This is a genomic window from Pseudomonas sp. 2995-3 (assembly GCF_002742565.1).
Lineage (GTDB): Bacteria > Pseudomonadota > Gammaproteobacteria > Pseudomonadales > Pseudomonadaceae > Aquipseudomonas > Aquipseudomonas edaphica.
Map to the genome: position 1 here is coordinate 336,159 of NZ_LJSB01000315.1, position 114,806 is coordinate 450,964.

Genomic DNA, 114,806 nt, shown 5'->3' on the forward strand with positions numbered 1-114,806 from the left:
CCGCAGCGGTGGCCCAACGGGCCAGATCGTCCTGTTCAAAACCCAACCAGAGATCACCGCAGGCCTCCTTGGCCCAATTCTGGTTGTGGCTGCATAAATCTGTGACCAGCAGGCTGCCGCCCGGTTGCAGCAAATTCGCCATCTGCTTGAGGGCTTCGGCGGGGGCCGCAAAATGGTGCAAGACCATGTTCAGCACCACGCAATCGGCCAGCAGGCTGGTGTCATTCAACGCGTCGGCCAACTGCAGGCTGACGTTGCCCAGCGCTTCGCGCTCGCACAGCTGGCGCGCCAGTTCAAGCATCGCCGGGCTGTTGTCCAGCGCGGTCACCTGCTTGAAGCGACGTGCCAGTTCCGGCAGGAAGCCACCGTCGCCGGGGCCAACTTCCAACGCCGTCGCCTCATCACTGAAGCTCAGCTTGTCCAACAGCGCCAGTACGCTTTCGCGGTATTGGGGCAAACCGGCGATCAAGTCCTGTTGGGCGCGAAACTTCTCGGCTACCCGTGAGAAAAAGTCCTGGCTGGCGGCGGCGCGTTGCCCGTGGACCTGGCTGATGCGCGACTGCACATCGCTGGGCAGGCCCAAACTGTCTACCTCTTCGAGCAGGGCAGCGTGCAGCTTGCCGCCGAGCAGCTCGGTGTGGGGCAGGGCGCGGCGATAGAAAATCGCATTGCCTTCGCGGCGCGTAGCCACCAGCTCGGCCTGGGCCAGCACCTTGAGGTGGTGGCTCATGCCGGATTGGCCGATGGCGAAGATCTGCGCCAGTTCCAGCACCCCAAAAGAGTCGTTGGCCAGTGCGCGCAACACGTTCAGGCGCAACGGATCACCAGCGGCCTTGCATAAGGCAGCCAGCTCATCGCCGTCGTCGGGACGCAGGGAGGGCACGGGTAGGTTCATAAGGCCAGCAGTCTAGTGACGGGTGGAAATCCCCGCAAGGCCAATATCAAAAAGTTTTGATATTGGTCGATAATCGGTAGTTATAAGCAGCCGCTATAACCTTTAGACGAACCGGTGGGCTGTTTCTGCAAGCCAATGCCGGGTAAACCGCAGGAAAAACACCTACAAGTGACTATCTGTCATTGCCCGCAGGCGGTGGCTGAGGGAAAATGCCGGTCCTTTTTTCCGTTTCTTCTACTCAAACTCCAGGAGATCAGCGATGCCCAGCCGTCGTGAGCGTGCCAACGCCATTCGTGCCCTCAGCATGGATGCCGTGCAAAAAGCCAACAGCGGCCATCCCGGTGCCCCGATGGGCATGGCGGATATCGCCGAGGTACTTTGGCGTGACTACCTGAAGCACAACCCAAGCAACCCGTCGTTCGCTGACCGTGATCGGTTCGTGCTGTCCAACGGCCACGGCTCGATGCTGATCTACTCGCTGCTGCACCTGACCGGCTACGACGTCACCATCGATGACCTCAAGAGCTTCCGCCAGCTGCACAGCCGCACCCCGGGCCACCCGGAATTCGGCTACACCCCAGGCGTCGAGACCACCACTGGCCCGCTGGGCCAGGGCCTGGCCAACGCCGTGGGTTTTGCGCTGGCGGAAAAAGTATTGGGCGCGCAGTTCAACCGCCCTGGCCACAACATTGTCGACCACCACACCTACGTGTTCCTGGGTGATGGCTGCATGATGGAAGGCATTTCCCACGAAGTCGCGTCCCTGGCCGGCACCCTCGGCCTGGGCAAGCTGATTGCCTTCTACGATGACAACGGCATCTCCATCGACGGCGAAGTCGAAGGCTGGTTCACCGACGACACGCCAAAGCGTTTCGAAGCCTACAACTGGCAGGTGATCCGCAACGTTGACGGTCACGATCCGGAAGAGATCAAGACCGCCATCGACACCGCGCGCAAGAGCGAGCAGCCGACCCTGATCTGCTGCAAGACCATCATCGGTTTCGGCTCGCCGAACAAGCAAGGTAAAGAAGACTGCCACGGCGCCCCACTGGGTGACGCGGAAATCGCCTTGGCTCGTGAAGCGCTGAAGTGGAACCATGGCCCGTTCGAAATCCCGGCTGATATCTACGCCGAGTGGAGCGCCAAGGAAAAAGGCCTGGCCGCCGAAGCCGAGTGGGACCAGCGTTTTGCTGCCTACTCCGCCGAATTCCCGGAATTGGCCAACGAGCTGGTGCGCCGCCTGGCCGGTGACCTGCCTGCCGACTTCTCGGAAAAAGCCTCGGCCTACATCGCCGAAGTCGCGGCCAAGGGCGAGACCATTGCCAGCCGTAAAGCCAGCCAGAACACCCTGAACGCCTTTGGCCCATTGCTGCCTGAGATCCTCGGCGGTTCGGCTGACCTGGCCGGTTCCAACCTGACCCTGTGGAAAGGTTGCAAAGGTGTCTCGGCCGAAGACGCCAGCGGCAACTACATGTACTACGGCGTGCGCGAGTTCGGCATGAGCGCCATCATGAACGGCGTGTCCCTGCACGGCGGCCTGGTGCCTTACGGCGCGACCTTCCTGATGTTCATGGAATACGCGCGTAACGCCGTACGTATGGCCGCGCTGATGAAGAAGCGGGTGATCCATGTGTACACCCACGACTCCATCGGCCTGGGCGAAGACGGCCCGACGCACCAGCCGGTCGAGCAACTGACCAGCCTGCGTACCACGCCGAACCTGGATTGCTGGCGCCCAGCCGACGCGGTGGAATCCGCGGTGGCCTGGAAGCACGCGATCGAGCGTAAGGACGGCCCTTCGGCGCTGATCTTCTCGCGTCAGAACCTGCAACACCAAGTGCGTACCGACGCGCAGATCGCCAACATTAGCCGTGGCGGTTATGTGCTCAAAGACTGCATCGGCGAGCCGGAGTTGATCCTGATCTCCACCGGTTCCGAAGTCGGCCTGACTGTTCAAGCCTACGACAAGCTGACCGAGCAGGGCCGCAACGTTCGCGTGGTGTCCATGCCGTGCACCAGCCTGTTTGAAGCCCAGGATGCCGACTACAAGCAATCGGTATTGCCGTTGCAGGTCAGCGCGCGTATCGCCATCGAAGCGGCGCACGCCGACTACTGGTACAAGTACGTGGGCCTGGAAGGCCGCGTGATCGGCATGACCACCTACGGTGAGTCGGCGCCGGCGCCAGCGTTGTTCGAAGAATTCGGTTTCACCTTGGAAAACATCCTGGGTCAGGCTGAAGAGCTGCTGGAAGACTAAGTCAGTCTGCGTTGTCTGTACTGGCGCCATCGCGGGCAAGCCCGCTCCCACATTTGGATCACGGTCTAATGTGGGAGCGGGCTTGCCCGCGATGGCGTCAGAACATTCAGCACCGAACTCACCTTGATCGAGAACCCCATGCCTCAACCGCGTCCCTACAAAGTTGCACTCAACGGCTACGGCCGCATTGGTCGTTGCGTCTTGCGTGCTCTGTTCGAGCGAGGGGCGGCGGCCGGGTTTGAAATTGTGGCGATCAACGATTTGGCTGACATGGCCAGCATCGAATACCTGACACGCTTTGACTCCACCCACGGCCGCTTCCCCGGCGAAGTGCGGGTCGAGGGCGATTGTCTGCATATTAATGGCACCTGCGTGAAGGTCTTGCGCAGTGCCACCCCCGAAGGCATCGACTGGAAAGCACTGGGCGTTGACCTGGTGCTGGAATGTTCCGGTGTCTACCACACCCGTGCCGACGGTCAGCGTTTTCTCGACGCCGGCGCACCGCGTGTGCTGTTTTCCCAGCCGATGGCCAGCGAGGCGGATGTGGACGCCACCATCGTCTACGGTATCAACCAGGATTGCCTGACCGGCGATGAACTGCTGGTGTCCAACGCCTCCTGCACCACCAACTGCAGCGTGCCGCTGTTGCGCCTGCTGGATCAGGCGATCGGCATCGATTATGTGTCGATCACCACGATTCACTCGGCGATGAACGACCAGCCGGTGATCGACGCCTATCATCATGAAGACCTGCGCCGCACGCGCTCGGCGTTCCAGTCGGTGATTCCGGTGTCTACCGGCCTGGCCCGTGGCATCGAGCGACTGTTGCCGGAACTTGCCGGGCGAATCCAGGCCAAAGCCGTACGGGTGCCGACGGTGAATGTGTCCTGTCTGGACATCACCATGCAAACCGTCAGCGACACTGACGCGACGGAGGTCAACCGGATCTTGCGCGACGCCGCCACCAGCGGCCCGCTCAAAGGCCTGCTGGCCTACACCGAGTTGCCGCACGCCAGTTGTGATTTCAACCATGACCCGCATTCGGCGATTGTGGATGCCAGCCAGACCCGTGTTTCCGGCCCCAGGCTGGTGAACATCCTGGCGTGGTTCGACAACGAATGGGGTTTTGCCAACCGCATGCTGGATGTGGCAGAGCACTATCTGCACATCGCTTCTAAACAACCTCAACAGTAATTCAGGAACTGCGACCCATGACCGTGTTGAAGATGACCGACCTCGATCTGCAAGGTAAGCGCGTACTGATTCGCGAAGACCTCAACGTCCCAGTCAAGGACGGTGTTGTCACCAGCGATGCGCGAATCCTGGCCTCGCTGCCGACCATCAAGCTGGCCCTGGAAAAAGGCGCGGCCGTGATGGTCTGCTCCCACCTGGGTCGCCCGACCGAAGGTGAGTTCAGCGCCGAAAACAGCCTCAAGCCTGTAGCCGACTACCTGAGCAAGGCCCTGGGCCGCGACGTGCCGCTGGTAGCCGACTACCTGGGCGGCGTCTCTGTTGCGCCTGGTGATATCGTGCTGTTCGAAAACGTGCGCTTTAACAAAGGCGAGAAAAAGAACAGCGACGAACTGGCCCAGCAATACGCGGCCCTGTGCGACGTGTTTGTGATGGACGCTTTCGGCACCGCGCACCGCGCCGAAGGCTCGACCCACGGCGTGGCCAAGTTCGCTAAAGTTGCCGCGGCTGGCCCATTGCTGGCTGCTGAGCTGGATGCATTGGGCAAGGCGCTGGGTGCTCCGGCACAACCGATGGCTGCCATCGTGGCCGGCTCCAAAGTGTCGACCAAGCTGGACGTGCTCAACAGCCTCAGCCAGATCTGCAACCAGCTGATCGTCGGCGGCGGCATCGCCAACACCTTCCTGGCCGCAGCCGGGCATCCGGTGGGCAAGTCGCTGTACGAGCCAGACCTGCTCGACACTGCCCGCGCCATCGCCGCCAAAGTCAGCGTGCCGCTGCCGGTGGACGTGGTGGTTGCCAAGGAATTCGCTGAAAGCGCCGAAGCCACCGTCAAGCTGATTGCTGACGTGGCGGCGGACGACATGATCCTGGATATCGGCCCACAAACGGCGGCTAACTTTGCGCAACTGCTGAAAGCCTCCCAGACCATTCTGTGGAACGGCCCGGTCGGTGTGTTTGAGTTCGACCAGTTCGGCAACGGCACCAAAGTGCTGGCCAAGGCGATTGCCGAAAGCTCGGCATTCTCCATCGCCGGCGGCGGTGACACCCTGGCCGCCATCGATAAATATGGCGTTGCTGACCAGATCTCCTACATTTCTACCGGTGGCGGCGCATTCCTCGAATTCGTCGAAGGCAAAGTGTTGCCGGCCGTTGAAGTGCTGGAAACCCGAGCTAAAGGTTAAGGCTCGTGATCCGGAAAAGGAGCATTCCCATGATCAAGTCGTTGGCACTGGTGATCGCAGCGGGCCTGTTGGCCGGCTGCGGCAGCACGCCAAGCGCTGTGCCCGAGGCGCAAGCGCCTGGGGCTGCGCCGAAAAAAAGCTGCTACCAGGCCGACTGGCAGGCCGAAACCATGCCGGTGATCAACAAGCGCATCGGCAATGAACGGCTGGAACAATACGACGCCGCGCCCAACGGTCAGGAACAGGGTTGCCCATGACGGGTCTGATCAACTAACCGACAGCAGTGGCGGCCCTTGGGGTCGTCGTTCGAGGAGTGGCAATGAAAGGCGTTTTCGCCCTCGCAGCCCTGGCCTTGTTGGCCGGTTGCAGCAGCATGAACATGTTCAACAAGGCCGCAGAACCGGCAGACAAATGGACCACCTGGACCTGCGACAGCAAGGCCGAGGTCAACTGGCGCTTTACCAATGCGGCCCGTTCCGAAGTGGATGTACGCCTCGGTGGTTCGGACCAGGTTTATCGCCTTAAACAAGAGGTTGCCGCCTCGGGCGTGCTGTACAGCGACGGCCAACTGGCGTTTCACACAAAAGGTGAGGAAGGCCTGGTTTACTGGGTCGCCACCGATGATTTGATTGGGCGTGGCTGTAAGGCCCAGTAAGAACACGGTCTCAAAATAGATGAGATCAAAATGTGGGAGCTGGCTTGCCTGCGATTGCGGTGGGTCAGCAAAACAAATGTTGTCTGATCTGCCCCCATCGCAGGCAAGCCAGCTCCCACATTGATCCGGTTCCAAAGTCACTTATGTGCGAACCGGACACTGCAATAACGATTCAGCAGCTCAAGCTTAACCCCTTGATCTGCAATAACTTGAATAGCAGCCGCCGCTACGGCAGGCTTGCACGATTAACGACCCTCGACCGGGAGAGACAACACAATGGCACTTATCAGCATGCGTCAAATGCTGGACCACGCAGCCGAGTTCGGCTACGGCGTCCCAGCCTTTAACGTCAACAACCTTGAGCAGATGCGCGCCATCATGGAAGCCGCTGACAAGACCGACTCCCCCGTGATCGTCCAGGCTTCGGCCGGTGCGCGCAAATACGCCGGCGCCCCGTTCCTGCGTCACCTGATCCTCGCCGCTATCGAAGAATTCCCGCACATCCCGGTGTGCATGCACCAGGACCACGGCACCAGCCCTGACGTGTGCCAGCGCTCCATCCAACTGGGTTTCAGCTCGGTAATGATGGACGGCTCCCTGGGCGAAGACGGCAAGACCCCAACCGACTACGAGTACAACGTGCGCGTAACCCAGCAAACCGTGGCCATGGCTCACGCCTGTGGGGTTTCGGTTGAAGGCGAGCTGGGCTGCCTGGGTTCCCTGGAAACCGGTATGGCCGGCGAAGAAGACGGCATCGGCGCCGAAGGCGTGCTGGATCACAGCCAGATGCTGACCGACCCGGAAGAAGCCGCTGACTTCGTGAAGAAAACCCAAGTTGATGCCCTGGCCATCGCCATCGGCACCAGCCACGGCGCCTACAAGTTCACCAAGCCACCTACTGGTGACGTGCTGGCTATCGACCGCATCAAGGAAATCCACAAACGCATCCCTAACACCCACCTGGTGATGCACGGCTCTTCCTCGGTCCCGCAAGAATGGTTGGCGATCATCAACCAGTACGGCGGCGACATCAAAGAAACCTACGGCGTGCCGGTTGAAGAAATCGTCGAAGGCATCAAGTACGGCGTGCGCAAGGTCAACATCGACACCGACCTGCGCCTGGCGTCCACCGGCGCAATGCGTCGCCTGATGGCTACCAACCCGAGCGAATTTGACCCACGTAAATTCTTCGGCGCTACCGTAACGGCCATGCGTGATGTATGTATCGCTCGCTACGAAGCGTTTGGTACTGCCGGTAATGCTTCGAAGATCAAGCCGATCTCGTTGGAAGCGATGTACCAGCGTTACCTGAAAGGTGAGTTGAACGCCAAGGTGAACTGAGCCTTAAGCGTTTAAAAAGAAGCCCGCAGCGATGCGGGCTTTTTTGTGGCCGGGATTTGATCAGGCAGCGGTATCGAAACCTCGGTGCTCAATGACGCGGAACACGTCGCTCACGTCCTGCACCAGAATACGTGCGGTATTGGCCACGTTATTCAGGTCGCGCTCGGCGAAGTCCGGGAGGCTGGAGCAGGCCATCAGGTTGAGGTGTTCGAGGGCGGCGTTGAGGCGTTCGCGCAGGCAGGCGTGGAGGTCGGGCAGTGGGGCGGCGCTGTCGATCAAGAGCACCGGTGAATCGGTGGCGGATTCGGTGCAGGGGTAGAAGCGGCGGGGCGGTAATGGGTCGGTCATGGTGAATCCTTAACTCAAAAGAAGAATGACCACCGTTTGCTGCGAAACAAATTAGGTGGCAGCTGTACGCGGGTTCGCAGACCGAGGAGTTAAGACCCGGCAGACCCGAAGGCCTCCCACGCACAGCCGCCATAACAAGGACGGCCGTCGGCGGAGCGCCGGGGCCGTTTGTGACGGGTGCAGTATTAACTCGGTAGGGCTGCGAAACCCTATCGCTGTTCTCAGCGACGGGGCGAACTATAAGCGGCGATCTGTCCGCCCGCAACGGTCGTGTAGGACCAACCTCGATCCCCGAACCGATGGAGATCCAATGTGGGAGCCGGGCTTGCCCGCGATGGCGGTGTGTCAGGCACTGCTGATGGTGGCTGATACACCGCCATCGCGGGCAAGCCCGGCTCCCACAGGGTTCGGTGGTGTGTTTAAGAGGTCGTAGTAATCAGGGAATAGTCTTTGTGTTTGTCGGAGTTTGCCTACGAATAGTGGCGACTCAACAGTTGTTTGCGATCGGAAGCATCCTAAAGCCGGTCAGTAGAACGCACAGTGTCTTGATGGTTTTTCTGTTTTATTTGTACACCATTGAAAGTGCGCTTTTATCGCCTTCGAATCATTTAAGGTTGGGCTTTGAAATGTATTCGATGAGAGAGAAGTGATAATGAACTTTATTAAAGCTGCTGGCATTTTCATTGCGTTGATGGCAGTGGGCTCTGCTGCGTCGGTCTATGGGAAAGGCAGGGTATATACAGCGTCTGTTGACGATAAGGGAACGGTCTATGCGCAATCGCCCACGTGGATTAAAGAAGTAAAATTGACTGCGCAACCTGACTACTTTTCAGAGTATAAAGTTAGATTCGTGCCCGGTGTTTTTAAAGAGGTGCCGAGCTTCTGTACGGTGTCGGTGACGGATGTGTACTCTAATGAACGTATCTTCTATGGTCACGCCAAGTTGGGTGGGCTGCCGGCGATCAATTACATTAATGTATTGACACTCATGGTGGGTGATAACAAACCCGCCGGCGATTCTTCAATGGGCTTTATGCTGATGTGCGTTGATTAAACCCACTAAGAGGCCCCGTTACTAACGGGGCTTCTTTCACGCTCTACTCGTGATCAATATCTAACTTGGCAAACGTCACCCGTGCGCCTTCCTTGCTGTCGCCGTTGTTGTCCTGCACATACACCCCTGCCTTGAAGTACAGCGGTTTCGCACCCCACGCGGCGCCTATGCGCTCGTTCCATTCGCCATCTGCGGCATACACATTGAGCAGCCCGGCTTTATTGAGGTTGATCACGTAGGTAAAGCTCTTGTTGAGTGGCACATTGGAGGCGACGGTGACCACGCGCCCCTCACCATCATCCGGGCGCATGCGCACCTTGGCGACGATGTTGCCGGTCTGGGTTTTTTCCTTGAATTGGTACTCCAGTTTGATCAGCGGTTTCTGGCTGTCATACGCGTGGATCTGGCCGATAACCACTTTGCCGCTGGAGGGCACCTGGTTGACGGCCACGGTGGCGCGCAGGAAGTTGTTGGCTTCGTTGTAAGTCCAGTTGCGCAGGCGCCCATCGGCGTAGGTTTCGCGTAACTCGCTGCGTGGGTAGATGGCGTTTTCGGTGCGGGTGCCGGTCACGGGTGTCCAGAATTGCACGTTGCTGCCTTCGGCCTGGAAGTACTGGTCCTTGAAGCCGCTCAGCAGCTTGGGGGTGTCGATGGTCGTGGGCGGGGAGCCGACCGGGATGCTGAGGTTCCAGGTGGAAAGGTCGATCATGGTGTTGGCCTTTTACAGAGGGTGAAGGCTTTAGCCCGAGGGCTGTACAGGTTCTTTATAGGCGGTGGTTGTCCGGTTGTTAAACAGTTTGTGGCAAATTATTGGCGTCAGCTAAATGCCAAAAAGCCATGTTTCCCACAGGCCGTGGGCTGTAGGGCTTGACCGTTAGTCGGCTTCCTGAGCTTTGGCGCAATGATGGCATCCACGTCACTTCTGCTTTTTTTAAAGCGGGGCTAGAGTGAGCCCTCAGTGTTTGTCCGGTTTTTGTAGCAGAAGTGACCGGTGCAGCCCCTCAAGGAAGAGACGTAGCATGGATTGCGCTCCACACCCCGGCGATGGCAGTTCGGTTCTTTTGGTCGTCGATGACTACCCGGAAAACCTCATCAGCATGCGTGCGCTTTTGCAGCGTGAAGACTGGCACGTGATCACGGCCGCTTCCGGGCTGGAAGCCTTGGAGTTGCTGCTTGCCCACGAGGTCGACCTGGTCTTGCTGGATGTACGCATGCCCGGCATGGATGGCTTTGAAGTCGCACGCCTGATGCGTGGCAGCCAGCGCACACGCATGACGCCGATTATCTTTCTCACGGCCCACGCCCAATCGTCCGCCGCTGTGCAGGAAGGCTATGCCAGCGGCGCAATCGACTATCTGTTCAAACCCTTTGACCCGCATATCCTCAAGCCCAAGGTTCAGGCTCTGCTGGAGCAGCAGCGCAACCGCCGCGCCTTGCAGCGCCTGAGCCACGACCTGGAGTTGGCGCGTGCCTTCAACGCCTCGGTGCTCGACAACGCCGCCGAAGGCCTGTTGGTGGTGGGCGAGGGCAGTGTGATCGAGTACGCCAACCCGGCGATTTCACGCTTGCTGAACGCCACCATGGCCGAGTTGCAGGGCGAGAGTTTCTTAAGTTTCCTGCAAAAACCCCATGTGCCTGCGTGGTTGAGTTTCCCGATGTACGAGGCGTACCGCCGGGGTGAAACGTGGCGCCAGCACGACGCGATTTTGCGCACCGGCCGTGGCCAGCAGGTGCCGGTGGCGTTGTCCTGCGCGCCGCTGCCCGCCGAGCAGAGGGCCATGGTGGTGACCGTGCTGGACATGTCCGAGGTACGCCATCTGCACCAGCAGTTGGAGTTCCAGGCCGTGACCGATCCGTTGACGGGGCTGTTGAACCGGCGTGGCTTTCACCAGGCGGTGGAGAACATCTTGCTGCGCAGCGAGCGTAACGAGCAGTCGCTGGTGTTGCTGTATCTGGACCTGGACGGTTTCAAGCGGGTCAATGACTCGTTGGGCCACGACGCGGGTGACCGCGTGCTGCGCTGGGTCTCGGAGCAGATGCAGGCCTGCTTGCGCTCCTGCGACATTCTCGGGCGTATGGGCGGGGATGAATTCACCGCATTGCTGGAGTTGGAGTGCCCGGAGCAGGCCGCCAAGATTTCGGAAAAACTGATCGAAAGAGTGTCTGTGTGCCAGCAAGTGGACGGTTTGGAGGTGATGCTTGGCGTCAGCATCGGCATCGCGACGTTCCCGGACTGCGGCTCCGACCTGAGCGGCCTGTTGCGTGCGGCGGATATCGCCATGTACGAAGCCAAGCGCGCGGGCCGTCAGCAATATCGCTATTACGATCAGGAAATGAACGGCCGCGCCCGTTCGCGGTTGATGCTGGAAGACAGCGTGCGCACCGCGATTCAAAACAAGGACTTCACCCTGGTCTACCAGCCCCAGGTCTCGTTGGAAGACGGGCGCTTGCGCGGTGTCGAGGCGCTGCTGCGCTGGCAGCACCCCAGCGTCGGCGATGTGCCGCCGGGCTTATTCTTGCCGCTGCTTGAAGAGGCGCGGCTGATCAGACAGTTGAGCGCCTGGATCTACCAGCAAGTCGCTGCCCAGCGCCAAGCCTGGCAAGCCACCTTCGATCAAGAGTTGGTGCTGAGCGTGAGCTTGAGTGCCAGCCAGTTCAATATGCCCAACCTCGCCAGCCAACTGCAGCAGGTACTCGAGCGGCATGGCTTACAGGGGCGCCAGCTGGAGGTGGAAATCAGCGAAGACAGCCTGATGAGTAACCTGGAAGAGACCCACAAGCAGCTCAAGTTATTGCGCCAGATCGATGTGCGCATTGCCTTGGATGACTTCGGCCTGGGCCAATGCTCCCTGGCCCACCTTCGGGACCTGGAGTTCGATACGCTCAAGCTCGACCCGCAACTGGTGGCGCGCCTGCCAGGCTCGGTACGGGACGCGGCAATGGCGCGCAGTATCATCCAGTTATGTGCACATTTTGAGGTGTTGGTGATCGCCGAGGGTGTGGAAACCCTCGAGCAGTCAACGTGGCTCAAGGCCAATGGCTGCGCATTTATTCAGGGGCCGTTGGCTGCCCAACCGTTGGTGGCGGAGGAAGTGGCTGCCTGGTCCCACCCTCGTCTGCTGTGAATTCGCTACACTGGCGGCCTTCAAACCCTGTTGCAGAACCCCATGACCGCGCTGAAATACCTCCAGGCCTACCCCGCAGCGCTCCAGGAGCAAGTGCGCCAATTGATCGCCAAGGACCAATTGGGCGCCTACCTGGAGCAACGCTACCCCGAGCGCCACGGCGTGCAGAGCGACAAGGCGTTATACAGCTATGCCCTGGCGTTGAAGCAGGAACACCTGCGCAACGCGCCGGCCATCGACAAAGTGCTGTTCGACAATCGCCTGGACCTCACCCACCGCGCCCTGGGCCTGCACACCACGATTTCACGGGTGCAGGGCGGCAACCTCAAAGCCAAGAAAGAAATCCGCATTTCGGCGCTGTTCAAGGAAGCCGCACCGGAGTTTCTGCGCATGATCGTGGTGCACGAGCTGGCGCACTTCAAGGAATCGGACCACAACAAGGCGTTTTATAAACTCTGTGAGTACATGATGCCGGGCTACCATCAGGTGGAGTTCGACCTGCGGGTGTACCTCACGTATCGCGACTTGCAGGGCAAGCCCTAACTTCAAAAGGCGTCGAGCATGGATGTGAGCAAGACCAAAAGCAGTTTCTACCGCCGCCTGTATGTGGCCTACCTGATCGACAGCGGCCAGGCCAGCAGCGTGCCGGCACTCACCGACGCCACCGGGATGCCACGGCGTACGGCGCAGGACACGATTGCGGCGTTGGCTGATCTGGATATTGTGTGTGAGTTTGAGCAGGAGGATGGCGCGCGCAATCATGCCGGGCGTTATCGGATTCGTAGCTGGGGCGCGATTGATCGGCGCTGGATCGAGGCGAACCTTGCGGCGGTCAAGCAGGTGCTGGGTTATCCCTGAACCGGGTGCTTGCAGCTCTGGCCTCATCGCAGGCAAGCCAGCTCCCACACTTGAAGTATTCGCAATTCAACGTGTGGGAGTTGGCTTGCCTGCGATGGCGTCCTTACTGGCGCCGCATACCAATATGGGGAATGTCATCCTCCAGGTATTCCTCACCCGCCACTTCAAACCCATACTTGCCGTAATACCCCTGCAAATGCGCCTGGGCTGACAGATAGATCGGCGTCTGCGGCCAGATGTCTTCAATGCGCTTGAGGGCTTCTTCCATCATCTGGTGCCCCAGGCCGGTACCGCGTGCCACCGGCGCGACGATCACCCGGCCAATCACCACATCACCGCCCTGGGATTCCGGGTCCAGCAGGCGCAGGTAGGCCACCAGCACGTCATCTTGCCAGGCCATCAAGTGGTGGGTATCGCCCGAAAGATCCTGCCCGTCGAGGTCTTGATAAACGCATTTTTGCTCGACGACAAACACCTCATTGCGCAGACGCATAATGGTGTACAGCTGCTCTTTGCCGAGGTCTTCGTGATGTTTGCAGACCCATTCAACCGTCATGGCGTTTTCCCTTATTAATGTCTGTGGCCGATAGTAAGCGCCGCCGCCCGTCCTGTCTAAACTGAGCATTTTTGTGAATGGCGTCAATTTGCCATCATTCAGTCCGATCGCCACAGGCTTCTTTGTGTAATCTGCAATACAGGCTCATTGATGAGCTACTGTTATCAGGCCAATGCCTGCCCGCCAAGGACTTTGAGCATGCCGCGATTTTCTCGTGCCGTTGCTTTAATAGGAGTGTTGCTGCTGGCTCAGCCGGCGGTGGCGCAGCGCCTGCGACTGGTAGCGGATGTATGGCCACCGTTTACCGATTCGACCTTGATCAACGGCGGCCTGGCCACTGATATTGTCAGTACGGCGCTGGCTCGAGCAGGCTATGCCAGTGATTTCGAACAAGTGCCATGGGCGCGGGCGCTGATGGGCGTGGGCGATGGCCGTTATGACGTGTTGATCAACGCCTGGTACGACGATGCCCGCACCAAGCTGGGCCAGTTTTCCGGCGAATACCTGATGAATCGCGTGCGGTTTATCAAGCGCCGCGACGACCCCATCGATTATCAGAACCTGGAGCAACTGCACGACGATCCCATCGCCGTGGTGCGCGGCTACGCCTACTCGGCGGCGTTCGACCAGGATGCGCAGTTGCAGAAAGTGCCGGTGCATAACTTCGCCATGGCGGTGCGTATGCTCGCGGCCAAACGCGTCAAGCTGACGCTGGAAGATGAGTTTGTGGCCCGCTATTACCTGGCGCGGGAGTCGCCACGGGTGCGCAACGCGGTGGAGTTTTTACCCAAGCCGTTGAGCGAGAACAGCCTGCATATTCTGGTGAGCCTGAAGAACCCGGAGCATGAACAGATCGTGGCCAGCTTTGATCGGGAGATTGCGCGGATGAAGGCAGATGGCAGTTATGCGCGGTTGATGAAGGAGCATGGGATGTAGTGTTTCTGCTGGCCCCATCGCAGGCAAGCTAGCTCCCACATTTTGAATGGCGAACACCTTCAAAGGTGGGAGCTGGCTTGCCTGCGATGGCGGTTTACGCTGCGCTGGTATCTTTGATCAAATGCGCCGCCAACGTGCGCAACGGCCCCAACTGCCGGCAAATCAACGCCAGTTGCGTCTGCACCAGCCGCTGCCCTTCATCGATCTCATCGGGCATCTGCTCCAGGTCCGCCGCCAACGCTTCCTCGGCATCACTCTGAATCGCGATGGGCTGCTTGTTGGCCAGCCCCGTGGCGATTTCGTCGATACTTGCCGCCAGGCTGTTACCGGCACCATCGATCAAATGCTCACGCACATCGGCGGGCAGTTGGGTTTCACGGTGCGCACCCAGCCCGGAAAGGTAACTGAGCAAGGTGTGCGACAGCACCAGAAAGCGGAAGCCCACATCGGCTTCCTTACGGAAATGCCCAGGTTCCATGAGCATATTCGCCAGCGTGGTCGACAGCGCCGCGTCGGCGTTGTGCGCATTGCGCCGCGCCAGCCGGTAGGCCAGGTCGTCGCTCTTGCCGGCGGCGTATTGCTGCATGATCTGGCGCAGGTAAATGCTGTTGCAGGTCAGGGTGTTGGCCAGCACTTTGTTCAGGCGCCGACCTTGCCAGTCCGGCAGGAACAGGAACACCGCCAGGCCTGCAATCAAGCTGCCCAGCAAGGTATCGAACAGGCGTGGCAGGAACAGCCCGTAACCGTCGCCCACCTGGTTGAAGCAGAACAGCACCATCAGGGTGATCGCCGCGGTGGCCAACGTGTAGCGGGTGGTGCGGTTGATAAAGAACACCAGGCCTGCGGCGATGGCGAACATCGACTGCACCAACGGGTTTGGGAACAGATCAAACAGCGCCCAGGCCACGGTCAGGCCGATGGCGGTGCCGATGATCCGCTGGCCCAGCTTGCGCCGCGTGGCGCCGTAGTTGGGTTGGCACACGAACAGGGTGGTGAGGATGATCCAGTAGCCTTGGGACGGGTGGATCAAGTGCACCATCCAATAGCCGATACTCAGTGCCAGCGGCAGGCGCAGGGCGTGACGGAACAGCAGTGACGTCGGCGTCAGTTGCGTGCGCAAGCGCGTCCACATTTCCTTGAGGTTGCGCGGGGCACGGTCCAGCAGGCTGCTGTCGGTGGCGTCGGCCAGGGAGTCGGGGTTGCTGGCATCGCCGAGCAGGCGGTCGAGGGTGGACAGGTTGGCGGCCAACGCACGCAACGAGCGCAACAGGCCACGCCAGGCCGGGTTGCTCTGGATGCGCAGGTGTTCCAGGGAGGCGTTCAGGTCGCCCAGGGCTTCAGCGAAGCTGTCGTCATAAATGAACGGCTGGCGCAGCTGGATCGATTCGGCCAGGGCCTGGCAGGCCTTGCCTTGCTGGCGCAACAGGCGCTGGCAGCGGAACAGCACGTCGCTGTGGAAGAAGGCTTCAGCCAGGGCGTTGTAAGGGTAGTGGGACGAGCTGGCGCGTTCGTGGATATCCTGGGCCAGAAAGTACAGCTTCAGGTAACGGCTGACTTTTGAGCCGGGGCGGCCATTGCCTACGCGGTGCAGGATGATTTCTTTCGCGGCATTCAGCGCCGCCACCACCCGGCCGTTTTGCTGGGCCAGTTCCAGGCGGCGCGCTTCCACATCCAGTTGGCGGATCGGCTCGAACAGCGACGATTTAAGCTTGAGGTAACGCCCCAGCTCCCGAAACAACCGCGCCAGGCTTTGCTGCACCGGCTGGTTGGAAAACAGCGCCTGCCACAGCACCGACAGCGCGCCATACCACGCGGCGCCGGCCACCAGCAGCAACGGCTCGTGCCAGAAGTCGGTGACGGCGCCACCGCGCTGGTCCACGCCGATCATGGTGTACACCGACAGAATCAACGTCGCTGAAGCAATCGCGCCATACCGTTCGCCCAACGCGCCGAGCATGGTCAGGCAGAAGCTGGCCAGGGCCAGGGCGATGGCGAAGATCCACGGATAAGGGAACAGCAGTTCAACCGACAGCGCGGCAACACTGAAACACACCAGCGTTACCGCCAACGCATTCAGGCGGCCCTGCCAACTGTCATCGGTCTCGGCCAGGGCGCTGGCGATAATCCCCAGGAATAGCGGGATCAGCAGGGTCATTTCGTTTTGATACCAGCACAGCGCCATGCTGCCGGTGAGGGCGATGAATACCCGAACGCTGTAACTGAATTTATCCAGCGCCCACAGGCGCCGCATGGACTGCTTGAACGAGGTCGATGACATGAAGTCTGGAGTCTTCCGGGACGATGCCGCTAAATTGAGCCAGTAATGACGCCACGGCAAGCGTGGCGATCACATGTAACAGCAAAATTTATTCCAGCCAACATCCTAAGAACACCACGAAACTACTGTGGGAGCTGGCTTGCCTGCGATAGCGGCGGTGAATCCAACACCGCTATCGCAGCGGTGCGACGATTCGACGAGCCAGCTCCCACCTGTTGACTGTGTACATTCTTCAGGCGTATTGGGCGGCTGCGTAACCGGAAGCCCATGCCCACTGGAAGTTGAACCCACCCAGGTGACCGGTCACATCCAGCACTTCACCGATAAAGTACAAGCCCGGGCTTTTCAGCGACTCCATGGTCTTGGACGACACTTCCCGCGTGTCCACGCCACCCAGCGTCACCTCGGCCGTGCGATAGCCTTCGGTGCCCGCCGGTACCAACTGCCAGCTCGACAGCTTTTGCGCGATGTCGGCCACTTCGGCATGGGTGTATTGCTTCATCGGCTTGGACACAAACCAGATCTGCGCCAACAGATTGGCCATCTTCTTGGTGAAGATCTCACCCAGCAGGGTTTTCAGCTCGCTGTTGGGGTGCTCGACCTGTTGCTGTTGCAGCCAGGTGTGCGCGTCGTGGTCGGGCAGCAGGTTGATTTCAACCGTGTCACCGGTCTCCCAGTAGGAAGAGATCTGCAAAATCGCCGGGCCACTGAGGCCACGGTGGGTAAACAAGATGTTCTCGCGAAAGCTCTGGTCGTTGCAGCTCACCAGGCAATCCACGGACGTACCGGACAACTCGCCGCACAACTCCTTGAGCTGGTCGGTGATGGTGAACGGCACCAAGCCTGCGCGGGTCGGCAGCAGTTCGTGGCCAAACTGCTTGGCCACCTGGTAACCAAAACCGGTGGCGCCCAGGGTCGGAATCGACAGGCCGCCGGTGGCGATCACCAGGGATTCGCAGCGCAGTTCGCCCAAGGTGGTTTGCAGTTGATAGCCGCCGTCGACTTTGGCAATTTCCTCGATGGAGGTGTCCAGGTGCAGGCTCACGCCGGTCTGGATGCACTCATCGAGCAGCATGCCGAGGATGTCGCTGGACTTGTTATCGCAGAACAGCTGGCCGAGCTTTTTCTCGTGGTACGGCACGCCGTGCTTGGCCACCAGCCCGATGAAATCCCACTGGGTGTAGCGGGCCAGGGCCGACTTGCAGAAATGCGCGTTGTGCGAGAGGAAGTTGGCCGGCTCGGTGTACATGTTGGTGAAATTACAGCGGCCACCGCCGGACATCAGGATCTTTTTGCCGGCCTTGTTGGCGTGGTCGATCAGCATCACCTTGCGCCCACGCCCGGCGGCGGTCAGCGCGCACATCAAGCCTGCGGCGCCGGCGCCAATGATCACAACTTCGGTCGAGCGCAAAACAGTTTCCTCATGTTCATCAGATCAGATCGTTCCCACGCTCTGCGTGGGAACGCATCCCGTGACGCTCTGCGTCACAAAGCGGACGCAGAGCGTCCATGGCGGCATTCCCACGCGGAGCGTGGGAACGATCAGGTCAGAGGATCCGCACGCGCAACGAGCGGCCTTTGATCTTGCCGTCATTCAAACGCTGCAACGCCTGCTTGGCGATCCCGCGCTCAACAGCCACGAACGCCTGGAAATCAAAGATCGCGATCTTGCCGACCTGGGCACCCGGAATCCCGGCGTCACCGGTCAGTGCGCCAAGGATGTCGCCCGGGCGCACCTTGTCTTTACGGCCGGCGGCGATGCACAACGTGCTCATCTGCGGCAGCAACGGGCCACCGCTTTGCGGCTTGAGGTTGTCCAGTTGGTCCCAGTTCAGCGGCGACTTTTGCAGTTGCTCAATGGCTTGGGCACGGTGGGCTTCGGACGGCGCCACCAGGCTGATCGCAATACCGGTCTCACCGGCGCGGCCGGTACGGCCTACGCGGTGGATGTGGATTTCCGAGTCGCGGGCCAGTTCGACGTTGATCACCATGTCCAGGGAGTCAATGTCCAGGCCACGGGCGGCGACGTCGGTCGCCACCAGCACTGAAGTGCTGCGGTTGGCGAACATCGCCAGTACCTGGTCACGGTCGCGCTGTTCCAGGTCGCCATGCAGGCCGACGGCGGAGATGCCTTTGGCGGTCAGGTGATCCACAGTTTCCTGCACTTGCTGCTTGGTAAAGCAGAACGCCACGCACGACGCCGGGCGGAAGTGCGCCAGTACCTTGGTCACCGCGTCCATGCGCTCTTCCGGCGAGATCTCGTAGAAACGCTGCTCGATCTGGTCGTCGGAGTGGAAGGCTTCGGCCTTCACCTGCTGCGGCGCACGCATGAATTTGGAGGCCAGCTGCTTGATGCTCACCGGGTAGGTGGCCGAGAACAGCAGGGTTTGGCGGCGTGGCGGGGTCTTGCTGATGATGTCTTCGATGGCGTCGTAGAAGCCCATGTCGAGCATGCGGTCGGCTTCGTCGAGGATCAGCGTGTTCAAGCCGTCCAGCACCAGCGAACCTTTGCGCAGGTGCTGCTGGATACGGCCCGGTGTGCCGACGATGACGTGGGCGCCGTGTTCCAGCGAGGCGATCTGCGGGCCGAGGGACACGCCGCCGCACAGGGTCAGTACCTTGATGTTGTCTTCGGCACGCGCCAGGCGACGGATTTCCTTGGCGACCTGGTCGGCCAGCTCACGCGTCGGGCACATCACCAGTGCCTGGCAGCCGAAGTAACGCGGGTTGATCGGGTTCAACAGGCCGATGCCGAAGGCGGCGGTCTTGCCGCTGCCGGTCTTGGCTTGGGCGATCAGGTCCAGCCCCTTGAGGATCACCGGCAAGCTTTGCGCCTGGATCTGCGTCATCTCGACGTAACCCAGCGAGTCGAGGTTAGCCAGCATGGCGGCGGACAGGGGCAAAGTATTAAAAGCGGTGGCGATGGTAGTCACGGGACTGGCTCTGCAAAACAAAATGTCGCGCAGTGTACCAGCCCTGTGGGATTTTCCCTGCAAGTTCTAGACGAGAAGCCTGTTAATGCTCAAGGTCGTGCTCGCGGCTGACCACCCGTTTGCCGTCTTTTGGCGACAGTTGCAGGAAGATCGCCGCCGCCAGCATGGCCATGATGCCCACGGTGAGGAAGGTCAGTTGGAACGCGCCCAGCACGCTTTCCACGCCGTCATTGCCCGCTTCGGCAGTAAAGCCGCCGAGCAGGGCACCGGCACAGGCTACGCCCAGGCTCAAGGACAATTGCGCCACCACCGAGAGCAAACTGTTGCCGCTGCTGGCCTGGGCGTCGTCGAGGTCGATCAGGGTGACGGTGTTCATCGCGGTAAATTGCAGCGAGTTGATTGCGCCCAGCACCGCCAGCATGCACAGCAGCAGCGGGTAGGGCGTGTGTTCGCTGACCAGGCCCATACTGGCCAGCATGATGCCCAGCGCCAGGGTGTTGCCGGTGAGCACAATGCGATAGCCCAGCCGCTCGATCAGTGGCCGGGCGATGGACTTGGCAAACATCGCCGCCGCCGCCAGGGGCAGCATGCTCATCCCGGCTTCGGAGGGCGAGTAACCCAGTGCCACCTGCAGCAGCAACGGCACCAGAAACGGCAGTGCGCCGCTGCCCAGCCGGGCGAACAGGTTGCCGAGGATGCCCACGGCAAAGGTGCGGGTCTTGAACAGTACCGGCGAGAACAGTGGGTTATCGATATGCCCGGCACGCAGCCAGTACGCGGCCAGGCAGGCGAGCCCGCCGAACAGCAGCAACATCACCCGCAGGTGCGGCAGGTGCAGTTCGCCCAGGCCTTCCATGGCGATGGTAATCAGCACCATCGCCGCGCCAAACAGTACAAACCCTACACTGTCAAAGCGCGTGCGTTCGCTGCCGCGCAAGTCGGGGATGAGTTTCCACACGGCGTAGCAACCGACCATGCCCACAGGCAGGTTGATCAGGAAGATCCAGTGCCAGGTCAGGTATTGCACCATCCAGCCGCCCATGGTCGGGCCGAGCAAGGGGCCGAGCAGGCCGGGAATGGTGATGAAGCCCATGATGCGTACGAGTTCGGAGCGCGGATAAGCACGCAAGACCACCAGTCGCCCGACCGGCAGCATCAGCGCGCCGCCCAAACCCTGGATGACCCGCGCGCCCACCAGCATGGTCAAGGTGCTCGACAAGGCGCACAGCAAGGAGCCAATGCTGAACAGCATGATCGCGCCGAAGAAGATTTTTTTGGTACCGAAGCGGTCGGCCACCCAGCCCGAAGCCGGGATCAGCAAGGCGACGGTGAGCATGTAGGCGATCACCACCCCTTGCATGCGCAGCGGGTTTTCCGCCAAGTCCCGCGCCATGGCCGGCAGGGCGGTGTTGAGAATCGTCCCGTCCAGCGACTGCATGAAGAAGGCAATCGCTACCACCCAGGGTAGCCAGCGGGCGGTCTTGGCATCGAGAGGGGCGCGATTCGGCATGTGAACCCTTTTATTAGCAGGCTATGTGTTGGCGATTATGCGCCATCCGTCGCCCCTTTTCCCACTGGCGGTTCGTCTAATTCCGACAGTGTTGCGTGCTCTCCCACCAGGAAATCCAACAGCGCACGGTGCACCGACATGGCCGCTTCGCGCGACTCCAGGTCGAGCAGATGGCCGGTGTGTTCGGCGACCGCAAAGCTGCTGCGGCCGACATAGCGCTTGAACAACTGGGCCTCGGCCGCCGGCGTGTATTCATCCAGTGCGCCGTTGAGGAAGTGCACCGGGGTTTCGATCCGGGTCAGCGCCGGCAGGTAATTACCATCGCCCAAGGCCAGCACCTGATGGATATGGAAACGCGCCTGGCGGTACTCGGTGGTGGCCATGCTCGACAGGTGCCGATGGTTGTTGCGCTTGAGGCGCGGCGACAGGTATTTGCCGACGGTCTCATTGAGCAAGTGGCCGACGGCGGATTTGTCATCGGCTTCGATCAACACGCGCACGCGCTCCACGTAGTCGAGCATCGCCTGGTTGAGGTTGGGCGCCAGGGCCATCACCACCGAGCTTTCGATGGAGGGCGGGTTGTGGGCCAGGGTCAGCAAGGTGGAGATACCGCCCCAGGAGGCCGACACCAGATGGTTGACCTCGAAGCGCTCCACCAGCGCGCGCAGGATTTGCACCTCGTCGTCCTTGGTCACAAGCTCGAGGTCGGTGTTGTGCTCGCGCGAATAGCCGGAGAACGGCAGGTCGAACAGCAGCACATTGAAATGCTCCGCCAGGCATTTGCTGGTTCGCGCGAAAGAGCGTGTGGTGGACAGCGCGCCGTTGACCATCAAGACCGTCTTTTTTTCCGAATCGTTTCCTAGCTGCTCAACATGAACGTTGTAGTGCTTGAACAGCTTCTCTATGACAAAACTTCCATGGTTCATGTCAACGCTCCAGCTTGCCCTTCCCGGGCAAGGTCATGCTCTCGTGGGGTGGGTGGCGGGATGCCACTAACCGTTATAACGAGGTTTTTTGCGGGCGACAACAGGCCGCCCGGGGAGAAGTGTTAGATGGGATTTTGCGGTAGGAAGGGATGAAACGAGGTGTCTGAAATCAATACAAGCCTATGTGGGAACTGGCTTGTCTGGTAGCTGGCCTATGTGGGAGCTGGCTTGCCTGCGATGGCATCACTGCGGTGTGACTGACACACCGAGGTGACTGCATCGCAGGCAAGCCAGCTCCCACACAAGCCAGCTCCCACAGGGGCAATTGTATTTACAGCGTTAGCGTCAGGCGCTTGACCAGCGCCCCCGGCAGCAGGTTGGAGGAGGTATTGCGCTGGCTGTACGTACTCGCCGACAGCAGCAGTTCCCGTTCCGAGGTCAGCGCTTCAAGCTGCGAACCGAGCAGGCTGTAGACACTGTCATCAAACCGCATGGTGCTCACCGGCGCCTTGATCTCACCGTCTTCGACCCAGAACGTCGCAAAGCGCGTCATGCCGGTCAGGCGTGCCGCCGGCAAGTCCGAGTAGTTCAGATACCACAGGTTGCTGATGTACAAGCCAGTGCCCAATTGCTTGAGGATATCGGCCTGGGGCAGGTTACCTGCGGCCATCTGCAAGGCGCTGGGCGACTCGTCGCTGCTGGCGCCGTTGGTGCTCAGGCCATATTCGGCAGCACTGCGCGAGTTGATCAACTGGCCCTCGGCTTTACCGGCGTTGATCAGCGTGACGTCGCCGCGTGGGTAACCTTCGGTGGAAAACGCTTGGCTCAACGAGCCGCTGATCTGCTCATCGACCTTCACCAGTGGGCTCAGCGACTGCTCACCCGTGTAGAGCTTTTGCAAGCAACTGCCTTTGCTGGCGATGGCCTGGGCGGAAAACCCGCCCCACGTGACAATGCTGAAGATTTCTTCCAGCGCCGCCGGGGCCAGGTAGGCGCGGTACTGGCCGGGAGGCAGCTTGTGCAACGGGCGGCCGAGGAATTCCAGCTGCTCACGCGCCCGCTGGAAACGCTCAGTGAACTCGGCGCTGTCCCAGGTGTGCCCGGCGTAGCTGGCTTTCACCGCTTCGCCGTTGGCGTGGAACAGGCTGAAATCGAAGTTGAAGCTATTGGCCTGATGCCAGCCGAACGCGCCTTCGGAACTGGCAAAGCCACGGCTGATGGGGCCGGCAGCGTAGAAGCCCACCAGGTCCACACCTTCGGCGGCCTGGCTGATATCTGCCAGCACCTGGGCCAGTTCCGGCAGCGGTCGCAGTTGTTCGTTGTGGTTTTGCCAGGCGTTGTGGTTCAGCAGCAGGTAAGGATCCTGCGGCAACAATGGCAGGGTTTCGCGCAGTTGTTGCAGGCCGTCGGCCAGGCGCTGGCGATCCAGCGCCGGCTCACCGGCAAGGGTGATACCGAGGTCGGCGTGACGGCCATCGTTGATCAGCTTGAGGTTGAGGCTGGCCTGTTGCACCTGGCCCGCTTGACGCACCTTGGCGTGGTTGAAGCGCACGAACTCGGACGACTCGTCAGCGTAGCCCAGGTGAAACTGTTCCTTGTCGGTGACGGCTTGCTTGAGCCAACCCACCAGTGCCTTGAAGTTATTCATCAGGCATCTCCCCCGAACACGTCGATATCACTGAACACACACGCCGGTGAAGCGTGGCCCACGCGGATCACCTGGTTGGGTTCGCCTTTGCCGCAATTGGGCGTGCCTAACACCTGGAAGGTGCTGGCGTCGCCGACGGCGCTGAGGTTGCGCCAGAACTGCGCGGAGATGGCGCGGTAGTTGGGGTTTTTGACCACGCCCTTGAGTTCGCCGTTTTCGATCAACTGGCCCCACTCGCAGCCGAACTGGAATTTATTGCGTGCGTCATCGATGGACCAGGAGCGGTTGGTGCTCATCAGAATGCCGTGCTCGATGCCGCTGACCAGCTCAGCCTGGGTCTTGTCGCCGGCCTCGATATTGAGGTTGGCCATGCGGTCGATGGGCGGCCGATTCCAGCCGCACGCGCGGCTGTTGGCCACGCCTGGCAGGTTCGCGCGAAATTGCGACAGCGCGCCACCCAAGGGCTTGAGCAGCAGGCCATCGCGTATCAGGAACTGCTTGCTGGCGGCCGTGCCGTCGTCGTCATGCCCATAGCTGGCGAGCTGTTCGGGGATGTCCGGGTCGAAGGTCACGTTGAGCAAGGGCGAGCCGTATTGCAGGTGGCCGAAGTCGCTGGCCTTCACAAAACTGGTGCCGGCGTAGTTACGCTCATCGCCCAGGATGCGGTCCAGTTCCAGCGGGTGGCCGATGGACTCGTGGATCTGCAGGATCATCTGGTCGGGCATCAGCAGCAGGTCACGCGGGCCGTGGGGCGTGTTCGGCGCGAGCAGCAGTTGCAGGGCTTCATCGGCGACTGTGCGGGCGGCGCCGGCCAGGCCGAAGCGGCGAATCACGTTCGCACTGCCTTGCTGGCCGAAGTTGGTGCCGCCCAGGGTGCGGGTCTGGCTGTCGTTGCCGTCGAAGGCGGTGACGCTCAGGCCCGGAAAGACGAAACGCTGAGCCTGGCGCAGCTCGGCACCGGCGCTGTTGAGGTAGATCTGTTCAACCCGCGTGGTGCCCAGGCTGACTTCCCAACTGACCAGGCGCTCATCCTTGGGCACGCTGGCGGATTCATCGCCGAGCAGTTGGTAGCAGTCGCTCAGGGATGGGAAGGGCTGGTCGAGGTCGGGCGACAGGTAGTCGGCCACGTCACTGGAGACCTGTTGTGTGTGCAAGTCGAGCAGGGCATGGGGCGAAATCTGCCGGGCTTGCTGTTCGGCGCGCTCAAGGGCTGCTTGCAGGCCGGCGAGGGAAATGTCGTTGGTTGCTGCATAAGCTTCCACGCCGTTGAGGCGCACGGTGAGCATGGCGCCCTCGTCGTGGCTAAGGTGTGGCGGCTCGGCGACGTTCTTGCGTACCGACAGGTACTGGCCGGATTCGCGCACATAACGCAACGAGAAGAATTCGGCGCGGGTGCGCAGGGCACTGAAGTGTTGTTTGAGGGTGGGGTGGGCGTCGAACATCGGGACCTCCTTGAGGGCAGCGCAGTCCCAGAGGCTAGCATAGGTGATCGTTCCCACGCTCTGCGTGGGAATGCCGCCTTGGACGCTCTGCGTCCGCTTTTGAAGGTCGTGACGCAGAGCGTCACAGGATGCATTCCCACGCAGAGCGTGGGAACGATCAACGGGTTACTGCGCAGTAGGGCCGACTTCACGCATCGGCTTGCCACGCACCGGCGCATCGCCTGCCACGTAGTAGTCGGCAGTGCTGCGCGGCAGTGGCTTGCGGCCACGGATCTTGTCGGCGATTTTCTCGGCGATCATGATCGTCGGCGCGTTGAGGTTGCCGGTGGTGATGATCGGCATGATCGACGCATCCACAACACGCAGCCCCTGCATGCCATGCACGCGGCCTTCGGCATCCACTACAGCCATCTCGTCGGTGCCCATTTTGCACGAGCAGGACGGGTGGAACGCAGTTTCGGCGTGCTCGCGGATGAACTTGTCCAACTGCTCATCGGTTTGCACGTCAATGCCCGGGCTGATTTCACGGCCACGGTATTGATCCAGCGCCGGCTGCTGCATGATTTCGCGGGTCAGGCGGATGCCGTCACGGAATTCCTGCCAGTCCTGCTCGGTGGCCATGTAGTTGAAGAGGATGCTCGGGTAGTCCCGAGGGTTCTTCGACTTCAATTGCACGCGGCCACGGCTCGGCGAACGCATGGAACCCATGTGCGCCTGGAAACCGTGCTCTTTCACACCGTTGCTGCCGTTGTAGTTAATCGCGACCGGCAGGAAGTGGTACTGGATGTTCGGCCAATCGAAGTCTTCACGGGTGCGGATAAAACCGCCCGCTTCGAACTGGTTGCTGGCGCCGATACCGGTGCCGTTGAACAGCCATTCGGCACCAATGGCCGGCTGGTTGTACCAGAGCAGCGATGGGTACAGCGACACTGGCTGAGTGCAGGCGTATTGCAGGTACAGCTCAAGGTGGTCCTGCAGGTTTTCGCCGACGCCGGGCAGGTCGTGGACCACCGGGATGTCGAGGCTTTCCAGCAGTTTGGCCGGGCCCACACCGGAGCGTTGCAGCAGTTGTGGCGAAGCGATTGCACCGCTGCACACCAGTACTTCTTTGCGCGCACGGGCTTCAACACGTTCTTCAGCCGCGCCGATCAGGTAACGCACGCCTACGGCACGCTTGCCTTCAAACAACACTTTGTCGGTGAGGGCGTGGGTGACGATGGTCAGCGTCGAGCGCTTCTTGGCCGTGTCCAGGTAACCGCGTGCGGTGCTGGCGCGACGGCCTTTAGGCGTGACGGTACGGTCCATCGGGCCGAAGCCTTCTTGCTGGTAGCCGTTCAGGTCGTCGGTACGCGGGTAACCGGCCTGTACGCCGGCTTCAACCATCGCGTGGAACAGCGGGTTGTTGCCGGCTTTAGGCGTGGTCACGCTGACCGGGCCGTCGCCACCGTGGTAGTCGTTGGGGCCGATGTCGCGGGTTTCGGCTTTACGGAAGTACGGCAGGCAGTCGAGGTAGGTCCAGTTTTCCAGACCTGGCAGTTTTGCCCAGTTGTCGTAGTCCATGGCGTTGCCACGGATGTAGCACATGCCGTTGATCAGCGAAGAACCGCCCAGGCCCTTGCCGCGACCGCATTCCATCCGGCGGCCGTCCATGTGTGGCTCAGGGTCGGTTTCGTAGGCCCAGTTGTAGCGACGGCCTTGAAGCGGGAACGCCAGCGCGGCAGGCATTTGGGTACGGAAGTCAAAACGGTAGTCCGGGCCGCCGGCTTCCAGCAGCAGGACGGTGACGCCTTCGTCTTCGGTCAGACGGGTCGCCAGGGTGTTACCGGCGGAGCCGGCACCCACAATGATGTAATCGTATTCTTGGGACATAAATGCACCCTCATATAAGTGGTTCAAGCTGCTTTTGTGGCGAGGGAGCTTGCTCCCGCTCGACTGCGCAGCAGTCGCAAAACCAGCGAACGAGTTCGGTCTGGAGAACTGCGGGGCCTGGGATGGGGCTGCTGCGCAGCCCAACGGGAGCAAGCTCCCTCGCCACAAAGGCGACTCCCAGGCGCCTGTGGTTTAGAACACCGAGGCGTAGTCGCCCAGCTCAACCTGTACCGATTTGATGCGGGTGAAGTTGTTCAGCGAGCTGATACCGTTCTCACGGCCAACGCCCGACTGCTTGTAGCCGCCAACCGGCATCTTGGCGTCGGACTCGCCCCAGGCGTTGATCCAGCAGATACCCGCTTCCAGCTGATGAATCACGCGGTGGGCGCGGTTCAGGTCCTTGGTCACCAAACCTGCGGCCAGGCCGAAATCGGTGTCGTTGGCGCGGCGGATCACTTCTTCTTCGGTCTCGTAAGTGAGGATGCTCATTACTGGGCCGAAGATTTCTTCACGGACGATGGTCATTTCGTCGGTGCAGTCGGTGAACACAGTCGGGGCCACATAGGCGCCTTTGGCGAATTCGCCGTCGGTCAGTCGGTCGCCGCCGCACAGGACGCGGGCGCCTTCTTCCTTGCCTTTGGCGATGTAGCCGAGCACGCTTTCCATGTGGGCGAAGCTGACCAGCGGGCCGAAGTTGGTGTTTTCGTCTTGTGGGTTGCCAACACGAATGCGCGCAACACGCTCAACGATCTTGGCTTCGAACGCCGCTTGCAGGTGTTTCGGCACGAACACGCGAGTGCCGTTGGTGCAGACCTGACCGGAGCTGTAGAAGTTGGCCATCATGGCGATGTCGGCGGCGCGATCCAGGTCGGCATCTTCGAACACGATCAGCGGCGACTTGCCGCCCAGTTCCATGGTCACTTCTTTGAGCGAGGAGCTCGAAGCGCTGGCCATGACTTTTTTGCCGGTGTCGGTGCCGCCGGTGAACGAGACTTTCTCGATGCGCGGGTGCTCGGTCAGCCAAGTGCCGACTTCACGGCCGCTGCCGGTCAGCACGTTGAACACACCGGCTGGAACGCCAGCTTCGGTGTAGATCTCGGCCAGTTTCAGGGTGGTCAGCGAAGTGACTTCGCTTGGCTTGAAGATCATCGCGTTACCCGCCGCCAGGGCCGGTGCGGATTTCCACAGGGCGATCTGGATCGGGTAGTTCCACGCGCCGATACCGGCTACTACGCCCAGCGGCTCGCGGCGGGTGTAGACGAACGAAGTGTCGCGCAACGGGATCTGCTCGCCTTCGATGGCTGGCACCAGGCCTGCGTAGTATTCCAGCACGTCTGCACCGGTGACGATGTCGACGTATTGGGTTTCGGAGAAGGCTTTACCGGTGTCCAGGGTTTCCAGGGCGGCCAGCTCATCGTTGCGCTCGCGCAGGATGTCGACGGCACGGCGCAGGATGCGCGAACGCTCCATGGCGGTCATGGCGGCCCAGATTTTCTGGCCTTTTTCAGCGCTGACCACGGCACGTTCCACGTCTTCCTTGGTGGCGCGTTGCACTTGGGCGAGAACTTCACCGTTAGCCGGGTTGATGGCTTCGAAGGTGGCATCGCTGTCAGCGTCGCTGTAGCCGCCGTCAATGTAGAGTTTTTGCAGTTCGAAACGGGCCATAAAGTCCTCGCAAGTGCATAAGTGGTTGGCGTTACCCGCCGAAAGTGGGCCATGGGGTTGTGGCAACACTGAGCGGCAGACGTTCAGGGGTTGAGCGTTTATGTGTGCTCTAACTCACCTGCTTGGCCAATTGGAAATCCATGTATTCGTAAGCGATCCGTTGCGCCTGCTCCGTGTCGAAAGCGTCTCCCGACAGGGCGCCGCGCAACCACAAACCGTCGATCAGGGCCGCCAGGCCTCTGGCTGCTTTGCGTGCGTGCGGCAGCGGTAGCACTCGGCGGAACTGGCAGCACAGGTTGGAATACAGACGTTGATCGTTGATCCGCTGCAACCTGTGCAATGACGGGTGGTGCATGCTGGTGGCCCAGAAGGCCAGCCAGGTTTTCATTGCCGGTCCGTTGACCTGGCTGGCGTCGAAGTTGCCCTCGATGATCACCCGAAGGTGCGCCCGTGGGCTGTCGTCCTTCAGCGCAAGCCTGCGTTCGTGGACGTTCTCGATCAGCACATTCATCAAGTACCGCATCGTTGCGGCGATCAGGCCGTTCTTGTCCTGAAAGTAGTGACTGATGATGCCGTTCGAGACGCCGGCCAAACGGGCGATCAGCGCAATGCTGGCATCTCCCATTCCAACCTGATCGATGGCCGTCAAGGTGGCTTCGATCAACTGCTGGCGGCGTATGGGTTGCATACCGACCTTGGGCATGTAGCACCTCTCCTTAGGCCTGCCGTTGGGCGTTAAACGTCCGTCGGCTTGATGGCCAGTCTATTTTGTTTTGATTGAACGTTCAATCAACAAAGAATAAGATCTGCGACAAATGGTCGCTGCCTACAGATTTTTCCTACCTGTGAGCAACGTCCTCTGACACCTGCAAAAACCCTTGAAACAGGCCGTATCAGGGCCTGGCCACTGCCTAGGCGCGGCTCAAGAATTTTCGGGGTGTCTTTATAACACCCGTCCGTCGACTGCCGAAAAATCGATGTCCCGGGATAACCGTTGCCTTGTGTTTCTCTCTCGCACTGCCCGGAGCATCTGCGCCATGAGTTCTGCCTCTCTTATAAAGACCCCGCCGGAAAAGGTCAGGGTCAACGGTTGGGTGTTTTACACCTCCACCGCGCTCATTCTGTTGTTGACCGCCATTCTGATCATCGCCCCGCAGGAGGCCGGGCGTATGCTCGGCGTAGCCCAGGCGTGGCTGTCGAAAAGCTTCGGTTGGTACTACATGGTGGTCATCGCGGCCTACCTGGTGTTTGTGGTCGGCCTGGCGTTTTCGTCCTACGGTAAATTGAAACTGGGCAGCAAGGACGACACCCCGGACTTCAGCTACGGCGCCTGGGCCGGCATGTTGTTCTCGTCGGGCATCGGCATCTCGCTGCTGTATTTCGGGGCTTCCGAGCCGTTGGATCACTACTTCAACCCGCCCGAAGGCGCCGCCGCCAGCAATGGCGCAGCCCGCCAGGCGTTGCAGTTGACGTTCCTGCACTGGGGCCTGCACGGCTGGGCGATTTATGCGCTGGTCGGCCTGGCCGTGGCGTACTTCGCGTACCGTCATAACCAGCCGTTGGCCTTGCGTTCGGCGCTGTACCCGCTGGTGGGCGAGCGTTGGGTCAAAGGCGCGGCCGGCCACGCGGTGGACGGCTTCGGCATGTTCGTGACCCTGCTGGGCCTGGTGACGAACCTGGGGATTGGTTCGATGCAAGTGTCGTCGGGGCTTGAAAACCTGTTCGGCATGCAGCACAGCAACACTAACCTGCTGATCGTGATCATTGTGATGAGCACCGTGGCGACCATCGCTGCCGTGTCGGGTGTGGAAAACGGCATTCGCCGCCTGTCCAACCTCAACATTGTGCTGTTCAGTGGCTTGCTGATCTTTGTGCTGTTGTTTGGCCCGACCTTGCACCTGCTCAATGGCCTGGTGCAGAACACCGGTGACTACCTCAACGGTATCGTGCTGAAAACCTTCGACCTGTATGTGTACGAAGGCGACGCCGACAAGACTGAACGCTGGATGGGCCTGTGGACCCTGTTCTACTGGGCCTGGTGGATTTCCTGGGCGCCATTTGTAGGCATGTTCATCGCGCGTATCTCCCGTGGTCGCACGGTGCGTGAACTGGTGGCCGGCGTGCTGCTGATCCCGCTGGGCTTCACCCTGGCGTGGTTGTCGATCTTCGGTAACTCGGCGCTGGACCTGGTGCTGAACCACGGCGCAGTGGAGTTGGGCAAGACGGCGCTGGAGCAACCGTCGATGGCCATCTACCAACTGCTTGAGCATTACCCAGCGTCGAAAATCGTGATCGGCGTGTCGATCTTCGTGGGCTTTGTGCTGTTCCTGACCCCGGCGGATTCCGGCGCGGTGATGATGGCCAACCTTTCGTGCAAGGGCGGCAATGTGGATGAAGATGCGCCGCACTGGCTGCGGATCTTCTGGTCGGCGGTGATCACCCTGGTGACCATCGGCCTGCTGTTTGCGGGTAACTTCGAAGCCATGCAAACCATGGTGGTGCTGGCGGGGCTGCCGTTCTCGGTGGTGCTGATTTTCTTTATGTTCGGTTTGCACAAGGCGATGCGCCAGGATGTGGCCATCGAACAGGAGCAAGCGCAATTGGCCGAGCGCGGCCGTCGTGGTTTCAGCGAACGTTTGACTGCGCTGGACCTGCAACCGAGCCAGGGCACCGTGCAGCGCTTTATGGACAAACACGTTACGCCGGCGTTGGAAGAAGCGGCGAGTGCGCTGCGTGACCAAGGGCTGGAAGTGCAGACCTTGTTGGGTAAATCCAAGCGCTGCATCGGTGTGCGCATCGAGATGGAAGAGGGCAACCCGTTTGTCTATGAAGTGAGCCTGGATGCTTACTCCTCGGCACCGAGCGACCTGCCCGAAGAAGAGCGCACCCGTTACTACCGGGCCGAGGTCTACCTGCACAACGGACCTCAGGAATATGACCTGATGGGCTTCGCCCAGGAACAGATCACCCGGGACGTGCTCGATCAGTTTGAAAGCCATCGGCAGCTCCTTGGCCGTGTCTATAGCTGATAGTTGAGCCGAGCGGCGCCGTCACTGGCGCCGCTGTTCCAGGCTTGGAATGAGGTCAAATGTGGGAGCTGGCTTGCCTGCGATAGCGGTGGTGAATTCACTAAAGCTATCGCAGGCAAGCCAGCTCCCACATTGACCCAGTTTCTTCAGTTGGTTTTGCGGTACCGACTAGCCCAGGTTCTTGCCCAGCAGGGCATGGTACAGCTCGCTATCCCCCAGAATCCCCACCACCTGGTTGTTGTTATGCAACACCAGCTTGTTCCCCGTGTGATACCGGATCTGCAACGCATCGCGCATGCCGATATTGGAATCCACCAGCGTCGGTACCCGGCCCAAACCTTCCACCGGTTGCCCCGGCGCCCAGTTCTGCAGGTTCAACGGCGTGCCGTTCTGGCGTGCGCCCTTGATCACATTGCCTTCGGCCAGGTCCAGCCACGAATCGCCGCCCGGGTCCAGGCTGATGGAGCCGTTGACGTGGGTGCAGTTCTCTACGGTACGCATCAGGCTGCGCCCGCACAGCACGTTCAGCGGGTTGGTATGGGCGACGAAGGTGCGCACATAGTCGTCCGCCGGGTTCAGCACAATCTCTTCCGGCACGCTGTACTGGATGATCTTGCCGTCTTTCATGATCGCGATGCGGCTGCCGAGTTTCAGCGCCTCATCCAGGTCGTGGCTCACGAACACGATGGTCTTGCTCAGCTTGCGTTGCAGTTCCAGCAGTTCATCTTGCAGGCCTTGGCGGATCAGCGGGTCGAGGGCCGAGAAGGGTTCGTCCATCAGCAGGATATCGGCATCCATCGCCAAGGCGCGGGCCAGGCCGACGCGCTGCTGCATGCCGCCGGACAGCTCGTCGGGCTTCTTGTTACGCCACTGGGCCAGGCCCACCAGTTCGAGTTTTTCATCCACCAGCGCGCGCCGTTCTTTCTCCGGGCGGCCCTGCATCTCAAGGCCAAAGCTGATGTTCTCGCGCACCGTCAGCCACGGCATCAACGCGAACTTCTGGAACACCATGGCGATGCGCTTGGTGCGCATCATTTTCAGCTCGGCGGGCGTGCAGGACGCAATGTCGATCTGGCGGCCTTCGTGCTCCACAAACAGCTGGCCGCGGCTTACGGTGTTGAGGCCGTTGATGCAGCGCAGCAGGCTCGACTTGCCGGAGCCGGACAGGCCCATCAGCACGCAGATCTCGCCCTTCTCAATGTCCAGGCTGGCTTTTTCAACGCCGACGATCTGCCCGGTCTTTTTCAGGATCTCGTTACGGCTCATGCCCTGGTCCAGCAGCTTGAGCGCTTCGCGTGGGTCTTTGGAGAAGATCACGTCGACATTGTCGAATCGGATAATGCTCATGCATCACCCCCTACTTTAGCGTCGGGTTGTTTGCAGATGCGGTCGAGCATGATGGCCAGCAATACGATTGCCAGGCCGGCTTCAAAGCCCAGGGCAATGTCGGCGGTGTTGAGTGCGTTGACCACCGGCTTGCCGAGGCCGTCGGCGCCCACCAGGGCCGCGATCACCACCATCGACAACGACAGCATGATGCATTGGGTAATGCCGGCGGCAATGCTCGGCATGGCGTGGGGCAGTTCAATGCGTGAGAGCAACTGACGGCGCGAGCAGCCAAAGGCCTTGCCGGCGTCCATCAACTCTTGCGGTACATCGCGGATACCCAGGTAGGTCAGGCGGATAGGCGCGGCAATCGCGAACACCACCGTGGAGATCAAGCCAGGCACCACACCCAGCCCGAAGAGGGTCAGGGTAGGGATGAGGTAGACGAAGGTCGGTACGGTCTGCATCAGATCGAGCACCGGCCGCATCATGGTGTAGAACAGCGGTTTGTGTGCGGCAACAATGCCCAGCGGCACACCGATGACCACGCAGACCAGGGTGGCGAACAACACCTGCGCGAGGGTTTCCATGGTTTCCTGCCAGTACCCCAGGTTGAGGATCAGCAGGAAGGAGGCGATGACAAAAACGGTCAGGCCCCATTTACGTTGAATAAAGTGAGCCAGCAGCGCAATCAGACCGATCAATGCCAGCGGATTGAACCAGGTCAGCGCGAACGTCACGCCGTGGATCATCGTTTCCAGGGTCGATGCGATGGCGTCGAAGTAGTTGGCACCATGTTTGGTCAACCATTCGACGAAGGCAGCGATGTACTGGCCTAGTGGGATTTTCTGTTCAGTCAGCATGGTAGTGAATGTCCACATGCGAAGGGGAAAACATCCCGGGGCAGCGCACCGCCCCGGGGTCAGCACTTACTTGGCGAGGTATTCCTTGACGGCCTCCAGACCGGGTTTGCCATCAACCGTGGTCACACCGGCGAGCCAGGTGTCGAGCACTTGCGGGTTCTTCTTCAGCCAGGCTTTGGCTGCGGCGTCGGGCTTCATCTTGTCGTCGAGGACGTTACCCATCAGGGTGCTTTCCATGTTCAAGGTGAACGACAGGTTTTTCAGCAACTGGCCGACGTTGCTGCATTCCTGGGTGTAGCCCTTGCGAACGTTGGTGTAGATGGTGGCCTGGCCGTAGTTGGGGCCGAACGAGTCGTCTCCGCCGGTCAGGTACTTCATCTTGAAGCGGGTGTTCATCGGGTGCGGTTCCCAGCCCAGGAACACGATGGCCTGGTCACGCTTGGAGGCGCGTTCCACCTGCGAGAGCATCCCGGCTTCGCTGGACTCAACCACTTTGAAACCCGCGGTTTTCAGGCCGAAGGCGTCTTTGTCGATGAGGGTCTGGATAGTGCGGTTGCCGTCGTTACCCGGCTCGATGCCGTAGATCTTGCCGCCCAGCTCATCCTTGAATTTGGCGATGTCGGCGAAGTCTTTGAGGCCCTTGTTGTACAGCGCCTCCGGGACCGCCAGGGTGTACTTGGCGTTTTCCAGGTTGGCACGCACGGTTTCCACGGTGCCGGCATCACGGTATTGCTTGATGTCGTTTTCCATGGTCGGCATCCAGTTGCCGAGGAAGATGTCCATGTTCTTGCCGTCGGCCAGGGACTTGTAGGTCACCGGTACCGAAATCATCGTGGTGCGCGGTTTATAGCCAAGGCCCTTGAGGACTTCGCTGGTGGTCGCGGTGGTGACAGTGATGTCGGTCCAGCCGACATCGGAGAAGTTAACGGTCTTGCACTGTTCCGGTTCTGCAGCGTGTGCCAGGACTGGCAGACTCAGCATGGCGGCCAACAACAACGAGGGTGAACCTTTCATCGGGGTAGACTCCTGTGTCTTTTCTGGCGGCATTCGCCGCGCTTTATAAGTGTTGCGGTTGGGGCGTGCATCGAGGCGACGGCACGGTGCCTTGCAAACGAGTCGAGACTGATCATGTACCAGTGAAAATCTGACGCCTACAGGGGGCGTCGTATCCAGTACAGGGATGGTCGTATCCAGTGTCGGTGACGTCGCTTACAGATTTTTCCAATGGCAAAACCGCAGTTTTTACCGATCTGAACCGCTAAAAACGGCCAAAATGCCCGATCGCACGAGAGCGGCGTTGTTGAGCATGGTTACGTCGGTGTGAGACGCCGTGAAGGCAAGCAAAAGCTTGATGATGCCGCCATCTGGGCGATCTGAGCGTAGCACCTCGTTCAAGCCTGGCCGTGCTTATCGAGGAGTTCTACCGCAATGGCTATCAGTGTTTTCGACCTGTTCAAGATCGGCATCGGGCCTTCTAGTTCTCACACCGTCGGCCCCATGCGCGCCGCAGCGTTGTTCGTTCAGCACTTGCGTGAACGTGGAGTGTTGGAACAAGTACGTCGCGTTGAAGTTCAGCTATATGGCTCGTTGTCGGCCACCGGCATCGGCCATGGCAGCGACACGGCGACCATCATGGGCCTGATGGGCGAGTGGCCGGACGCAATCGACCCGGCGCAAATCGGCCTGCGTATTCACACCCTGCGCGAGACCGACACGCTCTTGCTCGACGGCCGCCTGCCGGTGCCCTTCGTCTGGGCACGCGACATGCGCCTGCTCGACGAAAACCTGCCGTTCCACCCCAACGCCATGACCCTGGTGGTGTTCGATGATGACGGCGAGCTGCACCGCGGCACCTACTATTCAGTCGGTGGTGGTTTTGTGGTGGACGAGGCCCAGGCGCAGAGCGGCGTGGCCGATATGGACCGTACCGAACTGCCGTATGATTTTTCCAGTGCTGTGGAGCTGTTGCAGTTGTGCAAGACCCACAACCTGCGCGTCGCCGAACTAATGTTGGCCAACGAAAAAACCTGGCGCAGCGAAGACGAAATCCGCAGTGGCCTGATGAAGCTCTGGCGCGCCATGCAAGACTGCGTGGAGCAGGGCCTCAAGCACGAAGGCATCCTGCCCGGTGGCCTGAATGTGCGTCGCCGCGCCGCCAAGTTGCACCGCAGTTTGCAGGAGCTGGGCAAACCGAACGTGATTGGCTCGACCTTGAGCGCCATGGAGTGGGTCAACCTCTTCGCCCTGGCGGTCAATGAAGAAAACGCCGCCGGTGGGCGCATGGTCACCGCCCCCACCAATGGCGCGGCGGGGATTATTCCTGCGGTGCTGCACTACTTTATGAAGTTCAGCGAAGAAGTCACCGAAGCCAACGTGGTCGACTATTTGCTGAGCGCTGCGGCCGTCGGGATTCTGTGCAAGAAAAACGCCTCGATTTCCGGCGCCGAAGTCGGCTGCCAGGGTGAAGTCGGTTCAGCCTGTGCCATGGCCGCTGCGGGACTTGCCGAGATCCTCGGCGCCACGCCGGAGCAACTGTGCAACGCCGCCGAAATTGGCCTGGAACATAACCTCGGCCTGACCTGCGACCCGGTCGGCGGGCTGGTGCAAGTGCCGTGCATCGAGCGCAATGCGATTGCGGCGGTGAAGGCGATCAACGCCGCGCAGATGGCGCTGCGCGGTGATGGTCAGCACTTTATTTCCCTTGACCGGGTGATCCGCACCATGCGCGATACCGGCGCGGATATGCATGACAAGTACAAAGAGACTTCGCGGGGTGGTTTGGCCGTCAGCGCAGTAGAGTGTTGATTCACTAATGCCGCCATCGCAGGCAAGCCAGCTCCCACATTTGGAATGCATTCCCCTGTGGGAGCTGGCTTGCCTGCGATGGCGGTAGTTGCAGCACCACTGCTCATAAAGTGAACACCGGAACCCAAAAGCGCCACCTTTTAGCGCGTCGCAAATAGATAAGTAGCTTGCGAACGATTCCGTGCCTCACCACTCGTCACCCGTGCGTGCGGTGACAGACTTTTCCCACGCCCGCAAAGCGCCTTCCCACAAGTGCTACCGATCTGCTCACACCCCAGAGCAGGGCCGGTCTGACGTCCATTTCTGGCCATATTCCGCGCTCCCCGCGCGGGCTTATATAGACGCGTCATCAGGTCGTTTTTAGGAGTTATTGGATGGCCATTCAATTTTAGGCATGGCATTTGCTCTACCCATTCAAAGCCTCGCTCCTTGCTGGAGACGAACGCAATAACAAGAGCCTCGCCTGAGGCCATCACCCGCTTTGTGTGAGGAGATACCGCGATGACGTCGTTCAACTCCGGGGCCCAACCCCAGAACCGTGCGCCTCAATCCATCGGCTTTTTGCTGCTGGACAATTTCACGCTGATTTCCCTGGCTTCGGCAGTGGAACCGCTGCGCATGGCCAACCAGCTGTCCGGCCGCGAGCTGTATCGCTGGACAACCCTGAGTGTCGACGGCAACCAAGTGTGGGCCAGCGACGGTCTGCAAATCACCCCCGATGCCTCCATGCACAAAGCCCCGGCCCTGGACACTGTGATTGTGTGCGGTGGCGTGGGAATCCAGCGTACCGTTACCCGTGAGCACGTGTCGTGGCTGCAAAGCCAGGCGCGCCAGTCGCGTCGCCTCGGCGCCGTGTGCACTGGCAGTTGGGCCCTGGCCTGCGCCGGTTTGCTCGACGGTTTCGATTGCAGCGTGCACTGGGAATGCCTGGCGTCGATGCAGGAAGCCTTCCCGCGCGTGGCCATGAGCACGCGCCTGTTCACCCTCGACCGTAACCGCTTTACCAGCTCGGGCGGCACCGCGCCGCTGGACATGATGCTGCACCTGATCAGCCGCGACCACGGCCGTGAATTGTCGGCCGCCATCTCCGAGATGTTTGTGTACGAGCGCATCCGCAATGAACAGGATCACCAGCGCGTGCCGCTCAAGCACATGCTCGGCACCAACCAGCCGAAACTGCAGGAAATCGTCGCGCTGATGGAAGCCAACCTTGAAGAGCCGATCGACCTGGACGAACTGGCGGTGTACGTCGCCGTGTCGCGCCGCCAACTCGAGCGGCTGTTCCAGAAATACCTGCACTGCTCGCCATCGCGCTACTACCTCAAGCTGCGCCTGATTCGTGCGCGGCAATTGCTCAAGCAAACGCCGATGTCGATCATCGAAGTAGCGTCGGTGTGCGGGTTTGTGTCCACGCCGCACTTCTCCAAGTGCTACCGCGAATACTTTGGCATTCCGCCACGCGATGAGCGCGTAGGTTCCAACACCACCCAGCAAGTGGCGATGATGCCGATTCCGCAGGCGTTGGTGCTGTCACCGTTGTCGGGGCCGATGTCGGCGTTGAGCCAGGCGCGTAATGAGTCGACGTTTGCCAGTGTAAGGCTTTAGACCGAGGTGGCTTTATCGCAGCGATGCGGCGACCCGACAAGCCAGCTCCCACATTTGAATTGTGAACCCAGTCAAATGTGGGAGCTGACTTGCCTGCGATAGCGGTCTATCAGGCGCCCGAGCTCTGCTTGAACTGCACCAAAGCCGGCAACAACTGCTTGTCGATCGCCTGGCGCACCGCCGGCAAAATCGTCGCGCTGCCGGTGTACATCTGCTCCACCATGCCCTTGAGTGCCTTGGCCCGTGCGGCACTCAAACCGCGCACCGCACACTCGCAAGCCTGTTCGGCGCTGGCACCGCTGGACACTTCAAAACCCAGCGAGCGAAGCTGGCTCAGCAGGTCATCCTGGTCAATCAAGTCCGCGTGCATCATGACGTTTATCCTGGTGTAGGGAACGGGATTGAATGGGATTCTGGTAGGCCCTCGGCCGGTCGGCAAGGGCAGAATCCACGAATGGCTCAGATGGCTATGAACAGGTCGTTTTCGGGTCATTTACCGACACCAACAATAGGCACACTGGAGGCCAGGCACGCACCTTGAAGGTTTGGTCACCCTCGGGATGTCACGCTCACACCAAGCACTCTGCCCCGATCCAGTCACGGCTGGCCCGGGGCTTTTTTTGGCTGGGGTTTGTGGGAGCTGGCTTGCCTGCGATGGCCGCACCCCGGTCTACCTCTGCAACACCAATATCCGGGACAACAACTCATCCCGATCAATGTAACAACCCTGAAAATGCCGCGCTCCCGAAGCCGGGTCAAACGCATTGCGCGCATGCAAGGTGCGGCGGTTATCAAAGCACCACAGCTCACCCGGATTCAGGCGTTTGACCAGTCGAAAACGGTCTTCCCGCGTCATCGCAATAAAACGCCGATACGCCCGATACAACAACGGCATCTGCTCCACCGGTGCCTCAAACGGCCCGCGCAAAAAGTTGGCCATGCGGATCTCCGCCACATCGCCCAAGGCATCCAGCGCAATGATCGGGGCCAGGCGGCGGTAGTCGCTGTGCCGGTCTTTATTGCGAAACTCCACCGGGATTTCACACAGGGCACGAAACGCCTCGGGGTCTTCGCTGCGCAGCGCATGGGCGATCGCAAACCCATCGACAAAAATGCTCTCGCCGCCGGTAGCTTCGTTCACCAGGCAATGCAGAAACTGCAGCCCCGGCTGCAACTCCCGCGTCGGCAAATCGCTGTGCAGCGGCAGGTTGAAAGCGGTGTAAGCATTGCTGTCGGCATCGGCCTTGGACTGCACGTTGAACAGCACGCCGAAGTTGCTCTCGCGGATAAACGAAATACGCTTGGCGATCAGTGCCAGCGAGCCTGGTTCGGTGGGCACGCCACGGATTTGCGTAAGGCCGCCGTCACGCAAGGCCAGCAGCCATTGCAACAGGGCTTTGGGGTCTTCCATCACCGCTGAGTATTCAAATATGGGCAGTTCGAAGGTGCTGCCCCACAGTTGCGACTGGGGTTTGGCAGCGCGGCGTTCGGCGCGTGATTGATCGTCATAGGCATGGGCGCGCAACCAGCCTGGATCGTACTGGCTGCGATGGCCGCCGTACCATTCCACGCACAGAAAACCTTGATCGATGCGCGCGCTGACTGCGCGCAGATGCTCGTCCACATCGACAATTTCCAGCACCTGCTCGCGGGTCACGCTGTACACGCATTGGGCACAGGGGCAGTTGTCCCGCAGCCACTGATGATGGAACGGGCTGACCCGCCCATCGGCCCACTGCACGCGAATCTGGTTGTCCAGTACCTGCGCCTCGGCAAGGTCGCAGATCTTCGGGTAAGTACGGAAATCGGCAACAGCGGCGGCGGTTTGCATGGTGATTCCTTATTGTTTTTTGGGTGGTAATCCGATCACTCGGCCCAGCAAGGCAGGGCGCGGCAGGTCGGCCTGTTCGGCACTGATGGTCGCCAGTTTCTCCAGCGTGGCCTCGGTAAACGGCGCTGAATGCGGCCCCGCCAGATCGACGTGCAGCAGCATCTGTTCGTTGCCGGCCAACTCCTTCGTGTCGCCCACAAGGTGCAGGCTGTGATAGAGGTGCAGGCGCTTGGCGTCGTGGGCGATCAGTTGGGTGTGCACCTCCACCTCGGCGCCGAGTTTTACTTCGTGCAGGTAGTTCAGGTGCAGTTCCAGGGTGAACAGCGAGTGGCCGCTGGCTTCGCGGTTTTCGCTGTCCAGCCCGAGGGTGTCCATCAGCGCGTCGGTGGCGTAGCTGAAGATCAGCAGGTAAAACGCATCACGCAGGTGGCCGTTGTAATCCACCCAGTCGGGCTGGATTTTGGTGGTGTAGGTGGTCAGTGCAGGCATCACATATATTCCAGAATGTATGCAGTCAAAATGTGGGAGCTGGCTTGCCTGCGATGGCGATGGTGAATTTTGCATCGCTATCGCAGGCAAGCCAGCTCCCACACAGATCAACAGCGGTTATTCAGCGAAGCTCATGCCGTGTTTGGCTTTGGTGGTTTTCACCGCTTCCAATACCGCCAGCAAGCAATCATCACGATAGCGCTCCAGCGCCGAAATGCTGTGTTTACCCAGCTGATCGCTGGTGCCGTCGACCACATCGTCAATCAACTTGTCGGTCAGCTCCGGCGCCGGCAAATACGTCCACGGCAACTGCAACGCCGGGCCGAACTGGGCCATGAAGTGGCGCATTCCGGCATCACCGCCCGCGAGGGTGTAAGTCAGGAATGTGCCCATGAACGACCAGCGCAAACCGGCGCCAAAACGAATCGCGTCATCGATCTCGCCCGTGGTTGCCACGCCATCATTGACCAGGTGCAACGCCTCACGCCACAGCGCTTCGAGCAAGCGGTCAGCGATAAAACCCGGCACTTCCTTACGCACATGCAGCGGGCGCATGCCGAGGGATTCATACACCTTGATCGCTGCCTGAATTGCCTGCGGCGCGGTGTTTTTGCCACCCACCACTTCTACCAGCGGCAACAGGTAAACCGGGTTGAAGGGGTGACCGACCACGCAGCGTTCCGGGTGGGTGGAACCTTCGTAGAACTCGCTCGGCAACAGACCTGAAGTGCTCGAGCCAATCAGCGCATTCGGCTTGGCCGCTGCGCTGATCTTGCTGTGCAGTTCGAGTTTCAGCTCCAGGCGTTCCGGGGCGCTTTCCTGGATGAAGTCGGCGTCTTTTACGCATTCCTCAATGGTGGTTACAAAGCGCAGGCGATCCTGAGAGGCGCCCGGCGCCAGGCCTTGTTTCTCCAAGGCGCCCCAGGCGTTGGCAACACGTTTGCGCAGCGCTGCTTCAGCGCCAGGCGCCGGGTCCCAGGCCACCACATCCAGGCCGTGGGCCAGGGCGCGGGACACCCAGCCGCTGCCGATAACACCGCTGCCGAGGGCGGCGAAGGTTTTGATTTCAGTGATAAAGCTCATGTCGACAATCCCTGAGTAATTCGGTGATCAAGGTGGGAGCTGGCTTGTCGAATCGTCGCACCGCTGCGATATCGGTGTATCAGTTGGTGCATTCGGTGCAGGTGTACCGCTATCGCGGGCAAGCCCGGCTCCCACAGGGTTTTGTGGTGTCTGAGTTAGCCGCGCTTGGTCAGGCCCATCTTGATTCGGCCCTCCGCCGGGGTCATGACCCGCGCGCCCAGGCGGCTGAGGATTTCACTCGCGCGTTCCACAAGCTGGCCATTGGTGGCGAGTACGCCTTTGTCCAGCCACAGGTTGTCTTCCAGGCCGACCCGCACGTTGCCGCCCAGCAGCACCGCTTGCGCCGCCATGGGCATTTGCATGCGGCCGATACCGAAGCCGGCCCACACGGCGTCGGCAGGCAGGTTGTCGACCATGGCTTTCATGGTGGTGGTGTCGGCCGGTGCGCCCCATGGGATGCCCAGGCACAGCTGGAACAGCGGGTTGTCGAGCAAACCTTCCTTGATCATCTGCTTGGCAAACCACAGGTGGCCGGTGTCGAAAATTTCCAACTCGGCCTTAACGCCCAGCTCTTGAATACGCTTGGCGCCCGCCCGCAGTTGCGCCGGGGTGGACACGTAAATGGTGTCGCCATCGCCAAAGTTGAGCGTGCCGCAGTCCAGGGTGCAGATCTCCGGCAGCAACTCCTCAACATGGGCCAGGCGCGTCAGCGGGCCGACCAGGTCGGTGTTGGGGCCGAACTCCATCGGGTTCTCGCCGCCGCCGATTTCCAGGTCGCCGCCCATACCGGCGGTGAGGTTGACGATGATGTCGATGTCGGCCTCGCGGATGCGCTCCATCACTTCGCGATACAGCGCCACGTCGCGGCTGAACTTGCCGGTTTGCGGGTCGCGCACATGGCAGTGCACCACGGTGGCGCCGGCCTTGGCGGCTTCCACCGCGGCTGCGGCGATTTGTTTGGGAGTGACCGGCACGTGCGGGCTGCGGCTGGTCGTGTCGCCAGCACCGGTGAGTGCGCAGGTGATGATGACGTCGTGGTTCATGAGGAGGTTCCTTACAGGCGGGCGTAGTGATGCCGTTCGCAGCCAACAGCGGCTGCGATACGGTGATGCGAATCAGGTTATTTGCTGGTCAGTTGCAGGTTGGCCGCAGCCGGTTTGCCGTCGAAGGTGGTCACGCCTTCGAGCCAGCGCTGCTGGTCTTGCGGGTGGTCCTTGAGCCACTGCTTGGCCGACTCGAGGGCGTCTTTGTGATCCAGCAACGGCTGCATCATTCGGCTCTCGTCGGCGGCGGTGAACGTCAGGTTGGTCAGCAGTTTGTGCACGTTGGGGCACTGCTCGGCGTAAGTCGGCGAAGTCACGCTCCACACTGTGGCCATGCCTTCGTTCGGGCCAAGGGCGTCGTCGCTGCCGGTGAGGTAAGTCATGGCGACGTTGACGTTCATCGGGTGCGGCGCCCAGCCGAAGAACACCACGGCCTCCTTGCGGCGCACGGCGCGGTCGACGGCGGCGAGCATCCCCGCTTCGCTGGACTCCACCAACTGGAACTTGCCGAGGCCGAACTGGTTCTTGGCGATCATCGCCTTGATCTGGGTATTGGCGCCCGAGCCTGGCTCGATGCCGTAGATCTTGCCGCCCAGTTCTTTTTCAAACTTGGCGATATCGGCGAAGGTTTTCAGGCCTTTATCCGCCAGGTAAGTCGGCACCGCGAGGGTGGCGCGCGCATCTTCCAGGCTGGGTTTGTCGAGGACTTTGACTTGCTTGGCGTCCACAAACGGCGTGATGGTCTGGGTCATCAGCGGGTTCCAGTAGCCCAGGAACATATCCAGGCGCTGGTCGCGGATACCGGCGAAGATGATTTGCTGGGAAGCGCTGGTTTGTTTGGTCTTGTAGCCGAGGCCGTCGAGCAACACTTGGGTCATGGCGCTGGTGGCGATTACGTCGGTCCAGTTCACCACGCCCATGCGCACGTTCCGGCAAGACTCTGCGTCGGCCGCGAATACGCTGGTGCTTAAGATGGCGCTGGCGCTGAGTGCAAGCACGCAGCGGCTGATCAGTCGGTTCATGGTGGATCCCTCGGCAGGTCGTTATTGTGGGTGCCGGCGTCTTTGTGCGCCGTGGGATCAAGTTACGCAGCTTGAGGGGAGGCAAAGCGCACGGCGGCGACCAGCTCTTGCACTGCAGCGACCTGTGCTCTTGAATGGCCCGTTGAACTGGCGTATCACAGTGAGCACGCTGCCCGTCCTACGAGAGCGCCACCATGTCCCAGGATTTCTACTTTCTGCTGATGCCGGGTTTCTCGGCCATCGGCTTTATCTCCGCGCTGGAACCGCTGCGCGTGGCCAACCGCTTTCGCGGCGAGTTGTACCGTTGGCACGTGTTGAGTGCCGATGGCGGCGCGGTGTTGGCGAGCAATGGCATGTCGGTGAACGCCGACGCCGCATTGGAGCCGCTGAAAAAAGGCGCGACGCTGATGGTGGTCGCAGGCTTCGAACCCTTGAAGTTCACCACGCCCGCACTTGAACACTGGCTGCGCCGCCTCGACCTCGACGGCGTCACCCTCGGCGCCATCGACACCGGCGCCTGCGTGCTCGCCGAAGCAGGCTTGCTCGACGGCCACCGCTTGACCTTGCACTGGGAAGCCATCGACGCGTTCAAGGAATCTTATCCACAGCTCACCGTGACCCAGGAACTGTTCGAGATTGACCGCCGGCGCATCACCTGCGCCGGTGGCACCGCCTCCATCGACCTGATGCTCGACCTGATCGCCCAGGCCCACGGCCCGGACCTGGCCATCCAGGTGTCCGAGCAATTCGTACTCGGGCGCATCCGCCCGCGCAAGGACCACCAGCGCATGCAGATCGCCACGCGCTATGGCATCAACAACAAGAAGTTGGTGCAGGTGATCGGTGAAATGGAGCAACACACCGAGCCGCCGCTGAGCACCTTGGCGTTGGCCGATGCAATTAAAGTCACCCGGCGTCAGCTGGAACGGCTATTCCGCCTGCACCTGAACGACACGCCAAGTAACTTCTACCTCGGCCTGCGCCTGGAAAAAGCCCGGCAGTTGTTGCGCCAGAGCGACATGAGCGTGCTGGAAGTGAGCATTGCGTGCGGGTTTGAGTCGCCGTCGTACTTCACCCGCAGCTACAGGGCGCGGTTTGCCAAGTGCCCGAGAGAGGATCGGCGACGGGAGGTGGTTTGACCGGCAATTATAGTCAATTATACTCGCGACTATAATTTATAGTGCTTCCAATAATTGAGTATAAAACCATGTCCAAGCACAGCGGCTTTGTGTTTCGCCGCCCGACGCTGGCTCGCAGCATTGCTGATGGCTTGGTGGGCGCCGGGATTCAGGATTTCACTTCAGGCCTGTTCCTCGCAGCACCTCGACGCACCGGCAAAAGCACCTTTTTGCGCGAAGACTTGATCCCGGAGTGCCAGTTGCGGGGTTGGCTGACGGTGTATGTCGATCTCTGGGCTGACAAAGAAAAAGACCCCGCGGAGTTGATTGCCAGCGCGATTGCTGCGGCTCTGGTGCCCTATGAAAAGGGCATTCGCAAGCTGGCCAAGAACATTGGAATCGAGAAACTAAGCTTCCTGCGTACCCTTTCCTGGGACTTCAGCAAGCCACAATTGCCGGTTGGCGCGACGCTGACCCAAGCCTTGGAGTTGCTCCACAGCGCAGCCGAAAAGCCCGTCGTGCTGGTGATTGATGAAGCGCAGCACGCACTGACCACCGAGCCTGGTATCAACGCGATGTTCGCGTTGAAAGCTGCCCGAGATCAGCTCAACCAGGGCCGTGACGAGGAGGGCAGTGGCTTGCGCCTGGTGTTCACCGGCTCCAATCGCGACAAGCTTGCGCATTTGGTCCTCGGTAAAAGCCAGCCATTCTTCGGCTCCAGCATTACCCCGTTCCCTTTGCTCGGCAAAGAGTTTACCCAGGCCTACACCCTGCACCTCAACGCGCATTTGGCCAAAACCAATCAGTTCAACGCGGCGGACATCGACGAAGCCTTTGAACTGGTCGGCCGGCGCCCGGAGATGCTGCGTACCATCATCGGCGAAGTGGCGCTGGAGTTGGGCGAGGCGAGCAACCTGGGCCAACTGCTGCACAGCCGCGCCGAACTGTTGCGTGCCGGCGTGTGGACCGAATTTGAAAGCGCGTGGAACAACCTCACCATTCCCCAGCGTGCTGTGTTGGAGGTGATGGTGGTGCGTTCGCAGAACAACGAGCCTTTTGCGCCGTTTACCGACAGTACACTCACGGCGGTCAGCAAGGCACTGGAGGACATGGGCAGCGACGTGGTGCCGGGCACCCAGACCATTCAGGCCTGTATCGATGCCTTGCGTGACAAAGAGCTAGTGTGGAAGTCGAGTCGCGGCGGGTATGCCCTGGAAGACAAATCCTTTGGCGATTGGCTGCTGCACAGAAGCCGTACAGCGAATTCAAAGACACCATAAATCAAATGTGGGAGCTGGCTTGCCTGCGATAGCGGTAGATCAGGCAGTACAGCGTTATCTGACAAACCGCCATCGCAGGCAAGCCAGCTCCCACAGGGGATTGGTGGTGTGGCTTACTTTTTTACCAGCGCCGAACACGCCGCCTTGAAGGCCTCATGCTGATACTTGTTCAGCGAGGCCGGCAGGGCAAAATCGTGCTTTTTGTTCTGCGCATTGATGGTCTGCGGCGACAGCAATGCCACCTCAACACCGTCGAGCAACTGAAACACCCCTTCAATCTTGAACGTGGTCGGGCCACCGGCGAATTCGCCTTTCTTGCTGCGCTTCTTGATCGCGATGCGGGTGATGGCGTTTTCTTGCACAAAGGCCTTCACCTGGGCGGCGAAGGCTTTGACGTTGGCTGCCTCATCGTCGTCATCGAGGGCGATTTTCTTGATGGCCAGCGCCACGTGGGTCAGCGCCTGGTTGTCCAGGGAGGCGACGGCGATGATGGCTTCGCTGCCTTTGATTTCGATGCCGCAGATAGTCATGAAATGGCCTTGGTAAGCGTAAAGTGGCGCAGGCATGCCTTGGGTTGCACCTGCGAAATCAGATCAGTACTGTCGATCCTCTTCTTTGTGCCGATAGATTCTGAACAACGTCCAGAACATCAGGGCCTGACATAACACTATCAGCGCGGCACTGGCGCTCATTATGTAGAAGTTCCACCTACCACTGTTGAAATTGGCCTTGAGGTTGTGAACGCTTGGAAACCATTTCGAGTACACCACTTGCACCGGGCTACCGACTTCGTACACAGGGCCGCCGGCGTAGCCGCTGGTGGTGGCCATACCGTCTTGATCGTGTTCGTCGTGCTTGAAGCTGTAATACACGTTGGTGATGGTGCCCCAGTTACCAAAGCTTTCCAGTTGAGTCACCTGCCCGGTCGTCTCCACGGGGGACGCCTTGATCAGGGCGTAGGGTGCTCCCCGATCTTTGGAAAGAAACAGCATCAGGGCCAACACCAACGTGGCGACAAACAGCATGACGGCGCGCGTGAACAGAAAGTCCCGCTGTGCTTCGCGTGGGTAGTACATGTGAATTCCTTTTCAAGGGTGCTTTGCGATTGATCCGGCTTATTCCTGCCCGATCGACTCCAAAAACTCCGACCGCTCATCACTCATTCGCGCCAGGCAGTCATTCTGTTGAATCGCGTAGTCCTTGCTGCCATTCACCGCCGGGAAGGTGTCCACCGCGCAATCGGCATCGCGCAGTTTTTCCCATTTTTGCTGGGCATCCTTCAGACGAGCGGTAATGTCGGCCAGTTGCGACTTGTTGCTGCCATAGGTCGAACCCATGCGTTCGAGCAAGCCCTGGTAGTTATCCTTGAGCAATTGCTCGGCGGTGGTTTTGTTATAGGTGGCGCATTCCAGGGTTTGTTTGTCGTTTTCGATGCCATCGCAGGGCGTGCTGTCGGTGTCTTCAGCGGCGTGTACGCCGGTTGCGATGAGTGCCAAAGCCAGGAAAATCGATTTCATTGCGCCGTCTCATATCAGGTGATGAGCAAATTCTGGCTCAAGCGTGGGACAAAGAACAGCCACCTGTCAGCTATGTCATGTAGGCCTTTGTCGCTGATTGACGCTTTCGGCAATTCCCCTGTCGTTTTTGCACCCGGCTCCGTCGGCCCCTGAGCATATGCTGGCCCCAAAGCGCCGGCAGACGATTCGGCGCATGAATCGCCAATAAGGGGACGCCTGATGAGCCCAGCCGAGTTGCACGCCGACAGCATCGTTATCGACGGTCTGATTATTGCCAAGTGGAACCGCGACCTGTTCGAAGACATGCGCAAAGGTGGCCTCACCGCCGCTAATTGCACGGTGTCGGTGTGGGAAGGCTTCCAGGCCACGATCAACAACATCGTTGCCAGCCAGACCCTGATCCGTGAAAACAGCGACCTGGTGATCCCGGTGAAAACTACCGCCGACATTCGCCGTGCAAAAGAGCAGGGCAAGACCGGCATCATCTTCGGCTTCCAGAACGCCCATGCGTTTGAGGACCAACTCGGCTACGTCGAGATCTTCAAGCAGCTCGGCGTGGGTGTGGTGCAGATGTGCTACAACACCCAGAACCTGGTCGGCACCGGTTGCTACGAGCGTGACGGCGGGCTGTCGGGCTTTGGTCGTGAGATCGTCGGTGAGATGAACCGTGTCGGCATCATGTGCGACCTGTCCCACGTCGGTTCCAAGACCAGCGAAGAAGTCATCCTCGAATCGAAAAAGCCGGTGTGCTACTCCCACTGCCTGCCGTCGGGCCTTAAAGAACACCCGCGCAACAAGTCCGATGAAGAACTCAAGTTCATCGCCGACCATGGCGGTTTTGTCGGCGTGACCATGTTCGCGCCGTTCCTGGCCAAGGGCATCGATTCGACCATCGACGACTACGCCGAAGCCATCGAATACACCATGAACATCGTCGGCGAAGACGCCATTGGCATTGGCACCGACTTCACCCAGGGCCATGGCCAGGATTTCTTTGAAATGCTGACTCATGACAAAGGCTACGCCCGCCGTCTGACCAGCTTCGGCAAGATCATCAACCCGCTGGGCATCCGCACCGTGGGCGAGTTCCCCAACCTCACCGAGACCTTGCTCAAACGCGGCCACAGCGAGCGCGTGGTGCGCAAGATCATGGGCGAGAACTGGGTCAATGTCTTGAAAGACGTCTGGGGCGAATAAGCCACCGCATTTCTCCCCCGGCCGTTCGCATCGGGGGCACACCTAAGAATTTTCTGGAGTTAAGTTTCCATGGCCAAAATCGCCCCGCAATTGCCTATCGAAGTCGACAGCGAAACCGGTGTCTGGACCTCCGACGCCCTGCCGATGCTATATGTGCCACGGCATTTCTTCGTCAACAACCACATGGGCATCGAAGAAGTCCTGGGCAGCGATGCCTACGCCGAGATCCTCTACAAGGCCGGCTACAAATCCGCCTGGCACTGGTGTGAAAAAGAAGCTGAGTGCCACGGCCTGGAAGGCGTTGCGGTGTTCGAGCACTACATGAAGCGCCTGTCGCAACGCGGCTGGGGCCTGTTCAAGATCCAGGACATCGACCTCGACAAAGGCACCGCCAGCGTCAAGTTGGAGCACTCGGCGTTTGTCTACGTGTACGGCAAGGTCGGGCGCAAAGTGGACTACATGTTCACCGGTTGGTTTGCCGGTGCCATGGACCAGATTCTGCAGGCGCGTGGCAGCAAGATTCGCACCGTAGCCGAGCAAGTTTACGGAGGCTCCGAAGAGGGCCATGACGACGGCCTGTTCACCGTCAAGCCGTTGTAAGTCGAGGAACCGTGCCATGGCTTTCGAAGCAATGTTTGCGCCGATCCAGATCGGCAAGCTGACCATCCGCAACCGCGTGCTCAGTACCGCCCACGCCGAGGTGTATGCCACCGACGGCGGCATGACCACCGACCGCTATGTGAAGTACTACGAAGAGAAAGCCAAGGGCGGTATCGGCCTGGCGATCTGTGGCGGCTCCTCGGTGGTGGCCATCGACAGCCCGCAGGAATGGTGGAGTTCGGTGAACCTGTCCACCGACCGCATCATCCCGCACTTCCAGAACCTGGCCGACGCCATGCACAAGCATGGCGCCAAGATCATGATCCAGATTACCCACATGGGGCGTCGCTCGCGCTGGGACGGCTTTAACTGGCCAACCCTGATGTCGCCGTCCGGCGTGCGCGAGCCGGTACACCGCGCCACCTGCAAGACCATCGAGCCGGAAGAAATCTGGCGCGTGATCGGCAACTACGCCAGCGCCGCCAAGCGCGCCAAGGCCGGTGGCCTGGACGGTGTCGAACTGTCCGCGGTGCACCAGCACATGATCGACCAGTTCTGGAGCCCGCGGGTCAACAAGCGTACCGACGAATGGGGCGGCACCTTCGAGGGCCGCATGAAGTTCGGCCTGGAAGTGCTCAAGGCCGTGCGCGCCGAGGTCGGTGACGACTTCTGCGTAGGCATGCGCCTGTGTGGTGACGAGTTCCACCCGGACGGCTTGTCCCACGAGGACATGAAGCAAATCGCCAAGTATTACGACGACACCGGCATGCTCGATTTTATCGGCGTGGTGGGCTCGGGTTGTGACACCCACAACACCCTGGCCAACGTGATCCCCAACATGAGCTACCCGCCGGAGCCGTTCCTGCACCTGGCGGCCGGTATCAAGGAAGTGGTCAAGGTTCCGGTGCTGCACGCGCAGAACATCAAGGACCCGAACCAGGCCACGCGCATTCTGGAAGGCGGCTATGTGGACATGGTCGGCATGACCCGTGCGCACATCGCCGACCCGCACCTGATCGCCAAGATCAAGATGGGCCAGATCGACCAGATCAAACAATGCGTCGGCGCCAACTACTGCATCGACCGCCAATACCAGGGCCTGGATGTGCTGTGCATCCAGAACGCCGCGACCTCCCGTGAATACATGGGTGTGCCGCACATCATCGAGAAATCCACCGGGGCCAAACGCAAAGTCGTGGTGGTCGGTGCCGGTCCGGCCGGGATGGAAGCGGCGCGGGTCGCGGCCGAACGTGGCCACGACGTAACCCTGTTGGAGAAGAAAGAGTTTATCGGCGGGCAAATCACCACCGCCTCCAAAGCCCCGCAGCGTGACCAGATTGCTGGTATCACCCGCTGGTTCCAGCTGGAGTTGGCGCGCTTGAAAGTCGACCTGCGCCTGGGCGTGGCGGCGGATGCCGAGACCATCCTCGACCTGCGCCCTGACATCGTGGTGCTGGCCGTCGGCGGGCATCCGTTTATCGAGCAGAACGAACATTGGGGCGCCGCTGAAGGCCTGGTAGTCAGCAGCTGGGACGTGCTCGACGGCAAAGTCGCGCCGGGCAAGAACGTGCTGGTGTACGACACCATCTGCGAGTTCACCGGCATGTCGGTGGCCGACTTCCTGGCCGACAAAGGCAGCCAGGTGGAAATCGTCACCGACGACATCAAGCCAGGCGTGGCGATTGGCGGTACGTCGTTCCCGACTTACTACCGCAGCATGTACCCCAAAGAAGTGATCATGACCGGCGACATGATGCTGGAAAAGGTTTACCGCGAGGGCGACAAGCTGGTGGCGGTGCTGGAGAACGAATACACCGGCGCCAAGGAAGAACGCGTGGTTGACCAGGTGGTGGTCGAGAACGGCGTGCGCCCGGACGAAGCTATCTACTACGGGCTCAAGGAAGGTTCGCGCAACAAGGGCCAGATTGACGTCGAAGCCTTGTTCGCGATCAAGCCGCAGCCGTGCTTGAGCGAAGCGGGTGACGGCTACTTGCTGTTCCGCATTGGTGACTGTGTGGCGCAGCGTAATACCCACGCCGCTATCTATGACGCCCTGCGCTTGTGCAAGGATTTCTAGGCAACCACCGAACCACTGTGGGAACCGGTCAATGTGGGAGCCGGGCTTGCCCGCGATGCAGGCGACTCGGTCTTGAGTGACACCGAGGCGATGCCATCGCAGGCAAGCCAGCTCCCACCTTTATCCGGTTCCCATGCAAGACCTGTGTGGTCTTTGGGAGCTTCACCATGTTGAACACCTTGCTTCCTATTCTCTTGTTTGCAGCCATCGGCCTCGCCGCCCTAGGCGCCCTGCGCCGGGTGAACATGTGGCGCCGTGGGCGTGCTTCCAAGGTTGACTTGCTGGGCGGCCTGCTGGCCATGCCCAAGCGCTACATGGTCGACCTGCACCACGTGGTGGCCCGCGACAAATACATCGCCAACACCCACGTCGCCACAGCCCTGGGCTTTGTGCTGTCGGCGTTGCTGGCCATTTTGGTGCACGGTTTTGGCCTGCATAACCGTATCCTCGGCTATGCCTTGCTGCTGGCCTCGGTGCTGATGTTTGTCGGCGCCACCTTCGTCTATTTACGTCGGCGCAACCCGCCATCACGCCTGTCGAAAGGCTCGTGGATGCGCCTGCCGAAAAGCCTGATGGCGTTCTCGGTCAGCTTCTTCCTGGTGACCTTGCCGGTGGCCGGGATTCTGCCCGCCGACTTCGGCGGCTGGCTGCTCGCCGCGCTCTTGAGCCTGGGCGTGCTGTGGGGCGTAAGCGAAATGTTCTTCGGCATGACCTGGGGCGGGCCGATGAAGCACGCCTTCGCCGGTGCCCTGCACTTGGCCTGGCACCGCCGCGCCGAGCGTTTTGGTGGCGGCCGCTCCACAGGTTTGAAGCCGCTCGACCTCAGCGATAAAACCGCGCCATTGGGCGTGGAAAAACCCAAGGATTTCACCTGGAACCAACTGCTCGGCTTCGACGCCTGCGTGCAGTGCGGCAAGTGCGAAGCGGCGTGCCCGGCGTTCGCCGCCGGCCAGCCGCTGAACCCGAAAAAACTCATTCAGGACATGGTGGTCGGCCTGGCCGGTGGCACCGATGCCAAGTTCGCCGGCAGCCCTTATCCAGGTAAACCGATTGGCGAGCACGGCGGCAACCCGCACCAGCCGATCGTCAACGGCCTGGTTGATGCCGAAACCCTGTGGTCGTGCACCACCTGCCGCGCCTGCGTGGAAGAGTGCCCGATGATGATCGAGCACGTCGACGCCATCGTCGACATGCGCCGCCACCTCACCCTGGAAAAAGGCGCCACGCCGAACAAGGGCGCCGAAGTCCTGGAAAACCTGATCGCCACCGACAACCCCGGCGGCTTCGCACCGGGCGGTCGCCTCAACTGGGCAGCGGACCTGAACTTGCCGTTGCTCAGCGAAAAAGGCAGCAGCGACGTGCTGTTCTGGGTCGGCGACGGCGCTTTCGACATGCGCAACCAACGCACCTTGCGCGCCTTCGTCAAAGTGCTGAAAGCGGCCAAGGTCGATTTTGCAGTACTGGGCCTGGAGGAGCGCGACAGCGGTGACGTCGCTCGCCGCCTGGGTGATGAGGCCACGTTCCAATTGCTCGCCACACGCAACATCCAGACCCTGGCCAAGTACAGCTTCAAGCGTATCGTCACCTGCGACCCGCACAGCTTTCACGTGCTGAAAAACGAATACGGCGCCTTCAACGGTAATTATGTCGTGCAGCACCACAGCACCTTCATGGCCGAGCTGATCGGTGAAGGCGCGCTGAACCTGGGCCAGCACAAGGGCAACAGCGTGACCTACCACGACCCTTGTTACCTGGGCCGTTACAACGGCGAATACGAGGCGCCGCGCCAAGTGCTGCGGGCGTTGGGCATTGAGGTCAAGGAGATGCAACGCTCGGGCTTCCGTTCGCGCTGCTGCGGCGGCGGTGGCGGCGCGCCGATCACCGATATTCCCGGCAAGCAGCGGATCCCGGATATGCGCATGGAAGACATCCGTGAAACCGGCGCCGAGCTGGTGGCCGTGGGTTGTCCACAATGCACGGCGATGCTTGAGGGCGTGGTCGAGCCACGACCCCTGATCAAGGACATCGCTGAACTGGTCGCCGACGCGTTGCTTGAAGACGCCGTACCTGGCAAGGCACCTATCAAGCGTCAACCTGCGGAGGTGCACTGATGAGCGACATTATCCGCCGCGACCCACGGGCCGAATGGATCGCCCGCAACCGCCTGCACCCGTTGCACGCCGCCATGCAGCCGCTGCAACACAGTTGGATGGGGCCGAACGGCGTCATCCGCAAAAATGTACATGGCGTGGGTTTTATCGGCCCCAACGGCATCAAGCGTATCGACCGCAGCGGCGCCCAGCAGGGCGGCGCGGCCAAGCGCACGGCGGCGGTGCAAGTGCAGTTGCCGTTGCACCAGGTGCCAGCGCCGGCGTTCTACATCAACGTGGTGCCAGACATGGTTGGTGGCCGCCTGAGCAGCCACGACCGCGATTTGCTCGGCCTGGCCCGGCAACTGGCCGGCAGCGACGGTGCAGTGCTGGCGGTGGTGTTTGGCGAGCACAAAGAAAGTGCTTTTGCCACGGCGGGCGTCGATCGCCTGCTGGTGCTGGAAGGCCACGAATTCGAGGGTTATTCACCGGAGCAACGCGTCCAGGGCCTGCGGGCTGTGGATAACCAGTTCAACCCGCGCCATTGGTTGCTGCCCGACAGCCGCAGTGGCGGCGGTGAATTGGGCCGGCGTTTTGCCGCGAGCCTCAAGGAGCGCCCGGCCACACGCGTCTGGCAGATCAAGGGCGAGGAGTGCATCGGTCGCGCCGGTGCGGGCCAGGAGGATTTGGCCCGGCCACTGCCGCGCCTGATTCTGGCAGCGGTGGAATGCGCCGAGCCGGTCAGCGAAACCCGTCACGAAGTCTTGCCCGTGGAGTTATCCACAGCCTTGGCGCGCAGCCTGCCGCGCATCGAGGATCTCGGCGCAGTGGCGGTGGACCCAGGGGCGATTCCGATGGCCGAGGCGGAGTTTATTTTCTCTGGCGGCAATGGCGTAAAAGATTGGGCACTGTTCCACCAGACCGCCGCCGCCTTGGGCGCCACCGAAGGTGCGTCACGGGTGGCAGTGGATGATGGCTTTATGGCGCGTGATCGTCAGGTCGGTGCCAGCGGTACTTGGGTGACGGCACGGGTGTATGTGGCTGTGGGTATTTCCGGGGCGATCCAGCACCTGCAAGGCATCGGTGCCTGCGACAAGGTGGTGGCAATCAACCTCGACCCTGGCTGCGACATGATCAAGCGTGCCGACTTGTCGGTGATCGGCGAAAGCGCCGCGATTCTGCAAGCCTTGATCGAGGCGGTGCAGGTGTACCGCAACGGCGCCAAGCGCGACGCAGCCTAGGGACATGACCATGACCACGAATGTAATCAGCCTGGTGTCAATCGGCGCCCACCCGACCTCCGGCCGCCCACGCCGTGCGGAGCAGGATGCACGCGCCGTCGAGCTGGGCCTGCAGCTGGCTGGGGATAAGTTGCAAGTGTTGCATGCCGGTGACGTTAACGAGCCGACGTTGCGCAGCTACCTGGGCATGGGCCTGCCGCAATTGCATGTGCTGGAACAACCGGCGGGCAGCGACGCCTTGCCGGTGCTCAGTGATTATCTGCGCGAGACTGGCGCCCACGTAGTGCTCACCGGCAGCCAGGCGGAAACCGGCGAAGGCTCAGGCATGTTGCCGTTTCTTTTGGCCGAGCAATTGGGTTGGCCATTGATAGTCGGGCTGGCGCAAGTGGAATCTATCGATGGCGGCATTGCCCATGTGCTGCAAGCCTTGCCGCGCGGGCAGCGGCGGCGCCTGAAGGTGCGCCTGCCGTTTCTGGCGACTGTGGATAACGCCGCGCCCAAACCACGGCAAAGCGCCTATGGCCCGGCGCAACGCGGTGAACTGGCGGCCCATGAGGTCGAAATCGAGACGGACGAGTTACTCGCAGACGCAGTGTTGCAACCGGCCAAGCCCCGGCCCAAGCGCCTCAAGGTGATTAAGGCCAAGAGCGGCGCGGACCGGATGAAGGCGGCGACCGCCAAGGCCAGCGGCGGCGGTGGGCAAGTGCTCAAAGGTCTTAGCCCCGAGGCGGGCGCGGAAGCGATTCTGAAGCTACTCATTGAAGAAGGCGTGGTGCGCTGATTACCTGTGGGAGCTGGCTTGTGTGGGAGCTGGCTTGCCTGCGATACAGGCACCTCGGTCTGACTGATGGACCGAGGTGCCTGTATCGCAGGCAAGCCAGCTCCCACAGAAAGCTCGCCCGCCACACTGTCTTTACGATGCATCGTTGGATTACCCACAATCCCTGTTGATCCGCCTGTGGATAACCTGTTCGCGGTTGTCCACACCCCCGGCTAATCAAGCCCTGCAGCCCTCTGTACGAAAAACAACCAGGCTAACTGACGGTTTTGCTTGGGTTTTTTCCTGGATAAGTTTGAAACCCTGCACAAACTTGCCCCCAAAGTCTGTTGGCGCTTCTGTGGATAAGATGTTTGCTACTGGCTGTGAGCCTTATAAATAAAGGCTTTCAGTGGCGTGGTCAAAATATGATCAATTTGGCTTATTGGCTCGCTGAAACCCCTGGATGCCCCGATTTGTGAAGGTTTGACGCGGTTTTCCACAACGCCGGCGAAGTTGCCCCCAAAGTCTGTTGGTGCTTCTGTGGATAAGGTGTTCGCGTACTGCTGCAGGCCACGTATTAAGAGGCTTTCAAGGGGTTGATCAATAAGTGATCAGGTGTGGCTAAAACCGCACGACTTGAATAAGTCACGGATTTTCTTCAGTTAATTTAGAGGGCCGGGCACACTTGCCCACAATTGCTGTGGGTGGCTTTGTGGATAAGTTGTTGGGCGAAGGCTGGAGGGTAGATCGGCAAAGGGCTGTAAGGGGGGTGATCATTATTTGAACAGTGACCAATATACATGTGGGAGCAGGCAAGCCAGCTCCCACAGTTTGATCTTTGGTGTGTCAGCTATTCGTGCGCCGCTACACCCTTAAGGTAAGGCGCTGGCGCCGCGCCCAGGTTGTTCAACAAACGCTCGCTGTACCAATCGACAAAGTTCACCACACCAAACTCATAGGTCTTGGAGTACGGCCCTGGTTGGTACGCGGTGGAGTTAATCCCGCGCTGGTTTTCTTCGGCGAGGCGGCGGTCCTGGTCATTGGTGGCGTCCCAGACCTGGCGCATACGCTCCACGTCGTAGTCCACACCTTCGACGGCGTCCTTGTGCACGATCCACTTGGTGGTGACCATGGTTTCCTGGGCGCTGATCGGCCACACGGTGAACACAATGATGTGGTCGCCCATGCAGTGGTTCCACGAATGCGGCAGGTGCAGGATGCGCATCGAGCCCAGGTCCGGGTTCTTGATGCGGCCCATGAGCTTGGCGCAGCCTTGCTTGCCGTCCAGGGTCATCGACACGGTGCCTTTGAGCAATGGCATGCGTACGATGCGGTTGCGCAGGCCGAAGCTGGCGTGGGCGTAAGGGATCTTTTCGGCGTCCCACGCAGCGGCGGAGGCGGCAACGTGGTCCTTGAAGGCCTGGTCGGCACGCGGGTCGGTGACGTCGTCCCATTCCAGCAGGGTTTTCAGCAGTTCCGGGTGCGACGCGTTGCAGTGGTAGCACTCGCGGTTGTTTTCCAGCACCAGCTTCCAGTTGGCCTTTTCGAACAAGGTGGTTTGAATCGCCACCTTGGTGTTCTCCATGTCGTAGGGTTCCATGTAGTGGTTCAGCGTCGACAGGAAGTCATCGATGGCCGGCGGGTTTTCGGCCAGGCTGATGAAGATGTAGCCGCCAGCCGTTTTCACGTTCACAGGCTTGAGGCCGTACTGCTTCATGTCGAAGTCGGCGCCCATCTCGGTGCCGGCGAACAACAGGCGGCCGTCCAGTTCGTAGGTCCACTGGTGGTAGTGGCAAACGAGCTTGGCGACCTTGCCCTTGTCGCTGGTGCACAGGCGCGAGCCCCGGTGGCGGCACACGTTATGGAAGGCATGCACCACGCCGTCGGCACCACGGATCACGATGATCGGGTTCTTGCCGATTTGCAGGGTGATGTAGTTGCCCTTGGTGGGGATCTCGCAGGTCATGCCGGCGATCAACCACTCTTTCTGGAAGATCTCCTGCATGTCGATATCAAACAACCGCTCATCAGAGTAGAACGGCTGTGGCAGCGAAAAAGTGCGCTCGCGCTCTTGCAGCATTTGCGCGGTGGCCTTGCGTGCGGGTTCCAGCGGATCGCCCAAGCTTAAGGTTGCGGTGACGTCCATCGTGTGTGTCCTCATGGCCATTCTGTGTGGCCGGCGAAAGTGGCTGATCAGGTTTTGCAGCAAGGCGTAAAGAAAGCGTAGTTGTTGGCAGCGAGTGTGGGGCCGCCGATGCGCCGAACCTTGTCCATTAACGACATGGCCCACTCTGATCCCGACGCGCAAGCCCCGTGGTATGGGGGCTGGTCGCGATAAGTATGTGAATGTCGCAGATAGGTAAATGGGCGGTTGCGGCGTTACGCAGAATCGCCACCATAAAGCCGAGCATCGGCAGTGGAGAGCAAGCATGTCCAACAATTTCCTGAACCCGGTAACCACCCAGACCTGGGCCAATGGTCGGCACATCGTCCGTTGCGTCAAAGTCATCCAGGAAACCTGGGACGTGCGCACCTTTTGCTTCATGGCTGACCAGCCGATCCTGTTCTTTTTCAAGCCGGGGCAGTTTGTGACCCTGGAGCTTGAGATCGAAGGCCAGCCGATCATGCGCTCGTACACCATTTCCAGTTCGCCGTCGGTGCCGTACAGCTTCTCGGTGACCATCAAGCGCGTGCCGGGGGGGCGGGTTTCCAACTGGCTGCACGACACCCTGCATGAAGGGCAAGAGCTGGCGGTGCACGGGCCGGTCGGGCTGTTCAATGCCATCGACTTCCCAAGCCCCAAAGTGCTGTACCTCAGTGGCGGTGTCGGCATCACGCCGGTGATGTCCATGGCGCGCTGGTTCTACGACACCAACGCGAATGTCGACATGACGTTTGTCCACAGCGCCCGTTCGCCCAAAGACATCATTTACCACCGCGAGCTGGAGCACATGGCGTCGCGGATCGACAACTTCAGCCTGCACCTGATCTGCGAAAAACACGGGCTGGGCGAGCCTTGGGCGGGTTATCGCGGTTACTTGAACCACAAGATGCTGGAATTGATGGTGCCGGACTTCCTTGAGCGCGAAGTGTTCTGCTGCGGCCCTACGCCGTACATGAGCGCAGTGAAACGCCTGCTGGAGGCCGCCGGCTTCGACATGACGCGCTATCACGAGGAGTCCTTCGGCGCCACGCCGCCGGAAGCCCGCGCCGATGCGGTGGAACAAGCCGAGCAAGCAGCGGACGCGCCAGAGATCGACCTGGCAGACCTGCATCAAGTGGAATTTATTGCCTCCGGCAAAAGCATCCGCGTGGCACCGGGCGAAACCGTGCACGCAGCCGCGGCCAAGCTTGGCCTGCTGATCCCTAAAGCGTGCGGCATGGGCATTTGTGGAACATGCAAGGTGATGAAGCTGGGCGGGGAGGTCGAGATGGACCACAACGGCGGGATCACCGAGGAAGACGAAGCCGAAGGCTACATCCTGTCGTGCTGCAGCGTGCCGAAGGGCGACGTGCGCATCGAGTTCTAATAGGGCGGGACGCGGAGCGCCCCTGGAGGCATTCCCACGCAGAGCGTGGGAACGAGCTGGTTGAGTGTCCCCGATCATTCCCACGCTCCGCGTGGGAATGCAGCCCGTGACGCTCCGCGTCACACAGTGCCCAGTATTCAAGTCATGCGCATAGAGCGGGACGCGGAGCGCCCCAGGAGGCATTCCCACGCAGAGCGTGGGAACGAGCTGGTTGAGTGTCCCTGGTCGTTCCCACGCTCCGCGTGGGAATGCAGCCCGTGAAGATCCGCGTCACAAAGTGCCCAGTATTCAAGCCATGCACATAGGGCGGGACGCGGAGCGTCCCTGGAGACATTCCCACGCAGAGCGTGGGAACGAGCTGGTTGAGTGTCCCGGATCGTTCCCACGCTCCGCGTGGGAATGCAGCCCGTGAAGCTCCGCGTCACAAAGTGCCCAGTATTCAAGCCATGCGCATAGAGCGGGACGCGGAGCGTCCCAGGAGACATTCCCACGCAGAGCGTGGGAACGAGCTGGTTGAGTGTCCACCCCCCGATCATTCCCATGCTCCGCGTGGGAATGCAGCCCGTGACGCTCCGCGTCACAAAGTGCCCAGTATTCAAGCCATGCACATAGGGCGGGACGCGGAGCGCCCCAGGAGGCGTTCTCACGCAGAGAGGGGGGACGGGCACTAGTGCCACTGTTGAATTTCGATGAGCCCTTCCTGCCCTGCGTAATTGCGCGCACTGGAATACCGCCAGTGTTCGGCTAGGTCCACATATCCTCGTTTCACCGGGTTGTGGTGAATGTAATCAAGTTTCTGGTGCATCACCCCCTCGCTGTACACCAACTCAGCGTGTGCGCCTTCCTGCCAAAGTTGATAAGCCCGGTCTACCTTGTGCGCCCGTTTGCTGAACCGCAGGCGTTGTAATAAACGCTCTGCGCCTCGGCGCTGCAAATCATCAATGATGGTACGGGCGGTAAAGGATTTGAATTGGCTCACGCATTTGCCAAGGTCGGGAGCCTGAGCGACGAAGTGCAAGTGGTTTTCGAGAACGACGTAGCCGAAGAGATTCAGGGCGTGGTGGTTTTGTTGATATCGCCAGCAGTCCAAAAGATGACCAACGATGTAGTCACGGGTGAACAGCGGTAGCCACTCCATGACGGTGCAGGTGAGGAAGTGCGGCTTTTCGGGTTCGGTGATGACGTAGCGGCTTCTGCCCATGGATTCGTCCTTGAATCTGGGTGCGGCTTGGACGCAGAGCGTCCGGGGATGCATTCCCACGCAGAGCGTGGGAACGATCATGTACATTCAGTTAATCGCGCCCGCGCGAGCGTGGGAGCGATCGGGTCAGCTTGGTTAGCGTGCGTATATCTGTATGGCGAACTGCTCACCTGATGCTGTCAGTTCAAAGGTTTTTTCGGTGATGACCAGGGTTCTTGAAGGCTCCCTGATGGTGTCACCGACTTTCGCCAGTTTCCTGAACTCATCCCAGCTCACAAACGTGGTGCTGAGACTGCCTTCCTGCAACGCTTTAGTGTTGTAGCATTGAACTTCCATGGTCTAACCCTCTGCTGGATTTCCGTTTCCGACCGATTATTCGGCAGGCAGTTGTGCCCGAAAGGTGGCCGCTGCAGCGGCGTTTTCCTTTCGGGTTCCAAGAGGCTAGACGATGAAAGTGGACTGTGATGCTGTCGGAAATACCAAATAACAGTCTCGGCAATGCGCCAGTATTCGTGAGGCTTAAGCGTTCATCACTTCCCTAATGTCTGCGGCTAATTCTCTTACGCGTTCTTCTTCGGTATCCCACGCACACATGAACCGTGCGCCACCTTTGCCAATGAATGTGTAGAAGCGCCAGCCCTTGGCCGTCAGCGCTGCGATGGCCGGTTCCGAGAGTTGCAGGAACACGCCGTTGGCCTGTACCGGGAACATCAGTTCCACGCCGGGAATGTCCGCCACCAGGCTGCTGAGCAATTGGGCGCATTGGTTGGCGTGGCGGGCGTGTTTGAGCCAGGCATCGTTTTCCAGCAGGCCCACCCATGGGGCGGAGAGGAAGCGCATTTTCGAGGCCAACTGGCCGGCCTGTTTGCAGCGGTAATCGAAGTCTTCAGCCAGTTTGTGGTTGAAGAACAGGATGGCTTCGCCTACTGCCATGCCGTTTTTGGTGCCGCCGAAACACAGTACATCCACGCCGGCTTTCCAGGTCAGGTCGGCCGGCGAGCAGCCCAGGAACGCGCAGGCGTTGGAGAAGCGCGCGCCGTCCATGTGCAGGTTCAGGCCCAGCTCTTTGCAGGTGACGCTGATGGCGCGGATTTCTTCCGGGGTATACACGCTGCCCACTTCCGTGGCTTGGGTGAGGGTGACCACGCGCGGTTTGGGGTAGTGGATGTCCTGGCGCTTGAGGGCGATCTCGCGGATCGATTCGGGCGTCAGCTTGCCGTTTTCGGTGCGGGCGGTGAGCAGCTTGGAGCCGTTGGAGAAGAACTCCGGCGCACCACATTCGTCGGTTTCGACGTGGGCGGTTTCCGAGCAAATCACGCTATGGTAGCTCTGGCACAGCGAAGACAGCGCCAGGGAGTTGGCCGCGGTGCCGTTGAAGGCGAAGAACACTTCACAGTCGGTTTCGAACAAATTGCGGAAACCGTCGGCGGCACGGTGGGTCCACTCATCGTCGCCGTAGGCGCGTTGATGGCCCTGGTTGGCTTGTTCCATGGCGGCCCAGGCTTCCGGGCAGATGCCGGAATAGTTGTCGCTGGCGAATTGTTGGCTATTGTCGGTCATGGCCCATTCCTGTGGTCGATGTTGGTGCGCACTGTAACCAAGATTGTCGCGGGTGCGCACGCACTGTAAATGCAAAGTCACTGGGGAATTATGCACGGTACACACACGTTGGCTGTCGGACGCGTCCGCGATGGCGCACTGGATCTGCTCAAGTGGCTGGCGCTGCTGAGCATGGTGCTCGACCACTTGCGTTATGTCGGTTTGAGCCTGGACGGCCTGTACGTGCCGGGGCGCCTGGCGTTTCCGTGGTTTTGCCTGGCGATTGCAGCCAATTTGCACCGGGTCGCCAATGCTCCCGTCACCGGCCAGTGGCGCTACCTGGGCTGGCTGTTGCTGTTCAGTGTGATCAGTGAAGTGCCCTACCGGATGTTTATCGAGGATGCCGATACATTGAACGTCTTGCCGACGTTGGCGCTGGGGTTGCTGGTTGCCCGAGGATGGCAGCAGAAGGTGCTTTTTGATCGAGGATTGGCGCTGATTGCCCTAGTCATCGCGGCGCTGTTTTCTGCCCAGCTGATGTTCGGGTTTTTCGGTGTGTTACTGCCGCTGGCGATGCTGCTGGTGTTTAACCGGCCATGGTATTTCAGCGTGTTGCCGGGTTTGGTCTGCGTGGCCGCCAATCAATGGCAGGTTCTGCTCAATAGCGGCACGCCTGTGGCGCTGATGGGGTTGGCCGCTTGCCTGATTGCGCCCTTGGCGGGTTTGGTCTTGTTGCGACACGGCAAAAACGTCTCGCCACCGGCGATGCGCCGCTGGGCTTACGCGCTGTATCCGTTACATTTTTTACTTTTGTTGGGGGTTCGAAAGGCCATTGGCTGACATCGACTCGAGCCAACAAGGTGGGAACGGATGAGCCGCATAGAAATCGCGCATTTTTTGTACGTCGCGCTCGAACCAATCTCGCAGCCACTGGCAATATTGAAGTGAAATAGCCTGCCTGTGCGTTGGGTTGAGGCTTTCGTCGGCAATACATTGCGCAGCCATCATTCCTGACATCAGCGCCTTGAGTACGCCATGAGAGGCGCCCGGGTCCAACCTGCTGGCTGCGTCTCCGATGATGAAATAGCCGTTACCCGCTGCCTGATCACAGATTGACCAAGTGACATCTGCCCCCTGGATCGTTCCTTCACACGGTAAGTGTTCAAAACAGGCCGGAACAGCCGCCATCTTCGGTGATTTATCTTGCATAAAGCGCAGTCTCGTCCAGTGATAAAGCTGCTGGCCGATATGAGCGGTCCAATACCAGCCCGATGGGTCTGCGAAGATGCCGAGCGTATTTTCCTGGACTGTTCCTCGCTTATAGCCATACACGGCGGTCAGCGGGGGCGAGCAGCGACGCGATGTCAGCCTTAATTGGCGTGCAAGCCAGCCGTGAGCGCCACTGGCATCAATAAGGTGCCTGCAAAACAGTTTCCCGGCCTGGGTCTGGAGGCCCACCACTCGATCTTTTATCTGCAACACGGTCTTTGCCTGGCAGGGTTGCAGGACGTGGACACCTGACGCGGCTGCTCGATCCAGCAGCAACCCGTCCAGCATTGCTCGGGGAATCTGAAACCCCCGCCAAGGTCCGTTTTGGTCTTGCCCGAAAGGCACAAAGTGTCGTTCAGTGTCCCACCTCACCCAAGTACCCGCAGGCCGGACGAAGGCGTCGCCGCGGATTTTTTCAGCCACACCCAGTTGCTGAAGCAGAGGCTCTAAGCCGGGGTGCAGGGTTTCACCCGGGCGGTGGCGCGGAAAAGACAGGCGCTCAATCAGTGCCACTTTCAAGCCCTGTTGAGCGCAGCAAATGGCCGCCGAGCAACCCGCCGGGCCGGCACCTATTATGATCACGTCATAGCGGCCTGCGCTGTCGGGCGTTGCCATGCTGAATGTGTCGATAAACCAATTTCCAGGTGTGGTGCTCAATGACAGTTTGACGCGCCGGAAAGCATCGATTCGCCGTTGATATTCCTGCGAGTCGACTTTGCCTGTGAGTGCCAATGAGAACTTCCCGTTCAGCGCGTTCTCTGTGTAGTCGGTATAGAAGTAAGTTTCGTACGCTCTATGGGGCGCGTAATTGGCGACGTATTTTTTCGGAGCGGGTACGCCATCCCACGGGAAACCGGCACTTTTGCCGATCTCCTGATCCAGCATTGGTTTTACGGTCGGACCCGCCCCGACGTTTGGTGGATAGGCTTGTGCTGAGTCTGATGCAACTGCAGGCCAGAATGAACTCAACGCTGCGCAGAGCTTGGCATCCTCGGGGAATGGGCTGCCCAGCCTGTACGCTGCCAGGTGCGCCACGCTGCCCAATTCGGGGTCAGTCGTCACAAGGCCAACATCCCAGCCTGGCGCGAATATCCCTGCGCTCGCATCGGGGAAGGCACCACGCGCACCGTGCAGGTGTAACGCTTTGCGTCAGCGGCGTGGCCAGGTTGGGCGAAGAGTCGAGCGCCATGCCCGCGTTCCTCAACGGTGTAGGGCGTTCAATCTGTTCGACTGAACAGTGAAAGCGTCGAATACATGAGCTGGCGCTGTTTGAGTGGCAAGCGTAGCCAAGTTTTCAGGCGTGTGAGGCTTAAAGTGTCAGGTTTCTGTTTCTAAATCTTCAGGCGGCCCGAGCCATCTGCGTGTTTTATCGCCCACCCGCGAAGCCATGTCGTAAACGCACCTTTGCGTGGCGTGCGTAGGCATTTGACCTCGCTGCGCCAGCCCTACCATCGCATCAAAGGGCCCTGCGAGGGCCTCAACAATACGAAAGGCTGGGAGAGACGCGATGTTCAGCAAAAAAGACCAGATCCAAGGGTATGACGACGCATTGCTGGCGGCGATGAATGCCGAGGAGCAGCGTCAGGAAGACCATATCGAGCTGATCGCGTCAGAGAACTACACCAGCAAACGCGTCATGGAAGCCCAGGGCAGCGGCCTGACCAACAAATACGCCGAAGGCTACCCAGGCAAGCGCTACTACGGCGGCTGCGAGCATGTGGACAAGGTTGAAGCCCTGGCCATCGAGCGCGCCAAACAACTGTTCGGCGCTGATTACGCCAACGTGCAGCCACACTCCGGTTCGTCCGCCAACAGCGCGGTGTACCTGGCGCTGATCAATGCCGGTGACACCATCCTGGGCATGAGCCTGGCCCACGGCGGCCACTTGACCCACGGCGCCAAAGTGTCGTCCTCGGGCAAGCTGTACAACGCCGTGCAGTACGGCATCAACACCGATACCGGTTTGATCGACTACGACGAAGTTGAGCGCCTGGCCGTCGAATGCCAGCCGAAAATGATCGTGGCCGGTTTCTCCGCTTACTCCAAGACCCTCGATTTCCCGCGCTTCCGTCAGATCGCCGACAAGGTTGGCGCACTGCTGTTCGTCGACATGGCCCACGTCGCCGGCTTGGTTGCCGCGGGCCTGTACCCGAACCCGCTGCCTTACGCCGATGTGGTCACCACCACCACCCACAAAACCCTGCGCGGCCCACGTGGCGGTTTGATCCTGGCCAAGGCCAACGAAGCCATCGAGAAGAAACTCAACGCTGCCGTGTTCCCCGGCGCCCAGGGCGGCCCGCTGATGCACGTTATCGCCGGCAAGGCCGTGTGCTTCAAGGAAGCGCTGGAGCCCGGTTTCAAGGCTTACCAACAACAGGTGATCGACAACGCCCAGGCCATGGCAGACGTGTTTATCAAGCGCGGCTACGACGTGGTGTCCGGCGGTACCGATAACCACCTGTTCCTGGTCAGCCTGATCCGCCAGGGCCTTACCGGCAAAGACGCGGACGCTGCCCTCGGCCGCGCCCACATCACCGTCAACAAGAACGCCGTGCCGAATGACCCGCAGTCGCCGTTCGTGACCTCGGGCCTGCGCATCGGCACCCCGGCGGTGACCACGCGGGGTTTCAAGGTGCCGCAATGCATCGAGCTGGCCGGCTGGATCTGCGACATCCTCGACAACCTCGGCGACGCCGATGTCGAGGCCAACGTGGCCAAGCACGTGTCTGCCCTGTGCGCTGATTTCCCGGTTTATCGCTGAGCGCGGTTTTGGAGTAATGACTATGCAACGCTACTCGGGCTTCGGCCTCTTCAAGCACTCACTCAGCCACCACGAAAACTGGCAGAAGATGTGGCGCACGCCCACACCGAAAAAGGTCTACGACGTGGTTATCGTCGGCGGCGGCGGGCATGGTCTGGCGACGGCTTACTATTTGGCCAAAGAGCACGGCATCACCAACGTGGCCGTGGTCGAGAAAGGCTGGCTGGGCGGCGGTAACACCGCGCGCAACACCACCATCGTGCGTTCCAACTACCTGTGGGACGAGTCGGCGCACCTGTACGAACACGCGATGAAACTGTGGGAAGGCCTGTCCCAGGACCTGAACTACAACGTGATGTTCTCCCAGCGCGGCGTCTACAACCTGTGCCACACCCTGCAAGACATCCGTGACTCCGAACGTCGCGTGAGCGCCAACCGCCTCAACGGCGTGGACGGCGAGCTGCTCAACGCCAAACAAGTGGCCGACGAGATCCCGTACCTCGACTGCTCAAAAAACACCCGCTACCCGGTACTCGGCGCCACCGTGCAACGGCGCGGCGGCGTAGCCCGCCACGATGCCGTGGCCTGGGGCTTCGCGCGCGCCGCTGACGCACTCGGCGTGGACCTGATCCAGCAGACCGAAGTGATCGGCTTTCGCAAGGAAAACGGCGTGTGCATTGGCGTCGAAACCAACAAGGGTTTCATCGGCGCCAAGCGCGTCGGTGTGGTCACTGCCGGTAACTCCGGGCACATGGCCTCGCTCGCCGGCTTCCGCCTGCCGATCGAATCCCACCCGCTGCAAGCGCTGGTGTCCGAGCCGATCAAGCCGATTATCGACAGCGTGATCATGTCCAACGCCGTGCACGGTTACATCAGCCAGTCCGACAAGGGCGACCTGGTGATCGGCGCCGGTATCGACGGCTACAACGGCTACGGCCAGCGTGGTTCTTACCCGGTAATCGAACACACCATCCAGGCCATCGTCGAGATGTTCCCGGTGCTGTCGCGGGTGCGCATGAACCGCCAGTGGGGCGGCATCGTCGACACCACGCCGGACGCCTGCCCGATCATCTCCAAAACCCCGGTGCCGAACATGTTCTTCAACTGCGGCTGGGGCACCGGCGGTTTTAAAGCCACTCCAGGCTCAGGCAACGTGTTTGCCGCCAGCCTCGCCAAGGGTGAAATGCACCCATTGGCAGCGCCATTCTCCATCGACCGTTTCCACAACGGTGCGTTGATCGACGAACACGGCGCTGCGGCCGTCGCCCACTAACAGGAGAAATTCCCTATGTTGCATATCTTCTGTCCTCACTGTGGCGAACTGCGCTCCGAAGAGGAATTCCACGCGTCCGGCCAAGCGCACATCCCGCGCCCGCTGGACCCGAACGCCTGCACCGATGAAGAGTGGGGCGACTACATGTTCTTCCGTGACAACCCACGCGGGCTGCATCACGAGCTGTGGATCCATGCCGCCGGTTGCCGTCAGTACTTCAACGCCACCCGCGACACCCTGACCTACGAAATTCTTGAAACCTACAAGATCGGCACCAAGCCGCAATTCACCGCCAAGGCTGCTGGAGAGAAGGTATGAGCCAGATCAATCGCCTGTCCAACGGTGGCCGCATCGACCGCAACAAAGCCCTGACGTTTACCTTCAACGGCCAGAGCTACAAGGGCTTTGAGGGCGACACCCTGGCCGCAGCCCTGCTGGCCAACGGCGTCGACATCATCGGCCGCAGCTTCAAGTACTCGCGCCCGCGCGGCATCTTTGCAGCGGGCGCCGAAGAGCCGAACGCGGTGCTGCAGATCGGCGCCACCGAAGCCACCCAGATTCCCAACGTGCGCGCCACGCAACAGGCGCTGTACCAGGGTTTGGTCGCCACCAGCACCAACGGCTGGCCGAACGTTAACAATGACGTGATGGGCATTCTTGGCAAAGTCGGCGGCAAGCTGATGCCGCCGGGTTTCTACTACAAAACCTTCATGTACCCGCAATCGTTCTGGATGACTTACGAGAAGTACATTCGTAAGGCTGCGGGCCTTGGCCGCTCGCCGACCGAGAATGACCCGGACACCTACGACAACTTCAACCGTCATTGCGACGTGCTGATTGTGGGTGCCGGCCCTGCTGGCCTGGCCGCGGCATTGGCCGCTGCGCGCAGCGGTGCCCGCGTGATTATTGCTGACGAACAGGAAGAATTCGGCGGCTCCTTGCTGGACTCACGCGAAAGCCTCGACGGCAAGCCGGCGACCGAATGGGTTGCCAGCGTGATCGCGGAACTCAAAGCCCTGCCGGACGTGGTGTTGCTGCCGCGTGCCACCGTCAATGGCTACCACGACCACAACTTCCTGACCATTCACGAACGCCTCACCGACCACCTCGGTGACCGTGCGCCGATTGGCCAGGTGCGCCAGCGCATCCACCGTGTGCGTGCCAAGCGCGTGGTGCTGGCGACCGGTGCGTGCGAGCGTCCGTTGGTGTACGGCAACAACGACGTGCCGGGCAATATGCTCGCCGGTGCAGTCTCTACCTACGTGCGCCGCTACGGCGTGGCACCCGGCAAAAAACTGGTGCTGTCGACCAACAACGACCACGCCTACCGCGTCGCGCTGGACTGGCTTGATGCGGGCCTGCAAGTGGTCGCCGTGGCTGATGTGCGTCACAACCCACGCGGCGCCCTGGTGGAAGAAGCCCGCGCCAAAGGTATTCGCATCCTCACCGGCAGCGCCGTGATCGAAGCCCGTGGCAGCAAGCACGTGACCGCTGCACGCGTGGCGGCGATTGACGTCAAAGCACACAAAGTCACCAGCCCCGGCGAGTGGCTGGACTGCGACCTGGTGGCCAGCTCCGGCGGCTACAGCCCAGTGGTTCACCTGGCTTCGCACCTGGGCGGCAAGCCGACCTGGCGTGAAGACATCCTCGGTTTTGTGCCAGGCGAAGCCCCGCAAAAACGTGTGTGCGTCGGCGGTATCAATGGCGTCTACGGCCTCGGCGATTCCCTGGCCGATGGTTTTGAAGGCGGCGTGCGCGCAGCCAGCGAAGCCGGGTTTGCACCGGTGGAAGGCACGCTGCCAAAAGCCTTGAGCCGTCTGGAAGAGCCAACCCTGGGCATTTACCAGGTGCCCCATGACAAGCCGACCGCACGGGCGCCGAAGCAATTTGTCGACCTGCAAAACGACGTCACCGCTGCCGCCATTGAGCTGGCGACCCGCGAAGGGTTCGAGTCGGTCGAGCACGTCAAGCGCTACACCGCGCTGGGCTTCGGCACCGATCAGGGCAAGCTCGGCAACGTCAACGGCCTGGCCATTGCGGCCCGCTCGCTGAACGTGACCATCCCGCAGATGGGCACCACGATGTTCCGCCCCAACTACACGCCGGTGACCTTCGGCGCCGTGGCGGGCCGTCACTGTGGGCACATTTTTGAGCCGGTGCGCTACACCGCGCTGCAAGCCTGGCACGTTAAAAACGGCGCCGAGTTTGAAGATGTCGGCCAATGGAAACGCCCTTGGTACTTCCCGCGTAACGGTGAAGACCTGCACGCCGCCGTGAAGCGCGAATGCCTGGCGGTACGCGACAGCGTCGGCCTGCTGGATGCGTCCACCCTCGGCAAGATCGATATTCAAGGCCCGGATGCCCGCGAGTTCCTCAACCGCATCTACAGCAACGCCTGGACCAAGCTCGACGTGGGCAAGGCCCGCTACGGCCTGATGTGCAAGGAAGACGGCATGGTCTTCGACGACGGCGTCACCGCCTGTCTCGCCGACAACCACTTCCTGATGACCACCACCACCGGCGGCGCCGCCCGCGTGCTGCAGTGGCTGGAAATCTACCAGCAGACCGAGTGGCCAGACCTCAAGGTGTACTTCACCTCGGTCACCGACCACTGGGCGACCATGACCTTGTCCGGCCCCAACAGCCGCAAACTGCTGGCCGAAGTCACCGACATCGACCTGGATAAGGACGGTTTCCCGTTCATGACCTGGAAGGAAGGCCTGGTTGGCGGCGTACCGGCGCGGGTGTTCCGTATCTCGTTTACCGGCGAGCTGTCGTACGAAGTCAACGTGCAGGCCGACTACGCCATGGGCGTGCTCGAACAGATCGTTGCGGCCGGCAAGAAGTACAACCTGACGCCTTACGGCACCGAGACCATGCACGTACTGCGCGCCGAGAAGGGTTTCATCATCGTCGGGCAAGACACCGACGGCTCGATGACCCCGGACGACCTGAACATGGGCTGGTGCGTAGGCCGTACCAAACCGTTCTCGTGGATCGGCTGGCGCGGGATGAACCGTGAAGACTGCGTGCGTGAAGAACGTAAGCAGTTGGTGGGCTTGAAGCCGATTGACCCGAATGTATGGCTGCCGGAAGGCGCGCAGTTGGTGTTCGACCCTAAACAGTCGATCCCGATGAAGATGGTCGGCCATGTGACCTCAAGCTATGCGCACAACTCGCTGGGTTATTCATTTGCGATGGCGGTGGTCAAGGGCGGCTTGAAGCGTATGGGTGAGCGAGTGTTCTCACCGCAGGCGGATGGCAGCGTGATCGAGGCAGAGATTGTGTCCTCGGTGTTCTTCGACCCGAAAGGCGAGCGGCAGAACATCTGATAGACCGAGTCGCCTGCATCGCAGGCAAGCCAGCTCCCACATTTGGAATGCGTTCCCCTGTGGGAGCCGGGCTTGCCCGCGATGAGGCCAGAGCAGTCACCACAGAATTCAGAACAGGTGCTTTATGACAGCAGCCAATGTTTACCAACAACGCCCCACCACCGGCGCCAAGGCCGAGTCGTCGCTGCACCATGCCGACCTCGCCAGCCTGGTCGGCAAGGGCCGCAAGAACGCCGGCGTGACCGTGCGTGAAAAGAAACTCCTCGGCCACCTGACCATCCGTGGCGATGGCCATGACGCCGCGTTCGCCGCCGGTGTGCACAAAGCCCTCGGCATCGAACTGCCTGGCGCCTTGCAAGTGATCGTCAAAGGCGAAACCAGCCTGCAATGGCTCGGCCCGGATGAGTGGCTGTTGATCGTGCCAAGCGGTGAAGAGTTTGCCGCCGAACAAAACCTGCGCGCTGCCCTGGGTGAGCTGCATATCCAGATCGTCAACGTCAGCGGCGGCCAGCAGATCCTCGAACTCAGCGGCCCGAACGTGCGCGACGTGCTGATGAAGTCCACCAGCTACGACGTGCACCCTAATAACTTCCCGGTGGGCAAGGCGGTGGGCACGGTGTTCGCCAAGTCGCAGCTGGTGATCCGCCACACGGCTGAAGACACCTGGGAGCTGCTGATTCGTCGCAGCTTCTCGGATTACTGGTGGCTGTGGCTGCAGGATGCGTCCGCCGAATTTGGCCTGAATGTCGTTGCATAACGATCGTTCCCACGCTCTGCGTGGGAATGCATCCCGGGACGCTCCGCGTCCCAAGAGCGGACGCAGAGCGTCCATGGCGGCATTCCCACGCAGAGCGTGGGAACGATCAAGGAGTCACGCACAATGAGCCGCGCACCCGACACATGGATTTTGACCGCCGACTGCCCAAGCGTGCTCGGCACGGTGGACGCGGTCACCCGCTACCTGTTTGAGCAGGGCTGCTACGTCACCGAGCACCATTCGTTCGATGACCGTCTCTCGGGCCGGTTTTTTATCCGCGTGGAATTTCGTCAACCTGAGGGTTTTGACGAGCAAGCCTTCCGCGATGGCTTGGCCACGCGCGGTAAAGCCTTTGGCATGATCTTCGAGCTGACGGCGCCGAACTATCGGCCAAAAGTAGTGATCATGGTGTCCAAGGCCGATCACTGCCTGAACGATTTGCTCTACCGCCAACGCATCGGCCAACTGTCGATGGACGTGGTCGCGGTGGTGTCCAACCACCCTGATTTAAAACCTTTGGCCGACTGGCACCAGATTCCCTACTACCATTTCCCCCTCGACCCCAACGACAAACCGTCCCAGGAACGTCAGGTGTGGCAAGTGATTGAAGAGACCGGCGCCGAACTGGTGATTCTTGCGCGCTATATGCAAGTGCTGTCGCCGGAGCTGTGCCGCAAGCTCGATGGCAAGGCCATCAACATTCACCACTCGTTGCTGCCCGGTTTCAAAGGCGCCAAGCCGTATCACCAGGCCTACAACAAGGGCGTGAAACTGGTGGGCGCCACGGCGCATTACATCAACAACGATTTGGATGAAGGCCCGATCATCGCCCAGGGCGTGGAGGTGGTGGATCACAGCCACTATCCCGAGGACTTGATTGCCAAGGGGCGTGATATTGAAGGGCTGACGTTGGCGCGTGCAGTGGGGTATCACATTGAGCGGCGGGTGTTTTTGAACGCCAATCGAACTGTCGTTCTTTAGATTGCTATCGCGGGCAAGCCCGCTCCCACATTTGATGTGTGAATACTTTTGAATGTGGGAGCTGGCTTGCCTGCGATGAGGCCATCAGCACCAACACAAGGAAACAGCATCTGTACCCGAGCACTTAAACGCGCCGCCTGCCTGGGCGACGCGGTTCCATAAAAACAACAGCGAGGTGAAAGCATGTCTGGTAATCGTGGTGTCGTGTATCTCGGCAACGGCAAGGTCGAAGTACAGAAAATCGACTATCCCAAAATGCAGGACCCCCGTGGCAGGAAGATTGAGCACGGCGTCATCCTGCGCGTGGTCTCCACCAACATCTGCGGCTCCGACCAACACATGGTGCGCGGCCGCACCACTGCCCAGACCGGCCTGGTACTGGGGCATGAAATCACCGGCGAAGTGATCGAGAAGGGCAGCGACGTCGAGAACCTGAAGATCGGTGACCTGGTGTCGGTGCCATTCAACGTGGCGTGCGGCCGCTGCCGCTCGTGCAAAGAACAACACACCGGCGTGTGCCTCACCGTCAACCCGGCCCGTGCCGGTGGCGCCTACGGCTACGTCGACATGGGCGACTGGACCGGCGGCCAGGCCGAATACGTGCTGGTGCCGTATGCCGACTTCAACCTGCTGAAACTGCCGGACCGCGACAAGGCCATGGAGAAAATCCGTGACCTGACCTGCCTCTCCGACATCCTGCCGACCGGCTACCACGGCGCCGTCACTGCCGGCGTTGGCCCAGGCAGCACCGTCTACATCGCAGGCGCCGGCCCTGTTGGCCTGGCCGCTGCCGCCTCCGCCCGTCTGCTCGGCGCAGCGGTAGTGATCATCGGCGACGTCAACCCGATCCGCCTGGCCCACGCCAAGGCCCAGGGTTTTGAAATTGCCGACCTGTCCAAAGACACCCCACTGCACGAACAAATCGCCGCCTTGCTGGGCGAGCCGGAAGTGGACTGCGCGGTAGACGCCGTAGGCTTCGAAGCCCGTGGCCACGGCCATGAAGGCGCCAAGGCCGAAGCGCCGGCCACCGTGCTCAACTCGCTGATGGGCGTGGTGCGTGTGGCGGGCAAAATCGGTATCCCTGGGCTGTACGTTACCGAAGACCCAGGTGCTGTTGATGCTGCCGCGAAAATGGGCAGCCTGAGCATTCGCTTTGGGCTGGGCTGGGCCAAATCCCACAGCTTCCACACCGGGCAAACGCCGGTGATGAAGTACAACCGCGCACTGATGCAGGCGATCATGTGGGATCGCATCAACATTGCTGAGATCGTCGGTGTACAGGTGATCAGCCTGGATGACGCGCCGCGTGGGTACGGCGAATTTGATGCGGGCGTGCCGAAGAAGTTTGTGATTGATCCGCATAAGATGTTTAGCGCGGCGTAAGGCGATAGATAAGGGCGGCCCTGGGGTCGCCCTTTTTTTATCGCGAATCAGTCTGTGATAAATAACCAGCTGATAAACATACCGGCAAAGGATAGGTAGGTAACGAGTGTCGGTACGACCATCCAGCACTTGAGGTGCAGGGGGATTTTTTCAACGTCCTCAACAAGCACCATCCCTCGCCACTGAACCACTTTTGGGATAAGGATGACAAGGCCCATGGAAAATACGCGTTGAGGCCTTCCTTCAAAATGAGTATTCCGAAACGTGTGCCTGCATCCGACGATAAAGCTGCTGTACTGCAGGTAACTTTCTGCTGCGTCGAGCCTTGTGTACATGGCGCAAAAGGTGAGTGGAAAACTGAGAAACATCAAGAGGAGTGAGCCCATACCAAGGTAGCCCCAGAACATTTAATTACTCACAGTCTTATAGATAAAGTTGCCTGCGTCTTCGGCTAGCCCGCCCCCCAGCGCGCCCCCGGCAAGCCCGCCTGCGGCACCACCGATGATGGCACATGCCAAGGCTCCGGCGCCTGCCGTCGGTATACCAAAAACAATCATGCAGGAGCCAATCCCGATAGCTGCCCCTGCTTTACCCCCCCAATATGAGCCACCCACGGCACCCACCAGCTTGGCGCCGTCAACATATTTCGCTTTCGTGCACTCCTGTTCACGCCCAGTGGAGCATGCCTCCGTTATTTCCAGCGCTGCCGCCCCTACATCCAGCGCGATGCCAATGTAAGTACCTTTCTTCAATAGCTGGGAGGCCTTGGCTACACGCTTGACGGTCTCCTCGTACTTGCGAATCTCTCCATGATGCCAATAGCTCTTAGTGGAAATTCCCAGCATTTTCTTGATTGAACCTTCACTCTTCAACCCCGTACCAAAGCGCGCCATCCCCGAGAGTTGGGTATCGAGCCTCGCAAACAACGCCCTGCGTTTAACCAGAAAGTCATTCCTCGCACTCGCGGTGCCCTTCCTCAGGTACTGCCTATGCAGCTCATCGACTTCCTTGAGGGTGGCCTCGACTTGCGCCAGATGTTTGCTCCAGGCGCTACTGGCACTGCCAATGCCCAGGGACGCATGGGCCATGATGGCCTGTAACTGATCGTAGTTTTTGATCAGGAAATGATCCGTCGCGGAGTGTGCGAACAAAGCCTGTTTGATGTTCTGCGCCGAGCGCATCAGTTGGGCCTCTTCCGTCGTGCAAGACGCTGTACGAGCATCTGGAATGATCACCAACTGCCCTGGCAGTACCACGACGTTGCGAATGTGTTGGTTGAGGCTGTCGAACTTGGTTTGAATGTGAGGGTTGAGTGAAAGGTCGAGTTTAAGCAGCGGATAAGGCTGCGGTCGTACATTAATAAATGCGTAGGGTCCCTGCATAGCGTGCACCTCCAAGTGACTGAGGCGCACGACTATAAGAAGGCGCTACAGGCGAGGTAAGACGCGTGCAGGGGCGTTTTTGACGTTTCAGAAAGGGACTACGCAAGTCCCGGCAGACGCTGACATGTTTGATTCATTTGAGCTTTGTAAGTCGCAGGTACGGGTCGGCCACTTCGCCGTTTTTTATCACCCGCTTGCCGCCGTAGTCGCAGTGAGTTTTACCGTTGCTTCACATGTAGGAAAGGGCAACAGGGCGCTGCCCTTCTTTGAATCGGGTGTTTAAGCCTGCAAGCGCCGGCTGATCACATCCAGCAGATCACAGCCATCGCGCAATGGAATGGCGCAGAGCAGGGCGAAGTCCTGGAGGACGAGGTTATCGGTGTTCAGGCCTTCGCGAAACGCCAGGTTTTCCATGACTTGGGTGACCGCGCGGATGCGGTAGACGGCGGCGTCGTGGAGCACGTCGAGCGGCACTTGGGTGTCGATGAGCAGGGAGGGAGTGGTGGCGTCGTGGCCGGTGAGCGGCATGTATCGGTTCATGTTTTAACCTTTATTTCAGAGAGTGAGGCTACCACTCACACGTCGCCAAACGAATGGGTGGCAGCTGTACGCAGGTTGGCGAACCGGTGAAATAAAGCAAAGGCCGGCAGACCCGAAGGTCTCCCGCGCACAGCCGCCATAAGGCAGCGTTACGCGTGCAAAAGCACCAGCAAAGGAGCAGGTGCTTTTGCATGCATTATTTCAATCGAGTCGCCAAACCCGTGTCGCCATATGGACGACCGCCGAACTATAAGCGCCATCCTCCGCCGGGAGCAAGTCGCTCGGCCAATGAAGCTCAAATGTGGGAGCTGGCTTGCCTGCGATAGCGGCGGGCCAGTCAACTTATCCTTGGCTGAGCCACCGCCATCGCAGGCAAGCCAGCTCCCACATTGATTGAGTTGTGTCAGCGAGTGGCCAGGGCACCTTGGTACAGCACGGGGCCGGTGGGTTGTCCGGTGGGTGAGCCGCCTTGTGGCTCCAGGCTGACGGCGAGGGTCGCGGGTGCAGTCAACAGCGCCTGCTGTTCCTTGCTCAGCTGGATTCGGCCTTTACCCGAGCTCGGCACCAGGCCCAGGGAGACGGGTTTGCCACCGGCCGCAATGACCCACAGTTCCAGGGCACGCTTCGGCTCTACAGCCGCCAACGTCAGCGGCTCCACTTGCAGGTGATCGCCAAACGCCTGGACCTGCAACGCCGGTTGCTGGTTGGCCGCGACCAGCGTGGCGTTGTATTCGGCGCCGATATCACGCTGATACAGCACGCCCACCAGCACTGCGACAACTACCGCACAGGCAGCGGCCAGCAGGCGAAAACTCATCCAGAACGGTTTCTTCGCTGGCACGTGCAGCACTTGCGGCTCAATGCGTGCCTTGATGCCTGCCCACACATGATCCGGCACCGGCCGCTCGGGCACGGCGCCAGTCAGGCTGGCGAGGGCATCCTGCCAATGGCCGAGTTCGACGCGCAGCGCGGCATCGTCCAGCAGCAGGTTTTCAAAGCGCCGACGGGCAGTGGCGGGCATCAGCCCGATGGCGTAATCGGCAGCGAGGGCGCGGCGCAGGGTGGTGGTTTGGTAGTTCATGATTCAAGGCACCTGCGCAGGCGCTCCATGCCGCGGCGAATCCAGGATTTGACCGAGCCCAGGGGCGCCGCCAAGTGGTCGGCCAGTTCCGAGCACGACAGGCCCTGGAAGTAAGCCACGGTAATCGATTGGCGTTGCATGCCGTCGAGGGTGTCGAGGCAGCGGTTGAGGGCGCGGGCTTCGCGCTCACTGTCGAGCTGTTCGTAGGCGCTGGGGCTGTCGTCGAGCATGGCGTCTTGCTGGCCCTCAGCTAATGGCTGTTCGCGGTGTTTGCGCAATTGGTCGATGGCCAAGTTGCGGGTGATGTTGACCATCCAGGTCATCGGCGCGGCCAAATGGGCCTCGTAGCGCGAAGCGTTGTACCAGATACGCACAAAGGCCTCCTGCAGCACTTCTTCGGCCAGGTCTGCGCGCCCCATGAAACGAAACGCGACACCGTGCAGCCGTGGCGAAACACTGCGGTAAAGGGTCTCGAACGCCTGTCGGTTGCCCAGGGCACATTGGGCCAGCAAGGGCTGCAACGGGTCAGCATCATGAATGGAAATAGGGCTTCTCCAGGCTCTCGTTCGAGGGCGACGGGACTGCGCACGGTAGGCAGAGGGTAGTCCAGCTTGAGCATTCATTCCATCCGACTCCGGGCGGCGCTTGTGGGATATACGCGCGCGGGGAACATTTGGATGCAGATTTTTCTGAACTAATCTGCAGGTGGGAACATTCCTTCGGGACTGTCAGTCAAACGCCTGCTTTTAGCTCCTACATTCAGAGGTTGTCTTGATGAAGATTTCACGCGGTTTCGCCCTGTCCTGCCTGTTGACCGTGGCCGCCAGCCCGGTGTTTGCCGCAGGTTTCAGCCTCGGTGACGTGGCCAATGCCGTCTCCGGTGCCCAGGGCAGCAACAACAAGGCGGCGGCTGCGGCGCCTAGCTCTGAGACCGCCGGCCTGCTGAGCGCCTTGACCTCGCAACTGAACATCACCCCCGAACAAGCCGTGGGCGGTACCGGCGCCATGCTGGGCCTGGCCAAGAACAAACTGAGCGGTACCGACTACTCGCAACTGGGCAAGAGTGTGCCGGGCCTGGATCAACTCTCGGGCAGCAACTCCCTGGGCAGCCTCGGCGCGTTGAGCGGGATGCTCGGCCAGAGCGGCGGCAGCAAGACCAGCGGCCTGGACGGTTTGTTGGGTAACGTGAAGAGCACCAACGACCTGAACACCGCCTTCAGCGCGTTGGGCATGGACAGCGGCATGGTCAGCCAATTTGCCCCGGTGATCCTCAAGTACCTGGGCGGCCAGGGCGCCAGCGAATCGGTGCTGGGCAAACTGGCTTCGGCCTGGGGTACTGGCAGCTAAAGCGACTCTGCGCGCAGTTGTGCGATGCGCGCATCCTTCTCCATCCAGAGCTGGTTCACCCAGTTCTGGACGGTCTGGCGAAACGCCGGATCATTCTCGTAATCCCCTTGCCACAACGCCGGGTCCAGCTCACGGGTGCGGATATCAATGATCACCTTCGGCACTGTGCCGCAGATCAAGTCCCAGAACCCCGGGATCTTCTGCTGCGGGTAGACTACCGTCACGTCGAGGACCGCGTCCAATTGCTCACCCATGGCCGCCAGCACAAACGCCACGCCACCCGCTTTGGGCTTGAGTAAGCGGGCAAATGGCGAATCCTGCTGCTTGCGCTTGGCCTCGCTGAACCGTGTGCCCTCCAGATAATTGACCACCGTCACCGGTTGGCGCTTGAACAGCTCGCACGCCTGCTTGGTGATCTTCAAATCCTGGCCCGCCAGTTCCTGGTGTTTGGCCAGAAAGGCCTTGGTGTAGCGCTTCATGAACGGGTAATCCAGCGCCCACCAGGCCAGGCCCAGGAAGGGCACCCAGATCAGCTCTTTTTTCAGGAAGAATTTGAAGAACGGCGTACGCCGGTTGAGTGCCTGGATCAGTGCGGGAATATCGACCCAGGATTGGTGATTGCTGATCACCAGGTAAGACGTATCGCCGCGCAGTTCGTCGCCGCCACGAATGTCCCATTGGGTGGGGATGCACAGCGCGAAAATCAGTTTGTCGATCTCGGCCCAGGTCTCGGCGATCCACATCACGGCCCAAGAGGCGTAGTCGCGAAAGCGGCCGGGCGCTACCAGCTTGAGCAGGGCAAACACCATCAACGGGCCGAACAGCACCAGGGTGTTGAGCAATAACAGCAGTGTGACAAAACAGCCGGTGAGCAGGCGGCGCATAAGTAACTCTTGGAATCGGGTGGGCGGGTCATGATAAGCAAGCTGAGTCTAGAGGCCAAATCGCAAATTGCTGCACGAATGTGAGCTGACGCGGAGCGTCCAGAGCTGCATTCCCACGCAGAGCGTGGGAACGATCTAACTAAACAACGCTTTTGCGGTCTAGAATCCGCCTACTTCTTTCCAAGGAAATCACTTCGTGAAACTGCTCCTTGCCTTACTCGCCCTGGCTGCCGTGCCCGTCATGGCCGCCGAACCGACCCTCTACGGTCGCTACGAATACATCCAACTGCCGGAGATCGGCCAAACCTTCAAGGCCAAGATGGACACCGGCGCGCTCACCGCTTCGCTGTCGGCCCGCGATATCGAAACCTTCCAGCGCGACGGCGACGACTGGGTGCGCTTCCGCCTCGGCGGCAAGGACGCCAGCGACAAGGTTTTTGAACACAAAGTCTCGCGCATCAGCAAAATCAAAAGCCGCGCCGATGAAGACGAGGACAAGGACGAAGCCACCGTGGCCAAGCGCCCGGTGATCGACCTGGAAATGTGCCTGGGCAACGTCAAGCGCACCGTCGAGGTCAACCTCACTGACCGCAGCAGTTTCAACTACCCGTTGCTGATCGGCGCCAAGGCCCTGCGTGAGTTCGGTGCGGCGGTTAACCCGGCCCGTCGTTACACTGCCGACAAACCGGACTGCTGATCGAGCCTATGCCGCACATCCTGATTGTCGAAGACGAAGCGGCGATAGCCGACACGCTGATCTTTGCCCTGCAAGGCGAGGGGTTCACCACTACCTGGCTGAGCCTTGGCCAGGAGGCGCTGGCGCATCAACGCCAGACGCCTGCCGACCTGATCATCCTCGACATCGGCCTGCCGGACATCACCGGCTTTGAGACGTGCAAGCAACTGCGCCGCTTCAGTGAAGTGCCGGTGATGTTCCTCAGTGCGCGCGACGGCGAGATTGACCGGGTGGTGGGCCTGGAGATCGGCGCCGACGATTATGTGGTCAAGCCCTTCAGCCCACGGGAAGTGGCGGCGCGGGTTCGGGCGATTCTCAAACGCGTCAGCCCAGGTGCCGCGCCGGCCGTGTTCCAGGTCGACCTGGAGCGCATGCAGATCAGTTATCGCGGCCAGGCTTTGAGCCTTACGCGGCATGAATTTCGCCTGCTGCAAAGCTTGCTGGAGCAGCCCGAGCGGGTGTTCAGCCGCGAGCAATTGCTCGACGCGGTGGGCGTGCCGGCCGATGCCGGCTACGAGCGTAATATCGACAGCCATATTAAAAGCCTGCGCAGCAAACTGCGGGGCATTGCGGCGGATGCCGAGCCGATCCAGACCCATCGTGGCCTCGGCTACAGCTACAGCCCGAGCCACAGCTGATGCGCTTGGGGCTGCGGATCTTCCTGGTGTATGCGCTGTTTATCGGCCTCACCGGTTACTTTGTGCTCAACACGGTGATGAAGGAAATCCGCCCCGGCGTGCGCCAGTCCACCGAAGAAACTTTGGTGGACACGGCGAACCTGCTGGCTGAGATCCTGCGCGATGACGTAAAAAATCATACCCTCGGCCAAAGCCACTGGCCTGAGTTGCTCAAGGCCTACGGCAATCGCCAGCCCGGCGCGACCATCTGGGGCCTGCCGAAAAACCAGGTTAACCACCGCATCTACGTGACCGACGCCAACGGCATCGTGCTGCTCGATTCCACGGGCGAAGCGGTGGGGCAGGACTATTCACGGTGGAACGACGTGTACCTCACCTTGCGGGGTGAGTACGGCGCCCGTTCCACCCGCAGCGAGCTGGACGATCCCACTTCGTCGGTGATGCACGTGGGCGCGCCGATCCGCGACAACGGGCAAATCATCGGCGTGGTAACGGTGGCCAAGCCCAACAGCTCGTTGCAGCCTTATGTGGATCGCACCGAGAACCGCTTGCTCTGGTACGGCGCCGGGTTGGTGGTTTTGGGCCTGCTGTTGGGCGCATTGCTGTCGTGGTGGCTGAGTGTGGCGCTGCATCGGCTCACGGCCTATGCGCAGGCGGTGAGCGAAGGGCGCCGGGCCGAGTTGCCGCATTACCGTGGCGGCGAACTCAAACAGCTGTCCACCGCTGTGGAGCACATGCGCACGCAGCTGGAAGGCAAGGCCTACGTCGAGCATTACGTGCACACCTTGACCCACGAATTGAAAAGCCCGCTGGCCGCCATTCGCGGCGCGGCGGAATTGTTGCAGGGCGATATGAGCCGCGAGCAGCAGCAGCGTTTTATCGGCAATATCGACAGCGAAAGTGCGCGCTTGCAGCAGTTGATCGAGCGATTGCTTAACCTTGCCCAGGTGGAGCAGCGCCAGGGTTTGGAAGAACAGACCCGCATGCCGTTGGCTGCCTTGGTCAACGAGGTACTCAAGGCTCAATGTGCACGAATCGAAGGCGCCGGCCTGCAGGTCGAACAGACGATAGCGGCGGATGTGAAGGTGTTCGGTGAGCCTTTCCTGTTGCGCCAGGCACTGGGCAATCTGCTCGATAACGCCTTGGACTTCACACCGCCCGGCGGCACCTTGCGATTCAGCGCACAGGCGCAGCATAACGAGGTGCAGGTCAGCCTGTTCAATCAGGCTGCGCCGATTCCCGACTACGCCTTGCCACGTCTGAGCGAGCGCTTCTACTCGTTGCCGCGCCCGGTCAGTGGGCGCAAAAGCACCGGCCTGGGCCTCAATTTTGTCGAAGAAGTGATGAAGCTGCACGGCGGCGCATTGCAGATCGGCAATGTGCAAGGCGGCGTGCAGGTGGTGCTGCATCTCCACACAGTCTCCACAGTGCCCACATAAATCTCCCACAGGCGCGGTTCACGCTCTGCCCATCAAAACAGGGAGAGCCCCATGAACCGAAGCCTGCTGTTCAAACTTGGCGCCATTGCGCTGCTGATGCTGCTGTTGCTGATTCCACTGCTGATGATCAACGGCATCATCAGCGACCGCCAGCAACTGCGCGACGGCGTATTGATGGACATCGCCCGCAGCTCCAGCTACAGCCAGCGCATTACCGGCCCAGTAATGGTAGTGCCCTATCGCAAGACCGTGCGCGAGTGGAAACTCAATGAAAAGCTCAACAAACGCTACGAGGAAACCCGTGAAGAGCGCGGCCGTCTGTATTTTTTGCCGGACCGCTTTGAACTCGACGGCAAGGTGCAAACCGAACTGCGCTCGCGTGGCATCTACCAGGCGCGACTGTTCCATGCAGACAACCGCATCAGTGGGCGTTTCGAGTTGCCAGCGCAGTTGGGCATTACAGAAAACTTTGCCGATTACCGTTTTGAGCCTGCGTTTCTGGCGGTGGGTATCAGCGATATTCGTGGCATCGAAAACGCCCTGAAGCTTGAGCTGGGCAGCCAACGGCTGGCGTTCTCGCCAGGCTCGCAAGTGGACTGGTTGGGCGAGGGCGTGCATGTGACGCTGCCCGCGCAGGACAGCAAACAACCGAGCGTGGTGGATTTCGCTTTTGACCTGCGCCTGCAGGGCACCGAACAGTTGCAAGTGGTGCCGGTGGGCAAGACCAGCCAGGTGTCACTCGCGTCCAACTGGCCGCACCCCAGTTTTATCGGCAACTTCCTGCCGGCGCAGCGAGAGGTCACTGACAAGGGCTTCAGCGCCAATTGGCAGACTTCGTTTTTCTCCACCAACCTCGAACAAGCCCTGCAAACCTGCCTGGACCGCCAGGGCTGTGAAGACTTCACCAACCGCAGCTTTGGCGTGAACTTCATCGACCCGGTGGACCAGTACCTCAAGAGCGACCGCGCGATCAAATACGCGCTGCTGTTTATCGCCCTGACGTTTGCCGGCTTCTTCCTCTTCGAAGTACTGAAGAACCTCGCGGTACACCCGATTCAGTACGCGTTGGTGGGCTTCGCGTTGGCGTTCTTTTACCTGCTGCTGTTGTCGTTGTCCGAGCACCTGGGCTTTGCGTTGGCCTACCTGATCTCGGCGAGTGCCTGTGTATTGTTGATCGGCTTTTATGTGTGCCATGTGCTGCGCAGTGTTGTGCATGGCCTGGGCTTTTCGGCGGGGTTGGCGGCGTTGTATGGCTTGTTGTACGGGCTGCTGAGCGCTGAAGATTACGCGCTGCTGATGGGCTCGCTGCTGCTGTTCGGGCTGCTGGGTACGGTGATGGTGCTGACGCGCAAGCTGGATTGGTATGGCGTGGGCAAGCGCAAAGGTCGGGAGGTGGCGCAATGATTGGGTTGCGTGAAGATCAGCAGGTGCGCGCGCAATTGGTGGCCGGGATTGCCACCTTCCTCAGCAACACCACTCTTCAATGTGGGAGCGGGCTTGCCCGCGAATGCGGTGGGTCAGAAACCAATGTGCTGAATGACATGCCGCCATCGCGGGCAAGCCCGCTCCCACACTGGATGGGTGTGAATGTCACACCGGTGGCTGGGTCTCAAGCATCGAAGGCCGTTGGCTGACCCCGGCATACCAGTCGGCAAGCTTGGGGTTGCTGGCGCGCCATTGCAGGTCGGGGTGGCGAAAGTCCAGGTAACCCAGGGCGCAGGCCACGCTGATGGCGGCGATGTCGAAGTGGCTGGCCAGTTCGGCAATCGCATCGCTTTCCAGCTCGGCGAGGGTGCGGTGGATCTTGTTGCGCTGCTCCTCCAGCCATTGGTCCCAGTGTTTTTCTGCCGGGCGCATGGCGGTCTCGTAACGCACCAGCACGGCGGCATCCATGATGCCGTCGGCCATCGAGGCGAGGGTGAGGCGGCGCCAGCGGGCCGAGCCGTCACGCGGGATCAGCGGGTTGCCGACGTGCTGGTGGTCGAAGTAATCGAGGATCACCCGGCTGTCGTGCAGCACCGAACCATCGGCCAGGCGCAGGGCCGGGATCTTGCCCACGGGGTTGTCCTGCACCACCTGTGCGTCGGGGTTGACCGGCGTCGGCATGCAGCCATGCAAGGCCACGCGGTGCTGCTGGCCGGTCTCGATCAGCAGCACGCGGACTTTGCGAACAAAGGGTGAAGCGGGGTTGTGAAACAAGGTCATGCTGGGCGCGGACATGGGCATTCCTCGGAAATGGCAGGGCTAGCCTAGTAGGATTGTGGTTGTTTTTGAAGGCCCTATCGCAGCGGTGCGACGACTCGACAAGCCAGCTCCCACACTTGACTGCGTACACACATCAACCTGTGGGAGCTGGCTTGCCTGCGATGAGGCCTTCAGCCACGCCGCTTGAGCAAGGCCCAAGTACCAATTGCCGCCGGAATACCCAACCCCACCCAACTCAACGAATCCCACAGCCCATCCCCCAACAGCGCCGCAAACAACCCGGCAGCGCTGAGCAGGCCAATCCCCAGCGGAATGCCGAATACCTTCCAGAAACTCGATTGGCGCGGCTTCATGACTTGGCCGCCTTACGCCGCACAATCCACAGGTAAACACCGCTGCCCAACACGATGATGGTCAGTACATCCAGCACCGCCCAGAGGATCTTCATCGGCATGCCGCCATAGTCGCCAAAGTGCAGCGGCTGGGACATGCCCATGGCGTCCATGTACCACGGCCGTTCGGCGATGGCGGTGACGGCCAGGGTGCTGGCGTCGATCAGCACCGGCGTGAGCAGGTGTGAGGTCAGATGCGTGCTGCCCTTCATGAACACCGCGTAGTGGTGTTCGCTGGAAAAGCGCGTACCGGGGAAGGCGATAAAGTCCGGCTCCATGCCGGGCGCGGCCTTGGCGGCGATGCTCAGCAGTTCGGTGGCCGGTGCGCGTTGGGTCAGCGGCGGCGCGTTTTTGTACGGCTCGATCATGGCGCTGAGGCTGTCCTGGCGCCAGGCGGCGATGATCAAATCGGCGCAGGCGCTGATCACGCCGGTGACACCCACCACCAGCGCCCAGGTCAGCGTGACCACGCCGATCAGGTTGTGCAGGTCGAGCCAGCGCAGACGGGTGGATTTGTCTTTACGCACGGTGGCGAACTTCAACCGGCGCATAAACGGCAGGTACAGCACCGTACCCGAGACAATTGCCACCACAAACAGAATGCCCATGAACGCCAGCAGCAACTTGCCTGGCAGCCCGGCGAACATATCCACGTGCAAGCGCAGCAGGAACAGGGTCAACCCGCCATTGGCCGCCGGGGTTTCCACGGCCTCACCGGTGCGCGCATCCAGCATGAAGGTGTGGGACGAGTTGGGCTCGGTGCCGGCCGTGGCAGCCATGATCGCGATCACACCGTTTTTGTCGTCTTCGTCCCACGCCAGGTACTGCATGGCCTCGCCGGGGCGATGAGCCTGGGCTTTGGTCACCAACTGCTCAAGGTTCAGCTGCGGCGTGTCGGCGGGCATCTGTGCCAGTTCCGGCTCGTTGCCCAGCAGGTGGTCGATCTCGTGGTGAAACACCAACGGCAAGCCGGTGAGGGCGAGCAGCAGCAGGAATACCGTGCAGATCAGGCTGGTCCAGGTGTGGATGAAGGACCAGCGGCGGATGGTTTTGCTTTTCATTTTCTAGCCTTCAGACAAACCGAAGCCGCCCACAGGGCGGCCCGGTTGTTAACTCAGCCGATTACCACTGATAGGTGGCGCTGGCGACGACGCTGCGTTGGTCGCCGTAGTAGCAGTAGGACCCGTCACACGTGGAGATGTAGTCCTTGTTGAACAGGTTGGTGGCGTTGAGTTTCACCGAGGCGCCTTTGAGGCTGTTATCAAGCCGGCCAAGGTCGTAATGCACGGCGCCGTCGAACACGGTGTAGGCGTTGGCCTTGCCCAGCCACGTGTTGCCTTGGTCACCGTAGGTGTTGCCGGTGTAGCGGGCGCCAAAGCCAATGCCAAAACCATCGAGCACGCCGTTGTGCCAGGTGTAGTCAGTCCACAGCGAGGCTTGCTGGTTGGGCATCAACTGCAGGCGGTTGCCTTCGAAGTTGCCTTTTTGCACTTCGGATTTGGCCAGGGTGTACGCGGCGATCACCTTAAGGTTTTCGGTCACGTCAGACACCGCTTCCAGCTCCAGGCCTTTGACTTTGACTTCGCCGGTCTGGTCGGTGACCGACTGGCCGCCTGCGCCGGTGCTGGTGACGAGCACGTTTTTCTGGGTCAGGTCATACACTGCCGCACTCAGCAAGGTGTTGGAGCCGGGCGGTTGGTATTTGATACCCAGTTCCCATTGCTTGCCTTCGGTGGGCTTGTACGACTGGAGTGGGTCGACGCTGGCGTTGCTGGCTGGTTGGAATGACTCGGCGTAGGACAGGTAGGGCACAAAGCCTGAGTCGAACACATAGCTCAGTGCTGCATTGCCACTGAAGTTCTTGCTACGGTCGGTATTGGTCGCATCGTTCTTATTGAAGTAGGTTGTGCCTTGATGCACCCAGTCCTCACGCCCGCCCACGGTCAGGCGCCATTTGTCCAAAGCCATCTGGTCTTGTGCATAGAGGCCGGTCTGCACGGTTTTCTGGTTGTAGTCGTAGTACGCGGTGGAGCGGGCCGGACGCACGACCGGCGTGGTGTTGGCAGGGTTGAAGATGTTCACGCGCCCCGCGCTATCGTAGATCGACAGGTATGAGGTATCGGTGCGCTGGTGGTCCAGGCCCAGCAGCAAGGTGTGGGTGACGTCACCGGTAGCGAAGTCGGCCTGGAAGTTGTTGTCGACCGCGAATTGGCCAATGTTCTCGTCAACGTTGGTGGAGGTGCGGTCGATATTGCCGGCAGCGTCAACCGGATAGTAGGCATAGGCGCCGACTGTCAATTGCTGGAATGACAACTCCGACTTGGTGTAGCGCAGATTCTGCTTGAACTGCCAGGTATCGTTGAAACGATGCTCGAAGGCATAGCCCAACGCGTAGTAGGTGCGGTCGTAGTACTCGTAATCCGGGTCGCCCAGGTTTTTGTGGTGGGAGACTTTGCCCAGTGGAGAGTCGATTTTGGTGCCAACAATCGGCAAAAACTGGCTGGTGGCACCGGTATCGTCACGGGTGAACTGCGACAGGAAAGTCAGCTTGGTATCCGGGTCGATATTCCAGGTCAGGCTGGGCGCAATGTTGTAGCGCTTGTTGTCGATATGATCGACTTGAGTGCCGGCATCGCGCACCACGCCACTGAGGCCATACAGAAACTGCCCTTCATCATCGATCTTGCCGGTGCTGGCGAAGTTGATCTGGCGGTAGTTGTCACTGCCGTATTGCACCTGGATGGCGCTGCTTTGTTCTGCGCTGGGACGGCGGCTGACCATGTCCAGCAGGCCGCCCGGCGGCGTTTGGCCGTAGACCGACGAGGCCGGGCCACGCAGCAGGGCGAGGCGGTCGAGGTTCCAGGTTTCGGCTTTGGGGTTGGCGTACACGCCGCGTGGCAGTGGCAGGCCGTCGAGGAATTGCGTGGGTTCGAAGCCGCGCACGCGCATCCAGTCATAGCGGGTGTCACTGCCGTAGCTGGCGGACACGATGCCGGGCATGTATTTAACCGCGTCATCCAGGTTCTGGACGTTGCGGTCCTGCATCTGCTCGCGGGTGGCGACGGAGATCGAGCGCGGCGCTTCGACCAGCGCGGTGTCGGTCTTGGTGCCAGCGGCGGTGCGCTTGGCCAGGTAGCCGTCGACTGGCCCCCAGGCGCTTTCATCGCTGCCCTGGGCAATGATGCTGGTCTCTGGCAACGCCACGACACCTTCCGGGACAGGCACCAGCGTAAACGTCCTGGCACTGCTTTGCTCCAATTGCAACCCGGTGCCACGCAACGCCTCGCGCAACGCGCCCTGGGCATCGAATTGGCCTTTGACCGGTGCTGAGGTCTTGCCCGCTGCCAGCGAAGGGTTCAGCGTCAGCGCCAGGCCCGACTGGCTGGCGATCTGGTTCAGGGTGCTCGCCAATGGCGCAGCCGGCAGGTTGTAGGCGCGCACGTTGCTAGCCTGTTCGGCGGCGATCAGCGCGGTGCTCGTCAGCGGGGCGCTGAGGGCAATGGCCATGGCTAACAGGCTGGGGCGCAACAAGGTGTCTAGCGTGCGGTACATGGGGCGGCTCCTGAATGAAAATATTTCTCAATTGCCTAGGTGCCGGATGAGAATCAGAAAGTGATAGGGCTGGGTGAAAATATTTTTCTGAGGTGGCTTTGAGGGCCTCATCGCAGGCAAGCCAGCTCCCACCTTTAACGGTGTTCACAATTCCAAAGGTGGGAGCTGGCTTGCCTGCGAAGGCGATCGGCCAGGCACTGAAAAACCTAAGGCTTAGCCTTCACGGTCACCCACCACGGCGTGTGCTGCTCGATCTGCACCGGCAAGGTCGGCAGCAGGGCATTCAGCGCCAGGGTGGTGTCGTGCAGCGGGAAGCTGCCGGTGATGCGCAGGTCGGCCACGGTTTTATCCACGCCCAGGTAGCCGGTGCGGTAACGACTCAGCTCGGCAACCACATCGCCCAGGCGCGCGTTGTCGACCACCAGCATGCCGCGTGTCCAGGCGTCTGCGGCGGGTTCGACCACCCGCGCAGGGCCGAGGCCGTCGCTGCGCATCAGCACTTGCTGGCCTTGCTTGAAAATCTGCTCCTGATGCAGCGCCTCAGGCTGGGCGGCCACGGCAGACTGCAGCACGCTCAGGCGCGTGGCGTCGTCTTCGCGCCTGACGATAAACCGCGTGCCCAGGGCGCGCAGGCTGCCGTCGCGGGTTTGCACGTAGAACGGCCGCGCATCGTTGTGGCCGGTTTCGACTTGGATTTCGCCTTCCTGCAACACGATCAATCGGCGTTTTTCATCAAAGCGCACGTCGATGGCGCTGTGGGTGTTGAGGTTGATCAGTGTGCCGTCGGCCAGCTTCAGCGTGCGTTGTTCGCCGGTCGCTGTGCGCTGGTCGGCCAGCCAATAGTGGATCGGCACGTAACGCTCACCGGTAAACAGCGCCAGGCCGATCACCAGCGCGATGCTGGCCAAACCGCCGCCCAACTTGCGCACGCGCTGGCGAATGCCTTGGCGTGACTGCAACAGCGCCGCCCGCGCCGGGCCAGAAGCTACGCTGAAGCGCTGGTCGAGCATGCCCAGCTGACGCCAGGCGCGTGCGTGTTCTTCATCACTGGCCAGCCATTTGGCGAACTCTTCCTGTGCAACCAGGCTGCCGTCGCCTGAGCCCAGCGACAGTTGCCAGGCAATCGCCGCATCCAGCACACGGGCGGTGACCGGTTTGGAGCCTGTCACAGCGGCTCGCCATACAGTGCGATGTAGCACTGGCGAATGCCTTGGGCCAGGTACTGGCGCACACGTGGCACCGACACACCCAGGCGCTGGGCGATTTCGGCGTGGCCCAGGCCGTCGAGGCGGTTATAGAGGAAGGCAGCGCGGGCCTTGCTCGACAGCTTGCCGAGCAGGCGGTCGATGGCCTTGAGGTCTTCGAGGATCAGTTGCTGTGCTTCGGGCGAGGGGTGTTCGCTTTCCGGGATCAGCATCAGCTCGCTGAGGTAGGCCTGTTCCAGCGCCGCGCGGCGGAAGTAGTCGAACAGCAAGCCTTTGGCGATGGCCACCAGGAACGCACGTGGCTCGCGCGGTTCGCGCAGCTCGTCCCGGCCCAGCAGGCGTATGAAGGTGTCCTGGCTCAAGTCTTCGGCGCGGCTCGGGCAGGCCACATTGCGTCGCAGCCACGCCAACAGCCAGCCACGATGGTCGCGATACAACGCGCCAACAAGCTCACTGTGTGGGGTTTGGACCGACGACAAGGCATCACCGAATAAACAAGGGGTTTAAACTAACGAGAATTATTCGCGATTGTGTCAGAGGCAGGGAGTGGGCGCAATTGGCGTCTGTCGGGCGATCGTTCCCACGCTCTGCGTGGTAATGCCTCCTGGGACGCTCAGCGTCCCCTAGAAAGAGGGCGCTTGTTTGCGACGTGTCCATTGGCTCAAGCGCTCTTGCAGCACCTGTGGGCTGTCGATTCCCTGTTGGCGCGCACGGCTGAACAGGATGAGCATCAGCTCTGCCGTGGCCAGCGCATCGGCGCTGGCGTGGTGGCGTTCGCCCACGTGCAGCTTGAAGTGGTTGATCCAGTCGTCGAGCCCGGCCTCGCGAATATTCGCGTCGGGGCACAACAGCGGGGCGATGTCGGCTACATCAAGGAACGGATGGGCCAGCCGATAGCCCAGGCTGCTCTTAAGCGCCCGGCACAGCATGTGTTGGTCGAACGGCGCATGGAACGCCAGCAACGGGCTGTCGCCGACAAAGGCCATAAAATCCAGCAAGGCTTGCGCCGGGTCGCTGCCGGCGGCAATTGCACTGGGGCCGAGGCCATGGATCAGCACGCTGGGGCTGAGCTTGGTGTTGGGCTGTTGCAGGGTGCGTTCGAACATCTGTGAAAAATCCACCGCGCCATCCTCGATCACCACCGCGCCGATGGACAGCACTTGGTCGCGGTTGAGGTTCAGGCCGCTGGTTTCCAGGTCGACCACCACCCAACGTTGGCTGCGTAACGACCCGTCGCCCAGCAATGCGGGCTTGGGCAATTGTGCCAGTCGCTGCTGCTGAGCCGCGTCGAGCCCGGGCTTGTTCTTGCGCAGCCAACTGAACAGGCTCACAGCTGATACCGCAGCGTCAGGCTGCTTTGCAGGCGTTGGGCCTGGCGCAGGGATTCACGCAGGATGCGCCGGTCCAGGTGGTTGAGGCTGTCGGGGTCGACGCGGTTGGAATACGGCAGGTTCTCGCGGGTTTGCAGCTGATGCTGCTGCATGCGGGTTTGCTGGATAAAGTGATAGGCCTCCTCATAGGCAGCGCCATTCAGCGGCTCAATGACCTCCTTGACCACCAGTTGGCGCAGGCGCTCCAAGGTATTGTTGGCGTGGATACCGTTGGCCAGGGCCAACAGGCGCGCGCCATCTACAAAGGGCGTAAGGCCCTGCACCTTGAGGTCGAGCGTGGCCTTTTCGGCGCCTTTGCGCGTCAGCACAAAGTCGCGGAAACGCCCGACCGGCGGGCGCTGGCGCAAGGCGTTCTCGGCCAGCATGCGTTGGAATAAGCGGTTATCGGCCACCTGATCCAGAATGCCCTGGCGCAGTTGCTCGCAACCGCGCTCGTCACCCCACACCACGCGCATATCGAAATAGATGCTCGACCCGAGCAGGTTCTCCGGCGTGGCCTCGCGAATAAATGCACCGAAGCGTCGCGCCCATTCGGCCCGTGACAGGCACAGCTCGGGGTTGCCGGCCATGATATTGCCCTTGCACAGGCTGAAGCCGCACAACGCCAGGCTTTGGTTGATCTGCTGCGCCAGGGGCAGCAGGCGGCCGCGGATCTCGGCGGCTTCGGCGGCGTCCTTGGCTTCAAACAGGATGCCGTTGTCCTGGTCGGTAAACAGGGTTTGTTCGCGGCGCCCTTCGCTGCCGAAACACAGCCAGCTGAAGCGCACGCCAGGGTCGCCTTTGTCGGCCAGGGTCAGTTCGATCACCCGGCACACGGTGTGGTCGTTGAGCAGGGTAATAATGTGGGTGATCTGAGTCGAGGAGGCACCATGGGCCAGCATGCGTTCGACCAGTTGGCCGATTTCACCGCGAATCGCCACCAGGTTTTCCACCCGGGGTGCGTTTCGAATGGTGCGGGCCAAGTGCACCAGGTCGACCCGTTGCAGGGAAAACAGGTCGCGCTCGGACACCACGCCACACAGGCGCTGGTCTTTTACCAGGCACACATGGGCGATGTGTCGCTCGGTCATGGCGATGGCGGCATCGAAAGCGCTGTGGTCCGGGCTTAAAAAGAACGGCGCCTGGGTCATATGGCCGGCGATGGCTTGATTGAAATCGCCGGTGCCGTCGGCGACCACCTGGCGCAGGTCGCGCAAGGTGAAAATCCCCAGCGGCGCCTTGTGCTCGTCGACGATCACGATGCTGCCCACTTGCTGCTCATGCATCAGCGTCACCGCTTCGCGCAGCGGCGTGGTCGGGCTGCAGGTGACCGGGTGGCGCATGGCCAATTCACCCAGGCGGGTGTTCAGCGAATACTGGGTGCCGAGGGTTTCCACGGCCTTTTGCTGCACCTGCTGGTTGACCTGATCCAACAGGCTGCTGACTCCGCGCAGGGCAAAATCGCGAAACGGGCTGGAAAGGGCGAACAGCTTGATAAACGCCGGCTTGTTCAGTTGCAGGCAGAAGGTGTCTTCGGCGGCTTTGTGCTCGGTGCGTGTCGCACGCTCACCCAGCAACGCGGCAAGAGGGAAGCACTCGCCGGTGGTGATCTCGAAGGTGGCTTGCGTCGAGTCCGGCCGCTCGCCGACTACGCGGCCCTGCTTGACGATATAGAAGTGCTCCACCGGCCCGCCGGACGGTTTGAGAATGCTGTCGCCGGGGCCGTAGAAACGCAGCTGGCACTGTTCGACCAAGAACGCCAGGTGGGCGTTTTCCATCTGGTTGAACGGTGGGAAGCGTTGCAGGAATTGCAGGGTGCCGTGGATGTTCTGCAACACGGCGGTTTTTCCCGCGTGCGTGAAAGCATCAGCTTTACTCATAACAGTGACCGCAGTTTTTTGTCGTTATCGTCCTGCATGGTCGACTCCCGCGCGGCGGGTGCCCATTGGACGTAAGTCTAGGTCTGGGCAAAACCATTCACGACTAGGGAAAAACCTTACATGACTATCGTCCAAACCCCGTAGAACGCCCACTAGGCAAACTTTCCGACGAAGTGCACATTGTTCGCCCTTCCGCAGATGTCTGACGAGTGTGCTGGGAGATTGAATAGAACTGCTGAGAAACGTATGTCCGACCACGATATTTTGAGTGATGCCGAGCGCGAGGCGCTGAGCGCCGTAATGCTGGAACCCGATTTGCCGCCACAGCGGGTGTTGATTGTCGACGACGACAAGGACGCTCGTGAATTGCTTGCGGAGATCCTGGGTCTGGACGGCATTCGCTGCATGACCGCCGACAGTGGCGAGACAGCGTGGGATTTGTTGAGCTCCAGCAGTTCCATCGGTTTGCTGATCACCGATTTGCGCATGGCGCCGAGCAACGGCCTGCAATTGATTCGCAAAGTGCGCGAGTCAACCCGTGCGGCGTTGCCGATCATCATCATGTCGGGGGACGCGGAAGCGCCGGATGTGATTGATGCGATGCATTTGAGCGTGGTGGATTTTTTGCTCAAACCGATCGATAGCGTGAAGTTGGCGAAGATGGTCAAGCGGGAATTGGGGATGGCGCAGTAGCTACCGCTGGTCAGCTTTACTCTTTACCTGTCAATGTTGACAGTTGGAAAGTTGAATAGGCTCTTGTCTACTGGATGAAGTGACGCGTAGAGATCGTTACTTTAAATACTCATTAGACGGGGTGATGGAAATGGCGACTGAAAGTTCGTTCAAAGGTTCGGCAATTCTAAAAGTTACCTATAAAGACAAACCGCACCTTGAGTTTAATTTTGATAAGGTTGAAGGGGCTGCAAACAATTTCGTTGCTTTTGACAATAAAGGCAAACCAGTCTTGCAAATTGTTTATCCTCATGACGTTAAAGACGGTGAAACCTATAAGTTTGACTACGCAGCAGATAATTCATGGGGGTTACAGTTCTACGGCGACGGAGACGCCCGCGGTTTGGCCGGGACAGTCACAGTGATTGTTACGGATGGCGGCGATCACCAAGCACTTACCATTACTGCTGTTTATGAAAAAGAAGTAGGTAAGAAATACGTGTTTGATGGGAAGGCTGATATCCAGTACACCCCATGATGAAATCGGATAGATGAGTGTTATGTGTGGGCTTGAACTCCCTGATCCGCAGATCAGGGAGTCGTTTTCTAATTAAATACCGTTTTTCGCCTTATATTCCCGACGCCGACGATGCAACACCGGCTCCGTATACCCATTCGGCTGCTTAGTCCCTTCAATCACCAACTCCACCGCCGCCTGGAACGCGATGTTGCTGTCGAAATCCGGTGCCAGCGGGCGATACAACGCGTCACCGGCATTCTGACGGTCCACCACCGGCGCCATGCGCTTGAGGCTTTCCATCACTTGGGCTTCGTTGACGATGCCGTGGCGCAGCCAGTTGGCGATGTGCTGGCTGGAAATGCGCAGGGTGGCGCGGTCTTCCATCAGGCCTACATCGTTGATGTCCGGCACTTTCGAGCAGCCGACGCCTTGGTCGATCCAACGGACCACATAGCCGAGGATGCCCTGGGCATTGTTGTCCAGTTCGTTGCGGATTTCTTCTTCGGACCAATCGGTGTTGCTGGCCAGAGGAATGGTCAGGATATCGTCCACCGAGGCGCGCTCGCGCTTGGCCAGTTCGGCCTGGCGGGCGAACACATCAACCTTGTGGTAATGCAGCGCATGCAGCGCAGCCGCCGTCGGCGATGGCACCCAGGCGGTGTTGGCACCGGCCAATGGGTGGGCGATTTTCTGCTCAAGCATCGCCGCCATCAGATCAGGCATGGCCCACATGCCTTTACCGATTTGCGCACGACCTTGCAGGCCGGTGCTCAAGCCGATATCGACGTTCCAGTTTTCGTAGGCACCGATCCATTTTTCCGCCTTCATGGCGGCCTTGCGCACCATCGCGCCAGCTTCCATGGAGGTGTGGATTTCATCGCCGGTGCGGTCGAGGAAGCCGGTGTTGATAAACACCACGCGCTCGCTGGCCGCCTTGATGCAGGCCTTGAGGTTGACCGTAGTGCGGCGCTCCTCGTCCATGATCCCGACTTTCAGCGTATTACGCGGCAGGTTCAACACGTCTTCGATGCGGCCGAACAGCTCATTGGTAAACGCTGCTTCTTCGGGGCCGTGCATCTTCGGTTTAACGATGTACACAGAACCGGTGCGGCTGTTCTTGCGGCTGCTGTTGCCGTTGAGGCTGTGGATCGCCGCCAGGCTGGTGAGCAGACCGTCGAGAATACCTTCCGGTACTTCGTTGCCGTCTTTATCCAGGATCGCGTCGATGGTCATCAAGTGGCCAACGTTACGCACAAACAGCAGCGAACGGCCGTGCAGGGTCACGTCCTGGCCATCGACGCCGGTGTAGACGCGGTCGGCGTTCATGGTACGGGTGAAGGTCTTGCCGCCCTTGGCCACTTCTTCGGCCAGGTCGCCTTTCATCAGGCCGAGCCAGTTGCGGTAGATCACCACTTTGTCATCGGCATCGACGGCGGCGACGGAGTCTTCGCAGTCCATGATGGTGGTCAGCGCGGCTTCCATCAGCACGTCTTTGACGCCGGCGGCATCGGTCTGGCCGACCGGGGTGCTGGCGTCGATCTGGATTTCGAAGTGCAGGCCGTTGTGTTTGAGCAGGATCGCAATCGGCTCGGCCGCAGGGCCCTGGAAACCGATCAGTTGTGCGTCGTCGCGCAGGCCACTGTTGCTGCCGCCCTTGAGGCTGACGATGAGCTTGCCATCCACCATCTTGTAACCGGTGGAGTCGACGTGGCTGCCGGCGGTGAGCGGCGCGGCTTCGTCGAGGAAAGCACGGGCGAAAGCAATTACCTTGTCGCCACGCACTTTGTTGTAACCCTTGCCCTTCTCGGCGCCGTCGGCTTCGCTGATGGCATCGGTGCCATACAGCGCGTCGTACAGCGAGCCCCAGCGTGCATTGGAGGCGTTGAGGGCGAAGCGGGCATTCATGACCGGCACCACCAGCTGCGGGCCGGCCATGCGGGCAATTTCGTCATCGACATTTTGGGTCGAGGCCTGGAAATCTGCAGCTTCTGGCAGCAGGTAGCCGATATCTTGCAGGAAGGCTTTGTAGGCCACTGGGTCGTGGGCTTTGCCTGCGTGGGTCTGGTGCCAGGTGTCGATCCGCGCCTGGAAATCATCGCGTTTGGCGAGTAGGGCTTTGTTCTTCGGTGCCAGGTCGTGGATGACCTTGTCGGCGCCGGCCCAGAACTGGTCGGCAGTGATGCCGGTGCCGGGAATGGCTTCGTTGTTCACGAAGTCGAACAGGACTTTGGCGACCTGCAGGCCACCGACTTGAACGTGTTCAGTCATTGCTTGCCTCACTCTGCGGAGCTTATGCGCTGTTTCAGATTTTCATTATGTAGTGCACGGTTGGGCATACTACATGATGACTTGCGGTTGTGAAAATTAGACTAAATACGTCGTTTAGCGACTCATTTTGGTCGTACGGTCACAGCGGAGAATCGGATGTTCTCAAAAAACTATTGGATTGTTCCAGATAAATATAAAAATGGTACACGATTTGTTTTTGACCACTTCTGTAGGAATTGGCTTTGTGTGGGAGCGGGCTTGCCCGCGATAGCAATACATCGCCCACGGATGTGTAACTGACACGCCCCCCATCGCGGGCAAGCCCGCTCCCACAGGGTGTGTGCCTATAATCGATGATCAACCCACCGAGGGCTTCGCCATGGACCATCTTGTACTCACTATTATCGCCGCCGACAAACCCGGCCTGGTTGAACGCATTGCGCAGAACATTGCCGCCCACGGCGGTAACTGGCTGGAAAGCCGCATGGCGCACATGGCCGGGCAGTTTGCCGGGATTTTGCGGGTCAGCGTGCCGACGGAACAGCGTCAAGCCCTGGTCGGCGCGCTGGAGGACTTATCCACCCACGGCATTCGTGTGCTGGTGGGCGAGGGCAGCAGCGGGCAGGCCTCGGCGTCCAAATCGATCATGATGACGTTGGTGGGCAATGACCGCGCAGGCATCGTGCGCGAAATCACGGCGCTATTGAGCAAACAAGGCGTGAACCTGGCGAGCCTGAGCACGGATGTGCGTCCGGCGCCCATGAGCGGTGATCCCTTGTTTAGCGCCGAAGCGTTGTTGCAGGTGCCGGCCGCGTTGTCCCTGGATACCTTGCAGCTGTCCCTGGAAACCTTGGCCGATGATTTGATGGTGGAACTGCACCACGAGGAATAATCGGTCCACAAGGTTATGCATGGAAATCTTGCATGGGCCTGTGGATAACCTGTAGAGACCCGGCGCCAGGCCATGCCGGCCGGGCTTCTTCGTCGATTGAGCAAAAAACGAGCAGTTTCAATGGCTTGTGCACAAATGGCGGGGATCAGGGTGTGGATAACCTTGGGGTGAATGCCTGCAAGCCACGTGCACTGTGGCTTGCAGGATTTTGTACGTTATTTGATCAGCGTTTGCGCACCGTCAGCCAGGCATCCAGGCTGTAGACCACCAGGCCCGCCCAGATAAATGCGAAAGCAATCAGCGTGCTGGTCGCCAGGTGCTCACCGAACAGTAGCACCGCTTCCAACAGCACCAGCGTCGGCGCCACGTATTGCAAAAAGCCCAGTGCGGTGTAGGGCAAATGCCGTGCGGCCGCGTTAAAACACACCAGCGGAATCAGCGTAACCGGGCCTGCGGCCACCAGCCACCAGGCTTCGGAGGTGCTCCAAAATTCAAGCTGCGCACTATGGGCCGACGGGTTGAACAACAACCAGGCGACGGCGATCGGCACCAGCATCCAGGTTTCCACCACCAGCCCTGGCAGCGCCTTGACCGGCGCCTGTTTGCGGATCAAACCGTAAAAGCCGAAGGTCAGTGCCAGCACCAGCGACACCCACGGCAGACTGCCGACTTGCCACACTTGCTGCGCCACACCCACCGCCGCCAGCCCGACGGCGATCCATTGCAGGCGGCGCAGGCGCTCGCCCAGGATCAGCATGCCCAGCAGTACATTCACCAACGGGTTGATGTAGTAACCCAGGCTCGCTTCCAGCATGCGCCCGCTGTTCACCGACCACACATAGGTCAGCCAGTTGGCCGCAATCAACGAACCGCTGAGTGCCAGAATCGCCAGGCGCTTGGGGTTGTCGCGCAGTTCACGGAACCAGCCGGGGTGCTTCCACACCATCAACAGCAAACCGCCGAACAGCGCCGACCACAAGACGCGGTGCACGATGATTTCGGCGGCGGGAACACTGGCGATGGCTTTGAAATAAAGTGGGAAAAGACCCCAGATGACATAGGCACTCAGGCCCAGGATGTACCCCTTGCGGGGGTTGGCGGCGTGCATTGCAGAATCCTTGCTCAGGCAGCTTACAAAGCGAGATTGTAAGGATTTTTGTCAGGCAAGGCAGGGGCTTTTCTGTGGGAGCTGGCTTGCCTGCGATGAAATCACCTTAGTACCACTGATACACCGAGTTGTCTGAATCGCAGGCAAGCCAGCTCCCACACCGGTGGTGTACTGCTCTTTAGAAGAGTTTGAGGGGCTCTTCATTGAGCGCCGACAGTTGCTCACGCAACGCCAACACCTGGTCGCCCCAATACCGCTCGCTGCCAAACCACGGAAAGCTGTGGGGGAATGCCGGGTCATCCCAGCGCCGGGCCAGCCAGGCGCTGTAGTGCATCAGGCGCAAGGCGCGCAGGGGTTCGATCAAGGCCAGTTCGCGTGGGTCGAAGTCGTGGAACTCCTGGTAGCCGTCCATCAATTCCGACAGCTGGCCCAGGCATTCCTGACGGTCGCCCGCGAGCATCATCCACAGGTCCTGCACGGCCGGGCCCATGCGGCAGTCGTCCAGGTCGACGATGTGGAACATCTCGTCGCGGCACATCATGTTGCCGGGGTGGCAGTCGCCGTGCATGCGGATGTTCTTGTGTGGTGTGGCCTTGTACACCTCTTCCACGCGCTTGAGCAGGTCGCGCGCGACAGACTCGTAAGCGGGCAGCAGGCTTTTGGGAATGAAATTGCCTTCAAGCAAGGTGTTGAGGGAATCGTGACCGAAGTTCTTCACACCCAGGGCTTCGCGGTGCTCGAACGGGCGGGTGGAACCCACCGCGTGCAAACGGCCAAGCAATTGCCCGAGGCGATACAGCTGATCCAGGTTGCCCGGCTCCGGCGCCCGGCCGCCACGGCGTGGGAACAGGGTGAAGCGAAAGCCCGCGTGTTCGAACAGGCTTTCGCCGTTGTGGATCATCGGCGCAACCACCGGTACTTCGCACTCGGCCAGTTCGAAGGTGAAGCGGTGTTCTTCAAGGATCGCTTCGTTGGTCCAGCGCTGCGGGCGGTAGAACTTGGCGATCAGCGGCTCGGAGTCTTCGATGCCCACCTGATACACGCGGTTTTCGTAGCTGTTAAGCGCCAACACGCGCGCGTCGCTGAGAAAGCCGATGCTTTCGACGGCGTCGAGTACTAAATCGGGGGTGAGTGTTTCAAACGGATGGGCCATGCGAACTCCTGCGCGCAGCAGGGCGCCGCGTCCGGCCGGGTATGGTAACGCACCAACGCTGAGATAGGTGGCGACTGTGCCATTGCCATCGCAGGCAAGCCAGCTCCCACACTTGAGCGTGGAATGCGCTCAAAGGTGGGAGCTGGCTTGCCTGCGATGAGGCCCTGTCAGGCGCCGACTATCCCACCATCATCCCGCCGAATCGCCATCACCGACGAGCGCGGCTTGCCGTTTGGCAGATGCTCCGGCCAGGTCGAACCCCCGGTTTCCCCCGGATGCTGAATCCCCACAAACAGGGTCTTCTGGTCCGGCGAAAAGCTGATACCCGTGACCTCGCACGCCACCGGCCCGACCATGAAGCGGCGGATTTCCCCGGTGTTGGGGTCGGCGCACAGCATCTGGTTATTGCCCATGCCGGCGAAGTCGCCCTTGTTGCTGTAGTCGCCGTCGGTGAGGATCCACAGGCGCCCTGCCTTGTCGAACCCCAGGCCGTCGGGGCTGTTGAACATGTTTTGCGGGTTGATGTTGGACGAGCCGCCTTTTGGCGTGCCGGCATGCACACCTGGGTTGCCGGCCACCACAAACAAATCCCAGGTGAAGGTGTTGGCGCCGTGGTTATCCGCGTCGGCTTTCCAGCGCAGGATCTGGCCATACACGTTTTTCTCACGCGGATTCGGCCCGCCCACCGGCTGGCCGTCTTCACCGCGCTTGGCGTTGTTGGTGAGCGTGCAATACACCTGGCCGTCGGTGGGGCTGACCACGATCCATTCCGGGCGGTCCATGCGTGTGGCTTTCACCACACTGGCGGCCAGGCGCGCGTGGATCAGCACTTCGGCCTGGCTGGCAAACCCCGAGCTGGCGTCGATGCCGTTTTTGCCGTGGGTCAACTCGACCCATTCGCCTTTGCCCTTGGGGTGGTCGGCATTGCCGTCGCCGGCATCGAAAATCGCCACGTACAGGGTGCCGTGGTCGAGCAGGTTCTTGTTGGCTTTGGGGTTGTGGTGGTTGATCGGATCGCGGCTGACGAACTTGTAGATGAACTCGCCACGCTCGTCGTCGCCCATGTACACCACGGCGCGGCCATCACGGGTTTCTGCCAGTGCGGCGTTTTCGTGTTTGAAGCGGCCCAGGGCAGTGCGCTTGACCGGTGTGGATTGCGGGTCGAACGGGTCGATTTCCACCACCCAGCCGTGGCGATTGAGTTCGTTGGGGTTCTTGGCCATGTCGAAGCGCGGGTCGTGCAGGTGCCAATTGATCTCGCGGCTGGCGGCCACCACGCCGTAGCGTTTTTGCCCGGCGTCGAAGCTTTGTTGCGGGTTGCTGCTGCCAAAGCAGTCGGTGAAGTTCTCTTCGCAGGTCAGGTAAGTGCCCCATGGCGTCTTGCCGTTGGCGCAGTTCTGGAAGGTGCCGAGGGCTTTTTTGCCGGTTTTGTCGGCGCTGGTTTTCAGCCAGGCATGGCCGGCAGCGGGGCCACCCAGGCGGATCGGCGAGTTACCGTGGATGCGGCGGTTGTAGCGCGAGTCCTGCACGAACTGCCAGGTGTCGCCCTTGCGCCGTACCTCTATCACCGACACACCTTCGCTGGCCTGGGCCTTGCGCACGTCTTCAGCCGATTGCGGCGCGCCGCCATGGGCGTAGAGGTAGCGGTAGTTGGTGTATTCGTTGTTGATGGCCATCAGCGCACGGTTGTTGTCACCGGGGAAGGCGAACAGGCTCATGCCGTCGTTGTTGTCACCGAACTGCTGTTCCTGGGCCTTGGCAGTACCATTGCCGGACGGGTCGAAGGCTGGCGCGTTCTTGTGCAGCGGCTGGCCCCAACTGATCAGTACCGAGGCGGAGTAACCCGGCGGCAAGGTGATGGCGTCGCTGGTGGCCGCAGCGATGCTGGCAAAGCCCAGCAAGGGGCTGGCGGTGGCAGCGTTCACGGCCATTGCGCTGCGGGTGAGCAGGTTGCCACCCAGGAACATCGCGGCACCGCACAGGGCGCCGGCGCCGATAAAACGGCGGCGGGTGAGGCCGACCATCTGTTCAAGGTCGGTGGCTTGGTTTTCTTCTAATAGGCTCATTTCAGGCTCCCTGCGGTTTTTGCAGACACCTTAAGGAGCGCTCGTGACGAATTTGTTGCAGCTTAAAGATGGCGGGCGCCTAAACCGGTGTGCCGAGCAGCACATTGTTGGGTGAGAATTGCACCTGGACTTGGCCGCCTTCGACGACACCCAGTACCTGGAGCGCGGCGGGCTGCGCCAGGGCGCATAAAACCTGGCCGTTGGGCAGGGTGATGCGCACTTCGCTGGGGCCGTCATCGGCGTCGAGAATCGTCTCGATCACACCGCTCACGCAATTGTGTCCAGGTGTTGCAGCCTGCCCGATGGCGAGCAATTCCAGCCATCCGGCCTTGATCAAGGCGACCACTTCAACGCCGGTTTCCAGCTCCAGCCGCTGCGTGCTGTCGTGAGTGATCTGCGCACTCAGGCTCAAGCCGCCCGAGAGTTGCAGGCGAATCAAGTCATTGCGGCCCTGGTGTTCGATGGCGCTGACCTGGCCGTGCAGTTGGTTGCGCGCGCTGGTGCGCAACATCAGGCGACCGAGCAGGTTGAAGTCGCTCGCGTCCTCATCCGAACCCAGCACCTCTGCCTGCAACACTTGCAGGCGTTGGTACAGGCGCAGCACGCGCTCACCTTCGGCCGTCAGCTTGGCGCCGCCGCCGCCTTTGCCGCCGACGCTGCGCTCCACCAGCGGCTTTTGCGCAAGGTTGTTCAACTCGTCGATCGCATCCCACGCGGCCTTGTAACTCAGGCCAGCGCTCTTGGCCGCGCGGGTGATCGAACCCTGCTCGGCAATATGCGCCAACAGGGCGATGCGCTGGGGGCGGCGGATGATGTGTTGGCTGAGGGAGGTCGGCAGAGACATGTGGATACGCTTCGATAAGGTCAGCGGACGTTGCAGGCGCGGCGCACGCGAGTCAAGTCATGAGCCTGGTTTTGGCGTGCGGGCCAGACAGTACACATCGACCTGACGAGCGCCGGCGTCCATCAATAGGCGGGCCAGGCTGTGGGCGGTGGCGCCGGTGGTGAGTACGTCGTCCACCAGCGCAAAGTGGCGGCCCTGCACCTGGGCGCCGGGTGCCAGCGCAAACGCGGTGAGCAGGTTGCGTTGGCGGGTCTTGGCGTCGAGGGCTTGTTGCGCGACGGTTTCATGGGGGCGTAACAACAGGTGCTCATCGTGCGAGAGGTCGAGGTCTTCGCTGAGCCAGCGGGCCAACATCAACGATTGGTTGAAGCCGCGCTCACGCAGACGCTTGCGCGCCATGGGCACCGGCAGCAGGCAGTCGGGGCGGGTGAGTGCGGTGTTGTCGAAACGGTGTTGCAGATACTGGCCCAGCAAGTGTGCGAGCAGATGACCCAGTGGCCAGCGCGACTGGTGTTTGAAGCGGCTGATAAGGGTGTCGACGGGGAAACCGTAGGTCCAGGGTGCGACCACCTGTTTATAGGCAGGCGGCTTTTTTTGACAGGGGCCGCAAATCAAACCCTCCATCGGCAGGGGCAGGGCACACACCTCGCAATGCTCCAGCAGCCAGGGCAGCTCGGTTTCGCAGGCGTTGCACACAGTGTGGTTGGAGTTTGTTGCTTCATCGCAAATTAAACAGGTCTGGTTGTTTTCTAACCAAATGTAAACCTGATGTTTGTATCTGAGTTGACAGTGCATGAATCTTCCTTAAATATGCCGAGCATCCGTGTCGTGACTGACTGTGGGTATTGCGGGTATTGCCGGTATTGCCCTTCCCACAGCGTAAGCCCAAGCATAATCAAGGAATCGCCCATGAGCGCCAGCACCTCTGCCACCCTGCGTCACGATTGGTCTTTAGCCGAAGTCAAAGCGCTGTTTGTGCAACCCTTCAACGACCTGTTGTTCCAGGCGCAGACCGTACACCGCGCGCATTTCGACGCCAACCGCGTGCAGGTCTCGACCTTGCTGTCGATCAAAACCGGCGCCTGCCCGGAAGATTGCAAATATTGTCCGCAGTCGGGCCACTACAACACCGGTCTGGAAAAAGAAAAGCTGATGGAGGTGCAGAAGGTCCTCGAAGAGGCCGCTCGCGCCAAAGCCATCGGTTCGACGCGCTTCTGCATGGGCGCCGCCTGGAAGCACCCGTCGGCCAAAGACATGCCCTACGTGCTGCAGATGGTCAAAGGCGTGAAGGCCATGGGCCTGGAAACCTGCATGACCCTCGGCCGTCTCGACCAGGACCAGACCGAAGCCCTGGCCCAGGCCGGCCTGGACTACTACAACCACAACCTCGACACCTCGCCTGAGTTCTACGGCAGCATCATCACCACCCGCACTTACGGCGAGCGCCTGCAAACCCTGGCGTACGTGCGTGATTCGGGGATGAAGATCTGCTCGGGCGGCATACTCGGCATGGGCGAGTCCCTCGACGACCGCGCCAACCTGCTGATCCAACTGGCCAACCTGCCGGAGCATCCGGAGTCGGTGCCGATCAACATGCTGGTGAAAGTCGCCGGTACGCCGCTGGAAAACGCCGAAGACATCGACCCGTTTGACTTTATCCGCATGCTCGCCGTGGCGCGCATCCTGATGCCGCAATCCCATGTGCGCTTGTCGGCCGGCCGTGAAGCGATGAACGAGCAGATGCAGGCCCTGGCGTTTTTCGCCGGTGCCAACTCGATCTTCTACGGCGACAAGTTGCTGACCACCGCCAACCCGCAGGCCGACAAGGACATGCAACTGTTCTCGCGCCTGGGGATCTTGCCGGAGGCGCGTGAAGAGCACGCCGATGAAGTGCATCAGGCAGCGATTGAGCAGGCGTTGGTGGAGCAGAAGAGCAGCGAGCAGTTCTATAACGCGGTGGTTTAACGCCTCTCTCCACATTTGAAACGCAATCCAACTGTGGGAGCTGGCTTGCCTGCGATAGCGGTCTTCCAGACATATTGATACTGAATGTGCTGCCGTCATCGCAGGCAAGCCAGCTCCCACATTGGATCGGGTTCAACCTGAACTGCCGAGGCCTGCATGTCTTTTGATCTCGCCGCGCGCCTCGCTGCCCGCCGGGCCGAACACCTTTATCGCCAACGCCCTTTGCTTGAGAGCCCGCAAGGCCCGCAAGTGGTGGTGGATGGCCAACCGCTGCTGGCATTCTGCAATAACGACTACCTGGGCCTGGCCAATCACCCGCAAGTGATCGAAGCCTGGCGCGCCGGGGCGTCCCGCTGGGGCGTGGGCGGTGGCGCTTCGCACCTGGTGATCGGCCATGCCACGCCGCACCATGAACTCGAGGAAGCACTGGCCGACCTCACCGGACGCCCGCGTGCACTGCTGTTCACCACCGGCTATATGGCCAACCTAGGCGCGGTCACCGCGTTGGTGGGGCAGGGCGATACGGTGCTGGAGGACCGGCTCAACCACGCCTCGCTGCTGGACGCCGGCCTGTTGTCCGGGGCGCGTTTCAACCGCTATCTGCATAACGACGCCAGCAGCCTGGCCAAACGCCTGGAGAAGGCGACCGGCAATACGCTGGTGGTCACCGATGGTGTGTTCAGCATGGACGGCAATCTGGCCGACCTGCCTGCGCTGGCCCGTGAGGCACGCGGCAAAGGCGCCTGGTTGATGGTCGATGACGCCCATGGCTTCGGGCCGTTAGGTGCTACGGGCGGTGGAATTGTCGAGCATTTCGGCTTGAGCCAGAAAGACGTGCCGGTATTGGTCGGCACCCTCGGTAAAGCGTTCGGCACCGCCGGAGCGTTTGTGGCGGGCAGTGAAGAGCTGATCGAAAGCCTGATCCAGTTCGCCCGGCCCTACATCTACACCACCAGCCAGCCACCGGCATTGGCCTGCGCCACTTTGAAAAGCCTGGAGCTGCTGCGCACCGAGCACTGGCGGCGTGAGCACCTCAATGGCCTGATCCGCCAGTTCCGCCAGGGCGCCGAGCAGCTTGGCCTGCGGTTGATGGACAGCTTCACGTCGATCCAGCCGATCCTGATTGGCGACAGCGCCACCGCCATGCGCCTGTCGCAGATGCTGCGCGAGCGCGGCCTGATGGTGACAGCCATCCGCCCACCGACTGTGCCGGCCGGCAGTGCGCGTTTGCGCGTGACACTGACAGCGGCCCACAGCGCGGCCCAGGTGCAGCTATTGTTAAGCGCATTGGAAGCGTGTTTCCGGTTGTTAAGTATTACGGAGCCCGACCATGCGTGATCGACTGGTATTACTGCCCGGTTGGGGGCTCGGCGTTTCACCGCTGGAGCCTTTGGCTGGCGCCTTGCAGGGTTTGGACGAACACCTGCAAGTGCATATCGAACCGTTGCCGGTGCTGGCTTCCAGCGATCTGGATGAATGGCTCGACGAACTCGACGCCACACTGCCGGACAACGCCTGGTTGGGCGGCTGGTCCCTGGGCGGCATGCTCGCTTCCGAGTTGGCGGCGCGGCGCGGCGAGCGCTGCTGCGGGCTGCTGACATTGGCGAGCAACCCGTGTTTTGTCGCCCATCAAGGCTGGCCCAGTGCGATGCCTGCCGAGACGTTCGATGCGTTCCTCGCGGGTTGCCATGCCGATTCTCAGGTCACGCTCAAACGCTTTGGCCTGCTGTGTGCCAAGGGCGCTGCAGACCCGCGCGGGCTGTCGCGCCTGTTGGTCAGTGGGGCGCCGAATACGTTGTCGAGTGTGTTGATGCCTGGCCTGGAACTGCTTGCTCAACTGGATACCCGCGCCGCTTTGCAGGCGTTTCGTGGCCCGCAACTGCACCTGTTTGCGGGGTTGGACGGTTTAGTGCCCGCTGAAGCCGCGGGTGATCTATTGGCCCTGCTGCCCGATGTAGAAATCGGCCTGATTGAACAGTCCGGTCACGCTTTTCTTCTGGAAGACCCTCACGGTGTAGCGGGGGCCATCCAGGCTTTTTTGCATGAGTGTGTTGATGACTGATTTATCCCAGCCCCCACTGCCGGGCGGTTTGCCGGACAAGCGCCAGGTGGCGGCCTCGTTTTCCCGCGCAGCAGCCAGCTACGACAGCGTCGCCGAGTTGCAGCGCGCAGTCGGGCATGAGCTGTTGTCTCGCCTGCCAGCTGCCATCGCGGCCAGACGCTGGCTGGATGTGGGCTGCGGCACGGGTTATTTCAGCCGTGCACTGGGCGAACTGTTGCCAGCAAGCCAAGGCGTAGCGCTGGATATTGCCGAGGGCATGCTCAACCATGCGCGGCCTTTAGGGGGCGCGCAGCACTTTATTGCGGGGGATGCAGAACGCTTGCCGCTTGCAACTGAGAGCTTCCAGCTGCTGTTCTCCAGCCTGGCGGTGCAGTGGTGCGCGAATTTCGACGCGGTGCTCAGTGAGGCCTGTCGTGTGCTGCAACCCGGGGGCGTCTTCGCATTTGCGAGCCTGTGCGTGGGCACCCTGGACGAGTTGCGCCAAAGCTGGCGTGCGGCGGATGGCCTGGTTCACGTCAACCGCTTCCGCACCTTCGAGGCTTACCAACAGCTGTGTGCTGCCAGCGGTTTGCGGGTGCTGAGCCTGGAGCGCCAGCCTCACGTGTTGCATTACCCGGATGTGCGCAGCCTGACCCACGAACTCAAGGCGTTGGGCGCGCATAACCTCAACCCCGGTCGCCCGGGAGGGTTGACGGGGCGCGCGCGGATTGTTGCACTGGTGCACGCTTACGAGCAGTTCCGCCAGGCCCAGGGCCTGCCCGCCACGTACCAAGTGGTGTATGCCGTACTGGAGAAACCGTTATGAGCGCCGCTTATTTCATCACCGGCACCGACACCGATGTGGGCAAAACCACCATCGCCGCCGGGCTGCTGCATGCCGCGCGGCTGGCGGGTAAAAGCACCGCCGCCGGAAAACCGGTGGCCTCAGGCTGCCAGCTCACCCCAAGAGGTTTGCGCAACGCCGACGCCTTGGCACTGCTGGCCGAATGTTCGCTGCCGTTGACCTATGCCGAGGTCAACCCGGTGGCCTTTGAACCCGCGATTGCGCCGCACCTGGCCGCGCGGGAGGCGGGTGTGGCGCTCACGGTGCAATCACTGTTGAAACCGATGCAGCACATACTCGCGCAACACGCCGATTTCACCTTGATCGAAGGCGCAGGCGGCTGGCGGGTGCCGTTGGCCGATCAGGACAACCTGTCGGACCTGGCCATGGCGCTCAAGCTGCCGGTGATCCTGGTGGTGGGCGTGCGTCTGGGCTGTATCAGCCATGCGCTGCTCACCGCCGAAGCCATCGCGCGGGACGGTTTGCCGTTGGCGGGTTGGGTGGCAAATATCATCGACCCCAAGACCTCTCGTCTGGAAGAGAACCTCGCCACCCTGGCTGAGCGGTTGCCTGCGCCGTGCGTGGGGCGGGTGCCAAAGCTCAAGCAGGCCAGCGCGAAAGTGGTGGCCGAGTACCTGGAGTTGGACCTGCTTGACTGATTTTGGCTATCGATAAGGCATTATGCCATTAGTGTTTTTGACGGGCGTTTTGCCAAGATGTCTGCTTCAATTCAAGTTCACGATTCTCTAAAGGCAGGCTTACGCCATGGAAATCTCTGGAAGCAGCGCGTTTTATTCGGGGCTGAGCACTATTCAGGCCGGGCAGAACCGCGTCGACCAGGCCGCCGGCAAAATTGCCGGCGCCGCGACGACCCAGCCCTCGGACGCACAAAGTGATCGTCTACAAGCCAACGATCGCGCCCAGCCGTCCAACTCGGCGAGCAACATGGTCGAAATGGCCCAAGGCAAGTTTCAAGTGGAGCTGGGCGCGAAAGTTGCCAAGGCTTCGGATGAAATGCTTGGCACGTTGATCGATACCTACGCTTAACTTTCTATCGGCACACGCCGGCTCTTCTGTGGGAGCTGGCTTGCCTGCGATAGCATCGACTCAATCTTCCTGATATACCGCGGCGCCTGTATCGCAGGCAAGCCAGCTCCCACACAAGCCAGCTCCCACATTGTCCTGTGTCATCTCGTTGAACTTCTAAACTCCTTTTAAGCGTGGCATCCCGCCGCAGGCCTTGCCGTGCGTGGCATTGATGCGCGTCATGACAAACGGCTTCGGCGCGATGCTTGACAACCTCAGGTCGTAAACGTATGTTTCAAACACCTGTTTGACCGCCATAACAAATCCACGCGGTTGTTCATCCCAGATACATCAGCAGAGGTTTATCGCTATGCCTGACTACAAGGCCCCCTTGCGTGATATTCGCTTCGTTCGTGACGAACTGCTCGGTTATGAAGCGCACTATCAGAGCCTGCCGGCTTGCCAGGACGCTACCCCGGACATGGTTGACGCCATTCTTGAGGAAGGCGCCAAGTTCTGTGAGCAAGTGCTGGCACCGTTGAACCGCGTGGGTGACATCGAAGGGTGTACCTGGAGCGAGTCAGGCGTAAAAACCCCTACTGGTTTCAAAGAAGCCTACAAGCAGTTCGTCGAAGGCGGCTGGCCAAGCCTGGCCCACGACGTGGAGCACGGTGGCCAAGGCCTGCCGGAATCCCTGGGCCTGGCCGTGAGCGAGATGGTCGGCGCCGCCAACTGGTCGTGGGGCATGTACCCTGGCCTGTCCCACGGTGCGATGAACACCATCTCCGAGCACGGCACCCCGCAACAGCAAGACGCTTACCTGACCAAGCTGGTTTCGGGTGAGTGGACCGGCACCATGTGCCTGACCGAGCCGCACTGCGGCACCGACCTGGGCATGCTGCGCACCAAGGCCGAACCTCAGGCTGATGGTTCCTACAAAGTCTCCGGCACCAAGATCTTCATCTCGGCCGGTGAACACGACATGGCCGACAACATCGTCCATATCGTACTGGCCCGCCTGCCGGACGCACCGGCCGGCACCAAGGGTATTTCGCTGTTCATCGTGCCTAAATTCCTGCCGAACGCAGACGGCTCGATCGGCGAGCGCAATGCGGTGACCTGTGGTTCCCTGGAACACAAGATGGGCATCCACGGTAACGCCACCTGCGTGATGAACTTCGACGCGGCCACCGGTTTCCTGATCGGCCCGGCGAACAAAGGCCTGAACTGCATGTTCACCTTTATGAACACCGCTCGCCTGGGCACCGCGCTGCAAGGCTTGTCCCACGCCGAGATCGGCTTCCAGGGCGGCCTGAAATACGCTCGCGACCGCCTGCAAATGCGCTCGCTGACTGGCCCGAAAGCGCCGGACAAAGCCGCTGACCCAATCATCGTGCACCCTGACGTGCGCCGCATGCTGCTGACCATGAAAGCCTTCGCTGAAGGCAACCGTGCGATGGTGTACTTCACCGCCAAGCAAGTGGACATCGTCAAGTACGGCACCGACGACGAAGCCAAGAAGCAAGCCGACGGCCTGCTGGCGTTCATGACCCCAATCGCCAAGGCGTTCATGACCGAAGTCGGTTTTGAATCGGCCAACCACGGCGTGCAGATCTACGGCGGCCACGGCTTTATAGCCGAGTGGGGCATGGAGCAGAACGTTCGTGACAGCCGCATTTCGATGCTGTACGAAGGCACCACCGGCATCCAGGCACTCGACTTGCTGGGCCGTAAAGTGCTGATGACTCAAGGCGAAGCGCTCAAGGGCTTCACCAAGATCGTGCACAAGTTCTGCCAGGCCAACGAAGGCAACGAAGCCGTTAAGGAATTCGTTGCACCGCTGGCGGCACTGAACAAAGAGTGGGGCGAGTTGACCATGAAGGTCGGTATGGCCGCGATGAAAGACCGTGAAGAAGTCGGTGCCGCCTCGGTGGACTACCTGATGTACTCCGGCTATGCGTGCCTGGCTTACTTCTGGGCCGACATGGCACGCCTGGCTGCTGAAAAACTGGCTGCCGGCACCACCGAAGAGGCGTTCTACACCGCCAAGCTGCAGACGGCGCGCTTCTACTTCCAGCGCATCCTGCCGCGTACCCAGACCCATAAGGTCACCATGCTGTCGGGCGCCAACAACCTGATGGACATGAAAGAAGAAGACTTCGGCCTGGCTTACTAAGCCCTGCCGGTCTCCTGAAAACCGCCGCTTCTTTTGGAAGCGGCGGTTTTTTTATGTGCGGCGATAAAAAACACAGCACAGCACTCAGGGATTGCGCCTGGCTGCCGTTACAGTGATGGCAATGTGATACAGGTCACATTGAATGTGCTTAACTGTGCTCAGTGAAGGCACTGTGCCATCTTTCTGGGCGGGTCGGAGCTTTACCCTTGTCACGCGTGTCCGCTGTACGGTTCAGTCATTTTCTCCCTTCGTTGCTGCTGTTGCTGGCCGGGCTCTCGGCTGCGTATGTCAAAGACCTCAGCGTGTTCTTTACCTCGCTGTTCAATGTGCTGCCGACCTTGGTGCTGTTGCTCGGCGGCGCGTACTGCGCGGTGTATCGGCGCCAGCGTGAGCTGTTTCTGATGATCACGGTGTACGTCGTTTACTTCCTGCTTGACACCCAGACCGATTATTACCGCGATAACGGCCGCGTCCGTGAAGACGCCGCGGTGGTGTTCCATCTGTGTTGCTTGCTGTTGCCGTTGCTGTTCAGCATTTACGCGCTGTGGCAGGAGAAAACCCACCTGTTCCGCGACTTTGTGGCGCGCTGCGCCGTGCTTTTTGCGTTTGGCAGCGTAGCCCTGGCGCTTGAGCAGAGTTTCCCCCAAGCCTTGCTGAACTGGCTGGCGGAGATTCGCTGGCCGGCGCTGCATGGCAGTTGGATGAGCCTGATCCAGCTGTCGTACCCGATGTTCCTGATTGGTTTTGTCACCCTGGCGGCGCAGTACTGGTATCAGCCGCGGCCCTTGCACGCGGCGCAACTGGTGGGTTTGCTGGGGCTGTTCTGGATGTTGCCGCAAACCTTTATCCTGCCGTTCACGCTGAACATCATGTGCAGCCAGGTAATGCTGATGATTGCCGCCGGCGTGGCGCACGAGGCTTATCAGATGGCCTTTCGCGATGAACTCACCGGCTTGCCGGGGCGGCGCGCGCTCAATGAGCGCATGCAACGGTTAGGGCGCAATTATGTGTTGGCAATGAGCGACGTCGATCACTTCAAGCGCTTTAACGACACCCACGGCCACGATGTCGGTGACCAAGTGCTGCGGCTGGTGGCCAGCAAATTGTCGAAGGTCAATGGCGGTGGGCGTGCCTATCGTTATGGCGGGGAAGAGTTTGCCGTGGTGTTCGCCGGCAAGACGTTGGACGAGTGCATGCCGCACCTGGAAGAGATTCGCGAGATCATCGCCAACTACGCCATCAAGCTGCGCAACCCGGACCGTCCCCACGACGACCAGCAGGGCCGCCAACGCCGGGTGGGCAGTGGCGCCTCGAGTGTGTCGGTGACGGTCAGCATCGGCGTGGCCGAGCGCCAGGTCGAGCAGCGCACGCCTGAAGAAGTGCTCAAGTCCGCCGATCAGGCGCTCTACGCGGCCAAGGGCGCGGGGCGTAACTGCGTGGTCGCTGCCGGGCAAACCCGGCGCGGCGCGGTGCGCATGGAGAGCGCTGCCGGTTGAGTGATGGCGGTGTATTCAGCGGTTCTACAGTGATTGTTCGAGGCGATGACCGGCAGTAGGTTGAAAGTATCTGCTGCCGGAGACATTGCCATGCCTGAGTACAAAGCTCCCCTGCGCGACATGCGCTTTCTGATCGACAACGTGTTTGATTTTCACGGCCACTACGCCGCCTTGGGCGCCACCGACGCGAGCCCGGATATGGTCAGCGCGATTCTCGAAGAAGGCGCCAAATTCTGCAAAAACGTGCTGTCGCCGCTCAATCGCAGTGGCGATGAAGAAGGCTGCCACTTCGACAATGGCGTGGTCACCACGCCCAAGGGCTTCAAGGAAGCTTTCGCCCACTACGTGGAAGGCGGCTGGCATGGCGTGGCGGCTGACCCGGCTTACGGGGGCCAGGGCTTGCCGCTGTCCCTGGGCCTGGTGCTCAGCGAAATGATCGGCTCCAGCAACACCTCCTGGGGCATGTACCCGGGTCTCACCCACGGTGCAATGTCGGCGATTCACGCCCACGGCACTGAAGAACAGAAAGCCACCTACCTGACCAAACTCACCGCCGGCGAATGGACCGGCACCATGTGCCTCACCGAAGCCCACTGTGGCACTGACCTGGGTTTGATCAAGACCCGCGCCGTGCCCCAGGCGGACGGCAGTTACGCGGTCACCGGCAGCAAGATCTTTATCTCGGCCGGCGAGCACGACATGAGCGCCAATATCATTCACTTGGTGCTGGCCAAACTGCCGGACGCCCCGGCGGGCACCAAAGGTATCTCGTTGTTTATCGTGCCCAAGTTCCATGCCGATTCAGGCGAGCGCAACGCGGTGCACTGTGGTTCCATCGAGCACAAGATGGGCATCAAGGCCTCGGCCACCTGCGTGCTGAACTTTGACGGCGCCAAGGGCTTTTTGATTGGCGAGGCGAACAAGGGCCTCAATTGCATGTTCACCATGATGAACCACGCGCGCCTGGGCACTGGCATGCAGGGTTTGTGCAATGGTGAGGCGAGTTTCCAGGGCGCGATCAAATACGCCAACGACCGCCTGCAAATGCGCTCGCTGACCGGCGCCAAGGCCCCGGATAAAGCCGCCGACCCGATCATCGTGCACGCCGACGTGCGGCGCATGTTGCTGACCATGAAGGCCTTCAACGAAGGCAATCGGGCGCTGACCTACTTCACTGCCCAACTGCTCGACACCGCGCACTTGAGCAGTGACGCCGCCCAACGCCAGGAGGCCGAAGATCTGTTGGCGTTCCTCACACCTATCTGCAAAGCCTTTATGACCGAAACCGGGCTGGAGGTGACCAACCACGGTATGCAGGTGTTCGGTGGCCATGGCTACATTCGCGAATGGGGCATGGAGCAACTGGCGCGTGATGCGCGGATTGCGCCGATCTATGAAGGCACTAATGGCATCCAGGCGCTCGACTTGCTGGGCCGTAAGGTACTGGGCAGCCAGGGCAAGTTGCTGCGCGGGTTTACCAAACTTGTGCATAAGTTCTGCGCGGCGAATGCCGAGCACCCGCAGCTCAAGGCCCAGGTTGAGCAGCTCAACCAACTGAACCAGCAATGGGGCGAGCTGACGATGAAGGTCGGCATGGCTGCCATGAAAAACCCGGATGAAGTGGGCGCGGCGGCGGTGGATTACTTGATGTACAGCGGTTACATCATTCTGGCGTACCTGTGGTTGCGCATGGCCATTGCGGCCCAATCGCATGACGACGCAGCGTTCGCCCAAGCTAAATTGGCCACCTGCGATTTCTACTTCAAGCGCTTGTTGCCGCGCACTGCAACGCACCGCGCCGCTGTGGAGGCGGGCAGTGAGTGCCTGATGAGCTTGCCTGCGCAGTTGTTTGCGCTTTAGGCGCGATTGATTCACTGCGGTCAAACTGTGGGAGCTGGCTTGCCTGCGATGGCATCAACTCGGTGTAACTGATAAACCGAGGTGCCCGCATCGCAGGCAAGCCAGCTCCCACAGAAGTCCATATTGGATTCGTGATGTGACCATTAAATACCTAATGGTCACTAACGGACCCTATGTGTCTCAAATGTTGTTCGGTTACACTCGAAGCCTGTAAAACCGATCCTATCGAATCACTTTTCCTGTTCTCACGAGGTTTGCCATGGCTGATTACAAAGCGCCGCTGCGTGATATGCGCTTCGTCCTCAACGAAGTTTTTGAGGTCGCCAACACCTGGGCCCAATTGCCGGCATTGGCAGACACCGTAGATGCCGAAACCGTTGAGGCAATCCTTGAAGAAGCCGGCAAGGTCACGGCCAAATCCATCGCGCCGCTCAGCCGTAATGGCGACGAGCAAGGTTGCCGTTGGGCGGACACTGCCGTCAGCACGCCGGATGGTTTCCCACAGGCTTATAAGACCTACGCCGAAGGTGGCTGGGTGGGCGTCGGCGGCGACCCGATCTTCGGCGGCATGGGCATGCCCAAGGCCGTCTCGGCGCAGGTTGAAGAGATGATCAACTCATCGAGCCTGGCGTTTGGCCTTTACCCGATGCTGACCTCCGGCGCCTGCGTCTCCATCAACACCCACGCCAGCGAAGCGCTCAAGGCTACCTACCTGCCGAAAATGTATTCGGGTGAGTGGGCAGGTTCCATGTGCCTGACGGAAGCGCACGCCGGGACTGACCTGGGCATTATCCGCACCAAGGCTGAGCCTCAGGCGGACGGGTCCTACACCATCAGTGGCACCAAGATCTTTATCACCGGCGGCGAGCATGACCTCACCGACAACATCATCCACCTGGTGCTGGCCAAACTGCCGGATGCACCGGCCGGGCCAAAGGGCATTTCGCTGTTTCTGGTGCCGAAGTTCATGGTCAATGCCAACGGCAGCCTGGGCGCGCGCAACCCGGTGAGCTGCGGCTCCATCGAACACAAGATGGGCATCCAGGCATCCGCGACCTGCGTGATGAACTTCGATGAAGCCGTGGGTTACCTGGTGGGCGAGCCGAACCGTGGGTTGGCGGCGATGTTCACCATGATGAACTACGAGCGTTTGGGTGTGGGTATCCAGGGCCTGGCGTCGGGTGAGCGCTCTTATCAAAACGCGATTGAATACGCGCGCGACCGTCTGCAAAGCCGCTCGCCGACCGGCGCCCAGGCCAAGGACAAAGTGGCCGACCCGATCATCGTGCACCCGGATGTGCGCCGCATGTTGCTGACCATGAAAGCCTCGAACGAAGGCGGTCGTGCGTTCTCCACCTATGTGGCCACGCAATTGGACATCGCCAAGTTCAGTGAAGATGCCGCCGCTCGCGAACGTGCAGACAACCTGGTGGCGCTGCTGACACCTGTTGCCAAGGCCTTCCTCAGCGACCTTGGCCTGGAAACCACCGTGCTCGGCCAGCAGATCTTTGGCGGCCACGGCTACATCCGCGAGTGGGGCCAGGAGCAGTT

General features: G+C 60.5%; 99 protein-coding genes (2 of these 99 cut by a window edge). 49 read left to right on the forward strand and 50 right to left on the reverse strand.

Features of this window, described 5'->3' with window-relative positions; all coding sequences use genetic code 11:
- On the reverse strand, positions 1 to 895 hold the 5' portion of the coding sequence (locus AOA62_RS28720; RefSeq protein ID WP_017139399.1) for a metalloregulator ArsR/SmtB family transcription factor. It extends 101 nt beyond the left edge of the window; 895 of the gene's 996 nt are visible here — the first part of the coding sequence; it begins with the start codon at positions 893 to 895; its stop codon lies off the left edge, out of view.
- A 259-nt stretch (positions 896 to 1,154) separates the two neighbouring features.
- Here AOA62_RS28720 and tkt point away from each other — a divergent pair, with 259 nt between their 5' ends.
- From tkt to fba, 6 genes are all read left to right on the forward strand, one after another.
- A complete protein-coding gene (tkt, locus tag AOA62_RS28725) occupies positions 1,155 to 3,152 on the forward strand; it encodes a transketolase (RefSeq protein WP_017139398.1) in 1,998 nt (665 codons plus the stop codon).
- A 138-nt stretch (positions 3,153 to 3,290) separates the two neighbouring features.
- Positions 3,291 to 4,346 carry an erythrose-4-phosphate dehydrogenase gene (gene epd / locus AOA62_RS28730; RefSeq protein ID WP_017139397.1) on the forward strand — a complete coding sequence of 352 codons (1,056 nt, stop codon included), beginning with the start codon at positions 3,291 to 3,293 and terminating at the stop codon, positions 4,344 to 4,346.
- Positions 4,347 to 4,363: 17 nt separating this feature from the next.
- Positions 4,364 to 5,527, forward strand: coding sequence for a phosphoglycerate kinase (locus AOA62_RS28735; protein WP_099550363.1), 1,164 nt, complete (start codon positions 4,364 to 4,366; stop codon positions 5,525 to 5,527).
- 29 nt (positions 5,528 to 5,556) lie between these two features.
- Positions 5,557 to 5,784, forward strand: a complete 228-nt coding sequence (locus AOA62_RS28740) for a hypothetical protein (protein ID WP_099550364.1) — start codon at positions 5,557 to 5,559, stop codon at positions 5,782 to 5,784.
- Positions 5,785 to 5,846: 62 nt separating this feature from the next.
- A complete protein-coding gene (locus AOA62_RS28745) occupies positions 5,847 to 6,182 on the forward strand; it encodes an MliC family protein (RefSeq protein ID WP_099550365.1) in 336 nt (111 codons plus the stop codon).
- Between the two features lie 276 nt (positions 6,183 to 6,458).
- Entirely contained in the window at positions 6,459 to 7,523 is a 1,065-nt protein-coding gene (gene fba / locus AOA62_RS28750) for a class II fructose-bisphosphate aldolase (protein WP_003177554.1), read from the forward strand.
- Positions 7,524 to 7,583: 60 nt separating this feature from the next.
- Here the strand turns inward: fba and AOA62_RS28755 are convergent, their stop codons facing one another.
- The gene (locus AOA62_RS28755) at positions 7,584 to 7,871 is read right to left on the reverse strand and encodes a hypothetical protein (RefSeq protein WP_017139393.1); all 288 of its coding nucleotides are present in this window, start codon (positions 7,869 to 7,871) and stop codon (positions 7,584 to 7,586) included.
- A gap of 652 nt (positions 7,872 to 8,523) precedes the next feature.
- Between AOA62_RS28755 and AOA62_RS28760 the strand changes: the two genes are divergently transcribed.
- Positions 8,524 to 8,925: a hypothetical protein gene (locus AOA62_RS28760; RefSeq protein WP_099550439.1), complete on the forward strand. Its 402-nt coding sequence runs from the start codon at positions 8,524 to 8,526 to the stop codon at positions 8,923 to 8,925.
- Positions 8,926 to 8,968: 43 nt separating this feature from the next.
- On the opposite strand, the gene AOA62_RS28765 is transcribed toward AOA62_RS28760, so the two are convergent.
- Positions 8,969 to 9,634, reverse strand: a complete 666-nt coding sequence (locus tag AOA62_RS28765; RefSeq protein WP_099550366.1) for a polysaccharide lyase family 7 protein — start codon at positions 9,632 to 9,634, stop codon at positions 8,969 to 8,971.
- A gap of 310 nt (positions 9,635 to 9,944) precedes the next feature.
- Between AOA62_RS28765 and AOA62_RS28770 the strand changes: the two genes are divergently transcribed.
- Genes AOA62_RS28770 through AOA62_RS28780 form a run of 3 tightly spaced genes read left to right on the forward strand, consistent with a single transcriptional unit; the run spans position 9,945 to position 12,908 of the window.
- Positions 9,945 to 12,050: a bifunctional diguanylate cyclase/phosphodiesterase gene (locus AOA62_RS28770; protein WP_099550367.1), complete on the forward strand. Its 2,106-nt coding sequence runs from the start codon at positions 9,945 to 9,947 to the stop codon at positions 12,048 to 12,050.
- Positions 12,051 to 12,092: 42 nt separating this feature from the next.
- A complete protein-coding gene (locus AOA62_RS28775) occupies positions 12,093 to 12,593 on the forward strand; it encodes a M48 family metallopeptidase (protein ID WP_099550368.1) in 501 nt (166 codons plus the stop codon).
- Positions 12,594 to 12,611: 18 nt separating this feature from the next.
- Positions 12,612 to 12,908, forward strand: coding sequence for a helix-turn-helix domain-containing protein (locus AOA62_RS28780; protein ID WP_017139388.1), 297 nt, complete (start codon positions 12,612 to 12,614; stop codon positions 12,906 to 12,908).
- Between the two features lie 103 nt (positions 12,909 to 13,011).
- Here the strand turns inward: AOA62_RS28780 and AOA62_RS28785 are convergent, their stop codons facing one another.
- Positions 13,012 to 13,464: a GNAT family N-acetyltransferase gene (locus tag AOA62_RS28785; RefSeq protein WP_017139387.1), complete on the reverse strand. Its 453-nt coding sequence runs from the start codon at positions 13,462 to 13,464 to the stop codon at positions 13,012 to 13,014.
- Positions 13,465 to 13,662: 198 nt separating this feature from the next.
- Between AOA62_RS28785 and AOA62_RS28790 the strand changes: the two genes are divergently transcribed.
- Complete coding sequence (locus AOA62_RS28790) at positions 13,663 to 14,400, forward strand: ABC transporter substrate-binding protein (RefSeq protein ID WP_017139386.1); 738 nt, start codon at positions 13,663 to 13,665, stop codon at positions 14,398 to 14,400.
- A gap of 94 nt (positions 14,401 to 14,494) precedes the next feature.
- On the opposite strand, the gene yccS is transcribed toward AOA62_RS28790, so the two are convergent.
- The 10 genes from yccS to betI all read right to left on the reverse strand — a co-directional run bounded on the left by yccS (position 14,495) and on the right by betI (position 29,374).
- Positions 14,495 to 16,678: a YccS family putative transporter gene (gene yccS / locus AOA62_RS28795; protein ID WP_099550369.1), complete on the reverse strand. Its 2,184-nt coding sequence runs from the start codon at positions 16,676 to 16,678 to the stop codon at positions 14,495 to 14,497.
- Between the two features lie 232 nt (positions 16,679 to 16,910).
- Complete coding sequence (locus AOA62_RS28800) at positions 16,911 to 18,089, reverse strand: NAD(P)/FAD-dependent oxidoreductase (RefSeq protein ID WP_099550370.1); 1,179 nt, start codon at positions 18,087 to 18,089, stop codon at positions 16,911 to 16,913.
- 136 nt (positions 18,090 to 18,225) lie between these two features.
- Positions 18,226 to 19,563: an ATP-dependent RNA helicase DbpA gene (gene dbpA, locus AOA62_RS28805; RefSeq protein WP_232626477.1), complete on the reverse strand. Its 1,338-nt coding sequence runs from the start codon at positions 19,561 to 19,563 to the stop codon at positions 18,226 to 18,228.
- A 130-nt stretch (positions 19,564 to 19,693) separates the two neighbouring features.
- Positions 19,694 to 21,121 (reverse strand): multidrug transporter subunit MdtD, encoded by a 1,428-nt coding sequence (mdtD, locus tag AOA62_RS28810; protein ID WP_017139382.1) that lies wholly within the window; start codon positions 21,119 to 21,121, stop codon positions 19,694 to 19,696.
- Between the two features lie 35 nt (positions 21,122 to 21,156).
- Positions 21,157 to 22,047, reverse strand: a complete 891-nt coding sequence (locus AOA62_RS28815; protein WP_017139381.1) for an alpha/beta fold hydrolase — start codon at positions 22,045 to 22,047, stop codon at positions 21,157 to 21,159.
- A 331-nt stretch (positions 22,048 to 22,378) separates the two neighbouring features.
- Positions 22,379 to 23,695: a TldD/PmbA family protein gene (locus tag AOA62_RS28820; protein WP_099550371.1), complete on the reverse strand. Its 1,317-nt coding sequence runs from the start codon at positions 23,693 to 23,695 to the stop codon at positions 22,379 to 22,381.
- Positions 23,695 to 25,137, reverse strand: coding sequence for a TldD/PmbA family protein (locus AOA62_RS28825; protein ID WP_017139379.1), 1,443 nt, complete (start codon positions 25,135 to 25,137; stop codon positions 23,695 to 23,697). Before AOA62_RS28825 ends, AOA62_RS28820 begins: the two co-directional genes overlap by 1 nt.
- Before the next feature lie 165 nt (positions 25,138 to 25,302).
- Positions 25,303 to 27,006: a choline dehydrogenase gene (gene betA / locus AOA62_RS28830; RefSeq protein ID WP_017139378.1), complete on the reverse strand. Its 1,704-nt coding sequence runs from the start codon at positions 27,004 to 27,006 to the stop codon at positions 25,303 to 25,305.
- A gap of 192 nt (positions 27,007 to 27,198) precedes the next feature.
- Positions 27,199 to 28,671, reverse strand: coding sequence for a betaine-aldehyde dehydrogenase (betB, locus tag AOA62_RS28840; protein ID WP_099550373.1), 1,473 nt, complete (start codon positions 28,669 to 28,671; stop codon positions 27,199 to 27,201).
- A 109-nt stretch (positions 28,672 to 28,780) separates the two neighbouring features.
- Positions 28,781 to 29,374, reverse strand: a complete 594-nt coding sequence (gene betI / locus AOA62_RS28845) for a transcriptional regulator BetI (protein ID WP_010207128.1) — start codon at positions 29,372 to 29,374, stop codon at positions 28,781 to 28,783.
- Between the two features lie 391 nt (positions 29,375 to 29,765).
- On the opposite strand from betI, the gene AOA62_RS28850 reads away from it, so the two are divergent.
- A complete protein-coding gene (locus AOA62_RS28850; protein WP_232626476.1) occupies positions 29,766 to 31,700 on the forward strand; it encodes a BCCT family transporter in 1,935 nt (644 codons plus the stop codon).
- Between the two features lie 168 nt (positions 31,701 to 31,868).
- On the opposite strand, the gene choV is transcribed toward AOA62_RS28850, so the two are convergent.
- The 3 genes from choV to AOA62_RS28865 all read right to left on the reverse strand — a co-directional run bounded on the left by choV (position 31,869) and on the right by AOA62_RS28865 (position 34,903).
- Positions 31,869 to 33,047, reverse strand: coding sequence for a choline ABC transporter ATP-binding protein (gene choV / locus AOA62_RS28855; protein ID WP_017139375.1), 1,179 nt, complete (start codon positions 33,045 to 33,047; stop codon positions 31,869 to 31,871).
- Positions 33,044 to 33,889: a choline ABC transporter permease subunit gene (gene choW, locus AOA62_RS28860; protein WP_017139374.1), complete on the reverse strand. Its 846-nt coding sequence runs from the start codon at positions 33,887 to 33,889 to the stop codon at positions 33,044 to 33,046. Before choW ends, choV begins: the two co-directional genes overlap by 4 nt.
- Positions 33,890 to 33,955: 66 nt before the next feature.
- Entirely contained in the window at positions 33,956 to 34,903 is a 948-nt protein-coding gene (locus tag AOA62_RS28865; RefSeq protein WP_099550374.1) for a choline ABC transporter substrate-binding protein, read from the reverse strand.
- A gap of 414 nt (positions 34,904 to 35,317) precedes the next feature.
- Here AOA62_RS28865 and AOA62_RS28870 point away from each other — a divergent pair, with 414 nt between their 5' ends.
- Positions 35,318 to 36,694 (forward strand): L-serine ammonia-lyase, encoded by a 1,377-nt coding sequence (locus tag AOA62_RS28870; protein ID WP_099550375.1) that lies wholly within the window; start codon positions 35,318 to 35,320, stop codon positions 36,692 to 36,694.
- A gap of 501 nt (positions 36,695 to 37,195) precedes the next feature.
- Positions 37,196 to 38,299: a GlxA family transcriptional regulator gene (locus AOA62_RS28875; RefSeq protein WP_005792167.1), complete on the forward strand. Its 1,104-nt coding sequence runs from the start codon at positions 37,196 to 37,198 to the stop codon at positions 38,297 to 38,299.
- Between the two features lie 109 nt (positions 38,300 to 38,408).
- On the opposite strand, the gene AOA62_RS28880 is transcribed toward AOA62_RS28875, so the two are convergent.
- From AOA62_RS28880 to AOA62_RS28905, 6 genes are all read right to left on the reverse strand, one after another.
- Positions 38,409 to 38,672 (reverse strand): hypothetical protein, encoded by a 264-nt coding sequence (locus AOA62_RS28880; protein ID WP_017139371.1) that lies wholly within the window; start codon positions 38,670 to 38,672, stop codon positions 38,409 to 38,411.
- A 297-nt stretch (positions 38,673 to 38,969) separates the two neighbouring features.
- Complete coding sequence (locus AOA62_RS28885) at positions 38,970 to 40,130, reverse strand: gamma-butyrobetaine dioxygenase (protein WP_099550376.1); 1,161 nt, start codon at positions 40,128 to 40,130, stop codon at positions 38,970 to 38,972.
- A 9-nt stretch (positions 40,131 to 40,139) separates the two neighbouring features.
- Positions 40,140 to 40,619: a thioesterase family protein gene (locus tag AOA62_RS28890; protein ID WP_099550377.1), complete on the reverse strand. Its 480-nt coding sequence runs from the start codon at positions 40,617 to 40,619 to the stop codon at positions 40,140 to 40,142.
- 117 nt (positions 40,620 to 40,736) lie between these two features.
- Positions 40,737 to 41,702, reverse strand: a complete 966-nt coding sequence (locus AOA62_RS28895) for an L-carnitine dehydrogenase (protein WP_099550378.1) — start codon at positions 41,700 to 41,702, stop codon at positions 40,737 to 40,739.
- 155 nt (positions 41,703 to 41,857) lie between these two features.
- Positions 41,858 to 42,745, reverse strand: a complete 888-nt coding sequence (locus AOA62_RS28900) for a 3-keto-5-aminohexanoate cleavage protein (RefSeq protein WP_017139368.1) — start codon at positions 42,743 to 42,745, stop codon at positions 41,858 to 41,860.
- A 77-nt stretch (positions 42,746 to 42,822) separates the two neighbouring features.
- Positions 42,823 to 43,767: a choline ABC transporter substrate-binding protein gene (locus AOA62_RS28905; protein ID WP_017139367.1), complete on the reverse strand. Its 945-nt coding sequence runs from the start codon at positions 43,765 to 43,767 to the stop codon at positions 42,823 to 42,825.
- A gap of 194 nt (positions 43,768 to 43,961) precedes the next feature.
- On the opposite strand from AOA62_RS28905, the gene AOA62_RS28910 reads away from it, so the two are divergent.
- Entirely contained in the window at positions 43,962 to 44,906 is a 945-nt protein-coding gene (locus AOA62_RS28910; protein ID WP_099550379.1) for a GlxA family transcriptional regulator, read from the forward strand.
- A gap of 68 nt (positions 44,907 to 44,974) precedes the next feature.
- On the forward strand, positions 44,975 to 46,165 hold the full coding sequence (locus AOA62_RS28915; protein ID WP_017139365.1) for an AAA family ATPase: 1,191 nt from the start codon (positions 44,975 to 44,977) through the stop codon (positions 46,163 to 46,165).
- A 113-nt stretch (positions 46,166 to 46,278) separates the two neighbouring features.
- On the opposite strand, the gene AOA62_RS28920 is transcribed toward AOA62_RS28915, so the two are convergent.
- The 3 genes from AOA62_RS28920 to AOA62_RS28930 form a co-directional block, all read right to left on the reverse strand.
- Positions 46,279 to 46,695, reverse strand: coding sequence for a DUF3010 family protein (locus AOA62_RS28920; RefSeq protein ID WP_017139364.1), 417 nt, complete (start codon positions 46,693 to 46,695; stop codon positions 46,279 to 46,281).
- 63 nt (positions 46,696 to 46,758) lie between these two features.
- Positions 46,759 to 47,241 (reverse strand): hypothetical protein, encoded by a 483-nt coding sequence (locus AOA62_RS28925; RefSeq protein ID WP_099550380.1) that lies wholly within the window; start codon positions 47,239 to 47,241, stop codon positions 46,759 to 46,761.
- Between the two features lie 39 nt (positions 47,242 to 47,280).
- Entirely contained in the window at positions 47,281 to 47,682 is a 402-nt protein-coding gene (locus AOA62_RS28930; protein ID WP_017139363.1) for a lysozyme inhibitor LprI family protein, read from the reverse strand.
- A gap of 219 nt (positions 47,683 to 47,901) precedes the next feature.
- Between AOA62_RS28930 and AOA62_RS28935 the strand changes: the two genes are divergently transcribed.
- The 6 genes from AOA62_RS28935 to AOA62_RS28960 all read left to right on the forward strand — a co-directional run bounded on the left by AOA62_RS28935 (position 47,902) and on the right by AOA62_RS28960 (position 55,668).
- The gene (locus tag AOA62_RS28935) at positions 47,902 to 48,879 is read left to right on the forward strand and encodes a dipeptidase (protein ID WP_014720245.1); all 978 of its coding nucleotides are present in this window, start codon (positions 47,902 to 47,904) and stop codon (positions 48,877 to 48,879) included.
- A gap of 69 nt (positions 48,880 to 48,948) precedes the next feature.
- Positions 48,949 to 49,479, forward strand: a complete 531-nt coding sequence (locus tag AOA62_RS28940; RefSeq protein ID WP_099550381.1) for a DUF5943 domain-containing protein — start codon at positions 48,949 to 48,951, stop codon at positions 49,477 to 49,479.
- Positions 49,480 to 49,495: 16 nt separating this feature from the next.
- Complete coding sequence (dgcA, locus tag AOA62_RS28945; protein WP_099550382.1) at positions 49,496 to 51,556, forward strand: dimethylglycine demethylation protein DgcA; 2,061 nt, start codon at positions 49,496 to 49,498, stop codon at positions 51,554 to 51,556.
- Between the two features lie 167 nt (positions 51,557 to 51,723).
- Positions 51,724 to 53,667 (forward strand): dimethylglycine demethylation protein DgcB, encoded by a 1,944-nt coding sequence (dgcB, locus tag AOA62_RS28950; RefSeq protein WP_099550383.1) that lies wholly within the window; start codon positions 51,724 to 51,726, stop codon positions 53,665 to 53,667.
- Complete coding sequence (locus tag AOA62_RS28955; RefSeq protein WP_099550384.1) at positions 53,667 to 54,887, forward strand: electron transfer flavoprotein subunit alpha/FixB family protein; 1,221 nt, start codon at positions 53,667 to 53,669, stop codon at positions 54,885 to 54,887. The genes dgcB and AOA62_RS28955 overlap by 1 nt, the downstream gene beginning before the upstream one ends.
- Before the next feature lie 10 nt (positions 54,888 to 54,897).
- Entirely contained in the window at positions 54,898 to 55,668 is a 771-nt protein-coding gene (locus AOA62_RS28960; RefSeq protein WP_017139361.1) for an electron transfer flavoprotein subunit beta, read from the forward strand.
- Positions 55,669 to 56,497: 829 nt separating this feature from the next.
- On the opposite strand, the gene gbcA is transcribed toward AOA62_RS28960, so the two are convergent.
- Positions 56,498 to 57,793: a glycine-betaine demethylase subunit GbcA gene (gbcA, locus tag AOA62_RS28965; RefSeq protein WP_017139360.1), complete on the reverse strand. Its 1,296-nt coding sequence runs from the start codon at positions 57,791 to 57,793 to the stop codon at positions 56,498 to 56,500.
- A 283-nt stretch (positions 57,794 to 58,076) separates the two neighbouring features.
- Here gbcA and gbcB point away from each other — a divergent pair, with 283 nt between their 5' ends.
- Positions 58,077 to 59,177: a glycine-betaine demethylase subunit GbcB gene (gene gbcB, locus AOA62_RS28975; RefSeq protein WP_017139359.1), complete on the forward strand. Its 1,101-nt coding sequence runs from the start codon at positions 58,077 to 58,079 to the stop codon at positions 59,175 to 59,177.
- A 667-nt stretch (positions 59,178 to 59,844) separates the two neighbouring features.
- Here gbcB and AOA62_RS28980 read toward each other — a convergent pair.
- The 3 genes from AOA62_RS28980 to AOA62_RS28990 form a co-directional block, all read right to left on the reverse strand.
- Positions 59,845 to 60,378, reverse strand: coding sequence for a hypothetical protein (locus AOA62_RS28980; protein ID WP_026013773.1), 534 nt, complete (start codon positions 60,376 to 60,378; stop codon positions 59,845 to 59,847).
- A gap of 135 nt (positions 60,379 to 60,513) precedes the next feature.
- Positions 60,514 to 60,714, reverse strand: a complete 201-nt coding sequence (locus AOA62_RS28985) for a hypothetical protein (protein WP_017137985.1) — start codon at positions 60,712 to 60,714, stop codon at positions 60,514 to 60,516.
- 183 nt (positions 60,715 to 60,897) lie between these two features.
- Entirely contained in the window at positions 60,898 to 61,938 is a 1,041-nt protein-coding gene (locus tag AOA62_RS28990; protein ID WP_017137986.1) for a low specificity L-threonine aldolase, read from the reverse strand.
- A 90-nt stretch (positions 61,939 to 62,028) separates the two neighbouring features.
- Between AOA62_RS28990 and AOA62_RS28995 the strand changes: the two genes are divergently transcribed.
- The gene (locus AOA62_RS28995; RefSeq protein ID WP_017137987.1) at positions 62,029 to 62,757 is read left to right on the forward strand and encodes a TraX family protein; all 729 of its coding nucleotides are present in this window, start codon (positions 62,029 to 62,031) and stop codon (positions 62,755 to 62,757) included.
- Here AOA62_RS28995 and AOA62_RS29000 read toward each other — a convergent pair.
- Complete coding sequence (locus AOA62_RS29000) at positions 62,722 to 64,248, reverse strand: NAD(P)/FAD-dependent oxidoreductase (RefSeq protein ID WP_256592499.1); 1,527 nt, start codon at positions 64,246 to 64,248, stop codon at positions 62,722 to 62,724. The genes AOA62_RS28995 and AOA62_RS29000 overlap by 36 nt on opposite strands.
- A 445-nt stretch (positions 64,249 to 64,693) precedes the next feature.
- Between AOA62_RS29000 and glyA the strand changes: the two genes are divergently transcribed.
- The 7 genes from glyA (at position 64,694) to fdhA (ending at position 73,673) form a co-directional block, all read left to right on the forward strand.
- On the forward strand, positions 64,694 to 65,947 hold the full coding sequence (gene glyA, locus AOA62_RS29005; RefSeq protein WP_099550385.1) for a serine hydroxymethyltransferase: 1,254 nt from the start codon (positions 64,694 to 64,696) through the stop codon (positions 65,945 to 65,947).
- 22 nt (positions 65,948 to 65,969) lie between these two features.
- A complete protein-coding gene (locus AOA62_RS29010) occupies positions 65,970 to 67,220 on the forward strand; it encodes a sarcosine oxidase subunit beta (RefSeq protein ID WP_010207084.1) in 1,251 nt (416 codons plus the stop codon).
- A gap of 15 nt (positions 67,221 to 67,235) precedes the next feature.
- Positions 67,236 to 67,538 carry a sarcosine oxidase subunit delta gene (locus tag AOA62_RS29015; RefSeq protein ID WP_015886243.1) on the forward strand — a complete coding sequence of 101 codons (303 nt, stop codon included), beginning with the start codon at positions 67,236 to 67,238 and terminating at the stop codon, positions 67,536 to 67,538.
- The gene (locus AOA62_RS29020) at positions 67,535 to 70,552 is read left to right on the forward strand and encodes a sarcosine oxidase subunit alpha (protein ID WP_099550386.1); all 3,018 of its coding nucleotides are present in this window, start codon (positions 67,535 to 67,537) and stop codon (positions 70,550 to 70,552) included. The genes AOA62_RS29015 and AOA62_RS29020 overlap by 4 nt, the downstream gene beginning before the upstream one ends.
- A gap of 124 nt (positions 70,553 to 70,676) precedes the next feature.
- Positions 70,677 to 71,309, forward strand: a complete 633-nt coding sequence (locus AOA62_RS29030; protein WP_099550387.1) for a sarcosine oxidase subunit gamma — start codon at positions 70,677 to 70,679, stop codon at positions 71,307 to 71,309.
- 123 nt (positions 71,310 to 71,432) lie between these two features.
- Entirely contained in the window at positions 71,433 to 72,290 is an 858-nt protein-coding gene (purU, locus tag AOA62_RS29035) for a formyltetrahydrofolate deformylase (protein WP_099550388.1), read from the forward strand.
- Positions 72,291 to 72,473: 183 nt separating this feature from the next.
- Positions 72,474 to 73,673 carry a formaldehyde dehydrogenase, glutathione-independent gene (fdhA, locus tag AOA62_RS29040; RefSeq protein ID WP_017137993.1) on the forward strand — a complete coding sequence of 400 codons (1,200 nt, stop codon included), beginning with the start codon at positions 72,474 to 72,476 and terminating at the stop codon, positions 73,671 to 73,673.
- Positions 73,674 to 74,080: 407 nt separating this feature from the next.
- Here fdhA and AOA62_RS29050 read toward each other — a convergent pair whose 3' ends face one another.
- The 4 genes from AOA62_RS29050 to AOA62_RS29065 all read right to left on the reverse strand — a co-directional run bounded on the left by AOA62_RS29050 (position 74,081) and on the right by AOA62_RS29065 (position 77,299).
- Positions 74,081 to 75,055, reverse strand: a complete 975-nt coding sequence (locus AOA62_RS29050; RefSeq protein ID WP_099550390.1) for a hypothetical protein — start codon at positions 75,053 to 75,055, stop codon at positions 74,081 to 74,083.
- A 279-nt stretch (positions 75,056 to 75,334) separates the two neighbouring features.
- Positions 75,335 to 75,583 carry a hypothetical protein gene (locus AOA62_RS29055; RefSeq protein ID WP_032865770.1) on the reverse strand — a complete coding sequence of 83 codons (249 nt, stop codon included), beginning with the start codon at positions 75,581 to 75,583 and terminating at the stop codon, positions 75,335 to 75,337.
- 415 nt (positions 75,584 to 75,998) lie between these two features.
- Complete coding sequence (locus AOA62_RS29060) at positions 75,999 to 76,676, reverse strand: anti-sigma factor (protein ID WP_099550391.1); 678 nt, start codon at positions 76,674 to 76,676, stop codon at positions 75,999 to 76,001.
- Positions 76,673 to 77,299 carry a sigma-70 family RNA polymerase sigma factor gene (locus tag AOA62_RS29065; protein WP_017137999.1) on the reverse strand — a complete coding sequence of 209 codons (627 nt, stop codon included), beginning with the start codon at positions 77,297 to 77,299 and terminating at the stop codon, positions 76,673 to 76,675. The genes AOA62_RS29060 and AOA62_RS29065 overlap by 4 nt, the downstream gene beginning before the upstream one ends.
- A gap of 151 nt (positions 77,300 to 77,450) precedes the next feature.
- Here AOA62_RS29065 and AOA62_RS29070 point away from each other — a divergent pair, with 151 nt between their 5' ends.
- On the forward strand, positions 77,451 to 78,023 hold the full coding sequence (locus AOA62_RS29070) for a DUF2780 domain-containing protein (protein ID WP_017138000.1): 573 nt from the start codon (positions 77,451 to 77,453) through the stop codon (positions 78,021 to 78,023).
- Here AOA62_RS29070 and AOA62_RS29075 read toward each other — a convergent pair.
- Positions 78,020 to 78,907, reverse strand: coding sequence for an acyltransferase (locus AOA62_RS29075; protein ID WP_099550392.1), 888 nt, complete (start codon positions 78,905 to 78,907; stop codon positions 78,020 to 78,022). The genes AOA62_RS29070 and AOA62_RS29075 overlap by 4 nt on opposite strands.
- Before the next feature lie 196 nt (positions 78,908 to 79,103).
- Between AOA62_RS29075 and AOA62_RS29080 the strand changes: the two genes are divergently transcribed.
- From AOA62_RS29080 to creD, 4 genes are read left to right on the forward strand one after another with little or no spacing between them, the layout of a single operon-like run.
- Positions 79,104 to 79,604, forward strand: coding sequence for an ATP-dependent zinc protease (locus tag AOA62_RS29080; protein ID WP_017138002.1), 501 nt, complete (start codon positions 79,104 to 79,106; stop codon positions 79,602 to 79,604).
- Between the two features lie 8 nt (positions 79,605 to 79,612).
- Entirely contained in the window at positions 79,613 to 80,281 is a 669-nt protein-coding gene (gene creB / locus AOA62_RS29085) for a two-component system response regulator CreB (RefSeq protein ID WP_017138003.1), read from the forward strand.
- A complete protein-coding gene (gene creC / locus AOA62_RS29090) occupies positions 80,281 to 81,720 on the forward strand; it encodes a two-component system sensor histidine kinase CreC (RefSeq protein ID WP_099550393.1) in 1,440 nt (479 codons plus the stop codon). Before creB ends, creC begins: the two co-directional genes overlap by 1 nt.
- 51 nt (positions 81,721 to 81,771) lie before the next feature.
- Positions 81,772 to 83,124: a cell envelope integrity protein CreD gene (gene creD, locus AOA62_RS29095; RefSeq protein WP_099550394.1), complete on the forward strand. Its 1,353-nt coding sequence runs from the start codon at positions 81,772 to 81,774 to the stop codon at positions 83,122 to 83,124.
- Between the two features lie 186 nt (positions 83,125 to 83,310).
- On the opposite strand, the gene AOA62_RS29100 is transcribed toward creD, so the two are convergent.
- The 8 genes from AOA62_RS29100 to AOA62_RS29135 all read right to left on the reverse strand — a co-directional run bounded on the left by AOA62_RS29100 (position 83,311) and on the right by AOA62_RS29135 (position 92,324).
- Complete coding sequence (locus AOA62_RS29100) at positions 83,311 to 83,940, reverse strand: glutathione S-transferase family protein (protein ID WP_099550395.1); 630 nt, start codon at positions 83,938 to 83,940, stop codon at positions 83,311 to 83,313.
- A 155-nt stretch (positions 83,941 to 84,095) separates the two neighbouring features.
- Positions 84,096 to 84,278 carry a hypothetical protein gene (locus AOA62_RS29105; RefSeq protein WP_056857805.1) on the reverse strand — a complete coding sequence of 61 codons (183 nt, stop codon included), beginning with the start codon at positions 84,276 to 84,278 and terminating at the stop codon, positions 84,096 to 84,098.
- Positions 84,275 to 85,378 (reverse strand): PepSY domain-containing protein, encoded by a 1,104-nt coding sequence (locus AOA62_RS29110; protein WP_099550396.1) that lies wholly within the window; start codon positions 85,376 to 85,378, stop codon positions 84,275 to 84,277. Before AOA62_RS29110 ends, AOA62_RS29105 begins: the two co-directional genes overlap by 4 nt.
- 61 nt (positions 85,379 to 85,439) lie before the next feature.
- The gene (locus AOA62_RS29115) at positions 85,440 to 87,869 is read right to left on the reverse strand and encodes a TonB-dependent siderophore receptor (RefSeq protein ID WP_099550397.1); all 2,430 of its coding nucleotides are present in this window, start codon (positions 87,867 to 87,869) and stop codon (positions 85,440 to 85,442) included.
- Positions 87,870 to 88,075: 206 nt separating this feature from the next.
- Positions 88,076 to 89,038, reverse strand: a complete 963-nt coding sequence (locus AOA62_RS29120; protein ID WP_099550398.1) for a FecR domain-containing protein — start codon at positions 89,036 to 89,038, stop codon at positions 88,076 to 88,078.
- Positions 89,035 to 89,553 carry an RNA polymerase sigma factor gene (locus AOA62_RS29125; RefSeq protein WP_017138011.1) on the reverse strand — a complete coding sequence of 173 codons (519 nt, stop codon included), beginning with the start codon at positions 89,551 to 89,553 and terminating at the stop codon, positions 89,035 to 89,037. Before AOA62_RS29125 ends, AOA62_RS29120 begins: the two co-directional genes overlap by 4 nt.
- 144 nt (positions 89,554 to 89,697) lie before the next feature.
- Positions 89,698 to 90,405: a PolC-type DNA polymerase III gene (locus AOA62_RS29130; protein ID WP_099550399.1), complete on the reverse strand. Its 708-nt coding sequence runs from the start codon at positions 90,403 to 90,405 to the stop codon at positions 89,698 to 89,700.
- Positions 90,402 to 92,324 (reverse strand): putative nucleotidyltransferase substrate binding domain-containing protein, encoded by a 1,923-nt coding sequence (locus AOA62_RS29135; protein ID WP_099550400.1) that lies wholly within the window; start codon positions 92,322 to 92,324, stop codon positions 90,402 to 90,404. Before AOA62_RS29135 ends, AOA62_RS29130 begins: the two co-directional genes overlap by 4 nt.
- A 246-nt stretch (positions 92,325 to 92,570) precedes the next feature.
- Here AOA62_RS29135 and AOA62_RS29140 point away from each other — a divergent pair, with 246 nt between their 5' ends.
- Both AOA62_RS29140 and AOA62_RS29145 read left to right on the forward strand, forming a co-directional pair.
- A complete protein-coding gene (locus tag AOA62_RS29140) occupies positions 92,571 to 93,017 on the forward strand; it encodes a response regulator (protein WP_017138015.1) in 447 nt (148 codons plus the stop codon).
- 130 nt (positions 93,018 to 93,147) lie between these two features.
- Positions 93,148 to 93,534, forward strand: coding sequence for a hypothetical protein (locus tag AOA62_RS29145; protein WP_099550401.1), 387 nt, complete (start codon positions 93,148 to 93,150; stop codon positions 93,532 to 93,534).
- A gap of 72 nt (positions 93,535 to 93,606) precedes the next feature.
- On the opposite strand, the gene AOA62_RS29150 is transcribed toward AOA62_RS29145, so the two are convergent.
- Positions 93,607 to 95,784: a malate synthase G gene (locus AOA62_RS29150; protein ID WP_099550402.1), complete on the reverse strand. Its 2,178-nt coding sequence runs from the start codon at positions 95,782 to 95,784 to the stop codon at positions 93,607 to 93,609.
- A 379-nt stretch (positions 95,785 to 96,163) separates the two neighbouring features.
- On the opposite strand from AOA62_RS29150, the gene AOA62_RS29155 reads away from it, so the two are divergent.
- Entirely contained in the window at positions 96,164 to 96,676 is a 513-nt protein-coding gene (locus tag AOA62_RS29155; RefSeq protein ID WP_017138018.1) for a glycine cleavage system protein R, read from the forward strand.
- Positions 96,677 to 96,899: 223 nt separating this feature from the next.
- On the opposite strand, the gene rarD is transcribed toward AOA62_RS29155, so the two are convergent.
- From rarD to AOA62_RS29180, 5 genes are all read right to left on the reverse strand, one after another.
- Entirely contained in the window at positions 96,900 to 97,784 is an 885-nt protein-coding gene (gene rarD / locus AOA62_RS29160; protein WP_017138019.1) for an EamA family transporter RarD, read from the reverse strand.
- A 178-nt stretch (positions 97,785 to 97,962) separates the two neighbouring features.
- On the reverse strand, positions 97,963 to 98,937 hold the full coding sequence (locus AOA62_RS29165) for a serine/threonine protein kinase (RefSeq protein WP_017138020.1): 975 nt from the start codon (positions 98,935 to 98,937) through the stop codon (positions 97,963 to 97,965).
- A 167-nt stretch (positions 98,938 to 99,104) separates the two neighbouring features.
- Positions 99,105 to 101,003: a PhoX family phosphatase gene (locus tag AOA62_RS29170; protein WP_017138021.1), complete on the reverse strand. Its 1,899-nt coding sequence runs from the start codon at positions 101,001 to 101,003 to the stop codon at positions 99,105 to 99,107.
- 79 nt (positions 101,004 to 101,082) lie between these two features.
- Positions 101,083 to 101,847 (reverse strand): TOBE domain-containing protein, encoded by a 765-nt coding sequence (locus tag AOA62_RS29175; protein ID WP_017138022.1) that lies wholly within the window; start codon positions 101,845 to 101,847, stop codon positions 101,083 to 101,085.
- A gap of 57 nt (positions 101,848 to 101,904) precedes the next feature.
- Positions 101,905 to 102,642: a ComF family protein gene (locus AOA62_RS29180; protein WP_099550403.1), complete on the reverse strand. Its 738-nt coding sequence runs from the start codon at positions 102,640 to 102,642 to the stop codon at positions 101,905 to 101,907.
- Positions 102,643 to 102,756: 114 nt separating this feature from the next.
- Between AOA62_RS29180 and bioB the strand changes: the two genes are divergently transcribed.
- The 10 genes from bioB to AOA62_RS29235 all read left to right on the forward strand — a co-directional run.
- Positions 102,757 to 103,812 carry a biotin synthase BioB gene (gene bioB / locus AOA62_RS29185; RefSeq protein WP_017138024.1) on the forward strand — a complete coding sequence of 352 codons (1,056 nt, stop codon included), beginning with the start codon at positions 102,757 to 102,759 and terminating at the stop codon, positions 103,810 to 103,812.
- 156 nt (positions 103,813 to 103,968) lie between these two features.
- A complete protein-coding gene (gene bioF / locus AOA62_RS29190; RefSeq protein WP_099550404.1) occupies positions 103,969 to 105,150 on the forward strand; it encodes an 8-amino-7-oxononanoate synthase in 1,182 nt (393 codons plus the stop codon).
- Complete coding sequence (locus tag AOA62_RS29195; protein ID WP_099550405.1) at positions 105,143 to 105,874, forward strand: alpha/beta fold hydrolase; 732 nt, start codon at positions 105,143 to 105,145, stop codon at positions 105,872 to 105,874. The genes bioF and AOA62_RS29195 overlap by 8 nt, the downstream gene beginning before the upstream one ends.
- Positions 105,867 to 106,679: a malonyl-ACP O-methyltransferase BioC gene (gene bioC, locus AOA62_RS29200; RefSeq protein ID WP_017138027.1), complete on the forward strand. Its 813-nt coding sequence runs from the start codon at positions 105,867 to 105,869 to the stop codon at positions 106,677 to 106,679. The genes AOA62_RS29195 and bioC overlap by 8 nt, the downstream gene beginning before the upstream one ends.
- Entirely contained in the window at positions 106,676 to 107,356 is a 681-nt protein-coding gene (bioD, locus tag AOA62_RS29205) for a dethiobiotin synthase (protein ID WP_099550406.1), read from the forward strand. The genes bioC and bioD overlap by 4 nt, the downstream gene beginning before the upstream one ends.
- Before the next feature lie 106 nt (positions 107,357 to 107,462).
- The gene (locus AOA62_RS29210) at positions 107,463 to 107,744 is read left to right on the forward strand and encodes a hypothetical protein (RefSeq protein WP_017138029.1); all 282 of its coding nucleotides are present in this window, start codon (positions 107,463 to 107,465) and stop codon (positions 107,742 to 107,744) included.
- A 349-nt stretch (positions 107,745 to 108,093) separates the two neighbouring features.
- Positions 108,094 to 109,899 (forward strand): phenylacyl-CoA dehydrogenase, encoded by a 1,806-nt coding sequence (locus tag AOA62_RS29215; RefSeq protein WP_017138032.1) that lies wholly within the window; start codon positions 108,094 to 108,096, stop codon positions 109,897 to 109,899.
- A 206-nt stretch (positions 109,900 to 110,105) separates the two neighbouring features.
- Positions 110,106 to 111,395, forward strand: coding sequence for a diguanylate cyclase (locus AOA62_RS29220; protein WP_017138033.1), 1,290 nt, complete (start codon positions 110,106 to 110,108; stop codon positions 111,393 to 111,395).
- Positions 111,396 to 111,485: 90 nt separating this feature from the next.
- Entirely contained in the window at positions 111,486 to 113,255 is a 1,770-nt protein-coding gene (locus AOA62_RS29225; RefSeq protein ID WP_099550407.1) for an acyl-CoA dehydrogenase C-terminal domain-containing protein, read from the forward strand.
- Positions 113,256 to 113,514: 259 nt separating this feature from the next.
- Positions 113,515 to 114,806: the 5' portion of an acyl-CoA dehydrogenase C-terminal domain-containing protein gene (locus AOA62_RS29235; RefSeq protein ID WP_099550409.1), read on the forward strand. It continues 487 nt past the right edge of the window; only the first 1,292 of its 1,779 coding nucleotides appear in the window; it begins with the start codon at positions 113,515 to 113,517; its stop codon lies beyond the right edge, outside the window.

What these genes read in the sequence shown, in the direction of transcription:
- AOA62_RS29135 (WP_099550400.1), bottom strand. Translation starts at nt 92,324, where the DNA reads ATGAGTAAAGCTGATGCTTTCACGCACGCGGGAAAAACCGCCGTGTTG.
- AOA62_RS28880 (WP_017139371.1), bottom strand. Translation starts at nt 38,672, where the DNA reads ATGATGCACGCGGACTTGATTGACCAGGATGACCTGCTGAGCCAGCTT.
- bioB (WP_017138024.1), top strand. Translation starts at nt 102,757, where the DNA reads ATGAGCGCCAGCACCTCTGCCACCCTGCGTCACGATTGGTCTTTAGCC.
- AOA62_RS28920 (WP_017139364.1), bottom strand. Translation starts at nt 46,695, where the DNA reads ATGACTATCTGCGGCATCGAAATCAAAGGCAGCGAAGCCATCATCGCC.
- AOA62_RS28960 (WP_017139361.1), top strand. Translation starts at nt 54,898, where the DNA reads ATGACCACGAATGTAATCAGCCTGGTGTCAATCGGCGCCCACCCGACC.
- choV (WP_017139375.1), bottom strand. Translation starts at nt 33,047, where the DNA reads ATGAGCATTATCCGATTCGACAATGTCGACGTGATCTTCTCCAAAGAC.
- AOA62_RS28955 (WP_099550384.1), top strand. Translation starts at nt 53,667, where the DNA reads ATGAGCGACATTATCCGCCGCGACCCACGGGCCGAATGGATCGCCCGC.
- AOA62_RS28895 (WP_099550378.1), bottom strand. Translation starts at nt 41,702, where the DNA reads ATGAGCTTTATCACTGAAATCAAAACCTTCGCCGCCCTCGGCAGCGGT.
- AOA62_RS29075 (WP_099550392.1), bottom strand. Translation starts at nt 78,907, where the DNA reads ATGCGCCGCCTGCTCACCGGCTGTTTTGTCACACTGCTGTTATTGCTC.
- AOA62_RS29070 (WP_017138000.1), top strand. Translation starts at nt 77,451, where the DNA reads ATGAAGATTTCACGCGGTTTCGCCCTGTCCTGCCTGTTGACCGTGGCC.
- AOA62_RS28900 (WP_017139368.1), bottom strand. Translation starts at nt 42,745, where the DNA reads ATGAACCACGACGTCATCATCACCTGCGCACTCACCGGTGCTGGCGAC.
- dgcA (WP_099550382.1), top strand. Translation starts at nt 49,496, where the DNA reads ATGGCTTTCGAAGCAATGTTTGCGCCGATCCAGATCGGCAAGCTGACC.
- rarD (WP_017138019.1), bottom strand. Translation starts at nt 97,784, where the DNA reads ATGCACGCCGCCAACCCCCGCAAGGGGTACATCCTGGGCCTGAGTGCC.
- betB (WP_099550373.1), bottom strand. Translation starts at nt 28,671, where the DNA reads ATGGCCCGTTTCGAACTGCAAAAACTCTACATTGACGGCGGCTACAGC.
- gbcA (WP_017139360.1), bottom strand. Translation starts at nt 57,793, where the DNA reads ATGGACGTCACCGCAACCTTAAGCTTGGGCGATCCGCTGGAACCCGCA.
- betA (WP_017139378.1), bottom strand. Translation starts at nt 27,006, where the DNA reads ATGTCCCAAGAATACGATTACATCATTGTGGGTGCCGGCTCCGCCGGT.
- AOA62_RS28815 (WP_017139381.1), bottom strand. Translation starts at nt 22,047, where the DNA reads ATGAACCATGGAAGTTTTGTCATAGAGAAGCTGTTCAAGCACTACAAC.
- AOA62_RS29110 (WP_099550396.1), bottom strand. Translation starts at nt 85,378, where the DNA reads ATGAAAAGCAAAACCATCCGCCGCTGGTCCTTCATCCACACCTGGACC.
- creB (WP_017138003.1), top strand. Translation starts at nt 79,613, where the DNA reads ATGCCGCACATCCTGATTGTCGAAGACGAAGCGGCGATAGCCGACACG.
- AOA62_RS29175 (WP_017138022.1), bottom strand. Translation starts at nt 101,847, where the DNA reads ATGTCTCTGCCGACCTCCCTCAGCCAACACATCATCCGCCGCCCCCAG.
- AOA62_RS28820 (WP_099550371.1), bottom strand. Translation starts at nt 23,695, where the DNA reads ATGAATAACTTCAAGGCACTGGTGGGTTGGCTCAAGCAAGCCGTCACC.
- tkt (WP_017139398.1), top strand. Translation starts at nt 1,155, where the DNA reads ATGCCCAGCCGTCGTGAGCGTGCCAACGCCATTCGTGCCCTCAGCATG.
- AOA62_RS29155 (WP_017138018.1), top strand. Translation starts at nt 96,164, where the DNA reads ATGGACCATCTTGTACTCACTATTATCGCCGCCGACAAACCCGGCCTG.
- AOA62_RS28735 (WP_099550363.1), top strand. Translation starts at nt 4,364, where the DNA reads ATGACCGTGTTGAAGATGACCGACCTCGATCTGCAAGGTAAGCGCGTA.
- AOA62_RS28915 (WP_017139365.1), top strand. Translation starts at nt 44,975, where the DNA reads ATGTCCAAGCACAGCGGCTTTGTGTTTCGCCGCCCGACGCTGGCTCGC.
- AOA62_RS28910 (WP_099550379.1), top strand. Translation starts at nt 43,962, where the DNA reads ATGTCCCAGGATTTCTACTTTCTGCTGATGCCGGGTTTCTCGGCCATC.
- AOA62_RS29145 (WP_099550401.1), top strand. Translation starts at nt 93,148, where the DNA reads ATGGCGACTGAAAGTTCGTTCAAAGGTTCGGCAATTCTAAAAGTTACC.
- AOA62_RS29100 (WP_099550395.1), bottom strand. Translation starts at nt 83,940, where the DNA reads ATGTCCGCGCCCAGCATGACCTTGTTTCACAACCCCGCTTCACCCTTT.
- AOA62_RS28780 (WP_017139388.1), top strand. Translation starts at nt 12,612, where the DNA reads ATGGATGTGAGCAAGACCAAAAGCAGTTTCTACCGCCGCCTGTATGTG.
- AOA62_RS28770 (WP_099550367.1), top strand. Translation starts at nt 9,945, where the DNA reads ATGGATTGCGCTCCACACCCCGGCGATGGCAGTTCGGTTCTTTTGGTC.
- AOA62_RS28995 (WP_017137987.1), top strand. Translation starts at nt 62,029, where the DNA reads ATGCACGGTACACACACGTTGGCTGTCGGACGCGTCCGCGATGGCGCA.
- AOA62_RS28885 (WP_099550376.1), bottom strand. Translation starts at nt 40,130, where the DNA reads ATGCAAACCGCCGCCGCTGTTGCCGATTTCCGTACTTACCCGAAGATC.
- AOA62_RS28890 (WP_099550377.1), bottom strand. Translation starts at nt 40,619, where the DNA reads ATGCCTGCACTGACCACCTACACCACCAAAATCCAGCCCGACTGGGTG.
- AOA62_RS28935 (WP_014720245.1), top strand. Translation starts at nt 47,902, where the DNA reads ATGAGCCCAGCCGAGTTGCACGCCGACAGCATCGTTATCGACGGTCTG.
- purU (WP_099550388.1), top strand. Translation starts at nt 71,433, where the DNA reads ATGAGCCGCGCACCCGACACATGGATTTTGACCGCCGACTGCCCAAGC.
- AOA62_RS29150 (WP_099550402.1), bottom strand. Translation starts at nt 95,784, where the DNA reads ATGACTGAACACGTTCAAGTCGGTGGCCTGCAGGTCGCCAAAGTCCTG.
- dgcB (WP_099550383.1), top strand. Translation starts at nt 51,724, where the DNA reads ATGTTGAACACCTTGCTTCCTATTCTCTTGTTTGCAGCCATCGGCCTC.
- AOA62_RS29010 (WP_010207084.1), top strand. Translation starts at nt 65,970, where the DNA reads ATGCAACGCTACTCGGGCTTCGGCCTCTTCAAGCACTCACTCAGCCAC.
- gbcB (WP_017139359.1), top strand. Translation starts at nt 58,077, where the DNA reads ATGTCCAACAATTTCCTGAACCCGGTAACCACCCAGACCTGGGCCAAT.
- AOA62_RS29055 (WP_032865770.1), bottom strand. Translation starts at nt 75,583, where the DNA reads ATGCCGCTCACCGGCCACGACGCCACCACTCCCTCCCTGCTCATCGAC.
- AOA62_RS28930 (WP_017139363.1), bottom strand. Translation starts at nt 47,682, where the DNA reads ATGAAATCGATTTTCCTGGCTTTGGCACTCATCGCAACCGGCGTACAC.
- AOA62_RS28990 (WP_017137986.1), bottom strand. Translation starts at nt 61,938, where the DNA reads ATGACCGACAATAGCCAACAATTCGCCAGCGACAACTATTCCGGCATC.
- AOA62_RS29105 (WP_056857805.1), bottom strand. Translation starts at nt 84,278, where the DNA reads ATGAAGCCGCGCCAATCGAGTTTCTGGAAGGTATTCGGCATTCCGCTG.
- AOA62_RS28980 (WP_026013773.1), bottom strand. Translation starts at nt 60,378, where the DNA reads ATGGGCAGAAGCCGCTACGTCATCACCGAACCCGAAAAGCCGCACTTC.
- AOA62_RS28925 (WP_099550380.1), bottom strand. Translation starts at nt 47,241, where the DNA reads ATGTACTACCCACGCGAAGCACAGCGGGACTTTCTGTTCACGCGCGCC.
- AOA62_RS29065 (WP_017137999.1), bottom strand. Translation starts at nt 77,299, where the DNA reads ATGAATGCTCAAGCTGGACTACCCTCTGCCTACCGTGCGCAGTCCCGT.
- AOA62_RS29215 (WP_017138032.1), top strand. Translation starts at nt 108,094, where the DNA reads ATGCCTGACTACAAGGCCCCCTTGCGTGATATTCGCTTCGTTCGTGAC.
- AOA62_RS28740 (WP_099550364.1), top strand. Translation starts at nt 5,557, where the DNA reads ATGATCAAGTCGTTGGCACTGGTGATCGCAGCGGGCCTGTTGGCCGGC.
- AOA62_RS29210 (WP_017138029.1), top strand. Translation starts at nt 107,463, where the DNA reads ATGGAAATCTCTGGAAGCAGCGCGTTTTATTCGGGGCTGAGCACTATT.
- fdhA (WP_017137993.1), top strand. Translation starts at nt 72,474, where the DNA reads ATGTCTGGTAATCGTGGTGTCGTGTATCTCGGCAACGGCAAGGTCGAA.
- AOA62_RS29180 (WP_099550403.1), bottom strand. Translation starts at nt 102,642, where the DNA reads ATGCACTGTCAACTCAGATACAAACATCAGGTTTACATTTGGTTAGAA.
- AOA62_RS28905 (WP_017139367.1), bottom strand. Translation starts at nt 43,767, where the DNA reads ATGAACCGACTGATCAGCCGCTGCGTGCTTGCACTCAGCGCCAGCGCC.
- AOA62_RS28790 (WP_017139386.1), top strand. Translation starts at nt 13,663, where the DNA reads ATGCCGCGATTTTCTCGTGCCGTTGCTTTAATAGGAGTGTTGCTGCTG.
- AOA62_RS28825 (WP_017139379.1), bottom strand. Translation starts at nt 25,137, where the DNA reads ATGTTCGACGCCCACCCCACCCTCAAACAACACTTCAGTGCCCTGCGC.
- AOA62_RS28865 (WP_099550374.1), bottom strand. Translation starts at nt 34,903, where the DNA reads ATGAAAGGTTCACCCTCGTTGTTGTTGGCCGCCATGCTGAGTCTGCCA.
- AOA62_RS28765 (WP_099550366.1), bottom strand. Translation starts at nt 9,634, where the DNA reads ATGATCGACCTTTCCACCTGGAACCTCAGCATCCCGGTCGGCTCCCCG.
- AOA62_RS28785 (WP_017139387.1), bottom strand. Translation starts at nt 13,464, where the DNA reads ATGACGGTTGAATGGGTCTGCAAACATCACGAAGACCTCGGCAAAGAG.
- AOA62_RS28870 (WP_099550375.1), top strand. Translation starts at nt 35,318, where the DNA reads ATGGCTATCAGTGTTTTCGACCTGTTCAAGATCGGCATCGGGCCTTCT.
- epd (WP_017139397.1), top strand. Translation starts at nt 3,291, where the DNA reads ATGCCTCAACCGCGTCCCTACAAAGTTGCACTCAACGGCTACGGCCGC.
- AOA62_RS29165 (WP_017138020.1), bottom strand. Translation starts at nt 98,937, where the DNA reads ATGGCCCATCCGTTTGAAACACTCACCCCCGATTTAGTACTCGACGCC.
- mdtD (WP_017139382.1), bottom strand. Translation starts at nt 21,121, where the DNA reads ATGCCGAATCGCGCCCCTCTCGATGCCAAGACCGCCCGCTGGCTACCC.
- glyA (WP_099550385.1), top strand. Translation starts at nt 64,694, where the DNA reads ATGTTCAGCAAAAAAGACCAGATCCAAGGGTATGACGACGCATTGCTG.
- AOA62_RS29170 (WP_017138021.1), bottom strand. Translation starts at nt 101,003, where the DNA reads ATGAGCCTATTAGAAGAAAACCAAGCCACCGACCTTGAACAGATGGTC.
- AOA62_RS28760 (WP_099550439.1), top strand. Translation starts at nt 8,524, where the DNA reads ATGAACTTTATTAAAGCTGCTGGCATTTTCATTGCGTTGATGGCAGTG.
- fba (WP_003177554.1), top strand. Translation starts at nt 6,459, where the DNA reads ATGGCACTTATCAGCATGCGTCAAATGCTGGACCACGCAGCCGAGTTC.
- AOA62_RS28775 (WP_099550368.1), top strand. Translation starts at nt 12,093, where the DNA reads ATGACCGCGCTGAAATACCTCCAGGCCTACCCCGCAGCGCTCCAGGAG.
- dbpA (WP_232626477.1), bottom strand. Translation starts at nt 19,563, where the DNA reads ATGCTGGCTAACCTCGACTCGCTGGGTTACGTCGAGATGACGCAGATC.
- AOA62_RS29015 (WP_015886243.1), top strand. Translation starts at nt 67,236, where the DNA reads ATGTTGCATATCTTCTGTCCTCACTGTGGCGAACTGCGCTCCGAAGAG.
- AOA62_RS28875 (WP_005792167.1), top strand. Translation starts at nt 37,196, where the DNA reads ATGACGTCGTTCAACTCCGGGGCCCAACCCCAGAACCGTGCGCCTCAA.
- AOA62_RS29115 (WP_099550397.1), bottom strand. Translation starts at nt 87,869, where the DNA reads ATGTACCGCACGCTAGACACCTTGTTGCGCCCCAGCCTGTTAGCCATG.
- creD (WP_099550394.1), top strand. Translation starts at nt 81,772, where the DNA reads ATGAACCGAAGCCTGCTGTTCAAACTTGGCGCCATTGCGCTGCTGATG.
- AOA62_RS28745 (WP_099550365.1), top strand. Translation starts at nt 5,847, where the DNA reads ATGAAAGGCGTTTTCGCCCTCGCAGCCCTGGCCTTGTTGGCCGGTTGC.
- creC (WP_099550393.1), top strand. Translation starts at nt 80,281, where the DNA reads ATGCGCTTGGGGCTGCGGATCTTCCTGGTGTATGCGCTGTTTATCGGC.
- AOA62_RS28755 (WP_017139393.1), bottom strand. Translation starts at nt 7,871, where the DNA reads ATGACCGACCCATTACCGCCCCGCCGCTTCTACCCCTGCACCGAATCC.
- AOA62_RS29140 (WP_017138015.1), top strand. Translation starts at nt 92,571, where the DNA reads ATGTCCGACCACGATATTTTGAGTGATGCCGAGCGCGAGGCGCTGAGC.
- yccS (WP_099550369.1), bottom strand. Translation starts at nt 16,678, where the DNA reads ATGTCATCGACCTCGTTCAAGCAGTCCATGCGGCGCCTGTGGGCGCTG.
- bioC (WP_017138027.1), top strand. Translation starts at nt 105,867, where the DNA reads ATGACTGATTTATCCCAGCCCCCACTGCCGGGCGGTTTGCCGGACAAG.
- AOA62_RS28985 (WP_017137985.1), bottom strand. Translation starts at nt 60,714, where the DNA reads ATGGAAGTTCAATGCTACAACACTAAAGCGTTGCAGGAAGGCAGTCTC.
- AOA62_RS29225 (WP_099550407.1), top strand. Translation starts at nt 111,486, where the DNA reads ATGCCTGAGTACAAAGCTCCCCTGCGCGACATGCGCTTTCTGATCGAC.
- AOA62_RS29050 (WP_099550390.1), bottom strand. Translation starts at nt 75,055, where the DNA reads ATGCAGGGACCCTACGCATTTATTAATGTACGACCGCAGCCTTATCCG.
- AOA62_RS29060 (WP_099550391.1), bottom strand. Translation starts at nt 76,676, where the DNA reads ATGAACTACCAAACCACCACCCTGCGCCGCGCCCTCGCTGCCGATTAC.
- AOA62_RS29020 (WP_099550386.1), top strand. Translation starts at nt 67,535, where the DNA reads ATGAGCCAGATCAATCGCCTGTCCAACGGTGGCCGCATCGACCGCAAC.
- AOA62_RS29030 (WP_099550387.1), top strand. Translation starts at nt 70,677, where the DNA reads ATGACAGCAGCCAATGTTTACCAACAACGCCCCACCACCGGCGCCAAG.
- AOA62_RS28940 (WP_099550381.1), top strand. Translation starts at nt 48,949, where the DNA reads ATGGCCAAAATCGCCCCGCAATTGCCTATCGAAGTCGACAGCGAAACC.
- AOA62_RS29195 (WP_099550405.1), top strand. Translation starts at nt 105,143, where the DNA reads ATGCGTGATCGACTGGTATTACTGCCCGGTTGGGGGCTCGGCGTTTCA.
- choW (WP_017139374.1), bottom strand. Translation starts at nt 33,889, where the DNA reads ATGCTGACTGAACAGAAAATCCCACTAGGCCAGTACATCGCTGCCTTC.
- betI (WP_010207128.1), bottom strand. Translation starts at nt 29,374, where the DNA reads ATGCCCAAGGTCGGTATGCAACCCATACGCCGCCAGCAGTTGATCGAA.
- bioD (WP_099550406.1), top strand. Translation starts at nt 106,676, where the DNA reads ATGAGCGCCGCTTATTTCATCACCGGCACCGACACCGATGTGGGCAAA.
- bioF (WP_099550404.1), top strand. Translation starts at nt 103,969, where the DNA reads ATGTCTTTTGATCTCGCCGCGCGCCTCGCTGCCCGCCGGGCCGAACAC.